Here is a 115,343-nt window from a genome sequence, read left to right as displayed (position 1 = left end):
CATCGCTGCGCCCGAGTCGTTGGCACGCACACCCCAGGTTGTTGAACTCGTGGGCACGCTCAGTGCCTTTGGTGCCCACCCCACCCTTATTACCCAGCCATCGGAGCTCCAGCCTGATGCGACCGCGCACAATTTTCCAACGGCCCAAGCATTGATCTATGTGTCCGATACGCCAGAAAATCATCCAACTGACCCTGGGCGACACACCTCACCCGTCATCGTGTACGCGCCACTGTCGGGGCCGATGACCGTCACCACTGGCGATGGCACACTTTTACGCTCCCCCTACGAGCGGCCGGCCCCCCTCGATACTGCCAGCATCGTGTCCTATGACGATGGGGCTGACTATGGCCGCGAACGCATTGCGTGGGCGCGGGCTCATATGCCCATTACCCGCGCAGCCGTTGCTCGCCTGGCAGAAGCTGGCCGACTCGAAGGCCGTCGGATTGGTCTGGCTCTTGTCCTTGAACCCAAGACCGCTGTCCTTGCCCTGGAGCTGGCGCAGGCCGGAGCGCAGGTGTCGGTTTTTGGTCACGCGGATGAAACCCGAGACGATGTTGCCGCCGAGCTGCGCACTCAAGGCATCGCTGTCTTTGCCGACTCTGCTGCCACCGCGCAGCAGGAAGAGGCTCTTGCCCGCGAGTTCCTCGACCAAAAACTAGAGTTTCTCCTGGATGATGGCTCGCACCTGATCCGCATGGCCCACGATCCTGCGCGTGCACCGGGAGCCTTGGATTCACTTGTTGGTGCGGCAGAGGAAACCACCTCTGGCCTGCGACCCTTGCGTGCTATGGAGACCGAAGGCACCTTGCGTATTCCTGTCATCGCTTCCAATGACGCTCGTTCAAAGACGCTGTTTGACAATGCCTACGGCACTGGCCAGTCGTGCCTGCTCACCATTTTGGACCTTCTCGACCCGGCCTCTGAGGGCTATCCTCTGCAAGGTAGGCGTGCAGTGGTGGCCGGTTATGGCGATGTCGGTAGGGGTTTTGCTCGCCTGGCTGCTGCTTTGGGGGCGCAGGTGAGTGTGGCCGAGATTGACCCGGTTCGCGCCCTCCAAGCCCGCATGGATGGGTACTCCACCGGCGCCTTGGTCGACCTAGTGAGCGACGCTGACCTGTGCGTGTCGGCTACAGGCGTTGCTGACACTATCAGCCTTGAGGTTCTTGCTGCCTTGCCCGATGGCGCTGTTGTCAGTGTCGCCGGTGGTGTTGATCAGGAGGTTGCCCTTGAGGCTGCCCTGCGTGCAGGCGCGCAGTGGCTCCCTGCCCCTGGGATGCGTGCGGTAGAGCGCTTGCGCCTGCCAAGCGGTCGGGAGCTGCTCGTCACCGACCGGGGTGGTTGCATTAATTGCACGGCCGGCGAGGGCAACCCCATTGAGATTATGGACCTGTCTTTTGCCGTCCAGTGCGCAGCCCTGGAAACTCTGATTGACGAGGCCGAACGCCGCTTAGCTGGCCGGGGTGCATTGCTTGCTCCTGGCCTGCACGCCTTGCCCGCCTCTGCCGATGATGCAGTGGCTGCCGCAGCGGTCGACGGCTGGCTGCGCACCCCCGCCCGCCCTGCCGCCTCTTCATCTCCTACCATCTCGCTGCCCTCTCCATCCACCTCGCTCTACCCCTCATCCTTGGAGTCTCGCCCATGACGACACCTCCCGCACCGGCCGCGCCCGCGGCCCCCCTGCCCCTGCCGACCCCGTCGAATGCGCCCATGCAGGTATGGTCGGCTTCCTGCGTGATCCCCATTACCGCCCCATCCATGCTGGGCGGTGCCGTAGCAGTGCGTGACGGGCGTATCCAGCATGTGGGGGATCGTGAATGGCTGGTGGGCATGCTGGCCGACAACGGCGTGCCTTTCACGGAGACCCATGTGGATGGCGTGCTCATGCCTGGCCTGGTCAACGCCCACACGCACCTGCAATACACCGGCATGGCCGAAGTTGGTGCCCGCCAGTACGCGAATTTCCCTGAATGGATGGCGGCCTTCGACGTTGTCTACGACGCCGGCCCGCAAGATTGGCGTGCTCATGCCGCCGAGGGTGCGCGCATGTCCCTGCGTTACGGCACAACCTGCGCGGCCGACGTGGTGACGGACGCCGAGGCGGCCTCGGCCCTCCATGATGCGGGTCTGCATGGCGTGGCCTACTGGGAGGTCATGGGGTGGGAGAATACGGCCTGGCGTGAGCGCGGCTTGAACACGGTGAACGCGCAGTTGGATGTGATGCCGACCTCGCCGGGCGTGGGTTTAAGCCCGCATGCCCCCTATTCTTTAGAGTCTGCTCCCCTGCTGGAGCTGCCTGACGTGGCTAGGCGGCGCGGTATGCGCCTGCACATTCACCTGGGCGAATCGCATGAGGAGGCTGAGTGGAATGGCGGCCAGCGCGGTGAGCTGGCCGAACTGTGGAAGTCGAGCGCGGCAGGCTCCTACACGCAGATGCGTCAGGGCGGTGGCGGGTTTTCCTCCACGCAGTTCGTTGACCAGCTCGGGGTGCTCGGCCCGGATTGCCATATTGCACACGGCGTGTATATGACCGCTGATGACCGGCGTCGCCTGCGGGCGCGCTCAACGGCAGTGGCCTTGTGTCCGCGGTCGAATCGAGTGATCGGCTTGGATGCGCCGCCTGTTGCCGCCTACTTGGAGGAGGGCAATATGATCGCTGTCGGCACGGATTCGCTGTCCTCTTCGCCGTCCTTGGACGTGTTGGAGGATGTGGCACTGCTGCATGAGATCGCGCGCGAGCAGGGCTATCGCCATGAGGATTTAGCGCGTCGTTTGCTTCATGCTGCCACCTTGGGTGGGGCTCACGCCTTGGGTTTGGCGACTGGCCATGAGCGCGTGGGCCAGTTGCAGGCGGGTGCAGTGGCGGACATGGTGTTCATTGATGTGCCGGTCAGCGATATTGTCGGCACTATTGAGGCCGTGGCCTGCCACGGTGCGGGCCGCCAGGTGGCGACGTTGATCTCAGGCCAGGTGCGGTGGGCGCGCCCAGATTTTGCTGAACTGGTGGGCCAGGGCAAGGAGGCTGCGCTGTGAGCACTCCCGCCTCCCCCAGCCGTCCGTGGATTCCCTCTGACGAGGCCGCCGCCCTGGTTGCCTCCCTCGATTTGGCGCCCCACCCCGAGGGTGGCTGGTTTCGCCGCACGTGGACGGCGCCGGCACGGGTGATGACTGCCAATGGGGAACGCGCTACGGCTTCGGGGATTCTCTTTCTGCTTGATGACGGCCAGGAGGCCGCCTGGCACAAGGTGATCTCTGATGAGTTGTGGCTGTGGCATGGGCCGGGTGCTTTGGAGATTCACCTGGGTGGGGACGCAGATGCGCCCGTGGAGGATCCCTCACCGACTGTTGTGCAGGGGAATTGGGCGGGCGGTGCTGACTCGTCTGGCACGCCCGCCTCTACCTCCGGTGAGGCAATACCCCTCGTCCAGTTCCTTGTCCCTGCAGGCACCTGGCAGCGCACTTTTGCGCGCGGCGGGGTAGCCCTGGCAACCTGCATTGTCTCGCCCGAGTTCAGTTTCGAGGATTGGCAGCTTGCCCAGTCGGGCAACTAGTCCCACTTCGCAGGCTTTGAGCGTCCAGTAGTTCATTGCCACAGCGAGTTGAACTCACAAGAAGGATCATCCTCGGCTAACGTCAACTAGCTGCCTTGGCTCCCAGATGTGCGCCCAACGCAAAAATCACCTCCAGAAGGCGACAAAACCCCGTGGACTCACACGCGGGAGACATGCAGCGCAACCCGCGACCAGTATTATCCGGCGCTTGGTCGGCCTTCGCCTCAGACAGACAGGGGGCTACTTCCCCAGCCTCAGTGCCCGCCGCACCACTTTGCGCAGCTCATCAACCCACAGCACCAGAGATCCCAGAGCAATGGCAACACCCCAGTGCACCAAGTCCAGCGGAGCGGTCGAGAAGGCTGCCTGGAAGAGCGGCACATGGACGACAACCACCTGCAACAAGGCGCCCAGGGCAATGGAAGCCCACAACCAACGGTTCACGAACAGGTGAGAGAACGCAGAGACGGTCTCAGAGCGCGAATTGAACGTGTTAAAGAGCTGGGCAAACACCAAGGTGGTGAAGGCTGCGGTGCGCGCCGTGTCCAGGTCATCGGTGGAGTAGGCGTTCTCAATGAGGCCGCCAGGCAAGAAGAAATCAAGGGTCAGGAGTGTTGCCACCGCCATGACAGCGCCGACCAGGACCACGCCCGCCCACATGCTGCCATCAACCACGCGATCAGTGGAGCGTCGTGGTGGCCGAGCCATGACATCCTCAACGCTGGGATCCACACCCATGGCCAGGGCTGGCCCAGAGTCGGTCACGAGGTTAATCCACAGGATCTGCGTGGCTACCAGTGGCAGGACAACACCGGTGGTGGACTGTTCACTCAAGCCAATGACGCTGGCCAAGACCACTCCGCCAAAGACGGTGAGGACCTCGCCCATATTGGACGACAGTAGGTAGCGCAACACTTTCTTGATGTTGTCAAAGATGCGTCGCCCTTCACGCACGGCAGCAACAATGGTGGCGAAATTGTCGTCCACCAGCACCATCGTTGCCGCTTCCTTCGTCACCTGCGTGCCGGTGATACCCATGGCTACGCCAATGTCGGCGGCGCGCAGGGCCGGCGCGTCATTCACGCCATCACCCGTCATCGACACCGTTTGCCCCTGAGCCTTCAGGGCACCCACGATGCGCATCTTATGTTCGGGGGCGACGCGCGCGTACACATTGGACGAGGCGACCGTCGCCGCCAGAGTCTCATCATCCATGACGCTGAGCTCTCGGCCCGTCACGACTTGACCGCCAGCCTCGTGGATGCCCAAGTCAGCGGCGATGCGTCCTGCGGTTGCCGGGTGGTCGCCGGTAATCATGAGGACGCGCACACCTGCCCGGCGAGCCTCCGCCACGGCGGCAGCGGCTTCAGGGCGCGGCGGGTCAATAATGCCAACCACGCCCGCCATGGTCAGGCCGCTTTCACAGTCGCTCAGGTCAGGAATCTCAGATTCAAGGGAAAGATCAGTGTCTTCCGCACCTCCGTTTCCATTCCACCCGTCTTGGGCGCGCATGGCGGTACGGACGCGACCGGTCTCGGCCTCGTCCAAGGGGCGGTAGGCGACGGCGAGGGTGCGCAATGCGCGGCCCGACATGTCGGTGACGTGCTCAAGGAAGGCACTGCGCCGCTGCTCGGTCAGCGCCTCTTCGACACCGTCGTGGCGCACGCTCACGCAGCGTTCAATGAGCACGTCGGGCGCTCCCTTGGACACGAGCACCATGGAGCGGTCGTCTGCTTCGTAGATGACGCTCATGAGTTTGCGTTCGGAGGTGAAGGGGAAGTCCCACACGCGGCGCGCACCCTGATGGGGCAGGGGCTGGGCGGCCAGTTTGCGTTCAGCAACGAGGAAGGCGCCCTCGGTGGGGTCACCGATAACGCTCCACACGCCCTCGTCCTGGTCAAGTTGGGCGTCGGAGGCCATGGCCCCGCCGGAGAGGACGTAGCGGACCTCGTCGGCGAGTGCGGCGCTGAGGGGATCGGCGTCGGGCTGTCCGTCGCGGTCAGCGTCGGGGGCGAGGGTGCCTTCAGGGGTGTAGCCCGTTCCAGAAACTAAGGTCACGCCCGAGGCGGTGGCGACCTCTTGAATGGTCATCTCTGAGCGGGTGAGCGTGCCGGTCTTATCTGAGGCGATCACCGAGGCCGAGCCCAGGGTTTCCACGCTGGTGAGTTTCTTGACGACGGCCTTGTGTAGAGCCATGCGTTGTACGCCCAGGGCCAGTACCACCGACAAGATCGCGGGCAGGCCCTCGGGCACGGCGGCCACTGCCAAGGAAACGCCCAGCAGGAGGGAGTCAATGATGGTGTTGGCGTTACGTTCGGGGCTCAGCAGCAGCAGTGTCGCCACAACGCCAACGGCAATGAGGACAACGATGCCACCCAGAACCGTGGAGATTTGGTGGATTTCGCGCTGGAGCGGGGTGGGTTCTTCCTCGACCTCGTCGAGCATGAGGGCAATGGCACCCATCTGCGTGTGCGCGCCGGTGGCGACAACAATGGCTTCGGCGCTGCCTTGTGCGATGGAGGTGCCGCGGTAGACCATGCCCGTGCGGTCTGCCAGGTCAGTGTCGGGGGCGAGGGCGCCGGTGTGCTTCGCGACGGCGTCAGCCTCACCCGTGAGGGAGGATTCGATGGCGCGCAGAGCAGCGGCTTTGAGCAGGCGAGCATCCGCGCCCACCTGGTCGCCTTCAGCGAGGACGAGGATGTCTCCGACAACGAGTTCGCTGGAGGGGATGACCTGGCGGACGCCATCGCGCAGGACCGTGGAGGTTGCTGCCGTCATGGCTGAAAGTGCGGCAACTGCGTCGGCGGCCTTGTTTTCTTGGATGAAGCCAAGGACGGCGTTGAGGAAGATCACCAGGAAGATGACGATGCCGTCAACGGGTACGCCGTGGGCGCCTTCAATGATCCAGGCGATGACGGAGATGACAATCGCACCGATCAGCAGGAAAACCAGGGGGTCTTTGAACTGGTGGAGGAAGCGCAGCCACGCTGGAGTGGGTGGGCTAGAGGGTAGTTCGTTGGGGCCGTGCGCCTTCAGGCGTGCGGCGGCTTCGGTGCTGGCAAGGCCGGTTGCGGTGTCGGTGCTGAGTGCTGTTGCCAGTTCAGCTCCGCTGCGGGTGTGAGCCTCGTTCGCAAGGCGTTCAAAGGTATCTCCGCCAAGATTGAGGGCGGATCCTGCTGGTGTCTGCATCCGTTCAGCCTATTGCCTGCGGCTCACCTCGGCCCGATGAGGGATGGTTACCTCCTTCACTTGCGGGGCTCGGCTGGTTTCAGGGCTCAAGCTAGCAGGTAGCCGTCCATCAACGACCACTGTATGAGACTTACCTAAAAAGTTACTGACATGAGTCGGATGCGTGGAGGACAATAAATTGCGCATTATTAAGGAGACCAACGTGAACCTGCATCACTCCCTCACCACAAGAAACTCCGGGCGAATGTCTGCATTTCTTGTACTGTCCACTTGCGCCGCAGTAAGCCTGAGCGGGTGCGCTCTTGTTCCGGTGGCATGGAATCCACGGTCAGCTGAATACCTGGATCTCAACATGTCGATGACATCCCTGTGCGAAGAAGCACCTAGTGCTGACGAAATCCAGACCATCTTGTCACGCGCCTGGTACTACAACGCCTCCACACCTGTACCAAGCCAAGTCGCGGATCACAAGACCGCTCTCGATAAGGCGTGCGCCGAGGACATTCGGACACTCGACCATTGGCTCACGGATGACGACTTGACTGCTGCACGTGAAAGCCATAAGAAGATTTCGGACCACGTAGAGGCCATGAAAGCTAGTCGGGACGACGCCATGGCCTACTGGGAGTTTTCCTACGCAGTCCTTCAATTTGATTTCGCACTGTCACGCCTTCTTCATCTTCAAAGAGGTCTTGTTGGAATCACTGAGGAGGACAATGCCTTCCTCAACACCGTTACGAAGATGAGGAGCCAACTCGAGAATGAAACGACTCTCTCCAGCAATGTAGGTGGGCAGGCACTTCGAGACAAGACTATGGAGATCCGCCAGCTCGTCGCCAGTATCAAAGACTATTTATTGACCCGTGATGTGGAGTATGGCCCTCCACTGACCGCCGGACTCGATCCTCTGATCCCCGATCTCAACAACCCTCTCCACTCCACGATGTTCCCTCCCATGATTGCCGAGGAAATGCCGAAGGTCTCCGCAACCACTGAAGACCTCCTCAAAAATCCGCCGCCGCCAGTTCACGGCTATCCTTTCTCGTCCTACTCCAGTGTTGGCGAGTCCCCGATAGTGCGCTTCATGTATGAGACAGACGGCGGCTCGCTTTCCTTCACGCAGATTGACGACCCGTGGGAACGCATCATTCATCAAGGAGGTAAGTCCTATGGTGATGCCGAGTTCCCTCACTACACCGGCTACGGCAATGAGGTGTGTGCGAGTACTTCCTACGAAGCTGACGATTGTCTGCTTCAGAGCGCGGATGGCCGCTGGTGGGTAGCGGCCGTACCCTGGGGATTATCCTTAGCTAGCAGCCGAGGAATCCTCTCCTCATGGCTCAAAGCAATCAGTGATTAAGACCCAAACCACTACGGCAGCATGTAGATTGCAGCCTCCGCCAGCACCTCACGCCCCACGCTGACGTTCCCTCAACGCCTTAGCGCAGTGCCCGCACAGCCTCGCCCAATCGGCGGGCGTCACGCAGGCGCGCCTCGTAGGTGGAAGCCACGACCACGAGGATGAGGCCCGCAACGCTCAGCCACACCCACCAGGGGATCACGAGCTCAGGCAGCGCGGTACGGACGGCAATGACAGCGTGGATGAGGGCGGCGATACTGCCCGCAAGCAGCGGTGCCTGCAGCCTCCCGTGAGCGCCAATGACAATGACAACCACCACAAGGACGGTGACAAGGCCGATACGCCAGGCACTTGGCGTCACAATCTCAGCCAACACGGGCACGACAAGGAGGGCAAACAGCGCAGGAGTGATCGTGACCCAGGAACGCCAACGTGTCTCACCGCGCACAGCGACAAGGCCCACGATGAGGAGCGCCACGCCCAGGGGGACGGTGAACAGTTCAATCTCGCCCCGCATCCCTGTCACGAGGTTTCCCACGAAGGAGTAGGCGGCCGCGAGCGCAGCAAGGCCTCCGGCAATGAAAGCGCGGATGACAATATGACGAACTGTTGCCGCGCGGGTGGCCTCGTCTGTGAGCGTGTGCGAGGTTGCAGGACCCCGCAGGGCAACGAGGATGGCAATCACCGGGAGAGCGTTGAGAACGCTGAGCGCACCATAGGCGATGTGCTGTCCGGTTTCGAGGCTACGGAAGAACCCTTCATTGCTGATGATGGCGGCAACGAGTGCGACTCCTCCGCTGACGATACTGCTGATGAGCAGTGGCATCAGGTGCGAGAGCCAGTGCTCCTTGCCCTGTATAGCCCAGGAAGTGATCGTGAGGGAGATCAGGGCCGCCACTATGACGACGATGCCGATGGCGTAGTCGACTGCGCCAGCCTGTAGACCAAATAGAGCCCTGGCCTGCTGTGGCATGGTGAGGAGCGTTCGACTGAGTGTGAAGGTGATGAGGGCGATCAACGCTGCTACATGACTGCTGACCACGGCGAATAGTCGCACTGAGCCGACAGTGACGCCGGCACCACGCTTCCATGCGCTTACTGCAACCCACAGGCTCAATACCAGGCCGAGTGCGCTCAGTGCCGCCGCGTAGCCACTGCTCCACAACGGTGAACTGACGACGTAGAGCACAGAACCAACCCCGAATAGCGGGGCGAGAATAAGGCCACCGCCGATCATAAGAGGCGTGAGTGAAGCGTAGAGGCGTTGAGCCGACAGGCCGTAGAGTTCACGCGCTCGGCTGACGTCAGCATCATCCCCTTCACCTGCGGTGAGCGTGTTGAAATAACGCACTGCCCACATGTTCGCCGCAGACAGTGCTGCCGGGATAAGTACCAGGACTGGCTGCCAAGCCTCGGGAAGTTTGGGGGAGATGAGCAGGCTGCTTGCATAGGCCATCACAATGGCAGCAACACGCATGAGGCGGATAGGCGTTGTCGACCACCGTGGCGGCTCGGCGTAGAGGATCACTGTTCCGGCTAGAGCGATAAACAGTAACGCGACGCCTATGTCTGAGGATGTTGTCCCGATGATAAAGAGTGCGATTCCGGGCAGTGGCAGGGCGGCCAGCGCTGCATACAGCCCGTGCATGCGATTGGGGCGTGAGCGTAGTACGAGGGCACCTACTGCGGTGAGGAACGCGCAGCAGGATGCGACGGCCAGCGGCCACCGCTCCCACGCGAAGGGAACAGGAATATGAGCCAGTGTTGCCCACAGTGCGGCGGGTAGTGTTGCTACGCTCAGGCGTGACAGAGCCGCCCATGCGCCGTGCGTAGAGCGCTTCGTGGGCGCTGCATCTGCTTCATCAACAGGCTGTAGTTGGCGGGCCTTTTGGCTGCTGAGGATGAACACTGCCCCACTGGCACACAGGATCACCAGGGCAATGAGCATGTGGTTCATCTGAATCTGCGTCAGTAGCCTCATGAAGGCATCGGGTTTGTCCTGATGTGCCTCACCCAGGATGCGAGTGGCGTTAAGAACTGTCAGGCTTCCGATAATGGTCGTTGCGATTGTGGCGACAATCGGCGTTGCCCACACGCTGATATGGGCTTTCTTCGTGCCCTCTGGGGTGCTCGCGTGGAGGAGGGTCCGCATCAATGTTCCCAAAGCCGTGCCCGCGCCGACACTAAGAATCAGCAGGCCAATAAAGTCCGTGGCGGATGCCGATGTCGGAATGAAGAAGGCGAAGGCTGCGGCAATACACACATCAGCGACAGGGGTTAGGCGCGTTTTTGACAGGGCGTTGACGGTGATGGCGGCTCGTCGTGCAGGGAGGCCAACGATCAACGTCACTGCGACGATCGTCAGAGGGAAGACGACGCCGTCAGGCAGCCGGTAGCTTCCCATGAGTTGTCCCAGGGATGCTGCGGCACATATTCCTGCCGTGAGGCTACTGGCCCACATGGCCGGGTGGAGGCGTTCGGGCACACGCAGCAGGTGAGCGCTCACGCTGATCGCCGCCGACGTGATAAGAGCAAGGATCGTGAGCCACGGGCGCGAATGGGTGGAGGCTGTGACGAGGGCGCTTGCGATGAAGGTGGCGATACTGCCAGTGGCGAGGGAGGCAAGTAGCCACTGGCCTACCCGACTGTAGGAGGCAGGGCGGGTGGCAAAGCCCAGGGCGCTGGCGGCAAGGGTAAGCGTCAGGGGTGCCATGACGAGTAGCGGCAGCGGGTTATTCAGAGTTGCCTGAAGAAGCACTGGCCCGTAGAGTCCAGCAACCCCGGCTCCGATCCAGGCGATGGGCGAGCCAGCTTGCACCTTGCGGCCTACTACCCCGCCCAGGATGACGAGGGCGACGACCGCCGCGCACAGTCCCACGCCGTCGTAGATGCTGGCGGTAGCGGTGCTCAGCATGAACGTCAGGCTCAGAAGGTGGAGGCCGACAATGGCGAGGATCGTGATCGCGCCTGATAGCAGGTGGGCGGGTGTCCCCACCGGGCTTTCACCCGTACTAGAAGAAGTGGGTGCAGCCACGCTTGATGGGCGGTCGGCGTCGTGACCCGTAGCGCGTGCGGCTTTCCGTTGCGAGATGGCGGCAAGGATCAGGAGGATCAAGGCTGAGAGTGCAGCCGATACGCCCATGACGGTGGGGGCTTCAGCGATGGATAGCCACTGGTTGCTGGTGCTTCCTTGCGTGGAGTGCACTTGGGTCATGGCGTGTCCAAGGGCCGCCAGCGCTGCCGTAATAAAGAGGGGCAGGGGGGCGGCGAGGGCGCGGGTGCGTGGTTGAGTGTGGCGAGCGGCGGCGGGAAGAAGAGTAAATCCTGCGCCGGCAATGAGGGCGGCCGCGATGCTACTTGCCGCGATGCTGCTGGTGCTCATCCACAGGCCGCCCTCGGCGGGCAGTAGGAGCAGCACGGTATTGAGGGCACTCAGCGCTGTTGCCCCACCGGCAAGGATCCAAGTGTCGGGGGCTCGAAGGCGTGTCGTCCACACCAGGGGTGTGAGGGCAAGAGCGCCAGCGATGAGGAGCCCCCACAGGGGGGTAGTGTCAGCCATTCCCGCAGGTGCGATGACAAGGTGGAGGTGTGTACTGAACGCTCCAAGAGTGGCGAGGATCGTGCCCAGGGTGGCGCGTAGAGCGTCCACGCGAGCGAGTAAGGACGGGCCCTCCGAAGGTAGGCCAGGGTGCGGCAAGGCAGGATGTGGCAGGCTGGCTTGCGGCAAGGCAGGCTGCGCGAGGCCGGCTTGCGGCGAAGCAGACTGTGACAGGGCAGGGTCTGCCAAACCGGGGTGTAGCAGGGCAGGATCAGCCGCAGGCGTGGTGTCGCATGGTGCGTGGGCGCCAGCATTGATCAGGAGGGCGCGAAGGAGGCCTGCGATCAGGACGATTCCGCTGATAAGTGCCGCCTGAGTGCTTCCCCATTCATTGACGCAGAAGGCTCCGATGGCGCTGAGACTCATGAGCAGGTCCATCTGCATGGGCACATTGATGCCTGCGGCTGGTTTGCGCCAGATTCCCCCGGCCACAGCTCCAACGGCTACGAAGACGCACAGCAGAATACTTGCGAAAAGACTCGACAGAGCCCACGCACTTACGACCGCAGCAAAGATCCCAATTCCGATCAGGAGATTGGCCCGTTTCATCCACAGGGCTGCTCCGGCCTGGCCTCGTCCCAACAGGCGGTACAGGCCCGCCGCACAGAGGACGGCGACCAGCGTTGCCCCGCCAAAGGCAAGAAGCGTGGGGGATTCGATGGTGAAGATGTCGGGGTTGGTGGAGAAGGCGCGTCGAATCAGAACCTCAAGGCCATGCGGTGTGGTGGTACCCACAAGCAGTGGCAACCAGAGAATCCCCAGGGTGATAGTTGCGACGAGGCCCACCCTGCGTGCCCGCGGGCGGATAGCTGCATCGGCGATGACCAGGCCCAGTCCTGCCAGCGCTGCGAGGGCCGCCGGAGCCCAGGCGAGGCTGGGTTCAAGGCGGTGCGCAGTGTAGGTGGCCGCTGACATCCATGCCGCTGCTGCGAGGATCGCGGCCGAGTAACGCAAAGGATTGAGGCTGTTCCACTGCTGCGAGCGGCCAAATGCCGCCATTTGAGCGATCAGTGCCGCGACGATGGCGACATGACCGGCCACTGTCCACGCCCAGGGTTCGGGTACCTTGAACCATGACGTCATCAACCATGGCGTGCTCACGACGCTGAGGCTGGTGATGTGGCTGGCCGCAATGACGATGCCTGCTTCTAGCACCCCTTGGGTGTTGGCGCCATGGGGTTGTGGTGTGTCAGCGCTGCGGGCGAGTGTCGCATACCGAGTGAGTGGCGGAATGAGTGCGGTTGCTGCGACAACTCCAGCAATCCCCAGGGGGATAAGTGCTGGCAGTTGGGCGCTGTGTCCGAACAGTCCAAGAACCAGGCCGCTTGCGGCGGGAATGCACGCAATGGCGGCCATAATGCGTGGTGCTTGCAGGTGGGAGATCCATCCCCAGCCCAGGCACAGGATGCTAATGAGGGTCAGGGCGCTTCCCCAGTACAGGCTGTTGGGGGTGGAGGCGAGGCCGAAGAAGTTGAGTGCTTGAATGGCCCAGGCATCCAAGGTGAGAAGGATGCCCCCAAGGACGGCCACACCTTCAGCCGTAGCCGTGAGTTTTCGCCATCGGAGCACGCTGGCAATCCCCATGGTGGACAGGGTGATGGCAGCGGTAATGATGGCCTTGGTGGTCAGGCTGAAGGTGACGAAGGCGACGGTGAGGAACACGGCCGCTGCAATGGCTAGGAAAGTAATGCCCACGGCGAGGATCAGCATGGGGGCGGTCAGTGTTTGACGAGGCCGGGGCGCTGCGGGCGTGTGGGGAGGTGCTGCGTTGAGTGGGGGCGTGGGGAAAGGGAGTGCGCCCGACTGAGGTGATCCCAGGGGGGAGGCGGTGTGGCCTGCAGGTGTAGCCGCCTCTGGCGTCACGGGAAGTGAGGCTGCCGTATTGGCTGATAATGCCGGTTGGGCTGGAGGTATTGCTGCGGCGCCAAATGCTGACGGTATCGGGAGAGAGGGGGCAAGTGCCGACGTTGCTGCGACTGTGGGGGCGGCGGGTGCCTCGTCCTCGTGCGCTGGGGCGGAGCGTTCGGGGGCGCGTGAGGAGGCCATTGCGGACGTCAACAGCGAGGAGCGCTGATCGAGCAGGTCGGCAATCTGGAGGGAGTGGGCGTGAACCGCGCGTAAAGCTGGTTCGGCTAGGTTCAAACCGCAGTCTTGGCAGCGTCGGTGGCCTGTGGGGATGAGCGTGAAGCAGTAGGGGCACAGGTTGGTGCTGCGCAGGTCTTGCGCTGAGCGTGGAAAGCTCTGTGGCCGAGGCTCGTGCATACCGCTCATCGCTCAGGCTCCTTCGTAGTGGATTCACTGTGGTCTCTCGCGGCAGTCCACGAAGGCGCCGCTACTTCTGAGCTTAGTTGCAATTTCTGAACAACGAGGGTTATCCACAGGCTGACGCACAATACTTCTCTGTTATTACAGTGGGGGACAGGATTCAAACCTGACTCATGCAAGTCGTAGTGATTTTGAGGGTCTGATTCCTGCTTATATCGATTTTCTGGCGCTCCTCGTATTGAGGTTTCTCACTAATTGGATGGCTCGAATCACGAACGTTCGCCCATCTTATTCACCGCGCACGAACTGCCCCTGCTACGACCGCTACGCAGTTCACTACCCCTGTAAGCGTGACTCAGAATGATGCGACAAGAACAGGCTTTGAGCGCTCATTCTGTAACTCCGCAGACTTATCTGCCCGAAAATCCAACAGCGCTTCCACCACCCTCGTCCTCCAGTCCTCAAATTTCCAAAGTTCCATCCTCCGGACGCTGCTGACAGGAAAACCGCGCAGATACTAGCGTTTAAGGTACCCTCGCGGCCCGACCAACCCGGTCATTCCGAACCACCCCGGTCACCTCGGCCCACCAGCCATAAAAGATCGGGAGCACCTCCGCCAGGGCTGACATCTCCGCCGACCCACTTCATGGAGGCCCCTCATGTCCGTGTCCCGCACGTTCCGCTCGCTCGTTGCTTTTGGAGCAGTCGCCACCTTTGCGCTTGGCGCCTGCAGCGGCGGCTCTGCTGACACCGCCCCCTCCGCCGCCGAGGATGCTGCCACCAGCAGCTCCACCGGCCTGACCACCGTCACCGAAGGCAAGCTCACCATTGCCACCGGTGAACCCGCCTACGTCCCCTGGGTTCAAAACGACGACCCTGCCTCCGGCGAAGGCTTCGAAGCTGCCGTTGCCTACGCTGTCGCTGAAAAGCTGGGCTTCGCCAAGGACGACGTCGTGTGGACTCGCACCACTTTTGATTCGGCTATCACCCCTGGCGCGAAGGACTGGGACTTCAACCTCCAGCAGTTCTCCATCACCGATGAGCGTCGCAACGCCGTAGACTTCTCCAGCCCCTACTACACCACCTCGCAGGCTGTACTCACTGTGAAGGGCTCGAATGCCGAAAAGGCAACCTCCGTGGCTGACCTGAAGAATGTTCTTTTTGGTGCGCAGGCTGGCTCCACCAGCCAGCAGTTCCTCACCGAGCATGTCACCACCGACAAGGATCCGCAGATCTACAACAGCAACGCTGATGTCGTTCAGGCTCTCAAGAGCGGTCAGGTTGATGCGATCGTTGTTGACCTGCCCACTGCTTTCTTTATCTCCGCCACCCAGTTGGACGATAAGGGCGTGATTGTCGGCCAGTTTGAAGGCACGAAGGATGGCGACAACTATGGCCTCGTCCTGCCGAAGGGCTCAGCGCTGACTGACGCTGTCACCAAGGCGGTCGACGAACTCCGCGAGGACGGCACCCTGGCCGCACTCGAGGAACAGTGGCTGTCCCTCGCTGTGGACGTTCCCGTCCTCAAGTGACGCTGACACTCTAGATACTCCCAAAGGACACTTGCGTGCGCTCCACTGTGCAGCCTGATCCTGAAGCGACGGCGACCGAGCTCGAGATTTCTGACATCGAGCTCGGTCGCCGCGCCTATCGGCGTTCAAAGGCTCAGCGTTCTTTCGCTCTGTCGATTGTTTCCTTCCTCGTTTTCGCTGGCGCCATCTGGTGGGTGTTGGCGAACTCGCCGGGCTGGGCTCTGGTTCAGCAGACCTTCTTCTCTCCCGAACATTTCGCCCGCTCTTTCCCGAAGGTTCTTGACGGCCTGTGGCTGAACCTGCGGATGCTCATTGTGGCAGCGATTGGCGTGGCGATCCTGTCCACCCTGCTGGCCGTGGCCCGCACTTTGGGCGGCCCGATTTTCTTCCCCATCCGTTTCGTAGCGGCCGCCTACACGGATATTTTCCGAGGCGTTCCCCTGCTCCTGGTGCTGTTTGTTATTGGTTTTGGTGTGCCCGGGCTCAACCCCTCCCAACGTATTCCCGTTGAGGTGCTGGGTACGATCGCCATTATCCTCACCTACTCGTCCTACGTGTCCGAGGTATTGCGCGCGGGCCTAGAGTCCGTCCACCCCTCCCAGCGTGCGGCGGCTCGGTCGCTGGGCCTGAGTCACGGTCAGACCCTGCGTCACATTGTGGTTCCTCAGGCAGTGCGTAAGGTGACGCCAGCGTTGATGAATGACTTTATTGCCATGCAAAAGGACGTTGGCTTGATCTCTGTGTTGGGTGCGACCGATGCAATTCGTGCCGCCCAGCTCTACACGGCCTCAACCTTCAACTACACGAGCTACATTGTGGCTGGCCTGCTCTTCATCGTGCTGAGCTGGCCGCTGATCCGCTTCACCGACTGGTACACGGCCCGCCTGCGCCGCCGCGAACAGATGGGAGGTGCCGTCTGATGAACGCACCCACCACGCCCGTCCTCGACGTTCAGCGCGTCGTCAAGAGTTTCGGGTCCAATATGGTTCTGCGTGGCCTGGATTTGACTGTTCATTCTCACGAGGTTGTTGTGCTTCTGGGCGCTTCGGGATCGGGCAAGTCCACGCTGCTGCGCTGTGCGAACCTGCTAGAGCGCGTCGATGACGGCCAGATTTTCCTCTCAGGTGAAGACATTACTGACCCGCGTGTGAATGCTGACGCTGTGCGTGCTCGCATTGGCGTGGTCTTCCAGCACTACAACCTTTTCCCACACATGTCGGTGCTTGACAATGTCACCCTGGCGTCGCGCATGGTTCATAAGCAGACCCGTGACGAGGCTGAGGTGCGCGGCATGGAGCTGCTGACGCGCATCGGCCTGGATGCGAAGGCTCAGGAGTTCCCTGATCGCCTGTCGGGCGGTCAGCAGCAGCGTGTGGCTATTGCCCGTGCGCTGGCGACCAACCCTGAGCTGCTGCTGCTTGATGAGATTACGGCCGCCCTCGACCCGATTTTGGTGGGCGAAGTGCTTGACGTGGTGCGTGAGGTCAAGGAGCAGGGCAGCACGATTCTCATGGCCACCCATGAGATCAGTTTTGCGCGTTCGGCTGCTGATCGTGTGGTGTTTTTACAGCATGGGCGCATTGTTGAGCAGGGTCCGCCCGAGCAGGTCATTGATGATCCGATTGAGCCTGCCACCCGAGAGTTCCTTGCTCGTTTCTTGCACTAAGCGAATGACGCACGGTCTTTGCTGACTGATCTTAAGGCCCGCCGCCTCCTGTTCCTACAGGTGCGGCGGGCCTAGACTTTCCGTAAGTACGTTGTTTGAGCACTGTAGCGGTCGGCACATGACGGAGGTGAGGAGCATGTCTGAGGAGACCCCTCCCCTGCTGGTAAGCGCCTGCCTGGCTGGGCTCCCCTGCCGTTATGACGGGCGGGCAAAACCCGATGCCGCGATCATTGCCCTTGTTGAGAAGGGTGAGGCCATCCCCGTGTGCGCTGAGGCGCTCGGCGGGCTGCCTACGCCTCGCCCTCCTGCTGAGATCACAGGCGGGAGCGGGCGCGACGTCCTGGACGGCACGGCCCGGGTTCTCACCGCTTCTGGTGACGATGTCACCGCGGAGTTTGTTTCCGGCGCTCAGGAGGTGGCACGCCTTGCCCGGAAGGTCGGCGCGCGTGAGGCGATCTTGCAGGATAGAAGCCCATCGTGTGGCTGCACGCAGATTTACGACGGCACGCACAGCGGGCAACGGATCGCAGGTGAAGGCGTGTTGGCAGCCACCCTTGGCGGCATGGGCATTACGGTCCGCCCAGCCGACAACTAAGAACCACCGATACTGGCACACCTGGTGAAATGCAGCGCATCCCCATCTATGAAACCTTGGTGAAGCGCCCTGTGGTCAGCACTCACTGTCTAGCGCACATCAGCTTCGCCACCTTCGGCTCCCGCATGTGCATCCAAGCGGATAATGGCAGCGAAACCGCCATCTTCTTCTCTGGATGCACATGTGGGATCCGGCGTTATGAAGATCCTCTTTCAGGGCGTATTGATCTGCCTCCATTCCTTTCCCATTGCCCATCCCATAATTTCGTAATACGATAATTGCATGAAGGAGACAATCCAGGGCACACCTGTCACTGAAGAGCAGATCACAACGTGGGTGGCTGAAGCGGAGGCTGGCTACGATGTCGATGCTCTGCGCACACGCCGCCGCGGTCGACCCGGACGCGGCGCAGCGCCCGGTCAGGTCGTTACCATTCGCTTCACACCCGAAGAACTTGCCGAAGTTGATAGACGAGCTCAGGAACGTCACATTTCCCGGTCAGACTTCATCCGCAAGGCCGTCCTCGCGTGAGTATTTCTCCGCACGAGTCCGCTCGCAAACACCAGAATGCTCACCGAATAACCGATGCAGATATCCTCTATGCAGCAGCCTGGGCGCAATGGATTGAACCTCTCGATGACGAGCATCCCCAACGAGAGTTAAGACTCGGATTCGACCCACAAGGACAACTATCAGAGCTGGTCGTACTGATTTTCGACAGCGGAAACGAATTAGTCATTCATGCGATGAAGGCACGTCCTCAATATTTCGATCTTCTTCCATGAGTACCGATCTCCCCCGTGGTATCGATGGAGTTTTTGTGGATACCCTCTGCGCTTATCATCTCCCGCATGTGCATCCAAGCGGACAACAGCAGCGAAACCGCCATCTTCTTCTCTGGATGCACACCTGGGCGCCGATGGTGGCAGGACGTGCCACCTGCCCTTCAAGAGGGCACACTCATTGCCGGAACTCACAGGACCAACTCATTACCGGAGCTCATGGTGCCACTCACAGGGCTGGACCGCCGCCAAGAATGACGGCGGTCCAGCCCTATGCCCTAGCCGGGAGCCACAATGCCCCTCAGTTGGGAGCTGGGCTTCCCTCAAGTGAGGCTACAGTGCCCGAGCAGTCAGAGCCTTAGGCTTTCTTCTTCTCGAAGAAGCGCCCACTTTCAGCGGCTGCCACAATCAGGACAACCGAAACCAGAAGGGTGACAGCCAAGACGGTGAGCGGCACAATCGGATTGCTGACGGCCATGACCGGAGCCATGAACAGCACACCTGCCAGCAGGGCACCACCAATGGTCACCACTGCGGGGATGGCCACCTCACGACGGCGGCTGCGGTGCAAGAAGCTTGCGGTTGCGCCCATGCGATCAAGGGATTCAGCTTGCGCAGCGGTGTCCACCACGCGGATGGACTGCTGGATAGCGGTGGCAATGGCTGCCAGCACCACTGTCATGCCCAGGGTGAGGAACAGGCCGGTTTGAATATCGGTGAAAAGGGTTTCGATCTGCGCAGCCATATCTGCCGGCATGGTGCTGTCGACCGGTGAGACAGCCCGCACCAATTCGATAGCTGGAACCGTCAGGCCCACAATGAAGCCCACCAGGCTCATTGCTCCGAAAGAGCGCCACACGGCCTTGGGATTGTCAACGATGCGGCGTCCAGCCAGGAGAGTTTCAGGGCGGCGTGCGAGACGCGCAATGATTCGGCCAAGGATTTGCAGGGTCCAGGGGCCCACAAGGTTGACCACGGCAATAGCACCAGCGAAGAATCCCATAAAGATGGTCAGCACCAGGGTTTGCCCCAGGTCCAAACGCATCACAATCTGCCCGGGCCCAAACCAGAGGGCCAGCAGCACCAGTGCCACAGCAATATTCACCCACGATACCTTCGCGCGCTCCGTGCGGCGCACAACTCCCAGGGGCGTGATCATCACCTTACGCATGGCGGTCACAGAACTCAGTGCGGTTAGGCCCAACATAATGGCCCCGCATGCCACGAGCGGTACAATGCCCATCCACATCTCCCCGATCGTCAGGGGGACGCCGTGGAAGGATACGAGCTGCCAGACGGGCAAGAATGCCGCGTAGAGGACGCTGCCCACAGCGATGCCGACGGCCGCATGCACCAAGGTGTCGAGCATGGCTGCACCTTGTGCGGGGGCGGGCGGTAGGCCGATCAGGCGTTGCACGGCCAGCGCCTGCGCCTTGCGGCTCACTCCCAGACGCGCAGCGGCTGCCCCCATAGACAGGGCGGGAATGACAACGAGGACGGCAGCGAAGATGGCCAGGGGCGTGTAGGGCTGATCTTCCATGACCGAGTTGATGGGGTGAGCCTCGCGTCCCATGAAGGCATAGACGCCACCAATCACGCTGAGGAACACGGCGTGAGGCAGGGCTAGGGCGAGGATTGTCAGGATTGAGGTGGCTCGGTCCCGCGAGCGCAACAGTGCTCGGGAGGCGACAAGGAGCTGGTTCATTGCTGGCCTCCCATGGCGGTGGGTGCCTGATGCGTGGAGGACACAGCGGGCTGGCCACTTGCAGGCTGCCCACCGGCAACCTGTCCGGCGGCAGGCTCTCCAGCCACCGCTGTGGCCTCGCTTGCATTCATTACTCGCCCGTCGCGCACGCGTAGCTGCCCGGCGCACCAGCGGGCAACGCCCTCGTCGTGGGTGACGAGGACCAGCGTCGCGCCCGAAGCGCGGCATGCCTGGGTGAGGACGCTCATTACTTCGTGGCCGGTGGCCTGGTCGAGGGCGCCGGTGGGTTCGTCAGCGAAGACGACCTGCGGGTTGGTGACGAGGGCGCGGGCAATAGCGACGCGCTGGGCCTGGCCGCCGGAGAGCTGGCCGGGTCGGTAGGGTCCGTGTCCCTCTAGGCCGAGGGCGGCGAGCTGGGCGTTGGCGCGGGCAATAGCCTCCGAGCGAGGCACGCCAGCGAGCATGAGAGGCAGTGCCACATTTTCTTCATTGGTCAGCTCGGGGAGGAGCTGGCCGTCTTGGAAGACGAAGCCGAAACGTTCCAGGCGCAGTGCGGACAGGTGGCGTTCTTTCATGCCGGCGATCTCGACACCTTCAATGAGGATTGATCCTGATGTGGGGGTGAGAATACCGGCCATGCAGTGCAGCAGCGTGGTTTTGCCTGAGCCGGAGGGGCCCATGATGGCGGTTTGGCTGCCGCGCGGCAGGTGGACGGTGACGTCGTTGAGTGCGGCGACGGTGACGCCTTCGCGGTGGTAGTGCTTGGTGAGGTTGCGGACCCACAGGCCTTCGTTGAGGTTGGGCGCGGGTGCGCTGTGTCCCACCTGGGTGGTGGTGCCAGCCTGTGAGGTGTGTTCAGGAGTGGAGTAGAGGATTTCAGTCATGTATCCATCTTGCGGGCGACTTGGTGCTGTGGGCTATGGGGGTTGGCACGGATTGAGCCCCCACCTTCCCCTGACTGCCCCCGATGCGGAGCCACGCTGGGCTTAGGGGTGTTCTCCCCTGAGGATGAGGGGCACAATGGTGTGGACAGAGACATTACCGCTGTGCGCTTTGCCTTCTTATCGCTGCTGATGGAGGTGTGGCGCTGATGGAGATGCGTGTTTCTGTGTACTGTGTTGTGACTGTGATTGCTTGTGAGGATGACCGTGACTGCCCTGATTTCTAACCCCACTATTGATCTACTCCTTCGCCATCGTACGCATCGTGCTTTCACCGATGACCCCGTTGACGAGGCCACCCTGGCCACTCTTTTTGAGGTTGCCCGCCGTGGGGCGACAACCTCGTATAACCAGCAGTTCACGATCATTCATATTCAGGACGAGCAGCTCCGTCAGGAGATTGCTGCGGTGACGGGGCAGGCTCATGTGGCGGGCACGAAGGGTGAACTGTTTATCTTTGTCATTGACCTGTATCGCAATGCGTGTATTCGCCAGGCGGCTGATGCTGATTTGGTGCATGCTTCGCGGATGAATGCCTATATGGCAGGCCATAATGATGCGGCGATTGGCGCACAGAATATGGTGATTGCCGCTGAGTCCTTGGGGTTGGGTACGGTGTATTTGGGGTCGATTAATGCTGATCCGCGCCGCATGATTGAGCTGCTTGGCCTGCCGGTCTACACTTACCCGGCGTTTGGGCTGCTGGTGGGACATCCGGCGTCGGAGCCGGAGCGTAAGCCTCGTTTGCCCTTGTCGGTGACGGTGGCTGTGGATCGCTATCCCGTTATTGATGACCCTGTGGCTTTCGTGGAGTCCTTGGCTGAATACGATGCTGAGGTGCAGGAATACTACGGTACGCGCGCGTCGAATACGCGTGAGGACTCCTTCACTCACCTTATTCAGACCCGCCAGGGTTTGGGTGCTGCGGAGTGCTCGCCCATGCGGGAGGTTTTCACCGAGCAGAAGATTGGGCTGTATTAGGCCACTTCACTCGAGTGGTACTGGTGGAGGTGCGCGGGGTTTAGCATGGGGGTATGACCTCCACTGCCCCGCGCACTTCGGTTTTTATTGAACGCATTGCTCCGAATGCGGCGATGCTCCATCCCCATCCTCAAGAGCATGCCTCGGCCGTGTGCGATCTGTTGACTCGCCTGGGTTGGGCGGCCTCACTGGTGGGGCCAGAAAAGCCGGTGCGTGGTGGCGTGTTGTTTTTTGATGGGTCAGAGTTTGACGATGCGGTGTTGGGGGATTTGGCTGATGCCCTCAATGACGAGGTCGATGCTGGGGTGGCGGCCTACGCTTATGAGTGCGTTGAGACGCTGGGTGAGGACGGTGATCCGGCTTTGGTGTTTCGCCGCGTGGGGTCACATATCCCCAAGGTTGGCAATGGCGTGCTCCTTACTCACACCTATCTCTTTGACGATATGGCGACAACGTGGCTCTATGGTGCGGCGCAGGATTTGGTGAAGGCCTGCGTTGCCATTGACGAGGGCGTAACGGGTGTGCGTATTCTTCCTGTTCACTCCGGTCCTCGCCTGGGGGGACAGTCCCTGCCCCCTGGTGTGCATCCCGGTCTTGATGCTGTGGAGATTCGCCACCTCTCCCCTATTCTCGACAGTGAGGAGGCGGTCGATATTGCGCGTGATGTGGTTGATGCGTTGATTGTGGCGGGTTTGAGTGGGCCGATTATTCTCACCGATCACCGTCAGGGCGAAGAGCCTGATTCGGCTCGCCTTGAAGCACGCTATTAGTGCCGGAGGGTGCTTGACTGGTTTGGCTGCACTCTTGGCGAGGCATCACATGTGGGTCTCACGGCGGCGCTCAAGCGTTGTCATTGAATGGCTGTCACCTCCATCGCCACTGGCACCGGCTCGTTTGTGTGACACTTGTTGTCTTGGGGAGCATGTGCGACTTTAGGTGACAGCCCCGCCTGTCACACAGCACAACAACTGACAACCCGTGCAACAACTGTCACGCAACCCGCACGGCCGCCCGGTCATATCTACAATCGGCTCCCCCGCAGCCGTTGACTGCTCCGTTAAGCAGATTCTGCGCACGCCCGGGCCTTTCAGCAGGTTCTTTAGGCCGGTTCTTCCCGGCCGGTGAAGTTGGCAAAGCGCGCCAGGTGTCCTTGGAAGAGTGCCGGAATGGTTTTGGTCTGGCCGTTTCGGTGCTTGGCGACGATGATGTCAGCCTCGCCCGGCCGGTCATCTTCGTTGTAGTAGGCGGGACGGTGCAGGAGCATAATGATGTCCGCGTCCTGCTCCAGTGAACCTGATTCACGCAGGTCCGCCATCATCGGTTTACGGTCGGTTCGTCCTTCTGGGCCACGGTTGAGCTGGGCAACAGCAATGACGGGCACCTCAATCTCTTTGGCCAGCAATTTCAACTGGCGGGAGAACTCCGAGACTTCCTGCTGACGTGATTCGACGCGTTTGCCTGAACTCATGAGCTGCAGGTAGTCGATGACAACCAGGGCAAGGTCGTGCTGTTGTTTAAGGCGTCGGCATTTGGCGCGGATTTCGGTGATGGCCATATTGGGTGAGTCGTCAATAAAGAGCGGCGCGTCGGAAATCTTGGACATGGTCGTTGACACGCGTTCCCAGTCGCGGCCTTCCATCGAGCCGTCACGCATTTTCGACAGCCACACGCCTGATTCGGCCGACAGCATACGCATGGCGATTTCGCTGCGCGACATTTCAAGGGAGAAGATCACCGAGGCGCGATTGTTGTGGATCGAGGCCGATCGGCAAAAGTCCAGGGCCAGGGTGGACTTTCCCATGGCGGGGCGGGCGGCGATGATAATCATCTGCCCGGGGTGGAGGCCTTGGGTGAGTTTATCGAGGTCGGTAAAGCCGGTGGGGACGCCTGTGAGCTTGCCTTTATTTGCCTCGATCTCTTCAAGTTCGTCGAGGATGGAGTCGGTGAGTTCGCTCATGACGACGTAGTCGGTGGCGGCACGACGTTCAGAGACGGCATAGATCTCTGCTTGGGCTTGGTCAACGATTTGGTCGACGTCTCCCCCGGCGTCGGCGTATCCCAGTTGGACGACGCGCGTTCCTGCGGTGACGAGGCGTCGTAGGACGGAGCGTTCGCGGACAATGTGAGCGTAGTAGCCGGCGTTGGCGGCGGTGGGGACGGAGGCGATGAGGCTGTGAAGGTAGGCGGCTCCGCCCACGCGGGTGAGGTCGCCGCGGCGTTGGAGTTCGGCGGCCACGGTGATGGCGTCGACGGGTTCGTCGCGCCCTGAAAGGTCGAGGATGATGTCGTGGATTGTTTCGTGGGCAGGCAGGTAGTAGTCGCTGCCGCGGATGATTTCGGTGACGTCGTGGATAGCTTCTGGGGAGAGCATCATGGAGCCCAGCACCGACATTTCTGCGTCGATGTCTTGGGGTGGAGTGCGGTCGAAATCCTGCTCCGATGACATGGTGTGGGGCTATCCCTTCATCCTGCGTCCCCATAGCTGGGAAAGTGCTGTGGGGAGTGGGTTATGCCTATAAGCATTAGGCACCTTAGCGCTATGGTGGTCGGCTGAGCGAACCCAGAATGTGGATGGGGGTGTGAATTGCCTGTGGACAAGAGGGGAAGTTTTCCACATCCTGTGGGTAGACCTGTGGAAATTCCTCACGGGCCCTCGGAGAATTACACGAATGTCACTTGGCAGAATCTCGGGCCATATCCTTTCCCTCTCATCCACAGCTCTATTCACAGGTTGTGGATACACATCCACATGTGTAATCGTCATCACATTTAAGATGGAGATGCCGCTCATCCCCGAAGGCGTTACACTTCCCTCACACACCTGAAAAACCCTGAAATTCTCCCGAATATCTCCAAGAAACGCCCTATGACCTCGGCACCTTCACTCACCCGTCAAATCCTCAACCTCGCACTGCCCGCACTGGGTGCTCTTATTGCTGAGCCCTCTTTATCCTCATTGACTCTGCCATGGTTGGGCACCTGGGTACCGCCGAGCTTGCAGGCTTAGGCCTTGCCTCCACCATCGTCCAAACCCTTGTTGGCCTCTTCGTCTTTCTCCTGTTTTCCACAACCACCCAGGCTGCACGCGCCCTCGGTGAAGGAAAACTCTCCCACGCTCTGAGCGCAGGAATTAACGCGGTGTGGCTCGCTCTTCTCCTGGGCCTCACCTCCGCGCTTATCCTCACCCTCGGCGCACACGCCCTCATTGGCTTCTTTGGCCCCGATCCAACCGTCATCCCTCACGCCGTGGACTACCTGCGATACTCAGCTCCTGGCGTGGTCGGCATGTTCATCGTCATGGCACTGACGGGAGTTCTACGAGGCCTGCACGATACGACCACCGCCCTGAAGGTTGCCTCCCTGGGGGCCCTGTTCAATACGGGCGCCAACGCTGTGTTCATCTACGGCCTGAGCTGGGGTGTGGCCGGTTCTGCTGTGGGCACTTCCCTCACCCAGCTCCTCATGGCCGCCGCCCTCCTTCGCGCTTTCCTACGCCGATCGCGCGGCCATGCCCTGACGCTGCGGCCTCGTTTTGCGGGGATTTTTGGCAGCGCCCGCGATGGCGTGCCCTACTTTGTGCGCACCCTGGCCTTGCGCCTGTCTCTGCTGGCTCTGCTCACGGCGGCCACCGGCATGGGGGTCACTGCTCTTGCGGCTCACCAGATTGTCTGGTCATTGTGGTCTTTTGCGTCCTACGCCTTTGATGCTTTAGCGGTGGCCGGTCAAACCCTTTTCGCCACGGCTGCCGGCAGGGGCGATCATGCGGCTTCACAACTGCTCCTGCGTCGCCTGAGCATGTGGGGTGTGGGCGCTGGCCTTGTCCTCGGTGGCGTTTTTGCGCTCGCCTCTCCCCTACTGCCCATGTTCTTCTCCACTGACGAGGTCGTGCGCGCCGCCACCACCGCCGGCCTGCTCGTTGCCGCGGTGGGGATGCCGATTGCCAGTGCGGTCTTCCTTTTTGACGGGGTGATGATGGGGGCGGATCGGGCGCGCTTCTTGGCTGGGGTGCATGCGGGCCTCCTAGCCGGACATGTGCCGCTGCTATGGATGATGAGTCCACGGATGAGCCAATGGCCTGCAAACTGGTCACTTGCTGGCCTCTGGGCGGAGTGGGCCCTGCTGTTCATGGGGGCGCGCCTAGCGTGCTTGATGTGGGGATTACGCGATGAGTTCCGCCACGATTCCCAAACGCCCAGATAATTCTCAAAAAACTCTGTTTTTCTGCGCCTTTCTGGGCTATCGTAAGGGCACATTTCCCTCCCGGAAAGGAGCCTTCCATGTCCACCACGCCCCCACCTCCCGGCCAGATGCCCGGACCCGACCCCATGCCGCCCTCGGGCCAGACGCCCAATCCTGGTCAGATGCCCCAAGCTGGCATGATGCCCACCCCCACCCCCATGCCGCTTCAACCGACAAAGAAAGTCTTGTCAATGACGGCACTAGGATTGACGATCCTCGCATCCCTGATGATCCTTGGCAGCAGTTGGCTTGCCCTGCGTGGCATGACCCCTGAAGCTGTCAGTCAGATGGGCATGACTGAACTGGTGGAAGCTGCCGAGAACGCTGATGCCATTCGCTTCGGCACACTGGGGATCGCCGGCCTCATTAACCTGGTAGCCCTTATTGTGGCCATCGTCGCTATCGTCAAGGAACGCCCCAAGACCATGAGCATCATTGCCCTGGTGACAGTGTTGGTTCTTCCCGGTATTGCTACCTTCATTTCAGGCAGGATGATGCAGTCGGCACTGGAGACTTTGATGGCGGGTTTGAGCCTCTAATTCCCTTCGGGGGTGCTCTATTGCACGCGTTCAATGTTGAGCGCACACATGACATGTGGCCTCTACCCCCACTAGGATAGGAAGTCGGACTATTCTGCGCCCGTCCCGGGTGAGAAGCGGTCCTGAAGGCGGGGCTTCGGCCTCGTCTGACGCATGACCCTCCTGTCACGGAAAGACCGTGACCGCGAAGACCATAGGAGGTGGGTATTCACGTGCGTGCATATGAACTCATGGTGATCCTCGATCCCTCGATCGACGAGCGCACCGTCGCACCCTCAATGGAAAAGTACATGCAGCTGGTGACGGCTGATGGCGGCTCCGTTGAGAACATCGACATTTGGGGCAAGCGTCGCCTTGCCTACGACATCAACAAGCGTTCTGAAGGCATCTACGTTGTCATCAACATGACCACGACCCCTGCCGTCGCGCTGGAAATCACCCGCCAGATGGGCCTTTCTGAGGCTATTCTGCGCACCAAGCTCCTGCGCCCCGACGCTCACTGACGTCGTATCCGCATCACTCTTTCACCTTTGAGTCCACTCAATCGATTCCACTGAGGAGCAGAAATGGCCGGAGAAACCGTCATTACGATCATCGGTAATCTCACCGCTGACCCGGAGCTGCGCTTCACGCCCTCGGGCGCTGCAGTTGCTGACTTCACGGTGGCATCGACCCCCCGTAGCTTTGACCGTCAGTCCAATGAATGGAAAGACGGCGAGACCCTGTTCATGCGCTGCAGCGTGTGGCGTGAAGCCGCTGAGAATGTGGCTGAGTCGCTGCGTAAAGGTATGCGCGTGATTGTGCAGGGTCGTCTGACCCAGCGCTCTTACGAGACCCGCGAGGGCGAGCGTCGTACCGTCGTCGAACTTCAAGTTGACGAGGTCGGCCCTTCGCTGCGTCGCGCGAAGGCTCAAGTGACCCGCGTGCAGGCACCGTCCGGCCAGGGTGGCTACAGCCAGGGAGGCGGCTACGGTCAGCCTCAGGGTCAGGGTGGATATGGCCAGCCTCAGGATGGTTACAACCAGGGCGGCTATAACCAGGGTGGATATGGTGGCCAGGCTACCTACTCGGCTCCCGCTGGGGGCAGTACAGGTGACCCGTGGCGTACCGATGGTGGTGCGGCCTCGTTCGGCGACGAACCGCCGTTCTGAGTCTCACGCTGAGGGATTCTCTCAGCAACGCTCACACAATGCTTGGGGCGGCCCGGCCGCCCAGATCACAAGGAGACCATCATGGCGAAGCCTCAACTTCGCAATAAGCCCATCAAGAAGAAGGCCAACCCCTTGAAGTCGGCCAAGATCGAAAAGATCGACTACAAGGACACCGCTCTGCTTCGTAAGTTCATCTCGGACCGCGGCAAGATCCGCGCTCGCCGCGTGACTGGCGTGTCCGTGCAGGAACAGCGTCGCATTGCCAAGGCCGTTAAGAACGCCCGCGAGATGGCTCTGCTGCCGTACTCGTCCTCCGGCCGCTGATCGAGGGGAAGGGATTACTACTCATGGCTACTAAGCTCATCCTCACCCACGATGTCGAGCATCTCGGCGCTGCCGGCGATGTTGTCGAGGTCAAGGACGGTTACGCCCGTAACTACCTGGTTCCCCGTGGCCTGGCTACCGCCTGGTCTAAGGGCGCTCAGAAGCAGATTGACCAGATGGCTGCTGCTCGCCGCAAGCGCGAGATCGCTTCCATCGATGACGCTCGCGCCGTGCGCGACGTCCTCCAGGCTGCTGCTCCTGTGACCATCTCAGCCAAGGTCGGCGGCAACGGACGTCTCTTCGGCGCCGTGTCCACCTCTGACATTGCTGAGGCTGTCAAGGCTGAACTCGGCCAGACCATCGACCGTCGTCGCGTGGTGATCGCTTCTCCGATCAAGACCACCGGCGACTACACCGTGGTTATTAACCTCCACAATGAGGTGACCGCTAACCTCAAGGTTCGCGTCGTCGCTGCCAAGTGAATCTTCACTGATGGGTAGCTGATTCGCTGAGCGGATCACTGCTTAAACACTGTGGGCCTGGCTCCCTTAGGGAGCCAGGCCCACAGTGTTTTCTCGCTACAGCCCGGGCGTTTCCGGTTTATTCAGTCGGCCGCCAAATCCCGTTCTCATCGATACGGCCATTACTTGGTGGAGCAGGGTCTCCGGGGCCTATCGGTGTGGGAATGTAGGTGTCGTCGTCGGGGTTGGTGCCCTCGTCAGGGTTCTCTGATGCACCTGAGCTCTGCTCGTCTGGTTGAACCTCCACAGGCGTTTCCTCGCTTTGAGGTGCTTCGGGCTCAGGCTCAGGCGCAGATTGAGGTTCTTCAATGTAGCGCGTGGGCTGGCGGACGGCGACACGCCAGGGGTAGTCGATATTGTCCATGCCTTCAGTGGCCTTTTCCATGTAGGACAGCCACACATCTGCTGGCCAGTCGCCGCCGTGGAACTGATCGAGTCCACCGATGTTTGTCAGCGGCACGGGGTTGCCATTCTCATCGGACTGATACATGCTCACCGTGGTGACGAGCTGGGGGATCATGCCAACGAATTGGGCTGACTTTTGTTCCTCGGAGGTTCCTGTCTTTCCAGCGACCTTCCGCCCAAGCGTGGCCACAGTTTCACCTGTGCCGCCGCGTTCCATGACGGCCTCAAGAGCTGGCAGGATGCCCGATAGTTCGGTGGCTTCAAAGACCTGCTTGGGGTCGATGATGGTCTTGTAGACAACCTGCCCATCACCATTCTTGACCTCACGAACAATGTGGGGGGTAATGCGGTATCCACCCGATGCGATGGTGGAGTATGCGGCGGTGATGTCGATATTGTGCGGCGCAGCAAACCCCAGGACGTTCAACAGAGTTCCGTCCAGACCAAGGGTGTCTTCCGGGATGCCCGCATCGATGGCGACTTTGAGGGTCTTATCGGAGCCGACTTTTTCGTTGAGTTCCACGAAGGCGGTATTGATCGAGTATTGCATGGCCTTTGTCAGGCTCACACGCCCCCAGGAGTACCCACCGTCGTTTTCAACGGTTTCTGCCAGCCCGTCAAAGCGACGCGGTGAGCGACCATCGTAGATGTCCTCAATGGACCCGCCGTTGATCTGATTAGCCAACAGGGTGAAGGTTTTAAAGGTGGATGCCGCAGCGGAAATGTCCTGAGTGACGGCGTTTTGTTGACGCTCCAGGTAGTCGTGTCCCGCGTATTCGGCCACGATCTCTCCGGTGTTGGGGTCAACGGATGACAGCGCCAGATGCATGGTCTGCGGGTTCCAGCCTTCGACCTCGTTCATGGTGTTGGCTGCTGCAATCGCCGCATCATTCTTGGCCTTGTCAATGGTGGAGATAATCGTCAGACCACCATTTTCGATCTGCTCGTCGGTAAAGGCACCGGTGGCCTTGAGCTCTGCTCGGACCTGTTCAAGAAGGTATCCTTGCGGGCCGGCCCAGTCGTCGGTGCGTTCCGCATTTGGATCAACAGTTTGCGGGAAGGTGGCGGCATCAGCCTCGGCCTTATTGATCCACCCGTCTTCAACCATGAGGTTGAGAACACGCTTCCAACGGGTTTGGGCCTGTTCCTCATCCAATGCAGGGTCCCACAGGGATGGGGCTGGGATGATACCGGCAAGCATTGCCGACTCTGACAGCGTCAGGTCCTTAGCGGATTTGCCGTAGTAGGCCTTTGCTGCCGCCTCAATGCCGTAGGCGCCACGACCAAAGTAGATCGTGTTCATGTAGTTGCCGATGATTTCATCCTTGGTCTGCTGATTATTGATTTTCAGCGCCAGGATGGCTTCTTTTGCCTTGCCGACGTAGCTGGTGGTGTCCCCCATGTAGTAGCGCTCAACGTACTGCTGGGTCAGGGTTGAGCCGCCCTGACGGCTACCGGTGGTGATATTGGTGTAGAGGGCGCGCAGGATGCCGCGGATGTCGATGCCGGAGTTGGTGTAGAAGGTCCGATCTTCGGAGGCGACGATAGCGTGGGGGACGTAGTCAGGCAGGGTCGAGGCATCAATGATGGTGCGATTGACCTCGGAGAAGGTGCCCATGCGTGTGGTGCCGTCGTTGTAGTAGACAGTGGTGGTTTGGGCGAGGGCAACTTCGTCGGCTGCGGGAATGGTCAGGCGGTTGTAGAGGTAGCCGAATACGCCCAGGCCGGCCAGGACGAGGAAGAGCACGGAGAAGGCGATGCCTTTACCGATGCGGCGTGCCCAGCGGCGTCCTTTGGAGACGTTCTTTGTGGTGTCGGCGGGGGCGGCTGCATTGCGTTTGGGTCGGCTTTTCGTCGTTGAGGCTTGGGGCCAGTCGTATTCTGGCCTGGGCTCATGGCTGCGTTGGAGCACGGAGCGGCGTTGCGGTGCCGCACTGGACGGGGCCCCCGCCCCTACTTGCCCGTGCACGGTTGTGGCCGCGGGTGTTGGGCGAGGCTGGGGGGTCGGCTCGGGGGTTCGTGCACTGCGGGCCCGAGTGTCTGCTTGGGCTTCGGCTGCTGCTGCGCGTTGGCGGGCTGCCTCGGCGCGGGAGGGCAGGTGTGAAGGGTCCATGGGCAGGTCCTGCGGGTTGCGTGCCATTGAGTGCTCTTTTCGTCGGCAACAGGGACTGCGGTGTTTTACGGAGTCATCCGTCAGAAACACTGCTGCTTCTCCACCCTAGGGTGCGCAGGGCTGTGGGCGCCAGATATGCGGGTCACTTTTTGCAAATCGTGGCCAAACCCGCACTTTATGTCACCAAAGCCCTCCGTCGCTCGACCTTAAGTATTTCGTCACGTCGAGAGTGTGAGGCGTTGGCGCTCCCGCCGTAACGCTTCCTTTGTGGCGTCGGGTATGCGGCGGCTTTCGCAGGCCTTCGTGATAGCCATTCGTCGCGTCTGGGGGTCAATGATCTCACCTCCATCCTCGGCAAAAAAGTAAGGCCGAGCGGTGTGAGGTTGTTTGGCGAGGGCGGTAGCGAAGTACCAGGCGCAGGCCATGCGGGCGTAGTAGTCGGGATTGCTCACTGCCGCCACCCAGTTGAGGTGTTCCTTTCGGAAATAGTCGTCGAGGTAGTACGACATGAGGAGCTGCACAGCGACCCTGACGGGGTAGACCTGGTTGCTAGTAAGCCATTGACTGATTGATCCTTCGAGCTCCTCGTGGTGGGTGGCGGTCAGGCGTGGAGAAATAATGTCGGAGACCATCCAGTTGTCGATGAAAGGGAAGAAGGCCTCCACCTGTGCAATGAAGTGTTGAGCGTCCTTTTCTTCATTGAGTATCAGACCGTGCAGGAGGTTTTCTTCCAGAGTCTCGTGTGGAAGGGAGGCCAGGAAATCCTCTGCGAGCGACACCTCTTTTTTACGTAGGAACTTTGCAAGTTTTCGTAGTGCGGGGACGCGAACGCCAAGAATTTGTTCGCGAGGCACAGTGGGGGCAAGCTTGGCGGTAAAGTCTGCGTGCTTTTCCTCAGCAAGTTCCATAAGGCTAGTGCGGATACTGTCGGTTCCGGTGGTCGTCATGGTCGGATATTCCTCGCCTCTTTGGGTCCTGTGGTAGGCCTCCTATAACCACTACCCTATTCCCTCACTGCCTTCTTTATCGGGGAAGCGATTCTTATTCGCCCTCAGGTCAGCACGGCTATTTGCGCTGCTGATCCCGTCTTTTTCAGGGATAATGACAGAACAGGGTCTTTTTCGCAGTGAAGGGAGGGAGACACCATGAAATACCTGTTGTGGGCAGCCATCGCGTGCCTCGTGCTCGCCGCTGCAGCCGTCGTCTTTTCTTTCGTGAGCTCAGCCATGATGCCTGAGGGAAGCGGAGCGAATATCGGCGGTGGCCTGGCCATGCTTGCCGCAGGCCCACTGGCCACTATCGGCGCAGTCTGCACCGTGATCTATCTGGTGGCACGCAAGCGCTGAGGTGTTTCCTGCGCTTCCGCCAGCCCACCTAAACTCCACGGATGCCGCCATGGACGCCGCATCAAGGCTCCGAGAAATCAGCCGACACAAAACCGGGCCTGGACGATTGTCCAGGCCCGGTTGGTTGTGGAGCTAAGGGGACTCGAACCCCTAACCCCCTGCTTGCAAAGCAGGTGCGCTACCAATTGCGCCATAGCCCCATTTGGGTTGTCTCCTCGGATCAGGCAAGAACCGGATCGTCAGTGACTGACCTCCACAATTCTGCATTATCAGACAGGTCCTGAGCAACTTGTCTCACCACGAGTCCGACTGCTACTGCAGCTCCGACGACCACAATTGCGGTGATCCACTTGTTCACGATGCCTCCTGCGGCTAATGCCGAGATTGCGGGAGTGGGCCTAGGTGGGCTCGAACCACCGACCTCAGTCTTATCAGGACTGCGCTCTAACCTACTGAGCTATAGGCCCAACTTTTTGCTCCCTTAACGGGTGCTCCACAATGGTAGACAAAACATGACCCAAAGAGCAAAACGGCCCCGCGTGAAGTGGAACACTCTCCGATAAGAACCAGAGAACACGCCCACCCAGCGGGGCCATCAAGCCCTGTCTAATCCACGAATTCAGGCCTCACTCATCCATCAAAGACACGCGCACGCCACCCACAAGCGAGGCGATCACGTTGTACAGCATGGCTGCCACGGTAGCGATCGCCGTCATCAGAACGACATTAGCGACGGCTGCGATCGTCGTGTAGGACAGCAGGCGTGAGAAACGCACGTAGTCCAGCAGGACAGTGAAACGCTCTGCACCCAGTTTGGTGAGGAACTCATCAATGGAGGCAAAGACGTGCATGGCATCAAGCATCGTCCACAGAATCGCGGTGGCAATGACCGAGACGATCCCCAACGCGACACTCAGCAGGAATGACACCTTCATGACGGTCCAGGGGTCAATACGTGCGATCGCAAGATTGACCTGGCGGGGGCCGTCTTCAATGATGGCCGCAGATGTGCTCTGTTCGCTCACTGGTCATCCTCCTCAACTGTGGATTCTCCCTCTGACGCTACATCCTCAGCGGGGGTTTCGTCAGCATTCGGAGCATTTTTGTCCGAGGTTGGTGCCGAATGTTCAGGATCGGACGCCTTCTCAGATGCCCCATCCTTGCCAGCATCCCCGTTGTCTGCACTGTTGTCTCCACTGTCGCCATTTTCTTCAGGCAACTCGCGCTCAGGGTTACGGGTAATGGCGATAATGCGATCATCACCATCGGGGCGAGCAAAGATCACACCCATGGTGTTTCGGCTGGTGGGACGCACGTCGGAGGCATTGACCTGGACGAGCTTGCCCGAAGAGGTAATGACCATGACATCCTCTTCAGCATCCACCATGAGGGCACCCACGAGGCCACCGCGCTCCTCAGAGAGCTTGCCGACGCGCACACCCAGGATGCCGCGGCCCTTGACCGGGTATTCCTCAACGGGGGTGCGCTTAGCGTAGCCGCCCTCGGTGACAATGAGCAGGTCAGCGCCTTCACGCACAACCTCCATGGTGAGCAGCTCATCGTCATCGCGGAAGCGCATCCCCTTCACGCCCGAGGTTGAACGGCCCATGGGTCGCAGTTGCTCATCGGTGGCAGCAAAGCGCGAGGCCTGGCCGTCACGAGACACCAGCAGCAGGTGATCGTCAGCGTTCACCACGTGTGCCGAAACCAGCTCATCGGGGCGCCCGGCCTCGTCCTCGCGCAGGTTAATGGCAATAATGCCGCCCGTGCGCGGGGAGTTGTAGTCGGCGAGCTTCGTCTTCTTCACCAGGCCCGACTTCGTGGCAAGCACGAGGTATTCGGCCTGCTCGTAGTTCTCAATAGCGAGCACTTGGGCGATGGTCTCCTCTGGCTGGAAGGCCAGAAGATTCGCCACGTGCTGGCCCTTGGCGTCGCGACCGCCTTCGGGAATCTCGTAAGCCTTGGCGCGGTAAACGCGGCCCAGGTTCGTGAAGAACAGCAGCCAATGGTGGGTGGTGGTGACGAAGAAATGCTCCACCACGTCATCGCCGCGCAGCTGCGTGCCGCGAACGCCCTTACCGCCGCGCTTTTGAGAGCGGTAGTTGTCGGTGCGGGTACGCTTCGCGAAGCCGTCGCGGGTGATGGTGACGACCACGTCCTCTTGGGGGATGAGGTCTTCCATCGACATTTCACCGCCGAAAGGCAGGATCGTTGTCATACGCTCATCGCCGTACTTGTCGACGATTTCAGCCAGCTCGGTGCCGATAATCTGGCGCTGGCGCGCAGGCGAGCTCAGGATGTCTTCAAGGTCTTCCACGCGGGCGCGCAAAGCGGCGTGCTCGTCAAGAATCTTTTGACGTTCCAAGGCAGCCAGTCGGCGTAGCTGCAGGGCGAGGATCGCATCGGCCTGAACGGCGTCGATGCTCAGCAGCTCCATCAGGCCTTCGCGGGCGGCGTCAGCGGTGGGGGAGCGGCGGATCAGGGCGATCACCTCATCAAGGGCATCAAGAGCCTTGAGGTAGCCTTCCAGGATGTGCAGGCGTTCGCGGGCCTTTGCCAGGCGGAAAGCGGTGCGACGTTCAATGACCTGCATCTGGTGGGTGATCCAGTGGCGGATGAAACCATCCAGGCTCAGGGTGCGCGGCACGCCGTCTACGAGGGCGAGCATATTGGCCGGGAAGGAGTCCTGCAGGGCAGTGCGCTTGTAGAGGTTATTGAGGACTACCTTGGCCACCGCATCGCGCTTAAGCACGATAATGAGGCGCTGACCGTGACGGCCCGACGTTTCGTCACGAATGTCGGCAATGCCTTGAATCTGGCCATTCTTCACCAGTTCGGCAATCTTGGCCACGAGGTTATCGGGGTTGACCTGGTAGGGGAGTTCCTTGACCACCAGGCATTGGCGGCCGTGGATTTCTTCTACGTCCACAATGGCGCGCTGGACGATGGAGCCTCGTCCCGTCCGGTAGGCGTCCTCAATGCCCGATCGGCCCAAAATAGTAGCGCCGGTGGGGAAGTCGGGGCCCTTAATGCGGGCCATGAGGGCCTCAAGGAGTTCCTCGCGGGAAGCCTCAGGATTATCCAGGGCCCACTGCACGCCGGAGGCCACTTCACGCAGGTTATGCGGAGGGATGCGTGTTGCCATACCAACGGCGATACCCTCAGAGCCGTTAACGAGCAGGTTGGGGTAGCGCGAGGGCAAGACGGTGGGTTCTTGGTTGCGCCCATCGTAGTTGTCCTGGAAATCGACGGTATTTTCGTCGATGTCGCGCACCATTTCCATGGCCAGGGGGGCCATCTTACATTCGGTGTATCGAGGTGCTGCGGGTCCCAGGTTACCGGGGGAGCCGAAGTTACCCTGACCTGCGACGAGGGGGTAGCGCAGTGACCATGGCTGGACCATACGGGCCAGGGCGTCGTACACCGAGGCGTCACCGTGGGGGTGGTAGTGGCCGAGCACGTCACCAACGACGCGCATGCACTTGTAGAAGCCAGCGTTGGGGCGGTAGCCGCCGTCAAACATGGTGTAGAGGATGCGACGGTGGACGGGTTTGAGGCCGTCGCGCACATCCGGCAGGGCGCGGCCCACGATGACGCTCATGGCGTAGTCAAGGTAGGAGCGCTGCATTTCCGAACGCAGGTCAACGGGATCGATACGTCCGTGCGGGTCGTGGCCGTCGGGTCCATCGCCACCGGAATCAGTGCCCTGGGGTTCGACGAGGTCGGTGCCGGTGGCGAGGTCGTGCGCCATGTCGTCGTCGTTGGGGGTGTTGGCGCCCGGGGTCAGGTCTGTGGTGTTGTCACTCACGGGGTGTTCTCCTGTGTTCTACGGGCGGGATCAGGCGTCAATGAAACGCACATCGTGGGCATTACGTTGAATGAAGTGACGGCGCGATTCGACGTCATCACCCATGAGGATGGAGAAGACTTCATCGGCGGCGGCGGCCTCGCCTACTTCCACCTGCTTGAGGATGCGGGTGGACGGATCCATCGTGGTTTCCCACAGTTCCTGGTCGTTCATCTCACCCAGACCTTTGTAGCGTTGGATGCCACCTTCCTTGGGGAGCTTGTAGCCTGCGGCCATACCGGCAGCGAGGCTATCGTCACGTTCCTTGTCGGAGAAGACATACTCGTGAGGGTGGTTGGTCCACTTGAGGCGGTAGAGCGGGGGAGTGGCCAGGTAGACGTGACCGAGTTCAACCAGGGGTGTCATGTAGCGGAAGAGGAAGGTCAGCAGCAGGGTGACGATGTGCTGGCCGTCCACGTCGGCATCGGCCATGAGGACGATCTTGTGGTAGCGGAGCTTATCGACATCGAATTCTTCACCAATACCGGTGCCCAGGGCGCCGATAAGGGCTTGGATGGTGTCGGAGTTGAGGGCGCGATCCAAACGAGCTTTTTCAACGTTGAGGATCTTGCCACGTAGAGGCAGGATCGCCTGATGCTCAGGGTCGCGGCCCAAAACGGCCGAACCACCGGCGGAGTCACCCTCAACGATGAAGATTTCACACAGGGAGGCGTCACGGGAGGAACAGTCACGCAGCTTGGTCGGCATGGAGACTGAATCCAGGGCGCTCTTACGGCGCGTGGCTTCACGGGCTTTACGGGCAGCAACGCGGGCGAGTTGCGCCTGCTGGCCTTTAGCGACAATGGCTTTGGCGTCGGTGGGGTGGGCGTCAAGCCAGTCCAGAAGATTTTGGTAGAGCTGCTGTTGAACGAAGGTGCGGGCTTCGGTGTTACCCAGCTTGGTCTTGGTTTGGCCTTCGAACTGAGGTTCGGTGAGCTTCACGGAGATGACGGCAGTGAGGCCTTCACGAACGTCATCGCCGGAGAGGTTGTCGTCGCGTTCCTTAATGAGGCCCTTATCGCGCGCATAGCGGTTGATGAGGGTGGTCAGCGCGGTGCGGAAGCCTTCTTCGTGGGTGCCGCCCTCGGTGGTGGAAATCGTGTTGGCATAGGTGTGGATCGAAGAGGTGTAGGCACTCGTCCACTGCATGGCGATCTCCAGGGACATGGTCCCTTCAGCGTTTTCACACTCGAAGTCAATGATCTCGTTGTTGATGACATCGATTTTCTTCGCTGAATCGAGGTAGGCCACGTAGTCGCGCAGACCGTGTTCGTACATGTACGACACCTCAAGACGGGTCGGCTGTTCAGTGGCCTCCTCTTCCTCGCCGGCAATCTCGTCGCCGTCACCCATTGCTGCTTCGAGGGCCCCCTCACGTTCGTCAATGAGAGTAATGCGCAGGCCCTTGTTCAAAAAGGCCATCTGCTGGAAGCGAGCACGCAGGGTTTCAAAAGAAAACTCCACCGTTTCGAAGATCTCAGGATCAGGGTAGAAAGTCTGAGTGGTGCCGGTTTCGTCCGTCTCTTCACCCTTGACCAGCTCTGTGATGGGCGTTCCACCATTGGCGAAAGACATGCGCCAGACGTGGCCTTGGCGGCGAATTTCCGTGTCAACGCGTGTGGAAAGAGCATTCACGACAGAGATACCCACACCGTGCAGACCACCGGAGACGGCGTAGCCACCACCGCCGAACTTACCGCCTGCGTGAAGGATGGTCATGACGACCTCCACGGTGGGTTTTCCTTCGGTGGGGTGAATGTCAACGGGGATGCCTCGCCCGTTGTCGACCACGCGGATACCGCCATCAGCTTGGATGGTCACTTCAATGTGGTCGGCGTATCCGGCTAGGGCCTCATCAACAGAGTTGTCGACGACTTCATAGACCAGGTGATGGAGGCCGCGTTCACCGGTGGAACCGATGTACATGCCGGGTCGTTTACGGACGGCCTCAAGGCCTTCAAGAACGGTAATGTCGGACGCGCCGTAGCTTTCGGACCCGTTACTCACCGTGGTATTTGCTGTCATATCAGCCACTCAATGGCTCCCCTCGTCGGCCGAATATGCTCCGGCCCGTTAACAGACCACCAGGATTGGCGGTTCTGCCTTATTTCCAAGGGTTTCATTCTATCAAAAACGCTCGTGCATCCGATTATTCTGACAGTTGGAAGAATGGCAGGTAAATCGCTGATGATCTGTGAAAACAGGGAGGGTGAGCTGTCCCACCTTAGCTCTACCCGTAGGTATCGCGCGGGCCTCTGCCCGGTACCGAATACAAGCCCTTTTTCCATGAAGGGCGATGAGGGCCACGAATAATCAGCTGAGTGACCACACCATGCCCAACTTCCTCAGCAATTCGACGCTCAATATGGGGCAACAACAAGGTGAGCTGATTTGCCCACGCTGTTGAATCACAGCGGACAATCAGACGATCATCCTCGAAGGTCTCAACAACACAATGCTGGGCGACACTTGGCCCGACAATTACCGGCCATTTCGCCATCACCGAACCCAGTTTCGTCGGCTGATCCCACCCTTCAGCACGCACCATTGTCCCCAAAACCGCACCAAGGGAAAATGAGCGCCGATAGTTTCGCCGTGAGGACGCCAAACCCGGGTGCGCAATCCAGGCAGCAGGGGAGCGACGGCGATCTCCTTCCAGGAACACGAGGTCTTCAGGGGTGGGTTCACCGTCGCGGCCGACCTGGGCACGATCACCGCCTGCTTCGGCTGCTGCGGCGTCCTCGCCTGTGGGATCATCCTCTTCGCTGTCGTCAGCGTCGGCGGGCAGGGCAAATTCTTCACTGGCTCCTGCAATGTGTGAGCGTTGACGGCGCCGCCAAGAACGCCGACGCAAACCCGCCTCAGCGGCCTGCTCCTGAAAACGCTCTAAAGCGTTGAGAGCAACCTGGGAGCGTTCACCGCGTGTGGAGAGGCTCGCCGGATCAATGTTTTCTTCCTCGGGGGTGGGGTGGTGTTCACTCATCGACATTCTCCCGAGTGACCACCGTTCCTAGCTGTTCATCTACACGCACATGAATCATGGCGCCCACAAGACCTTCTGGAACATCCTCTACGACGGCAGCAGTGACAAGTACCTGATCAACGTCAGCAACAAGCCCAGCTAGTCGAGTGCGGCGGCGAGCGTCAAGTTCAGCAAAAACGTCATCGAGGATGAGGATAGGTTGCTCGCCCTGTTCGCTGAGAATCTCAAAGGCAGCCAGGCGCAGTGCAAGCGCTACCGACCAGGATTCTCCGTGGCTGGCATAGCCGCGCACGGGCATGCCACCCAGTTCAAGATGCAGGTCGTCACGGTGGGCTCCCACGAGGTTCACGCCGCGTTCCATCTCTCGTTCACGCAGGTGAACCAAGGCTGCTAAGAGGCGGTCGGTATTAGCCTCAACATCTTCAAGATCGGGGTGTTCTTCTACCCCGCTCCCCTCAGCGTTGTGAGGCAGAAGCACGCTATCGATGGCCGCATCAAGACGGACGCTGAGCTGTTTGGGAGAGTCGGCAACCTTGTCGTAGGCCCGATGGGCAGGATCAGCCATTTCCCGCACAAGAGCGGCTCTTTCAGCGGTGATGCGTGCCGACAGGCGCGCAAAGTTTTCATCCCAGATGTCGATGGTGGAAAGGTCGGGGGAGTGGCCTCGACGTAAGCGCGCCTGCGCCTGCTTCATGAGAGCAGCGCGTTGCTTGGCAACCTTGTCAAAGTCCGCTTTGATCTGCACCATCAGCGGTTTTCTTTGGATGGTCAGCTCATCAAGGAAGGTGCGTCGCACCCCTGGTTCGCCTCGAATCAACGACAGGTCTTCAGGAGCAAAAACAACCGTTTTCACCATGCCAACAATGTCGCGGGGGCGAGTCTGGGTGCGATTGAGGCGCGCACGATTCGCTTTACCTCGCACGATTTCGAGCTCAATAACATGCTCTCGTTCACCGTGAATAAGCCGCGTGCGAACAACTGCCCCGCCGACGGGATCTTCTCCGGGTGACGGGATGCGGACGAGGGCGGCCTCGGCTGACACTCGATGACTGGAAAAAGTCGAGAGGTAAGCGAGAGCTTCAACGAGGTTGGTTTTCCCCTGCCCATTCGGGCCCACCAGGACCGTCACACCCGGATCAAACTCAACGACGGCGTGCTTGTAGGAACGAAAGTCGTCAACGGCGAGGTGTGAGACGCGCACCGGAACTACGTGCCTGAACTTCTTTGAAGCCTAAGCCTGCACATGGCTTAGACGCCGAAGCGAATAGGCATGAGCAGGTATTGGAAGTTCGTGATTTCGTCGCTGTCTTCCTTCTCCTGGCCTGTGAGTACGGCAGGCTTAGTGGAGTGGACGAAGCCAAAACGCACGTAATCAGCGTCGATGACAGACAGTCCTTCGATGAGGAATTGAGGATTGAAGGCTGTGGCAATGTCTTCACCGCTGAGCTGGGCTTCAATCACTTCAGAGGCCGAAGCATTCTCGCCCTGACCAGCCTCAAGAGTGACTTGCCCTTCGGAAAAGGCCAAACGAACTGAGGTTTTACGTTCTGCCACCAAAGACACGCGCTTGACCGACTCCAGCAGGCTTTGACGGTGACACACGGCAACGATTGGTGTTGATTCAGGCAGGAGACGACGAACAGCAGGGTAGTCGCCATCCATCAGGGTCGAGGTCGTGCGTCGGCCTCCAGCAGCGAAACCAATGAGGGAGGAGGTGCCCATCTTTGCTTCGTGGCTGACGCCCAATTCGACGGCACCACCCGATGTCATGGACTTAGCGACATCTTGAAGGATGCGTGCCTTGACAAGAGCTGCTTCCGAGTACGCCTCGTCACTGGGTTCCCAGCTCAATTCACGCACCGCCAAACGATAGCGGTCGGTTGCCAGGAGGGTCATTTTCGATCCCTCGATCTCCATGCGCACTGCAGTGAGGAGCGGCAAAGTGTCATCACGGGAGGCCGCAACAGACACTTGGTGAACGGCTTGAGCAAGAACGGCTGCGTCTACCCGGCCGCGCGCTTCAGGCTGTGCGGGCAGCAGAGGGTATTCATCCAAAGACATCACTGCCAAAGTGAAGTGAGACGATCCGCAGGTCAGGCTGACTTTTTGGCCATCAAGTTCGACGCGCACAGGACGATTAGGGAAAGACTTGGAGATATCGGCCAAAAGGCGGCCGGATACAAGAACTTCTCCGGGTTCTTCGACAGTTGCCGCCACTTCAGAGTTCGCGGATACCTCGTAATCGAAGGATGACAAGGTGAGGACATCATCGGCTGCACTCATACGCACACCGGCCAGAATCGGACTTGCAGGGCGGTTGGGAACGGCCCGTGCCGTCCATGAAACAGCCTCAGAAAGTACGTCGCGTGCGACGGTGAACTTCATGGATGTTCCTCCACTGTGAATTGCGGCAGTATCTTCCTAACTGTACCCGCATGCATGTCGATTCGTGTAGTCATGCGTTCGCAGCAAAAATTGACGGCCACTTTTAACGCCAAGAATGTCCTCCAATGGTGTGTCACTGAGGGAGGGGCCGCGCAGCATCTGTTCTGATTCCCTACCGAATGACAAGAATTTCTTGTAGTTCGTCATCATCATAGGGTCTGTGGATTCTGTGGAAAACAACAGTTTTCACCGAAAAATCAGGGCTTAGCGCCGTGGATGCTGCTGTGGGTAACTTCTGCATCAGCGTAGCGATCCTGTGAATGACAAAAAATCACAAGTTCGAGTATCCACACTCTGATCCTTGTCATCCACAGCTTGCGCTCACTCATCCACCCGCTAGTCACAGCGCCTGTGAATAGACAAAGCGCGCCAGCTTTTTACAGATCAGCCCGAGTTGCGCGCAGCCTGCTTGATACGGTTGGTCAGCTCGGTCACGTGCGTGTAGGTTTCTTTCTTATTGGGCATCTGCTGCTGAATCTTTTTATGCGCATGGATGACCGTTGTGTGGTCACGCCCACCGAACGCTTCGCCAATCTTGGGCAACGAAAGATCAGTAAGGTCACGGCACAGGTACATAGCGATCTGGCGGGCCTCAACGAGTGCGCGTGCACGTTCGCTGGAACACAGTTGTTCAACGGTGAAACCGAAGTAGTTTGCGGTTTGGGCCATGATGAGATTGGCGGTGATCTCTGAATCATTGGGGTCAGAGATGACATGCTTGAGAACAACGGCCGCTAGATCAGTGGTGATCTCTTGCTGACTAATCTGCGCGTAGGCTGTCACACGCAAGAGTGCGCCCTCAAGTTCGCGCACGTTGGCCGAGATGCGCGAGGCAATGTAGTCCAGCACATCGGGGTTGACCACAAGGTCTTCGGCCTGAGCTTTCTTTTGCAAAATCGCGATACGCGTTTCCAAGTCAGGAGCTTGAATATCGGCCATCAGACCCATGGCGAAGCGCGACCGCAAGCGATCCTCTATGCCTGAAAGTTTGGCGGGGGGCAGATCGGAGGTCATGACGATCTGCTTATTGAGGTTGTAGAGGGAATTGAAGGTGTGGAAGAACTCTTCCATCGTCTGCTCTTTGCCGCCAATGAATTGGATATCGTCAATGAGCAGCAGGTCAACCTGGCGGTAACGGCGTTGGAACTCTTCGATGTGGCCTTCACGAATGGAGTTAATGAAGTCGTTGGTGAACTCTTCAGAGTTCACATAACGAACCTTCAAATGTGGGTAGAGCGTCAGCGCATAGTGCCCAATGGCGTGGAGCAAGTGGGTTTTGCCCAGACCTGAATCGCCGTACATAAACAGAGGGTTGTAGTAGCCCTGGCCCGGGCTTTCAGCGACCTGGAAGGCGGTGGCGTGCGCGAAACGATTCGAGGGACCCATGACGAAGGTGTCAAAGGTGTACTTGGGGTTGAGATTGGTTGTATTGCGATCAATCGTCAAGCTGGTGACGTGCTCGCCACTGTCAGAACCAGGTAGAACCGCTGCGGAGGAATCTTGAAGGGCAGGAGGAACGGTCACAACGGGGACCTCGTCCGTTTCCGGCGACGAGGCCCCCGCCCCGTGGCCGGCCTCGTAAGAGGCCCCACCGTGGTGAGTGCCGACACTCGAGGTATTCGGAAGCGAAGGGTGGGGCAGAGCATGACTGGTATCACCGTGCGAGGCGGGACCCTCTGATGAACTATCTGCCGCATACGCGTGGCTTGTGTGGGGGGGATCGTCTGGCGTTTCGACAGGGGTGTCGGGAATGGACAGGGGATCAACCGTGAAGTGGATGCGAATTTCGCGCCCCATTAGTTCACTCAAGGTGGGAATGAGTGTGGCCAGTGCGTGGGTTTCAATACGGTTTTGAACGAAGGTGTCGGGGACTGCAACAAGAATGGTGCCTTCAATATTGGCCAGGGGCCGCGCGCGGCGCATGAGGCTAATGGTGGCAGGTCCGATTGTTTCGGCAAGAATCTCCAGGGAGTGGGCCCATGCCGCTGAGAGATTGTCTGAAACCACGATGAGCTCTCCTGCTGGTGTTGAAACGTAGTGAATTTGGCCACGAATTGATGCCCGTAGGGGCTGTGTTCACGCATATGCATACTATCGTGTCCACAAGTTTTCCACAGGCTGGGGACAAAGGTGTGTATACGGCATCAGCAAATCACAACGATGTAGTTACACAGGTGATGACAGTGAGCGCGCCAAAAGATGGGCATTGGCACTTTTGCAAGGATAAAGCGTTACGGACAGATTGTGGACTGCACTATCCACACCCTCATCCACACATGTGGATAACTCCTTGTGTTCACACGCCGACGTCTTTCATTGACCGAAACGCAAATGCCTCCTAGTCTTTTGGTTTGTCTGTGTTCCCCAGAGGACACATGTCGGCACTTGTCAGAACCTCTGAAAAGGCGTCGACACATCTGACCGATGAACGAGGGAAGTTCCCTCGTTCCCCCCGAGGAGTACTGTCGTGACCAAGCGGACTTTCCAGCCCAACAACCGTCGTCGTTCCAAGACGCACGGCTTCCGTCTGCGCATGAGCACCCGCGCCGGCCGCGCCATCATTGCGAGCCGTCGTCGCAAGGGTCGCGCACGCCTGTCCGCCTGAGACTGGCGCCGCGAGGTGTTGCCCCGCGCGCACCGCATGGTTGACCCGGCTGACTTCCGGACAACCTCCCGCCAGGGAGCGCGCGCCGGAACGCCGTTGGTGGTCGTGCATTGTCGAACCGACGAGGATCCCCACGGATGCCTCGTCGGTTTCGTCGTACCCAAGCGCGAAATCAAGCGTGCCACCGGACGCAACCGCGTCAAACGCCAACTTCGACACCTCATGCGCGAACGTCTCGCTCACATCCCCAGCGGAACCCACATCGTCATCCGCGCCAACGCAGCAGCCCTTGAATCCTCCTACGAGGAACTTGGGAATCAACTCGACAATGCGCTTGGACGCGCCCTTCGTAAATGTCGCACCCGCCGGTCGACATCGCTGCCACAACAGGCTGACAATGGGGCACGGCAATGACCTTTACTCAGATAGTGCGACGTTCATTGCGGGGGGCAGTCATCCTTCCCGTGCGCCTGTACCAACGCTTCATCTCTCCGATGATGCCTCCGAGTTGCCGCTACGCGCCGACCTGCTCGAACTATGCAATCGAAGCACTGAGCGTCCACGGCATCATCAAAGGGACTATCTTGTCCCTATGGCGTCTGTTGCGCTGCAACCCGTGGTCCCACGGGGGAGTGGATCACGTTCCCCAGCCAGGACGATGGAAACCAGAGCCGTGGATTCCGCCAGAGGATTGGGTAGGACACCACAGCGGGGAGTCATACATCCCCATGGGATTGGAGGCCGATCCCACACAGGTCGACGACACCGACCTCACACCAACACACTTACGGCGCACGCCGGAATGACCACGGAGAAGACCTCTCCGACCAAACTGAGGAGTCACGAATGTTTGATTTGATCCTTCACCCCTTCGCGGTGGCCATCACCTGGGTGTGGGTCATGATTCACCGCGGCCTGGTTGCTATCGGCTTTTCCGGTGGTTCCGGTGTTGCCTGGGTAATCTCCATCATCCTGGTGACCATTGTTGTTCGTATCCTCATCATTCCGCTCTTCCTCAAGCAAATTAAGAGCTCGCGAGGCATGCAGGCCATCCAACCTGAAATGAAGAAGATTCAGGAAAAGTATCGCGGTAAGACAGACCCTCTTTCCCGCCAGAAGATGGCCGAAGAAACTCAGAGCCTCTACAAGAAGCACGGGACCAGCCCCTTCGCCTCCTGCCTTCCGGTTTTGGTCCAAATGCCCATCCTCTTTGGCATGTACCAGGCCTTCATCGCCGTTAAACTCATCGCCGACGGTGTCTACACCTACCGAGGCGAAGCCGCTGAAAGTCTTGGCCCCATCGACCAGACCCTCGCCAAGGAAATCGACGGCTCAACTGTGATGGGTGTCCAACTGTCCAACACCATCGGATCCACCTCGGATGTCCTTGGTATTGCCACCTTCATCGTCCTTATCGCCACGATGGTGACATTGCAGTTCCTTTCCATGCGCATGATGCTCGTGCGTAATATGCCCCCGGTTGATGATCCCAACAACCCCATGGTGCGCTCCCAAAAGCTCATGATGTACATGATGCCCGCCATGTTCATTGCAACGGGCTTCGTGTTCCAGATGGGTCTGCTCGTGTACATGGTGACGGGCACCGTGTGGGCCCTCGCCCAGCAACTGTGGACCTTGCACTACATGCCCACCCCCGGCTCTCCCGCCTACCTGGATCTTGTTGCCAAGCGTCAAAGCCGCTACCAGTCGTGGGCTAAGGAGTTCTTCACCACCTACGATGCCGAGCGCACCGCTGTGTCCGGGGATACTTCCGCCGTGGAAGAACTCAACGCACGTACCCGTCAGACCTTGGTTGCTCGCGGCAAGTCTGCAAAGATCGCCTCAGATTTCCCTGCAGAGCTCTCCGATGGTGAAGTCATCACCATCTACCGCAACCTCGCTCACCAGGAATGGACGACCCTGCCCGATGAACTGTGGATGCGCGGGGTAAAGCGACAGACAGAACGTAACCTTGAGCGACGTGCGCAACAGGGCTCACGCCGCGAGCAGCCTCGTCGTCAGAGTAAGGCCCAACGCAAGGCAGCAGCCGAACATCACAGCGACAGTGGCGACGCGACAAACCCTGCAGGCCTTTCGCCAGAAGAACTTGAACGCCGCCGTCAAGCACGACGCAAGGCCCAACGCGATAAGAAAAAGGGCCGCTGAGCCCCCCAGAACCGACAACCCACAAGTGATGAGGAATACCGATGACAGAGAGCGAAAAGGAACGCCTGGCTCACCTTGAAGAAGAAGGGGAGATTGCAGCGGACTACCTTGAAGAACTCCTCGACATTGCCGACTTTGACGGCGATATCGAAATCGATGTTGAAAATGGTCGCGCCAGCGTCGAAATTGTGGCCGATGATCCAGAGGGGCTGGCCCGTCTCGTCGGTGACGAGGGCGAGGTGCTTGATGCCCTTCAGGAGCTCACCCGTCTGGCCGTTCAGTCAGAAACGGGCGAACGTTCCCGCCTGATGCTTGACATTGCCGGATTCCGGGCCGGTCGCAAGGCAGAACTCCAGGCTATTACCGAAGAGGCAATCTCGCGCCTGCGTGCTACCGGAGAACCGCAGCGTTTGGAGGCAATGAACCCCTTTGAACGCAAGGTATGCCATGACGTTGTTGCGGCAGCCGGCCTCGTGTCCGAATCTGAGGGCGTCGAACCCCATCGTTTTGTCGTTATTCTTCCTGCGGACACCGCTGGAGACGATAACGAGGATGGAAGCGACGCAGAAGAGTGAGCATGCACCACCACGCTCATGACTCCACAGGCACTGAGGGTTCAGGATGTCAGGGTCACTGTGCCAATCCCACGGCTTACCCTGACGGCGCTCCTGAACTCCCAGAAGTTCTGACTTTCGAGCAGCCCACTGATGCGGTGCGTGAGTTCTTCGGTTTGTCCTTTGGGCAGATGGAAGCTTTCGCCCACATGCTTGAAGAAGAAGGCGAACTACGCGGACTCATTGGTCCACGTGAGCTGCCGCGCTTGTGGTCGCGCCATCTGGTGAACTCCGCTGCGGTACTTGATTTCCTGCCCCGGCAGGCGCAGGTGCTTGATATTGGTTCGGGTGCGGGCTTCCCAGGTATCGTGATCGCGATTGCGCGTCCCGAGTTGGATGTCCACTTGGCTGAACCTATGCAGCGCCGCTGCGAGTGGCTAGCTGATGTTGTCGACGAGCTGGGCTTGGATAATGTCACTATTCACCAGGCCAGGGCCGAAGAGCTACGTGGCAAGGGGAAGGCAGATGTCGTCACCTCACGGGCAGTGGCAAATATGAGCAAACTTGTGCGTATGACATCGAAGCTGATTGCGCCGGGAGGCTCTTTGGTGGCTTTGAAGGGGCGTCGGGCTGAGGCCGAGGTTACGGAGGCTGCTGGCGAATTGAAGCGTCATCATCTGAAGGCTGAGGTTCACGAAGTCCCCTCAATAATGGAAGAAGAATCAACATTCGTTGTCGTCTGTCGACGCATCAAGTGAGTGTGCGCTTCACACGACGCAGGGCGAGGTCGTCACCTAGAGGATGACCTCGCTTCTGCTCTAAAGTGGTGGGTAGATACGGTTTTCTAAGGTAGGTAGCAATGGGCACGTCAACAGGAGGCACGCCTCTTTCCGCTCAGCTTGAGCGTAATTTGGCTGATCAGCGCATGTTAGATCAGGCTCAGTTCCTACGACCAGCATCACCTGTGGTTATGACGATTGCCAATCAAAAAGGCGGCGTTGGTAAAACAACTACCGTCGTTAATGTGGCAGTCGCCCTGGCCAATGGCGGCCTTAATGTTGTTGTCATTGACGCCGACGCGCAGGGCAATGCCTCCTCTGCACTTGGCATCGTTCACTCTGCAGGGACTCTATCTACCTACGATGTCATTATCGGCAACACGCCCCTTGTCGACACCTTGCAGCGCTGCCCCGATAGCGAACGACTCTTGGTTTGCCCAGCGACGATTGACCTCTCGGGCGCTGAGATTGAGATCGTCGATCTTGAACGACGCGAGTACCTTCTTGCAGATGCCGTTTCCTCTTTTGTTGCTGATCATCAAGAGGTCGATATTGTCCTCATTGACTGCCCCCCATCTCTGGGTCTGGTCACCCTCAATGCTCTGGTTGCCAGCGATCAGGTGATGATTCCCATTCAGACTGAGTACTACGCCCTTGAAGGTCTGACACAGCTATGGAAGACAATCGAACGTATTAAGGCTGCACTGAATCCACGCCTTTTCGTGTCGACGATGCTGTTGACCATGGTTGACCGTCGCACGAAGCTATCCGAAGAGGTCGAGGCCGAGGTTCGTGAGCATTTCCCCACACAGACTTTAGAAACGGTGATTCCGCGCTCTGTGCGTGTTTCTGAAGCGCCATCCTACGGCCAAAGCGTTGTTTCCTATGATCCTCGTTCAGCAGGAGCCTTGGCCTATCGCAAAGCAGCCTTGGAGCTCAGTCAACGGCTTGCCGCGCAATAGACTGCCTTGAGGACGAGCAGGGGAGAGACGTGCCGCCCCTTGTTCCGTGCGGTACGACGCGTGTTCTAGTGCACTAGATGGCTTGGATCATCTGGGGTGATCCTTGTGTGGTTTTCTGCTTCCGCTACGTTTGTCGCCTTCGGATTCTTCAGCCTTCGATTTGACTGGCATAGGTTGTATTGTTTCTGCCTTCGCTGTGGCCTCACTTTGTGGCGTGCACCCTTCGAAAAATTATCTGCAACGCCCGCATCAACGCATGGGCTTCGCCATCTGTAGTGGTGTACGGACATCTTGTTCGGAGCATCTTTGCCGTTGTTTCCAGCCTCTTCCTGTCAGTTGAATGCCCACGCTCTTCGATTGCGCGTTAGACTAAGTACCTACGATGAGTTGGTCGCGCTAGCTGTTCGCAACGGATGGCCTGAGTTCTCCTGGCAACGGATAGTTGGCGATTGCACCGCATTCGAGAAAAGGACATGACATGGCCGATGGTCGCTCGACGCCTCAGGGCACATCTTCTTCCCGCCCTCGACGTGGGCTGGGTAATGGTCTGGGCTCTTTGATTCCCGATGCTGCACCAGCCTCTCCCGCTGAAGGTGCGCGGCCTCTTGATGTTCTTTTCCCTGAGTCCGCATCGGCACAGTCATCTCGTGCGCGCGGTGGTTCAGCTCGTGAGCTTTTACAGCCGCGACGTTCAGCTAAGTCTGGGAAGAGTGTTTCACGTGAAACATCTGCTGATACAAAGGCGTCGCGCCGTCGAGGAAAGGCTGCGGCGAGCCCTCTAGTGGAGGAAGATCGTCAGAGGGAAATGGTCTCCGAGTCGGCGAACTCTGGTGTGATTGCAGCACAGCCTAGTGATTCCAAAGTAAAGGCATCCGTGCGTGATGGCAGTGTTTCACGTGAAACATTGTCGGGCGGGGAAAATGCTTCTGTGAAGGCAGGGACGGCCTCTGTAGCTTCAATAGAGGCCAATGGTGCGGAGCAGAGTTCAGGCGGTGCTGCCCAACAAGGACGTGTGACAAGCAATGTGCTCGACGCCATTATGGGAACAGGTCCTGGTGTTTCACGTGAAACATCTGACGATGAGCCGGAGCTTATGGCCGTACCCGGAGCGAGCTTCGCCGTGCTTCGGGTAGAGGAGATCATCCCGAACTCCCGTCAGCCGCGTGAAGTCTTTGATGAGGACGAGCTGGCAGAACTTGCCGCATCGATCACCGAAGTCGGTGTACTTCAACCTATCGTCGTCCGGCCAATTAAGCCGACGGATGAACCCACCGAAGCGTTGCGCGCGCTATTAGAGGCAAAGCCAGAAGCTCGTTATGAGCTGATCATGGGTGAGCGTCGGCTTCGTGCATCCGAACTAGCCGGCAATAGCACTGTGCCGGCGATTATTCGCGATACAGAAGATGATGATCTCCTGCGAGATGCCCTCTTGGAGAACCTTCACCGAGTACAGCTAAATGCCCTGGAAGAGGCGTCAGCTTATCAGCAGCTCATGGCTGATTTCGGTGCCACACAGGAGGAACTGTCGAAGCGTATTGCACGCTCTCGTCCGCAGATTGCTAACACCCTTCGTTTGTTGAAGCTGCCACCGGCGGTGCAGCGCAAGCTCGCAGGAGGCTCAATCAGTGCCGGACATGCGCGTGCACTACTTGGCCTACAGGAAGCAGCCGACATGGAGCGGCTAGCCGAGCGTATCGTGGCCGAAGGACTCTCTGTTCGCACGACTGAGGAACTCGTGCGTCTCGGCTTACCGCGACGTCCCGTAACACCAACACAACCGCGCACAAAGACAATCTCCCCACTAGGGGAGAGGCTTGTGTCAACACTTTCAGATGCTTACGACACACGCGTGACAATCTCCGAAGGTCGGCGCAAAGGAAAAATTGTCATTGAGTTCGCAGGTACAGAGGACCTCGAACGCATCGCGGCACTGCTCATGAAGGAATAGTCACTCTGAGGTTCTCGCTCAGTAATCATGGGACGTGGCGGTAGATTTAACTATCTCTCGCCACAATCTGACTGCAGGTGTAATGCCGTGCTCTAAGCGTTGGGTACTTCCATCCCAATTACTTTGTTGATACAGGCCCGCCTACATCATGGGTGCTGGGAACACCTCCTTTACCGACCGCTTGATGAAATCGTGTAAGACACCGATGTCGAAGTCCTTGTCGATGAGTCTTCGATAATGTGCGAGGCGAACATTTGTCTGGCCTTTAGCGGCGCATTGCTCAAGACGGCGCCACGCTCGCGCACCAAGAGTTCTTATGACTACGCGCAATGCGTATCCTCTACCGATGCGTGTGAAATGTCGGGCGCCAGAGACGCGGCGTGTCGCCATCAAGAGGTGGACCGACGTCGTTTCACGTGAAACATTATCGGAGCGAACTGCCCAATCGTCAGACAACTGACAAAAAAGCATCGAAACTCAGGCCTTTGGACTCAGGTAGAGGATAAGAAAGTCTGTCCGTGCCGAAAAAGAGCCTTGAGGAACGGTGACAAGTATCTCCCTTCTGTCCACAGCACCTCCTCAGCCACAAGAAAACGGCAAAATGGAAGATGCGCAGGCACTATTGTCGCCACAGCACACCCAAGGCGGTGTTCTTCGGTGGTGACAAGAGCCTTCAGAAAGGGAGATCCCCATGACGACTTTTACTGGTATCCATACGGTCTACTTCGACATCACCGGAGTGCTTGTGACTGAAAGACCCGATCCTGAAGAGATTTGTCGCCTTCTCTCCCTCGATTGCACCGATCCTGTCATCGTCTCGCTTGTGGATCATGCCATCTGGGCACACCGAGATGAACATGATGCTGGGGGCAGTGACTCTACGTTCTGGAATGCGGTTGCAGGAGACTGTGGTAACGCAGAACTTAGCAGTGCACAGATTGATGCCCTTGTCGAAGCCGATGTGCGTCGTATGCTCAGCCCCAATGAGCGGGCACTGAACTGGGTTGATCAAGCGCTTGGGGCCGGATGTACGGTTGGGGTGCTCGCTAATGCTCCCGCCTGTGTGGCACAGGCTTTACGGAATGCTCCGTGGGCCAAAGAGCGCTTTACCCACTTCATCATCTCAGGAGAATGTGGTCAACGAAAGCCTCAATCGACGATCTACCGTTTAGCTGCGCAGGCGGCCGAAAGAGAACCCGAGGAAATTCTCTTTATCGACGACCGTGAAAAACATCTGCGGGGTGCGCAATATCTTGGAATGAAAACAATGCTATGGAGCGAAAAAGAAAATAAATCAAGAGCTGAATAGAGCTGGTACATTTCTATAAATCCAGTTAATTCCCAGTATAATATCTCGAAATTATCAGATAATAAGGTTGTCTGACAAGTAGAGTGGGGTAGTGCGCAAACGCGCATGATGTCAACGTTGCCATCTGGAGACACAATGAATACCCCTCAACGCCGCGCGCGGAAAATCCTTCCAAGCGCGACACTGACACTGGCACTGCTACTGGGAATGAGCGGACATGCGCATGCTCTTCCCGTTCATATAGAAGCAGATGAGCCGTTATCCAACACATCGACAAGCCAGCCGGGAACACCGTCGGAAAACGCATCCACTGACGTCACCGTAAAGGCTGAAGAAAATGATGTCGAATTAGCGTCAGGAAATCCGCAGGGGGTGATTGAGAAGCCTGAAAAACTCACAGAACCCGCTGCGGCAGAAAACGCTGTCGACGACACGCCACCTATCCCAGTACAAAACGACGATCCGCTCCACGCCTTTGCAAGCATCACCATGGAACGTTTTGATGCAAATAAAGACGACGATAGCGTCTACGTTGGCGATATCGTGGAATGGGATATTACCTACACGAATAAAACAACAAGCGACACTCTCAGCTTCCATCCCGTCCGTGCCACTATCGAGAACACCGCAATCTCAGGAGGCCGTGGATTCTGCCGGTGGGGTAGCCTCAAGCCCGGTCAAAGCGCGCACTGCCGCGGGAACAACCTCGCATTCCTACGAATCACACAGGCCCACATTGGTCAAACCATTACGCCCGAAGTAACTTTCACGGTGAAAAAGGGTGACGAGGTCATTGCCGAGAACTACGTTGTACGTGGAACCCCCTTCACCGTCAAAGAAGGACAACGCCGAGATCCCAGTGAGGTACCAACGCCCCGCGTGGATGGCCAGGCCATCGAACTTGCACGGCACAATAAGGCAGGATTCTCCTGCTACAGGATTCCAGCGCTGACAACCGCACCCAATGGTGATCTTCTTGCAGCCTGGGACGGGCGACCCGACAACTGTAACGATGCCCCTAATCCGAACTCTATTGTTCAACGCATCTCGCGAGATGGCGGACAGTCATGGTCCGCCCCCGTTGTCATCGCACAAGGCGTGAAGGGCCATGCCAAGTACGGCTATTCGGATCCTTCCTACGTGGTAGACCGCGAGGCCAACAAGATCTTCATGTTCTTCGTGAAGTCCTACGACCAAAGCTACTTCGGATCGCGCCCGGGTACCGACGAAAACCAACGCAACGTTCTCCACGCCGCAGTCATGGAATCGAGCGACAACGGTGTCACCTGGGGCCCTATCAGAACCATTACCGCAGACATCACCCCTGATCTGGTCAATATGCGTTCACGTTTTGCTGCCTCTGGTGAAGGTATCCAATTGCGCCACCCCAGCCACAAGGGACGCCTCATCCAGCAATTCACGTACGCCGTCACCCGACCGGGCGCATCTGAGGAATGGAAAGCAGTCTCTGTCTACTCTGATGACCATGGCCAGACGTGGAAGGCGGGCGTGCCCGTTGGCGCAGGAATGGATGAAAACAAGGTCGTGGAACTCTCCGACGGAACCGTGATGCTCAACTCCCGCGCATCCGGCGGGGGAGCACCGGGCGTGAAGGCCCGCAGAGTCACCTACTCGCGCGACGGTGGCCACAGCTACGGAGAGGTCACTATCCGCCATGACCTCGTCGATCAGAACAACAATGCTGGGCTCACCCGCGCATTCCCTGACGTTCCTGCCGATGACTGGCGTGCAAAGGTCATCATCTTCACGAACACCGCCAATGCTTCCGCACGTAACAATGGCACCGCGAAAGTCTCCTATGACGATGGCAAGACTTGGGCTATCGCTAAGGAGTTCTACACGGAGCACACCGGCTACTCAACGATCACACCGCTGTTGGCCGAGGATGGAACGCACAACTCCGGCAAGTACGGCATCCTTTTTGAAAAGGATGGCACGGGGATCAGCTACATGCAGATCTCGGCAGAATGGCTAGGACTGTACCGCGCGTTCCCCTCAGGCGAGGACCGCGACGTCAAACGCGGAGGCAATATCGTCACCTTCAATGTGGAAAACCGTGGAACATCCACTCTTGAGGGAGCCACTCTCACAGCTGTCCTGCCTGCCGGATGGAAGCTCGCGCAGAGCCCAAGCACCCCCATTGACCAGGCTGACGCGACGGCGAGCGAAGGACGGGTCAACCTCGCCCTACCGGCTTCCATCCCAGCAGGTGAAAAAGCGGCAATTTCTGCCAAGATCCTTGTTCCGGCCGACCAGGATGCCGGTAGCGTGCCCATTCCACTGACCTTGACCAGTGCAGACACCACCACGAATGGCACGGTCACGCTGACAGTGGTCATGGATGAGAGCAAGGGCGAAAAGAACGCCATGTGCCAGGCAGGGGTTGCCATCACCAATAATCCCCCCTCAGAAACACGCAACGAGGCTACCAACTACACCAATATGCTTGACGGCAACCTCGCGACCTTCTGGCATACGCCCTGGGGGGAGCGCCATGTGCCCATTGATGTTGAGTTCAGCCTGACGCGCAGTGAGTCCCTCACGGACCTCATTTTGACCAACCGCGCAGATTCGAAGAACGGACGTATCCGCGAGGCCGAACTCAGCCTCCTGACTAATGGCGAGGCTCATCCCGTAGCGACCATTGCCGAGATGGGACTGACAACGCGCATTAACCTCGCCCCTGTCGTTGAACGAGTAGCGATCGGTGAAAAGGCCACACTGCGTCTGCACATTACCGGCACTGATGCCGAGTCCACCGCACAGCGTAACACCTTCGCTTCGCTGGCGGAACTGTGCGTGCGTGAGGTCTACCCCTCACGCGATCTTCACGATGAGATTCCGGCAACACCCCTTCAGCCGTCAACGCCTATCACCCCGCAGGAGCCGCCGGCCCCAGAGCCGCCTGCGCAAGAGCCTCCTTCACAGGAGCCTCCTGCATCGCCGTCCTACGCACAGGGGAGTGAGGTGCGAATCGTGCTCAAGGGCTTCACGCCCACAAGTCAGGTGACCTTCGAAGTGCACTCTGACCCCCTGATCATCGGCACGACGACCGCGAATGACGAGGGGGTCGCCGAGATTACCTGGACCATTCCGACAACCTTCCCTGCTGGCGCACACACGATCGTTGCCCGCGATACGACGGGTAAGGAAGTCCGCCAACCCATCGTCATTACCGGCACGAATGATTCGGCAAATCCGCCAACGCACCCAGGCACTCCACATATTCCAGGCGGTAATGGCACGCCTCAACCTCCACAGAAGCCCGGTGACCAGAACACTGATTCGACAACTCCGGGATCAGATGGCGGCGATGCCAAGAAGCCAGGAGCAGACAATGGGGAACCCAAGAAGCCGGGTACACAGGGTGGTGAGACGAAGAAGCCTGGTGAAACAGGCAAGAAGGTCACGTCACCTACAGCGAAGGATCACACGACGTCCACTGGTTCGCACACTGCCTTGGCACGCACCGGCGCATCCACCCTTATGGCCGGAGTACTCGTCGTCGTACTCAGCGCCTGTGGCACGGGTGTGTACCTGATGAGACGCCGGTACTGAGAAGGCGATGACACAGCCAGCACGCATGGGATGAACATGCTGGACAATGCCGGGTAGATCAATCGCCCGGTGTTGGCAGCGCACAGTGTTAGCGCCGCATGGTGTTGACAGCGCATAGTGGTGGGTCCTTCAGATGCGAACAGCATCTGAAGGACCCACCACCATTGTCAAAGCACTGAGGAGCACCGCAAGGCGCGCTGAAAAGGATTTAGACCTCGATCTCCGAAGCGTCATCTGCAGCAATTCCGTCTGCGTCGATGATCTTGGTGCCTGCGTCCTCTAGCTCCTGAGGATCGCTCAACGGGCGACCTTGAGCGACAAAATGCACGATCTCAGAACAGACATCAGGGAATGAACCCGCAGCCTCGGCCGCCTGAGGCAGCAAAGACGTATCTGTCATACCCGGGCACACATTAGCGTCAATGAACCAGCAGGTACCATCTTCGCTCACCACGAAATCAATACGCGAAAGATCACGCAAACCCAAAATACGGTGAACATCCATCGCGGCCAACTGAACCTCGGCGATAACCTCGTCAGAAAGACGGGCCGGAACAAAGTATTCGGTCTCGTCAGTGGTGTAGCGCGCGTCGTAGTCGTACTCGCCAGAATCAGTAGAGATCTCCACCGGAGGCAACGCCACCACGCCATCACCCAAATCAAGCACCGACACGGCCACATCACGACCAGCGACAAACTCTTCAATCATGACGCGCTCACCGTAAGCGAAGGCATCAACCATTGCGGCACGAAGTTGCGCAAAATCCTCCGCCTTCGAAATCCCCAGCGCCGAACCGCCGTCAGCAGGCTTAATGACCACGGGGAAGTGGATGGCACCCTCAAGGGCCCCCAGCACCTGGCTCGCTCCAAGTTGACGGAAGAAAAGCTGGGGGAGGGACATCCAGCCGGGAGTATCAAAGCCTGAAGAGGCCACCAGGCCCTTAGCAGTGGGCTTATTAGATGCCATCATCGCCTGGACAGAACCCGTGCCAACGAAGGGAATGTCCAGCGTCTCCAGGAGGGCCTGCAGGGAGCCATCCTCACCCACAGAACCATGAACGAGAGGCCAGATGACATCGGGGGCAAACTCTTCGATCGAGGCAAGCAGTGCAGAATCAAGATCGCACACACGTACCTCGTGGCCGAGCTGGGTCAGAGCATTGGCCACGCGGCGTCCTGAACGCAGGGAAACCTCGCGTTCGTGGGTGAGGCCACCGGCGATAATGAGAACCTTAGGAATGTCAGCCATTGTCATCTCCACAGTATATTCGCAGGTCAAAAGTGTTTGATTAGTTATCGTGGTGGAAGCCCGCGCCGAACATATCCACCAGTTCCTTCTCTGCCTTCACCACCGTGGACAGGCGGCGAACGCCCTCGCGAATATCCTCCGGCGTGGGGTAGCAGAAGGACAAACGCAGATGATTCGCCCCGCGACCGTCATAGTAGAAGGCCGTCCCTGACACGTACGCGACTTGAGCGCGCACTGCGCGAGGCAACATGGACTTTGCATCCAAACCCTCCGGCAGAGTCACCCAGGTATAGAAGCCACCCTGAGGTGTCGTCCACGTGCACTCGGGCAGATACTCGTCCAAGGCGCCCAAAATCGCGTCGCAACGCTCCTTGTACATGGAACGGAAGGACTTGACCTGGCTGTACCAGTCATAGTCAGTCAGGTACTGCGCAATCGACATCTGACCGATCATTGAGGGTGAGAGGATCGCAGCCTCGGAGGCAAGAATAAGCTTGTCACGGATCGCATGAGGGGCATAGGCCCACCCAATACGGTAACCAGGGGCAAACATCTTGGAAAAAGACCCCAGGTACACGACGCCCTCAGGGCTGTAGGACTTCAGTGCCGGCAGAGGGTCGGCATCAAAACCCAACAAACCGTAAGGGTTGTCCTCAAGGATGAGGATATTTTCGCGGCGGCAGATCTCGGCAATGAGTGGACGACGTTCAGCCGAAAGAGTCACGCCAGCGGGATTGTGATAGTTCGGGATCGTGTAGAGCAGCTTAATGGTGCGACCCTCAGCACGCACCCGAGCAATAGTCTCTTCCAAGGCCTGAGGAATCATGCCGTCAGCGTCCATATCAATGTGGACAACATGAGCCTGTTGAGCGCGGAATACACCCAAGGCACCAACATAGGTGGGGGATTCAGCCAGGACGACATCGCCTGGATCGACGAAAAGTTGGGTCATTAGGTCGAGGGCCTGCTGGGAGCCGGTGGTCACCACCACGTCGTCGGGGTCGCCCCCAACAATGCCGTCATAGGTCATGACGTGACAGATCTGCTCGCGGAGCACCGCCCATCCTTGCCCCGAGCCATACTGCATTGCCTGCGCGCCGTGATTGGCAATGAGACTCTTGGCGGATTCGGCCAAAGCGTCGAGAGGAAGATCCTTCAGGTTGGGCATACCGCCGGCCAAAGACACCACTTCGGGTCGCGACACGACGGAGAAGAGCGCGCGGATCTCGGAGGCTCGCAGGTTGTGCGCTCGCTCGGCGTAGGCGCCAAACCATGGATCAAGACGAGTTCCTTGCGTGTCACCCGAAAGGCGATGCTCTCCGCTCACGGGACCTTCCTTACATTGAGAGATAGACGGCCTCGTGGGATACGAGGCTAAACCAAGTGTGCCACTGTCGGGCTCTGAAAGCGATCAGAGCCAAACAGTGGCGACACTTGAGGATGCGTTAATGAGTGAAAACGCCCGTATTATGCGGGAAACCTCATCCCTGGTCTGCCAGCCAGCGTTCAACGTCCAACGCTGCGCGGCAGCCTGAGCCGGCGGCTGTGATCGCTTGACGGTAGCTGTGATCGACGAGGTCACCGCAGGCGAAGACGCCAGGAAGATTGGTGCGCGTCGTTGGTTCCTCAACACGGACGTAGCCTGCGTCGTCGAGCTCAACCTGACCGGCCACAATTTCACTGCGGGGCAGGTGACCGATAGCCACGAAGACGCCATCGACAGGAAGGGTGGACTCCGATCCATCCACAGTAGATTCCAGACGCAGGCCCTCAACCTGAGCGCCACCAAGCACTTCGGATACAGCCGAGTTCCACACGAACTCGATCTTGGGGTCATTCATGGCACGGTCAGCCATCACCTTGGAAGCGCGTAGCTGATCGCGGCGGTGAACAACGTAGACCTTGGAAGCGAAACGGGTAAGGAAGGTGGCCTCTTCCATTGCCGAGTCGCCGCCGCCAATGACGGCAAGAACCTTGTCGCGGAAGAAGAAACCATCGCACGTGGCGCAGTAGGACACGCCGTGGCCCATGAGGAGTTCCTCGCCGCGCACATGGAGCTGACGATGAGCCGAACCGGTGGCGAGAATAACAGCGCGAGCCTGCAGGGTCTCATCGTCAATCGTCACGGTTTTAATCTCGCCCGTGAGGTCAACAGCCGAAGCGTCCTCGAAACGAATATCGGCACCGAAACGTTCGGCTTGGGCGCGCATATTCTCCATGAGGTCAGGCCCCATGATGCCTTCAGGAAAACCGGGGAAGTTTTCCACATCTGTTGTTGTCATCAGGGCACCGCCTGCGCTGATCGCACCGGCAACCACCACGGGAGCCAAACCTGCACGAGCCGTGTAAATGGCGGCAGTGTAGCCAGCAGGACCCGAACCCACGATCACGACATCATGGACTTTTTCCGACATTTCCTTTTCCTCTACTTCGTTGAACAACTCGTTTTACTTCGCTGTGATCTCGTAAATCCACGCCCAATTTGCGTCATCAACTGAACGTGGAACTTGCCGGAAGGACAAGGTAACAGAATCAGTTTCAATCGGCGAGGGCAAGGTGATCGTCGTCGTGGGGCTCATTTCTGTGGTCACCAGAGTTTCACCGCGTCGAGGCTGGTCCGGGTTAGGTGCCTTGAGCATAAGCTCACCACCGGTGGTGCTCTCAGGCATGTGCAAGGTCAGTTCTGACAGGGTGGTCTTTTCCTTGAAACGCACCACCAGAGACAAAGACGTGTCGTCACCAAAGGGGCGATCGAACTCACGAGAATGCCACTCGGTTTCAAAATCGCCGTCAATCATGTTGATCGCACGATTTTCGTAATCACCCTGGTCATCACGCCAGGACAACACTGTAACCGAGGAAATAACCGGGCCGGGGACAGGTTCATCCGGCGTAGGTTCCTGTTCGGTTGGGGCATCAGATTGAGCAGCGGACTGGTCCTGCAGGGGCACCTCATCTGGGCGACTAATAGAAGGCTTCTCCAAAGGAGCTGTCGCCGTCATCACTGCCCACACGAACGCAACGATGGTGAAGATGACGAAGAAAATAATCGTCGGGCGAGTCGGATCAAAACGACCGGGTGTGGCCTCAACCGTTGCCCTGTCAGAAGATCCGGCGGGCGTGGCCGCTGATGCGGCGCTGAAGCGAGGCGTGGTCGTTAGCGTGTCGTCCATACTGTCCCCCTCAGGCTGGCTAGAAGCCGGGACAGGTGTTGCCGAGGCAGCCGAGGTACGTGCTTTTTCTGCAGCCTTACTAAAAGCTCCCTGAACGGCGCTCAAGGCCTTACGCGCATGAAGTGCTGTCGCTGCATAAGCCGTCGCGGCACCCGCACCTACGGCTGAGGCAGCAGCAGCCACTTTTTCCTTCGTGCCGACAGAATCCGACGAATCCGTGCCGGTATCACCGTCTGCGTTGTCACCGGTGTTGGCCTCATCTGGGTCGTTTGGCAGGGCAATGGGGGCGTCGCCAACCTCGTCGACCTGTGCAGGCTCGTCAAAGGGGACAGCTTCTCCTGGCTGGTCGGCCCCGGTATCGGCAGAAGCTGGAATCGCATCAGGGTAGATCGGGATACCCGCTGGTCGCGTAGCCGGCTCATCATCGTCACTGAGAGAATCCTCTAAAGCGTCATTAAAGGCGCGCAAATCCTCACTGAAGTCATCACCCATGACCGCATCATCGGAAACGTCAGGATTTTCTGACAGTGCTGACAGGTCAGCGACCTCGGTGGGAGTTAACTGCATCCACTCGGGGAAGGAAAGATCGGGAAGATGCTGTTGATCCTCAGTGTCACCAGCAGGAGAGGGGAAAGCATCCCGAGGGACGGCCGGAGGCGCGAAAGATTCGGGAACAGCACCCTGCTCCTCGTGCTCGTCATACTCATTACGGTTCATGAGATCTCCCGACTCGCCAGTATCGCTTCGGTCAGTACTGTCAGAGGACACGGAATCCTCCCCCTGCCGACCAACTATAAAACGGGCCAGTCCAGTAGGCAGAGGAAGACGCTGCGCAATCAGAGCACCCACCCGAGCAGTTTCAGCGGGGGTTAGGAAGCGCATGACAAGCCAGAACACAATTGTCGCAACGATTGAAACCACCACAAGACGGCCCATTGAGGCGCCGACGCGGCCCAATACACTTCCAGCCGCCGTGTGCCACCCCATGAGCATCATCGCCCCAAGACTCGCGAAAAGGGCGGCAATAGAGGCTGCAAAAGAATACCCGTAGGACAACAGAAGCTGACGCTGATTGACATAGGCGTTACGACGCGCCACCCACACAATGGCAATCACGCCCTGCACTACGCGGCACACTGTCTCGGCCAGTGCCGCACCAACCACCCACCAGCGCGGGCCGGTGGCGAAATAGACCGACCACCCAACGATGACTTGGAGGAGCGTGGGCGCGATACCCATAAGAAAGACAGGCTTAGCGTCCTCGTAAGCAAAAAAGACGCGCTGACTCATGAGAATCATGCCCGTGGAGGCCACGCCCGGCATGAGAGCCAAAAGGACCCACGCGTATCCCTCCACCACGGGCGGCTGAGTGGTTGGCGCCACCATCTGCATCATCGGAATTGCGCCGGCCATCAAAATCGCGGCAGCCAAGAGTGTCAGAGTCGAGATCGCCTTCACGCCGAAGGAATAATTCTCCGCCACTGTCCGATCATCATTTTGTGCAGCAGCATGGCTCAGTCGCGTAAACACGGCCGTCGCCAAGGACACTGCAATCAACGACTGCGGAACCATAAAAATCATAAAAGCTGTGGCATAGGCGGCATTGCCCACGACCACCTGCGCGGCATCTGCCACAGCGCTCGGATTGGGCTGATAACGATGAGCCCACGCATCAGCCTGGGCGGCAATATTCGACGTTGACAGCACACCCACCTGACTGACAGCCAAGGTGGCGAAGGTCCATCCCGCAACCTTTGAGGCCGAACCAAAAGACGTGTTACGGAAATGGAAATCCGGTCGAAGTCGAATACCTGCCGCGCGCAAGGGGATGATGAGAACAAGGGCCTGAGAGATCACGCCCAGCGTTGATGAGCCGGCGAGTACCCAAAACTGTGGACCCGTGAAATCTGCAATCGGTAAAAGAGTAGGCTCCACGCCCCACATTGCTAGGAATACTGCCAGACCGGCAATGCCGACAATGTTATTGACTACCGGCGCCCACATGTAGGGGCCAAAGACACCCCGGGCGTTGAGAACCTCTCCAAGGAGGTTATACAGGCCATAGAAGAAAATCTGCGGCAAGCACACGAGAGAAAAAGCGATGGCAAGGGCGCGAATTTCAGCGTCATAACCGGCTGCGGTAATGAGGATCAACAAAGGTGAGAGAACCATTGCCACCATCGTCACGGCAAAAAGGATGGTGCCCGCCAAGGTGATCAAACGGTTGACATACACATCGCCCTGACTACGCTTCATCGCCCGCACAATCTGCGGAACGAGAACAGCATCAAAAACGCCCGCAGCCAAAATATTGAACACCATATTGGGCAAGGTGTTTGCTGTTTGGAAGGACGCCATGACACCGCCGGCGACCGACCCTAAAGCCGCCAACAGCATACTTGCGCGAATGAATCCCAGAATGCGTGACACGAGCGTGCCCGAAGCCATCACGGCACTTGAGCGCAGCAATGACGATGAACGCTGAGCCTGGGGCGTGGTCGTGTCAGATGCAGGTGAACTCATCACTCATCCTTGTAATGGGGAACTAGGGTCGTCAGTAAGAGTATCCGGGGCCGTCAAGGATGGGGAAGCATCAGAAACAGGAATCACTGTATCTGTCGGAGTGGAACCACCCGCACCTGGCAGGCCCGTTGAGCCTCGTATTCGACGACGAAGCGTGCGCAAAAGACCACCAATAAAGGCCATGCCAACGACAACAGCGATCGCCATTGTCGCGGCGTCTTCCCAGTCAGCACGCAGACGTACGCTCACGGAATGAGTGTTATCAAGAAGTGTCCCATCAGCGGTCAAGACCCTGTAGGTGACATTGATATCGCCAGAACCAATGGCCTTAACCGGCACCTCAACCGTGCGAGAAGAGTTTGCCGGAATCGTCACTTCAGGGATCTCCACGACACGCATGCGACGATCTGAAGGATCAAGATCGACGCGCACACGCACCTCCCACGGCAAAGCATTCACGATCCGCACCGGGAAGTTCACCGACGTTGAGATGACATTCACCGGAGCAGAAGGCTCCGCATGAACAGCATGGGCGTAGCCTGAGGTCCTGATGCGTAAAAGATTTGCCGCGACCTGACGCTGGCGAGGCTCATAGGACGCACTCAAAGCCTTAAAGGTGTGACGCGTTAACTCTTCACGCAAAGGCTGGGGATCCACCAGCGCAGCCTCCGTGGCCTTGCCGTTTTCAAGTACCGCGTCAAGGGTTGCAATAGCCTGCACACTTGCATCATCAAGGTGCGTTGGCCCGACCGGAAGGCGCTCAATATCCGTTGGAACCGAGCCTGCAATTGCACTCAGGGTCGCTGGCGCAACCCAACGGTGCTCAGTAAGCGCACGCAACCTGGTTAAAGCATCATCACTGAGTTGAGAGCGACGCGGCATCACAGCAAGGAAAGAACGCTCGGTTTGAGGGCGCTCGCGGGTGATAATCGCCCCTGCAGCACTAAGCAACTGATCCCGGTCCAAAGTGTCGGCAGGCGTCGAAGATCCCCACCCCAATAAATCCGACAGATACTGCGGGCTTGTCAACACCGTTGCCCCCACATCCGCATGGCCTCCGATCAGCGTGCCGCCTGAGACGGGATCAACCTCAACGCGAGGAGCGGGCAAGAAACTCACATCTTCTGTTGCGGCCAAAGCTCCAGCGGGTGCCACAGTGATCGCAGAGGATGCATGTGCCAGGAAGTCAACACCGAAACTTTCATCCGATGGCCAGCGCACATCACGAAGAATCCGGGCAGCATCCCGGCGTTTCAACAGGTCCGAAACGCTCGCAAGTGTCGTTGGATGAGTGGAGCCGCTTTGAGGACTCTGCGCAGAGTCACCATCAGGTGCTAACTGGGCGCTCTCTCCACTTTGGGGGGCGTTAGCATCCTCATCAGTAGTGGTAGATAGCAGAGCAGGAAAACCCTCGCGGGAGCGATCACATAACTGCTGAATCCACTCGCTTGACATCGCCATCGTTAACCCAGGATCCGCGTCAAAGGGAAGCAGGGGAATAACCTCGTGAGTGCCAGTTAAAAGCCGCTCACGAACCACTCCGCTCATCACCTCATCGCCAACATCCAAAGCTTCTGGATCAACGGCAAGAGTCACCCCTGGGCGGCTCTGAAGCTGTCCTGCAATCGCAGGCGCGTACGCGGCAAGAGGAGCATTCGTTGCTGTCCACGGGACAAGTACATTCAGCCGAGCTGGCACAAAGTTCTGACCCGCATCCCACACCACCAACGAACGATCATTCACGCGATGGTCGCCGGCGGAAGCCTCGACAGTGAGGCCACGAGGACCCCACGCCCACTGGCCCTCCAACGGCAGGGAAGCACGATCCACTGTCACTGTGAAAGAGCGTGACTCTCCCGGTGCCAGCGTGCCCGCCAGAGCATCAGTGGCAATAAGAGGCCCATTCCACAGAAGACCGGCAAAGAAATGCGACATTTCCTCCATCGACACCGGAGTAGTTGCCTGCATGAAAAGCTGCAATGTGGGAGCAGGAAGGGGTGAGGTGCCATGATTTGCCACCATTCCCGACACCACAAGCGAGGACTCGTCAGTGAGGACGCGAGGTTCCAAATTATTAATAGAAACCACTAAATCCTGCTGTTCGCGATACTCCTCCGCAAAAGTCAACGGGCGAGCCGAAGGCGAAGTGACAGCAGCAGGCAGTGCAACAGGGGCGGCAGCCGAAAGGATCGGCAGGGAGAGGGCGGCAAGAGCGGCTGACGTCAATGCGGCAAACAGTCGGGAGAACACCACTTAGTCCCCCTGATACAGCAGATCCAACGCAATACCGACGATACGACGTTCATTGGGGTAAGCAAGCTGGCGTGTCATCTCGCGCAGAGGAATCCACGCGGCGTCCTCTGCCTCATGGTCAGGATCGCCCTCAACGGTGATATGGCCTGACAGGTAATCCATGAGGTAGTGGTGGACGACCTTATGAACGCGACGGTCATGGCCTGAGAACCAGTAGTCAATGGTTGCCAGGTGACTGATAATGCGCCCCTGGATGCCTGTCTCTTCAAAGACTTCACGCAGTGCCGCCTGCTCGGGCGTCTCGCCATGTTCCACATGACCTTTTGGCAGACACCATTCGATGCGTCCTGCACGGTTACGTCGGGCAATAATCGCCGCGTAGGGGATGCCCCCCTTCACATCAACGACAATGCCACCAGCGGAGGTCTCACCCACGATCGGCAGATGCGTGGCCTGCGCATGAACCCCCTTGGAGACATGGCGACGTGGGGGTCGTGGGACCCCTGGGCGTCTCTCCGTGGAATAGGCAGGCATGGTTCAACTTTAGGCGGCTTTGGCCTCAAACACCCATACGCCCGAGCGTGGCGCACGTCGCGGAGCAGACCGTAGGCGCAAAATCGCGCCAAAGCACGAGCATTCCCGTGGCGAAAGTCCCCTTTCTTTCCAGCGCGCATAACACCCGATGGCTCAGTGTTGAGCTGCCAGGTTTGACTGGGGGCATGATCTGAAGAAGTAACTCCCAGGCGAACACGGTAGATGCCCAGGCTGCACGCTCCCACCTGTGCACCCACGCAGTTTTATGGTCGACCACGTCCGATCAAGGGGGTGAACTCACACCCGGGAGCCTGGGGGCAAGGATCGCGGTGTGGGACGATAGAAGCCTGAGGGCTGAAAGGACACACTGTGGATTCCACGTCGAGCGACATGAACACCGCCACCAAGGCACACCCAGGGCTGCATGCACATGAACGTGAAGCCGCTGCCGGTAGCACGGTCGGCACAACCTCAGCTACTGTCCCGGGCACCGCCGACATGGCAACCCTCATGGCTAACGCTCAACGCGCCTTTGCTCAGCTCCCAGCCGGAGTGCTCGAACTCGGACGCGTCTTTGAAGCCGCAGGTGAGGAGCTCGCCCTTGTTGGTGGGCCCGTCCGTGACGCATTCCTTGGCGTCACCCCCCATGACTTTGATTTTGCTACCTCGGCACACCCCGACCGCACGGAGGAAATTCTTTCCTCCTGGGCTGACACCACCTGGGATGTCGGCCGTGACTTTGGCACCATCGGTGCGCGCAAGAAAGACCTGACCGTTGAGGTCACCACCTACCGCACTGATTCCTACGAGGTCGGCTCCCGCAAACCCGAAGTCACCTACGGCGACACCCTTGAAGGCGACCTCACCCGCCGCGACTTCACTGTCAACGCCATGGCCATGCGCCTACCAGGCATGGTTCTGGTTGATCCACATAATGGCCTGGAAGACTTGCAGCAGGGACGGCTACGCACCCCCGTCACCGCTGAGCAGTCCTTCGACGATGATCCCTTACGCATTATGCGTGCCGCACGCTTTGCTGCCCAGCTGGGTATTGATGTCGATGAGGACGTCATGAACGCCATGGAAGTCATGGCGCGCCGCTTGGAGATTGTCTCTGCCGAAAGAATCCGTGCCGAGCTAGAAAGGCTCATTATTTCGCCCTACCCTCGCCGCGGTATTGAACTGATGGTGCACACAGGCGTGGCAGATATCGTGCTACCAGAACTGTCAGCACTTCAGGACACCAAGGACGAGCACAAGCGCCACAAGGACGTCTACGAACACACCCTGACCGTCCTCGATCAGGCTATTGACCTGGAAACAGGGCCCGACGGACCCGTCCCCGGCCCAGACTTCATTTTGCGTTTTGCCGCCCTCATGCACGATGTGGGTAAACCCGCCACTCGCCGTTTCGAAGGTGCGAATGTCGTCTCTTTCCACCACCACGAGATTGTGGGGGCAAAGATGACGCGCAAACGCATGAAAGCCCTGCGTTTCGATAAGGCCACCACCGAAAAAGTGTGCCACCTAGTTGCCCTGCACCTGCGCTTCCACGGGTACGGAGAGGCGTCCTGGACGGATTCGGCTGTGCGCCGCTACGTTACCGATGCCGGTGACATGCTGGAGCGTCTTCACCGTCTGACTCGCGCGGACTGCACCACTCGCAACCGTCGTAAAGCCCAGTTCTTGTCGGCCGCCTACGACGATCTGGAATCGCGCATTCAGGCGCTGCGCGAGCAGGAAGAACTCGACGCGATCCGACCCGACCTTGATGGCGCTCAGATTATGGAGATTCTTGGACTCACCCCGGGCCGTGAGGTGGGTGAGGCGCGCACATTCCTTCTGAACCTGCGCCTTGAGAATGGTCCTATGGGTGAGGAGTCCGCTAAAGCTGCCCTGCTGGAATGGTGGGCCTCACGCTAGTGACGCACTAGCCGCGTGAAACAGTGTGCCCACGTGACGCACACCAATAAATGCGGCGAGCACGACAGACACCTCTCCGCATAGGCTTAAACCAGAACATCCGCACGGATTACTGAACGGAGAACATCATGAGTTTCCCTACGCCTGCCGCAGCCTCTGCTGACATCGGCGTGTACGGCCTGGGAGTGATGGGCGCCAACCTCGCCCGTAACCTCGCCCGCAACGGCTACCGCACAGCTGTCTTTAACCGCACCCTGGCGCGCACCGAAAAACTCATGAGCAACCACGGCGACGGCTCCGAGGGCACCTTCATTCCCGCTGAAAGCGTTGAAGAATTCGTTGCCTCTCTGGAACAGCCCCGCGTCGCCATCATCATGGTTCAAGCTGGCGAGGCTACTGATGCTGCGATGATCCAACTGGCTGACTACATGCAGCCTGGCGACATCATCGTCGACTGCGGAAACGCCCTCTTCTCCGACACGGTCCGCCGAGAATCCTGGGCGCGCGACCGCGGCCTGCACTTCGTGGGCGCTGGCGTATCCGGCGGCGAGGAAGGCGCCCTGTGGGGACCCTCCATCATGCCCGGCGGCACCGTTGAATCCTACGACCGCCTGGGCCCCATGTTCGAGAAAATCTCCGCCCACGTCGGAGACGAACCCTGCTGCACCCACGTTGGCGCCGACGGCGCAGGCCACTTCGTCAAGATGGTGCACAACGGTATCGAATACGCCGACATGCAGGTGATCGCCGAAGCCTACGACCTGCTGCGCCGAGGCCTGGGCATCACCCCCGCTGAGGTCGCCGACATCTTCGCCCAGTGGAACGAAGGTGAACTCAACTCCTACCTTATGGAAATCAGCGTTGAGGTCTTGCGCCAGGTGGATGCCGAGACCGGCACCCCGCTGGTGGACCTCATCGTCGACGAAGCCTCCCAGAAGGGCACTGGCGCATGGACTGTGCAGACCGCCCTGTCCCTGGGCGTGCCGGTGACCGGCATCGGTGAGGCCACCTTCGCCCGCGGCGCGTCCTCCTCGCGCCCGCAGCGTCAGGCTGCCCGCGCCCTTGACGGCGGGGCTACGCCCGTCATCATTGATGAGGCCGACCGCGAAGCCTTCATTGAGGACGTGCGTCAGGCCCTGTACGCCTCGAAGATCGTCGCCTACTCGCAGGGCTTTGACGAGATCAGCGCCGGCGCTGCCGCCTACAACTGGCAGATCGACAAGGGCGCGTTGGCCAAGATCTGGCGCGCGGGCTGCATTATTCGCGCCATCTTCCTTGACGACATCACCACAGCCTACGAGGCCAACCCCGAACTGCCCCTGCTGCTGGCCGCTGAGCCTTTCGCCTCGCGCATCCAGGAGGCTATGCCTTCCCTGCGTCGCGTGGTGGCGCTCGCGGCCGCTGGCGGCGTGCCGATCCCGGTCTTTGCCTCCTCCCTGTCCTACTTCGACATGATCCGCGCCGAGCGTCTGCCTGCTGCCCTCATTCAGGGTCAGCGCGACTTCTTCGGCTCGCACACCTACTTCCGCGTGGACCGCGAGGGTGTCTTCCACACCCTGTGGGCGCAGGAGAGTCGTCCCGAGGAACAGTGGAGCTGATACTCCTTTAGCCCTGGCTTTTTAGAGGTCCCCCTGGCTGCTACGAGGTGGCGCTGCGCGTCAGCCCATAGCGGCCAGGGGGATTTCCGTGACTGCGGAAGGGAGCCGGTGGTGGCCCGGTGCACCGTGCCTGGCGAACCTGGCGCAACGCATCTGGTGGGGTGCTACTGAATCCGTAAGGTGACCATGCCACTCGTTGCTGTGCCTGCGGGGTTGGTGGCCTGTACGCGTAGTTTGGCACCGTTGAAGGAGGTGTCAATGATGCGCGTCCAGGTGGTGGCGCTCTGTCCGGGAAGGTCCTCCCAATCCACAGCCCCGCTGCGCAGCACCTGCCACTGCAGGGTGGGGTAGGGGTCCCCACTGACCTCCACCGAGCAGCCCAGCACGGTGCCCGCACTGATGGTGACAATACGGTTTGCCCCATCGCCGGACATGGACAGGTTCTCACCCATGACAGCCTCCACCGTAATCGCCCCCACACGCGCAGGGACGCCGCGCTGGGCCTCGCCCGAACGCAGGGAAACGCTGGCGGGCTGGGTGCGGACGCTGCCGCGCTCATTGGTCGCAACGAGGACGTAGCGGGCAGGCGAGGTTACGCTCTCAGGTGCTTCAACCTCCAGCACCGAGGTTGTTGCGCCGGGAAGTGCGTTGTGACTGGGCAGCTCGTCGCTCAGGTACAGGTGAACGTCACGTGGTTCGTCCTGGCTTTCGTCAGGCAGGTCTGCCTTGATCTCCAAGCGGTACCACTGGTAGGTGGGTGGCGGCCACGCATCAATAGCAGCGGCCAGGCGCACACGCTCGCCCCTGTAGGCCTCAACACTGGCGGGCTCGGCACAAACGACCGGCGCGGTGGGGGAGGGGGCCTGCTCTGAGCATTCCACCTCAATGCTTGCCACACGCAGGTCAAGGGCGTCCGCGTAATAGAAGGGGTGGGCGTACTCGATCCGTAAGCGTGCAGCAGCATGTGCACCCACATGTGCGCCCACATGAAGAGGGCCAGCAGACAGCTCAGCGCCACTGACCTCAAGCGAGGTATCACCCCAGGTCAGGCGGTACATGGTAGTGGGGGAGGGGAGGGCGCCCTCGTCGAAGGAGAAGCGTAGACGCACATGTGGGAACGCAGCGTCCGAAGGATTGACCACCACGGCGTCATAGGCGGCAACACCCCCGCTGTAGCCCTTCGCACTGCGGTGAGCCACGAGGTCATGCGCGCGCACCTGAGCCCGAGCACGAGAGGGCGCGGTGTCGCGGTGTGCGGCGTGCTGTTGGTCGGGGGTGATGGAAGGAGTACCCTCCGGGGAGGGGATGAGTGTCTCAGCCGTATCAAGGGCGGCAGAGGATAATCCGGCGTCTGTCGCAGCGGTGAGGACGACCGCCGAGGCCGGCAACACACGCAGCGGTCCATCAAGGTCGAGGCGGATAACCGGCTGGATGTCATCAGGGCAGGGGCCAACAAGAGTCACCACGCAGTCGTTCCCTTCGCGGCGGACGGGAAGGTCGCGGGCGGCCTCGTTGGAGGTGGCGTGATCGCCAGCGTTGCGGTCAATGCCGTCAACCTTGGCCCGCAACACCGCGTTCGCTACGCCCGGCAGACGGATCTCCACCTCCTCTTCCCAGCGGGCGGGGAAAAGGTAAAGCTCCGAGCCTGCGGCGGTCGCCTGCCCCCACGACCCGCCAGAGGCTGCCTCTATCGGCAGCCACGTGGGGCGCGCCCCCCGGATCGCTCGCGGGTGGCGATCCATCCATGCGCCGATCCCCTCCAGCACCTGCCGGTCGTAAGGGTCAATCGCCCCCGAGCCCATTGGGCCAATGTTGTAGGCAAACTGGCCGCCCCCAGAAATGACGGTTACGAGGTCAGAAATTGCGGCCCTGATCTGGGGAATGATTGTCTCGGGCGAGCGGTCGCACTTGTCCGTCGTGCAGTAGGACCACGCGGCGGGGAAGATCGAGCGCACCGACTCCCAAGGGCCGTATTGGAAGAAATCGGGAATGTCATTGTCGCCGCCAACCTCGAAATCCCCGCGGTCATTCCACACCCGCGAATTCATCACCGTCGTGTCAGGTTGGCAGCGGCGCACCGTGGCCGCCAGGCGATCCGATTGATCGGGCGTGGGGCCGCCCATGTCGAACCAGAACTCAACAATCGGCCCATACTTGGTCAGCAATTCCTCAATCTGAGCCTCAATGAAGGGCATCATCGACTCAGGGATGGCATTGAGGTTGGCGTAGGGCTCAGCCTCGTGCTGAGTCCAGTCAATAATCGAGAAATAGAAGGCCAGGCCCAGGCCCTGAGCCGCGCACTCCTTGGCCAGCTCCGCCAGGGGGTCGCGGCCAAACGCGCTCTGAGCGACGATATTGAAGTCCGTTGTGGACGTATCCCACATGCAAAAACCATCGTGATGCTTCGTTGTGATCATCACGTAGGTCATGCCGGCGTTCTTCGCAGCAGCGCACAGGGCGGCTGGATCCCACTCGGTGGCCTGCCATTCGTGGGCGGCGTGAAGGTATTCCTCGTCAGGAATCTGCATCCACGCCTTGATCTGCTCAGGGTATCCGATGCCCTGCGCTACTCCCTTGTAGGAACCCTCGTAGACGGAGTAGACCCCCCAGTGGACGAAGAGGCCAAATTGTAGGCGCTGCCAGGCGGCAATGCGGGGGTCGCTATTGAGAGGCACGATACCGTCCACGCCGCGAATGGGGAGCGCGGGCACAGGTGGGGTGGGGGCTGGTGAGGCGAGGGCGGGAGCGCTAGGGAGGGCGGTAGAGGCAGGAACGTCATTGGCTGCGAACATGGCTGCCATTCTAAAGGGCGAATATACAGGTCAAGAGTGCGTTCCACGCCTGTTCAAAAGAGTTTGATCGCACCTGCTGGAAGAAGCGAAGCTGCTTGGCGCGGCTTACCAGTCGCACGAAGCGGACTTGCTTCCCGACCATAAGACTCCACTACCCCCGTAGCCTGGATTTCTGCAATGAATCTCCTTGGGGAACTATGGGTGTTTGCTGAAAAGATCTGTCTACCTAGTGAGATCTGTTGGACGCGGGGAAGTATCTGAGATCGGTGATGTTTGCCACAAACTAGCGTCCATCTTGAAGGGTTGGAGATCTTCGTAGTGTCATTTAAAGAAATGTATATGCAGGTCAGGTGAGTTTGAGAGATTTCCCAGCAGTATGCGACATTTTCCTATATGTATTTATTGAAAATATTTTCATTGCGTGCATGTTTAGATACAGGAGTCGTTGCTGAGTCCATCCTTGAGGAGTCTGTCGCAGCAATGGGGAAAGATCCCCATTGGGAAAGGCGCGCTCTTTTGGCACCGTGGTCTCAGTTGCCCAAGGAGAGGTGTCATTCATGGCGCGGAGTTCACGTGTACGTAAGGTGGCGGGTGTATCAGCCACTGTTGGAGCTGTGACCTCGTTAGTTGTTGCACTCTTGAACCCCGGTGTTCACACCACAGAGGTTGATCTGAACGACGGTGGCGTATGGGTGACGAACGCCAACTTGCGTCTGGTTGCACACCTTAACTACCCCGCGCGTCTCCTCGACACGGGATTACGTGCCGCGTCAGCTGTTTTCAACGTCTTCCAAAACGGTGAACAGGTTCTGCTCTCTGACGGCGAGGCCTCAACGCTGACTGGTATCGACGTCTCCAACGCTGCGCTTACTACACCGGTTGAGTATGCCGGCATGGCGACAACTGCTGGTGGTCCAACAGTGGCTATCACCGATGGTGTATCAGGCAAGGTATGGATTCAAGATGCCGCTGCACCCGCGTCTTTTCTTCCTGAAGAAACCGATCCGGATGTGACGGAGATGCCGGGAGCGCTCACTGCAGTTGGTCTAGACGGATCGGTACATGTTGCCTCCTCAGCAGGATCAAAACTGGTCAGTGTAATTCCCAAGGGGCAGGTGAAAGAGACCGTTGAACACGACCTCAGTGGAAGTGGAATCAATGGTGATTCGACACTTCAGGTCGCCGCAGTTGGTTCAACTCCGGTGGTCCTTGACCGGAACACATCGACACTTATTTTTGCTGATGGGAAGACACAGGTTCTTGAAGGAAAGAATCTGACCCTCCAGGAATCCGGCCCGCAGGCAGAAAGTGTTCTTGTCGCCTCCGACGCTGCATTGCTTGAGGTGCCAATGGGCGGTGGAACTGTGACCACCTACCCTGCCATGGAACAAGCTGGCAATCCTTCACGCCCCGTCCGTCATCAGAGTTGCATGTATGGTGCATGGGCTGGAACCGGCGCTTTCTTACGTCAATGTGCAGTCGAAGAAGACACTGTTGCTCTCACCGTTGACACGATGAAGTCTGCCGAACAGGCAGTATTCCGCGTCAACCGTGACGTGATTGTCCTAAACGACGTGAAGTCTGGTGGCCTGTGGCTTCCAGATGAAAATATGCTGCTGGTCGATAACTGGGATCAGATTGAATCCACTATCGAATCTGAGGACGACACCGAAGAAGAGTCTCCCGATGAAACCGAGCAGACACTTCTACCGGAACGTTCGGAGCAGAACACTCCCCCCGTAGCTGTTGACGATGAGTTCGGTGTACGAGCAGGGCGCACCGCGATCCTTCCTGTCCTTCAGAACGATTCTGATATTGATGGAGACTTCCTCACCGCAATAGCCGTGAGTCAGCCTTCAATCGGTGAAGTGGTGAGTGCTCGGGACGGTTCTGTACTGCAAATCCACGTTGCCCCTGATGCCTCCGGAGCGGCTTCTTTCGAGTACGAGGTATCCGATGGGCGTGGCGGTACAGCAAAAGCCCGCGTCACCCTAAGCGTGCACGGCGACGACGTGAACTCTCCTCCAACTCAAACCATTGTCCCCACCATCTCACTGGGGACGGGACGCAAGGCAACAATTAACGCGCTGGCGAATTGGGTGGATCCCGATGGCGATCCCTTCTACCTTGAAAGTGCAACAGCACCTGCAGGCATTAGCGTGCGCACGCACGTTAATGGCAGCGTGGATGTGGCCGAGATTGGACACGGGCCAGGAAAGGATCAGGTCACCCTGTTCGTCTCTGATGGACGTGATACAGGTGAGGGGCAGATTGTTGTCAACGTTAAGGAATCGGGTAATGAAGCCCCTGTTGCGAACGCTGACCATGTGATTGTCCGGCAGGGTTCCTCAACGTCGTTTTCTCCACTGACCAATGACACTGACCCCAATGGTGATCCACTACGTTTGGTTCAGATTGAGAACTCCCCTGCTGGTGTGACGGCCACAATGGATGGCGCCGCTGGCACGATCAGCATTCAGGGTAATGCCGTGGGCACCTACTACTTGGGCTACGTCATTACTGACGGCCCAGCAACAGGCCCGGGTGTTATCCGTATTGATGTCATTGATGCTGCAACGGAAGCACCGCCCAGCGCTGAACCTGACTTGGGTGTCCTGCCTGAAGGTGGCCAGGTTTTGGTTGATCTTCTGGCGAATGACTCTGATCCCACCGGTGGCGTACTCACCGTTCAGAAGCTTGATGTACCTGCAACATCGCCGCTGGTGGTGGCACTCATTAATAACCAGATGGTGCGTGTGACGGCGCCGCGTGGTCTGAATGGTCCCGAGACCTTCAGCTACACGGTGTCCAACGGTGTTGCCTCTGCAACAGCGACGGTCACCGTGCTGCCAAAGCCTGCACAGACCGGCAATGAGCCACCTGAGCTCAATGATGATCAGATCATTGTCCGAGCGGGTGACGTGGCCTCGGTGGCCGTTCTTGCCAACGACCGCTCGCCTGCGGGTTTGAAGCTGACCGTGTCGAATGATCTGCAGCATGAAATCAAGCCTGATCTGGGTACGGTGTTTATCTCCGACAATGTCATCCGCGTGCGCGGTGGTGAGCGCGGCGGCTCAGGGAAAATCGTCTATACCGTTCATGACGCCATGGGAAATGTCGCCTCCGCTGTGGTTAACCTGGTGGTGGTCGCAATGGATGCTGATACCAACACAGCCCCCCGTCCGAAGGATCTGACGGCCCGCACGATCGCGGGGCGTGAGGTGGATATTCTCGTGCCCCTGGACAATATTGACCCCGAGGGCGACTCAGTGAGCCTGGTTGGTTTGGCAAGTGCGCCAAAGTTGGGCACCGTCACCCAGGAGGGAACGCTTCTGCGTTACACCGCCGCTGAAGATGCCAAGGGCACTGACAGTTTCACCTATCTGGTTGAAGATCGCCTAGGTAAGCAGGCGAGCGCGACAGTGCGTGTCGGTGTGGCTCCCCGCGCGGGCACCAATCAAAATCCTGTGGCTTTGCCTGACCAGGTTCAGGTGCGCCCCAAGACCAAGGTTGCCGTTGCCGTGCTGAGCAATGACATTGACCCTGACGGCGATGATGTGGTGTTGGAAAAGGACTCCCTGTCGTCCCAGACTGCCGGACTGGACCTGTCCGAGCGTTCAGGACGCGTAGTTGTTGTGGCGCCAGAGGCCGAGGGTAGTCATGTGATCTCCTACGCTGTGAGTGACCGTAAAGGCGGTTCAGCCCAGGGCATTTTGACAGTGATCGTCAAGAACGAGGCTCCCGAGCTCGCACCAATCGCACGTGACGATTCGGTGACCAGCGAAGACCTTCAGACCGCAGAGAACAATGCAGTCACGGTCCCCGTCCTGGTCAATGATGAAGACCCTGACGGTGACATTGCAGATGCCACGATTAGCTCCAGTGACGCCAATGTGCGCGTCAATACTGACGGTACCGTGTCAGTGAGTCTGACCCCCGAAGCCCAGATCTTGATCTATACCGTGACTGATCCAACGGGCAAGAAGGCATCGGCCGTGATTCGCGTTCCCGGAACGGACATTACTCGTCCGACCGTCGATACGACGAGCGTGCCGATCAAAGTCAAGGCTGGCCAAAAGAAGGAAATCCCGATCAATGATCACATCATTGCCAGGGATGGACGCTCGGTGCTCATTACCTCCAATGACAAGGTGAGTGCCGGTTTGGGCACGAATGGCGATCCCCTAGTCAAGGACGCCAAGACCTTGGTGTTTACAGCTAAGGAGGATTTCTCTGGCCTGACGTCGATCACCCTGGAAGTCACCGACGGCAAGGACCTTAATGACTCAGAGGGACGCACCGCGGTGGTCACCTTACCGATTGAGGTTGAACCGGCTGATAACCGCCCGCCGACCTTTACGCCTACGGCAGTTGAAGTAGCTCCTGGCGAGGAAGCAGCGGTGGCTGACCTGGCGCTAATGGTGACCGATCCCGATAAGGACGATCCAGCGTCGATGAGCTACACGATCGTGGGGAATGCGCCTGCCGGTCTGAGTGCATCGGTGTCGGGCACGAAACTGTCGGTATCGGCCCCCGCAGATGCCCAGCGCGGTAGCGCTGGTTCGCTTCGGATCAGCGTCGATGATAGGCGCGGAGGGACTACCGAGGCTGATGTGCCGGTGACGATCGTTTCCTCCTCGCGTCCGCTCATTCAGACCTCCGAGGCTCAGGTGACCTTGGATGCGGGCAAGTCAACGACGGTGGATGTCACCCAGTACGCAACGAACCCCTTCCAGGATCAGGGCGCTATTACCCTGGTTGGCGCGCCCAGCGCTGGCGAGGGTGGCGCAGTGACCGCTAATGGCACGCAGCTGAGTATCAGTGCCAATACTGGTTTTAATGGCACCTTCACGGTGAGCTACACCGTTGTGGACGTCACGAAGGATCCCTCACGCGAAGTCCGCGGGATTGTGACAGCCACCGTACGCGATAAGCCTGGGGCTCCTACCAATGCCTCAGTGGTGTCGAACTCTTCGGGAACCGCTCAGGTGTCTTGGACGGCAGGCCCAGCCAATGGCACGCCTATCACCGGCTTTACCGTCACCGACCATACCCAGGGTGATACCCAAGAGTGTGGGCTGGTCACCACCTGCCTTATCCCGAACCGTAAGAACGGCGTGGAGCATACCTTCTCGGTGACGGCGACGAACGAGGTTGGTGTGTCGGAGGCGTCGAATCAGGCCACGACCATGATTGATATTGAGCCTGAGGCACCGGCTGCGCCGACACTGAAGGCAGGAGACCGGGAGCTGACCGTCAGTTGGCAGCCGCCCCACAATGAGGGATCGGCCTTGATTGATTACGAGGTCACGCTCTCACCAGCGGGTACGCAGACGGTTTCTGCCTCAAACCAGAGTGTCACCTTCACGGGCCTGACCAATGGCGCTGAGTATGTTGCCACGGTGACGGCGCGTAATGGCAAGGGATCATCGCCTGCGTCGCAGGCCAGCCCCGCTATGGTGCCCTACGGTGCGCCTGGGCCTGTTGGTAGCCTGGCCGCAAGCTACGGCGGCCTGGGGAGTGGCACTGGTCAGGTGGCCAGCGTGGATGTCAGCTGGACACGCCCAGCGAATATTAACGGCCGTGAGATCGAGTATTACACGGTGAGCGCCGGTGGGGTGACAAAGACCGTGCAGGCTCCGGCAACATCTACCTCCCTTGAAGGAGTGGGCTTTAACGCCGAACAGGTGCAATTCACGGTGACCGCCACGAATGACGGGGCAAACGCTGTTGCCAGAACCTCTGAGGCAGCAAACGTGAGCACCTGGGTGGTGGGCCAGCCCCTGCCGCCGAGCATCGCTTCTGTGCGGGCAACCGGTGAGAACAACCAGGTGCGTATTGAGTACTCAGGCAGCCCTGCCGGTCAAGGCTGGAGTCCCGGACAACTGCGCTACGAATGGAGCGCAGGTGGAGGCTGGGCGCCGCTGGACGGCAGCGTGCTCTCAGGCAATGGTCTCAGCAATGGACAGGCCACCACCGTGCGGATTCGTGCAGTCGGTGAAAAGACTGGTAGTGCTGTGTACTCCACTGAAGTCGCGAGTGCATCAGTGTCACCCTTTGGGCCGCCGTCAAACCCGCAAGTCTCATGCTGGGCAGGTGGAGTTGGATGGGTCGATTGCACGTGGAAGGGATCAACAAATGGTGGCCGAGGAACGCAACTCGTCCTTTCGGGAAGCGCTTCGGAAACCATTGCACACAGCGCTGAAGGTCACCGGCCATTTAACGTCGGCGAAGGTAATCGTGGGCAACTCTGCGTCCAAGCTGTTCAGACCTCAGATGAATTAGGACGTCGAACCTCTGAGACTGTCTGCGCAGAAGCGAATGCACGTAGCTATGGCCGCTACTACAGCGTTGACCGTTTCGGTGGTACCCACAATATCAGCGGCTATGTGCCCAACTGTGGTGCCGGTTGTCAGTGGGTGAGAATCAGACTCGAGGATTGGCCCCCCCACAGTCAGGTGAAGTGCTGGACCACCGGTGCATGGAGCAAAAACCTGGGCGATGATGACGAAATCATCACCGTTGACTCCAATGGTTTCTATCACTCAATACCGCCCTTCTTCGGAGCCGGAATCTTCGCGGCCGCAGATAGATACTTAGTCAATGTTCATTGTGAGGGTAATCGTCGATAGAAGGACCTGGAGCCACCGCTCGAAAGCTTGAAAGGAAAACCTCAAATGACCGTCACACAGGAAAATGCACAATGGTTCTCAGATACCTTCGAACGCATTGTGGAAAATGTCGGAAAAGCACTGCTCGGTAAGGAAGATGTCATCCGCCTGGCATTGACCACCATGCTGGCAGAAGGCCACCTGCTCCTCGAAGATGCCCCGGGCACCGGCAAGACCGCCCTCGCCCGCGCTATCGCCGCCACCGTGCAGGGCACGCACTCGCGCATCCAGTTCACCCCTGACCTGTTGCCCTCCGACATTACGGGCGTCACCATCTACGACCAGCGCACCGGCACATGGGACTTCCACAAGGGTCCGATCTTTGCCTCCATCGTGCTCGCTGATGAAATCAACCGCGCCTCGCCCAAGACCCAGTCGGCGTTGCTGGAAGTCATGGAAGAATCCCGCGTCACTGTTGACGGCGTCCGCCACGAAACCGGTCGCCCCTTCATGGTGATCGCTACCCAGAACCCGGTGGAGCAGGCTGGCACCTACAAGCTGCCCGAAGCACAGCTCGACCGCTTCCTCATGAAGACCGAACTGGGCTACCCCGACGAAGACGCCAGCGTGGAAATCATCCTGGGCTCCTCCGCCCCGGACCGCTCCACCCAGCTCACCCCTGTCATCTCGACCAAGGCTGTGGCCGACATGGCTGACTTGGCGGCTGAGAACTACGTTGACCGTTCCGTCGCCCTCTACGTCCACGGACTGTGCCGCGCCACCCGTGACGATGCCACTGTCCGCATTGGTGTCTCCACTCGCGGTGCCATCGCCATGATGCGCGCAGCCCGCGTGTGGGCCATGGCCCAGGGCCGCAACCACGTCATCCCCGACGACATTCAAAGCCTCGCCCACCGCGTCTGGGCACACCGCCTGGTTCTCGACCCCGACGCAGAATTTGGCGGCGCCACCCGCGACGGCGTCATTGATGCAGCCCTGAAGTCCGTGCAAATCCCCACCACGAAGGCCTGACAGTGGCACGCCGATCCATCGCCTCTACCCGCTATAGGCGGAGTAACCTTGGCCCGCTGATGCGGCTACGCCTTGCGCTCAGCGAGCGCTGGAGTGCCGCATCAGCCTACGCCCACAGGCTCCGCAATGCCGCGCGCGCAATACCCGTCCTCGGCTCCCTTCTGTCCCTCACCGAAGGCATCACCCCCCTGGGGTGGGGCATTCTGGCAACGGGCGTAGTGGCGATGCTCGCAGGCTGGCAGCATGCGTGGATGGAGATCGCTGGCATCGGCACCACCTTCGTCGTCACCGTCCTCATCGCCCTCATCTGGTCGATCGGACGCTCCGGCTACGCCATTGACCTGAACCTCGAACGAACGCGGGTCAGTGTGGGCGAGCGTGCCCTCGGTGAACTCACCGTCACCAACCCCACCAGTCGCGCCCTCCCAGCCGCTCGCATCGAGCTGCAAGTTGGTGCCGGCGCCGCCTCCTTCACCACCACCAGGCTCGCTGCAGGAGACAGCCACGCCGAACCCTTTGGTATTGCTACTACCCGTCGCGGCATTATCCCCGTCGGCCCAGCCAGCTCCGTGCGCGGTGATGCCCTGGGCCTTGTACGCCGGACACAAACCTGGTCAGAGGCGACGGAACTCTACATTCACCCGCGCACCGTGAATGTCTCGGCCACCGCCATCGGCTTTATCCGCGACGTTGAGGGCGTCACCACGCAGGACCTGTCCTCCGCAGACGTCTCCTTCCACGCCCTACGCGACTACATTCCCGGCGACGACAGGCGCAATATCCACTGGAAAACCACTGCCCGTACCGGCAAGCTCATGGTCCGCCAATTCGAGGAAACCCGACGCTCCCACCTGCTCATCATCCTCGATCTTGACCAGGATGCCTGGGGCAGCGACGAGGAATTCGAAGACGGTGTCTCGGCGGCGGCTTCCCTGGCCCGCGCCACGATGACCGAATCAAAAGAGGTCTCCATCGTCACCCAGGCTGGCCAACTCAAAACCCCCAGTGTTATGCACGCCCTCGACTCCCTCTCCGGCATTGAGCGTGTCATCGCCGCTGAGCGCCTGCCTGAACTTACCCACAAAGCTGGCAATGACGTCCCCCAAGCCTCCGTGGCCGTCGTCATCACCGGCTCCCGAACAGCCCCCAACGATATGCACGTCGCACTGGCACACCTGCCACTCAATATGATCGTCGCCGCTATCCGCCTCGACGCCTCTCAAACGCTCGACCTGCGCACCATCGGAGGATTCCCCGTGGTCACCGCTCCCGGCCTCGACGATGTCAGCGTCGCAATCTGGAAGGCACTGGGATGAGCGATTCCACGACGACTGCAACCAAATCCTGGGCCGAACAAGCCCGTGAGGAACACGAACGCGAACGCACAGCGACCATTAAGGCGCAGGCCAGAGCACGCAAACAACACCTCGCCCGCACCCTGCCCGATATCCTCGTCATTTCCATCCTACTGATTGCCGCCGCACTTACGCACGGCCCCGTCTTTGGTGGTTTCGGCGGATACGTGGCAGCCCTTGGTGGCGTTGCTCTGGGGCTCGCAGTAGCAGCCTTGACCTACCGCCTGCGCCTGGGCGTGCTCTTAAGCATTGTCACCCTCTTCCTGGCCTACATTCTCTTTGGCGGCCTCATTGCCGTTCCTCAAACGACCCTCTACGGTGTCCTCCCCACGCTACGCACCCTGCAAATGCTTGTCGTAGGCACCCTGGCCACATGGAAGGACCTACTCACCGTACAGCCACCGGCAGGAGTGTTTGTTGGCCCGGCCATCATGCCCTACCTCAGTGCCCTGCTCACCGCCTTCCTGGCCCTCACCATTACGCTACGAAGCCGCCGCCCCCTGTGGGCACTGCTGCCGGTGGCTATTCTGCTTGTGACCGGCATCCTGTGGGGGTCTCAAAACGCCCCCACCGCCCCAGTGCTGGGCATTGGAATCGCTGTCGTTGCCCTCGTGTGGGCAAGCGTGAAGGTCGCACAGAACCGCGCCAGTGAGGCACGCGGAACAGTGGAGTTTTCCGGCGCATCCCGTACAGGATCTGTGAGCCGGTGGGTGACCTCGGGCATTATGGTGACAGCAGCGGTGATTGCCGCGCTCGCTGGCAATATGCTCCTGCTGGCTGGCCAGCACCGAACCGTCCTGCGCGATTACGTTGAGCCCCCGCTTGACCTACGCGAATACCACTCGCCAGCATCAACCTTCCGCCACTGGAACACCACCGAGAAAGACACCGCACTCTTTAGCGTTGACGGCCTGGCTCAAGGAGCGCGCGTTCGTCTGGCAACCCTCGACCACTATGACGGCACGATTTTCCAGATTGTCGGAAACGACGCCGGCTCAGGCTTCCGTCACGTCGGCACCACTTTTACTGACGCCCCCCTTCCCGAAGGGAGCTCAACCGAGACACTGTCTGTCTCCATCGGTGAATACTCGGGCTACTGGCTGCCAGGCGTTGCCGCTACACGCGCACTGACCTTCACCTCTGAGCGTGCTTCAGAGCTGGCAGAGAACCTCTACTACGCTGACCTGTACGGCACCGGTCTGAGCACTGCGAAGCTCGCCGGTGGGGACACCTACAGCCTTGTGAACGTCACCGAGCGCGCGTGGAGCGATGCAGAACTTGACGGAAAAGCTGTGGCGAAAGTTGTCACACCTCAAGACCTCAATGTCCCCCAGGCCCTCAGCGAAGTCGCAGCAACCCTTACCGCCAATGTGGAGCCAGGGATTGAACAGGTTCGCGCCATTGAGAATGCCCTACATACGAAGGGCTTCTACTCTGACGGCTCCGATGGCCTGTCACTACCGGGCCACCGCGCTGATCGCCTCGACAAGTTCATCACCGCTGACCAGATGATCGGTGACGACGATCAATACGCACCAGCCATGGCCCTCATGCTGCGTTCCCTGGGGATTCCTTCCCGCGTGGTCATGGGCTTCTACCAAGATAACGCCGCTGGTGGAGCGGTAACCTTTACCGGCAAGGACACTCACCTGTGGGTTGAGGTGCCCTTCGAAGGAGTCGGCTGGGTGCCTTTCGATCCCACCCCACCGAAGGATCAGACTCCGCAAACGGAAACCCCCAAGCCCAAGCCCAATCCCAAGCCTCAGGTGCTTCAACCCCCAGAGCCACCCGAAGAACCTGCCGAAGTTCCACCCGACGTTGTCGAAGAACCTGAGGATGACGAAGAAGGAACGGGAGCATGGCTCGCCTGGGTCGTATTCATCGCCAAGATTGCGGGCGTGAGCTTCCTGGTACTGTCTCCCCTGCTCCTCCTTGTGACCCTTAAGGCACTGCGCCGCAAGCGCCGTCGCACGAAGGGACGTGAAGACTCGCGAGCTGCCGGCGCTTGGGATGAAGTGATTGACGAGGCCACCGACCTTGGAGTGACAGTCACGACCGGCGCAACTCGACAGGAACAGGCTCGCAGGATTGATGCCCACCTTGACGGCAAGGACCTCACAGGGAGCGTCGGTTTCCACCGCTACAACGCGGAGCGAACCCCTCTGGCCCAACTTGCACTCACCCTCGACTCAGCCGTGTTCGGTGAGGGCATGCCTGATGAGGACGTCTGTCAGCACGCGTGGGTCTCTGGCAAGCAGGCTATTCGCTCAATTAAGAGTCGGGTGCCGTGGTATCGCCGCGTGCGCGCACTTGTCTCAACACGCTCACTACGCGCCCGCAGAATCCCTATGCGGGTGCGTATCGAAAAACTCATCCAAAAACTTGAGGCGCGCAACAAAGAAGCTGCTCGCTCCGCACCACACAAGAGCCGCAAAATGAAGCGGTCACGAAGGAGGAAGAATAATGGCTAAGATGCAGGTCGAAGGCAAGGTGCCCGTTGAGGTGCCACGCCACCTCTCAGGAGCCGTTGCTGCTGGTAATGAGAAGCGAATCGTTGCCCACGTTATTGATGCGGGGATTGTTGTTGCGATCTACCTTCTCTTCATGATTCTTCCAACCATGGGTATCAGCAATGCAGCTAACTTTGATGCTCTAGAGAGCGCTCTTTCCACTGCCGCCACCATGTGGACGCTTGGTATGCTCGCACTGATTGCCTTGGGGATCGCTCAGCTGGCTCTTATATTGACCAAAGGCCAGACTATTGCGATGAATATTACCGGCCTCCGGTGGGTGTCTTTTCTTGATGGCAATATCAACGGCGGTTCAGCTTTCGGTAAGACCCTACTTGAAGGCGTTATTAACAGTGTTAGCTTTGGTCTGGCCACCCCCATCATCTGGCTGGTCAGCCAAGACAATATGAATCGTCACTGGTTCGCGCGCACCACCAACCTCATCACCATCAATATCAAAGACGGCCGTGACACAGCTTTTGTTCCTCCACGCCTTGAAAGTGATGAACCCGAGACAGACTCCAACCAGCCGTGGAGTCCCACCTCCGGCACCCCACGACCAATGATCACCGACAACATTCCCTCACCCCCGGTTCTGCCCAGCACCCCAGCCACTCCACCCGTGGGAACACCTAATTCTTCAAGTGCCTCTGCTCCCATTACAGAAGTGCCAGGCATATCCTCTAGCCCCACCCCCTCAGCCCTGACACCACCTGCCCCGGCAAACCCCTACGCGCCCCCGGTAGAAGCACACACACCACCCGCTCCCACAGGCATGCCCTCCGCCTACCAGCCGCCAGCCCCGACTGGCATGACGCATACGCCTCCCGCGCCCGAGGCACCCTCGCCCTACGCTCCTCCTGCAGCAACGGCCGCAGTCACACCCCCATCCCTGCCCACGCATCCTTTTGGAACCCCGCAACCCTCCATCACGCCAAGCGTGCAGGCAGATCCCTTTACTGCCCCACAAACACCAGTCGAAGAGGTTGATCGCACAGTAGCCCGCCGCCCTGTGGACTCAATCCTGCTTACCTTCGATGACGGATCTCACCATTTCCTTTCAGGCCAGGCACTTGTTGGACGCGCTCCCGAACCTGAACCAGGACACCCGAACGCACAGATGGTCAGCCTTCACGATCCAGGACGTTCCATCTCCAAGATTCACATCGCACTCAGCGTCCAATCCGGCGCCGTGCTTGTTGAGGACATGCACTCCACAAATGGGACCACCGTCATGCTGCCTTCAGGTACCACTCAAGCAGTGCTGCCAGGGGCACCTGTTCTGGCACCCGCAGGTGCAACTGTTTACTTCGGAGATCGATCGGTAAAAATTGGTGGCTGATAACGAACTCTCTCAGGCACACTCAACGACACCCCACGTCAGAGTCACCCACGGCGCACGCAGCGACGTGGGGTGTCGTCGTAAGCTCAACGAAGACTCTTACATCGCGCGTTTTCCGCTCTACCTCGTTGCTGATGGCATGGGAGGGCACAGCGGAGGAAACATCGCCTCAGCTGAGGTGATTGCCCAAATGGGTGCCCACATTGGAAGCGAAGACTTCGTCACCCAAGAAGAGCTCAATCACGCCCTGATGGAAACCACCCGGGCATTGTCTGAGCTTGGAATGAACGAGGGGAGTCCAGGCTCAACGATGAGCGGCCTGGTTTTCTCCACCCATTCGGGAATCCCCTGTATCCGCATCTTTAATATCGGTGACTCGCGTACCTATGCCCTTGCAGAGAACGAGTTCTCACAGGTCACAGTCGATCACTCCGAGTTCCAAGAACTCAAAGATTCGGGTGCATTAAGTGAAAAGGACGCACGCGACTACCTTCACCGTAATGTCCTCACTAAAGCACTCGGTGCGGGATTTAGCCCCTCTATTCCCATTGATCACTTCGTTGCGCCAATCGCAGATGGAGACCGCTACATCATCTGTTCTGATGGGGTCAGCGGAGAGGTAACCGACGCACTCATTGAGATGGCTGCACGCAATATCGCCGATCCTCAAGACCTCGCTGATGAACTGATCAACATGGCATTACGCGCAGGCGGAAATGACAACGCCACAGTCATCGTTGTTGACGCTCACGACGTCCACCCCCTATGGCAGGCTCGGGGCGCAGGCGACACTATCCGCCGAGACGACGCTCGACATCAAATAGATGAGAAGCAGGCAGACGGGCAAGACATCCAAGAGTCACACAACGCACCAGAAGTCGATGATGCTGACGATGGCGACGACACCCTGCCAGGTGAGCGTGTGATCCATCTTCGAGCACTTGCCGAATACGCCTCTCAATTCCAGGGAAGTAACACTCCAGAGGAGGAAGAACTCTAATGGAACACTGCATGTGGACCCCCGGCACCAACCTTGCTGTCATCACGCGAAACGGGGTCATTGTTCTTGAAAATCCAGCAAGCGGACTCGGCGCAGAGTTTTGGACACTCCTCGAAGAAGGCGTAGATCTTGGCACCCTTCTACAGGCGCTTACCTCCGCATGTGGGACAAATCTGGCAGCCCTTCCCAACTTCGTTGCCATTGTTCCAGAAGGCGACACCATGCACATTGCCGTGCGCGGTGCCTTTGAACTCAGCCTTGACACCCACGAGGGTACCTCATCCTTCACCAGCGGCAATGTCATCACCTGGGAGGAAAAACGCGTTCAGCAACTCAATGGCTGGAGGATCAATGCGCCCATTGGAGAGGAGGTTCTTACCCTCCCGCAACCGACAGAATTCATCGCAGCGAGCGCCGTCATCCCCGTATCTACCCTGAGCTATGGCACACTTGCCGCTACCGTCGACGGACAGACCTCCACCGCTGAACAGCTTATTCCTGGACAAACTACCTCCAGCGGAATGTCGAGCATGATGCCAAGTATTGCGCCTACCGCAGCATCTTCGGATGAATTAGCGCTCGCGGCACCACGGATCGACGAGACTGCGTCAGAATTAGCCCCACTAAGCGCTGCCCTAGACGATTCTGAGGATCCCGATAGCGGGGCGATCGAGACGAGGAGCTTTGACGACACTCCAGAGGTCATCAACCTGCCCGAGGTGAGTGCCGAAGAGCGGGCTGGATATACCCTCAGTGAAGACATGATGAACCTCACCCGAGCCTATCCCGAAGATGACGAAAATGAGGGAGATGGGGAAAGCGACCACCTTAACCAAGGTATCGGCACTGCTACTGCTGCCGATGGTCACCTCGTTGATGAGCAAGGCTTGTCACCCGTTGAACCTCAGCAAGATTTCTCAGATCTCTTTTTGGAACACACCCGCGCTCGCTCTGTCGAAGAAGCGGCAGTTCGGCAGGTACGCAACGACGATAACCCCTACTCCGACCCAAGCAACGCGACTCCCGAAGCACCCGCCAACGTGCCCACCGCCGTGCCTGAGCCCGCCCCCTTCACTGCCGGTGAGTCGACGGATGCCGTTGACGAAGCCGCATACGCCATGCCGCAGGGCAACATCGGCTACGTACCCCCAGCACCTCCGATGTCACCTGCACCCCCAGAGCCCGAGCTCCCTCGCCAAGCTAATGGATTCTTTATTGACGAGGTGCCTCGCGCACACAATAGTCACGCAGCAGCAACACCCTCCCTGATTGACAATGTTCCTACTCCGGGTGCAGCCAATCATTCCGGTGCGCCGAATAGTGCGGCCAGCACTCCTGACGAAGGCTTCCACGACGGACATACTGTTCGATCAAATAAACTCTCCCACCTGCGTGAACACGCCCAAGCTATCGCCCAAAGCACCAGTGCGCCCGAAACGGATGCGCAAGCGGGTCCCCTCGTTGTTGCCTGCCTATGCGTCCACGGCCACCCCAACCCTACGCATGTGCAAGTGTGTCGCACGTGTGAGGGGGCAATGACCGAGCAAACGGTGAATATTCCTCGCCCACCTTTGGGAACGCTTCACGTTTCCACAGGCGAGGTCATCACCCTTGATCGAGATGTGGTGATCGGACGTCGCCCCAGCTACACCCCCCAACCGGGCAGACCTCACGCCCATGTTGTGCTTGTGCCCAGCCCTAACCAGGAAATTTCCCGCACACACTGTGAGATCAAGATTGATGGTTGGGATGTGCGTATCCGCGATCTCGGATCAAATAACGGCACATTCCTCCTTCGTCCGGGACAATCCCCTGTTCGAGTCACGGACTCTGCGCCAATGATTCTGCGCCCCGGCGACATCCTTGACCTGGGAGATGCTGTCACTGTCCGAATGGAGGCGTGATGTCAGATCGGATCGTCCCCCCGAGAATCCCTAATTCCGAATACCATAAGCACCTCGGAAGTGGCGGATTCGCCGATGTTTTCCTCTACCGGCAACGTATGCCTGAGCGCGACATTGCCGTGAAAGTGATTCGCCCAGACGCTTCCGCCGAAGAAAACGGCGCTTTTGAAGCCGAGGCGAACCTCATGGCGAAAATGTCCGCCCACCCTTCGATTCTCTCTGTCTTCGGTGCTGGGGTGAGTGACGATAACCGCTCCTACCTCATTATGGAGTACTGCCCGCCTCCTCATCTTGGGGTGCGAGCGAAGAAGCAACAATTGCCAGTGCCTCGCGTCCTTGACATTGGCATTAGGATCGCTGGCGCAGTGGAAACCCTCCACCGTTCAGGCATTCTGCACCGCGACATCAAGCCCGCCAATATCCTCATCACCCAATTTGGTCACCCCGTGCTGACGGACTTCGGTATCGCCGTCTCCACACAACCTGGCGCTAATCAGGGCGATTCCGGATTCTCTGTGCCGTGGGCACCACCCGAGCAAGCCACCGGCCAAGGACCCTTCGGACCAGGGATGGATGTCTACTCCCTCGCGGCGACTATCCACACGCTCCTCACGGGACACTCCCCCTTCGAGATTCCCGGCGGAGACAACCGCGAAATCTCCATGCTCAACCGAGTGCTGCGCTCCCCAGTGCCCAAAACCGGGCGCACCGATGTGCCACCAGAGCTCGAACGTATCCTGACCATCGCCATGGCGAAGGATCCAGGGCAGCGCTACCCGTCAATGATGGACTTTGCCCTTGCCCTCCAGCAGGTGCAAGTCGACATGCACCAGCGCACCACCCCCATTGACGTCCTCGAAGACCGAGTGGTGGACGATCTGTCTGACGAGGGCGATGACGCCACACGGGCTCGTGCTTTCATGAGCATCGATCCCGATGGTCCCATCACGGGCCCTGGTCCGACCCGGAATGTTCGTGACATTCCCTCCGATGACGGGACACGTTCGGTTATTCGTCGTATTGACCCCGTTGGGGGCAACGGTGAGTTTGCCGTTGAAGTCGACGAGGCCACCCGCGTGGGCCGGGCCGCATTACCGCCGAGTGAACCCTCAGCATGGGCACCCGCCGCGCAGCGATTCGCCGGTGACACCACGACAAGTGGTGCATCTACGCCTTCGGCTCCTCCCATCACTCCAGCGGCGGCTCCGGCCTCGTGGGACGGAGGCATGCAGGCATATGCTGAGGTTTCCGATGCCACTGTTGCTCGACCGGTTGGCCTGCAGCAACCGAGCATTCCCGCAGCGAGTGTGCCAGCGTACGCAGCCTCAACTGCGTCGGCGCCAATGGAGGAACTCTCTGCTCACCAGAGCTCAGAGAAAGAGATCGTTGAGGAGACGCCAAGCGAGGTTCCCGCGCGTTCTCCCCTCAAAGTGATCATCGCCGTGCTCGCAACTTTGATCCTTGTGGGTGCCATCGTCTTTGGCGTATGGAGCGTCCTACGTGACGAGGGCGGCACTGAAAATCCTGCGGGAGATACATCAACAACTGAACGCCCCGACGCACTGCCGACCTCGAATAATGCTGAACCCGTGACCGGCCTAGTGGGAACCCTTAAAGACGATGGCAGCGTTGAGTTTTCCTGGGACAGCCAGGGTGAGGGGGCTGAGTATTTGTACCGCCTGATCGATCCCCTGGAGAACCATCAGGTACGCCAGACGCAAGACACCACGGTGTCTGTCAACAAGCTTGATGGACGTACGTGCTTGGAAGTCATCGTTCGACACAGCAACGGAAAGACCTCTGATCCGACAACGGGATGTGTGGACACACCATGAGCGCTGAACAACACTCACCCGCTCGCCGTGCCTGTGGGGCCTCAGAGACTCCCTGCGCTGTTGTTTCCTACTGTGGGGAAGAATATCGGATCGATCCAGAGACAACGTTTGTTGTTGGCCGTGAAGCAGACCTCTCCGTGGACGATAATCCATTCCTGCACCGCCGCTTCCTTGCCATTAGCTATGACAATGGCATGTGGTGGATAGAAAATATCGGCTCGAGAACCTCAGCAACCGTTGCTGATGCTTCAGGCATGATGCAGGCCTGGGTGGGCCCAGATGCCCGCCTCCCCATCGCCTTTGATGCGGTAACCGTCGTGTTCTCCGCAGGCCCAACCACCTACGAGTTCGACATTGAAGTCAACGGTGTGTCCTACAAACGTGCAGGAATACCCGAGGTCGGAAATGGCGAAACCACTGTTGGGGAGGTCACTTTCACTCCCTCGCAATTCCTCCTCATCCTCTCTCTGGCAGAGCCGTGGCTCCTGCGCGCAGGCTCGGGACCGGTCGACATTCCTCGCAGTTCTGCCGCAGCAAAGCGTTTGGGATGGTCGATGACGCGTTTCAACCGCAAGCTCGACAATGTTGCTGACAAGCTCGACCGGCTCGGAGTGTCCGGCCTACGAGGAGGCCCTTCCTCCCACGCAACCCATCGCCGTGTGCGCCTCGTGGAATATGCAGTGGCTGCGCGACTTGTCACCCGGGACGACCTTTATCTGCTTGACGAGGAGTATAAGCGCAACAACGCAAGCGGCCAGTAAAGACGCGATTACCACTTCAGACCATCTACACAGTAAGGAAACCGATCGATGAGGATCAAACTGACCCTGAGAGGGCGAGGCCCTTCCGACATTGACCTGCTGGTAACCACTGACAATACCGCCACTATCGGTGATATTGCCGCCACTCTGGCTACTGCGGGACCCGAAGGGGCAGCGCCCGCGATCGATCCGGAATCTGTGACCTTGCGACTACTGGAGCCAGCAAGCGGACGAGTGCTTTCTGTTCTCGCTCCCACCGCCTACGTGACAGAATCGGGCCTGCGCTCTGGCGCGGTGGTGGACATTGCCGGAGCCGAGCAGAATATCGGCACCGGTGCGGCAAAAGCCGCTGAGATGCACATTGTCTCCGGCCCCGACAAGGGGATGGTTGTCTCCCTCCCCTTCGGCTCAACAACAGTTGGACGCGCCCAATCGGCGACCGTGACATGCACAGATCCCATGATTTCTAAGAAGCACATGCGTGTAGTGGTGGGATCCCAGATAGAAGTACACGACCTCAACTCAGCTAATGGTGTGCTTTTGGGTGATCAGCGTGTACAGCGTAGCGTCGTTGGGCCCCATGATGTCATTACCATTGGTGACACTCAGGTGAAGTTCGTCCACTTACGTCAACCAGAAGAAGGACTTGGCGACTCAACCGACATTGGTTTTATTCGTCCCCCTCAGGTGATCCCGCACGTAGGCGTCAAGAAGTTCAAGCTTCCTGAGAATCCGAATGTCCCAGATAAAGGGCGTTTCCCGATTCTGGCTATCATCGCCCCCCTCATTATGGGCGGTGTCATGTACTTGATGACCCGTCAGATGCTCTCCGTTGTCTTCATGGCGCTGAGCCCGCTACTGATGATTGGTAACTGGTTCGATCAGTGGAGCCAGACACGTAAAGCTATTAAGAAGGGCAAGGCCTCTCACGCTGCTGCACTCGCGCTACTGCGCGAGGATCTGGAAAAACACCACAAGGACGAGCGTTCTGCACGAATGGCCCAACATCCTCCCGTGGAACAGGTCATCAATGGTGCGCTATCTCGTGACGGCTCGCTGTGGATGCGCCGCCCTGAACATCCTGAGTTCCTCAAACTGCGAGTGGGTATCGGAACGGATCAGGCAGCTATTGAATTTGAGACGGCCTCAACAGGCCAGGGTATTCCCGAGTGCCTCGAAGCAGCACGAGCACTGCAAGAAGAATTCATCGAAATTCACCAAGTGCCGATTGTCGTTGACCTTCGTCGGGAAGGTTCAATGGGGATGTGCGGGGATCGTACCTGGCTCGATCAGGCCCAAGCCGCAGTCGCAGCTCAGCTTGTCTGTCAGTATTCTCCCGCCGAGGTCACCCTCGCCTGCTTCACCTCAGCTCAGCGTCGCGCATCCCTACAGTGGCTTGAATGGCTCCCACATGTGACGTCACCACATTCACCTTTGGGATCCTCCCTTCATCTCGCTGATGACGCTGCCTCCGGTCAGGAACTGCTCTCAGCACTTGAAGGAGTGCTTGAAGCACGCAAGAGTGCAGAATCATCACAAGGGCAGAAGTTCTCGCGCGGTCCGGTGATCCCCGGAAACCACGACAAAGAACAGGGGGCTCCAGCAGCCCCCATCCCCGCAGTTGTAGTCCTCGTTGACGATGTGGTGGTCGATCAAGCACGACTCAACCGTCTCGCCGAGCTCGGCCCCGACTATGGCATTCACATGGTGTGGACCAGCCCAGACTTCGCTGCTCTGCCAGCAGCATGCCGCAGCTTCGTCGTCGCTGAAGAGAAGAAGAGCCTCGTGGGTGATGTTCGAGGGTCCCGCATCATCACTCCCCTTGAGCTTGACCGTGTTCGCTTAGAAGATGTGGCCAGACTTGGTCGAGCGCTCTCACCAGTGGTGGATGCGGGCGTTCCGGTTGACGATGACTCTGACCTCCCCGGTTCCATCTCCTATGTCCAACTCACCGGCAAAGATTTGGCCGACAACCCTGACACTCAGATCGAACGCTGGAAGGCAACACACTCCCTCATTAACCGCACTCCAGGCGCCGAGATAGTTCCAGGCCCAGCCGTCAGCCTCGCCGCCCTCGTTGGCCAGGGCTCAGCTGGCCCTGTTGCTCTCGACCTGCGCTCTCAGGGCCCGCACGCCCTCGTCGGCGGAACGACCGGTGCAGGTAAGTCAGAGTTCTTGCAGGCCTGGGTGCTGGGCATGGCACAGGCTGTCTCCCCCGATCGTCTAACCTTCCTCTTCGTTGACTACAAGGGCGGTGCAGCCTTCGCGCGATGCACCGAGCTTCCTCATTGCGTGGGCCTCGTGACTGACCTGTCGCCATTCCTTGTGCGGCGCGCACTCGATTCACTGCGCGCCGAATTGCACTACCGTGAGAAACTCTTGAACCGCAAGAGCGCAAAAGACCTGGTCACTCTTGAAAAGAGTGGCGATCCAGAATGCCCGCCATCTCTGGTGATCGTCGTAGACGAATTCGCAGCGCTGGTCAGCGAAGTGCCCGAGTTCGTTGATGGCGTGGTGGACGTTGCTCAACGAGGCCGCTCCCTTGGTCTTCATCTGATCCTTGCCACGCAGCGCCCGGCTGGCGTCATTAAGGACAATTTGCGTGCGAACACCAACTTGCGTGTGGCATTGCGTATGGCTGATACGGACGATTCCCAAGATGTGCTTGGCGACAGGATGGCCGCCCACTTCCCGCAGAATGCTCCCGGGCGTGGTGCCGCTAAGACGGGGCCGGGGCGTATCACCACTTTCCAGTCGGCCTATCCGGGGGCGCGTACTTCGGAAGAGATTAAGGCCGTGGCCGTCAATGTTGAAGATCTTGGCTTTGGGAAGACTCGAAAGTGGCGTCTTCCGGAACTGCCGAAGGTTGGTGGCGAGGTGGAGACCGACATCGATCGTGTCGTCACCACTGTGCGCGCAGCCGCAGAAAAGGCTGCGATCCCCACTCCTCGTAAACCGTGGCTGGAGGAACTTGCGCAGACCTATAACATCCGTAACCTTCGCCAACGCACCGACACGGAACTGGTGCTGGGTGTTATTGATGTGCCCGAACATCAAGCGCAGGTGCCGGAATACTTCCTCCCCGATAGGGAAGGCAATATCGCCTACTATGGAGCCTCCGGGTCAGGAAAAACCACGGCCCTGCGCTCCTTGGCTATTGCTGCGGCAATCACACCCAAGGGTGGCCCTGTCGATGTCTACGGCCTGGACTTTGCTGGTGGCGGCCTAGACATGCTCAAGGCTATGCCTCACGTGGGTGACGTTGTACCCGGAGATGACGAGGAACGTGTTGCACGCCTGTTAACCCACCTGTCGTCCATCGTTGAAGAGCGTGCAGCTCGATACTCGGCTGTTCATGCCGCAGACCTGACGAACTATCGACGGATTGCCAGCCTACCCGATGAGCCCCGCATCCTACTGCTCGTCGATTCGGTGGGCGTGTTCGTGGAGGAATATCAGTCGGTGACCCGTCATATTCCCACATGGAACAAGTTCCAGCAGATTTTGCTGGATGGACGAGCTGTTGGTGTGCATGTTGCCGTAACGGCGGATCGATTTGCAGCGATTCCAACCTCGGTAGCCTCGAACTTCCAACGCAAGGTCGTTCTGCGGCAGACCGATGAAGACGCCTACATGAACTTCGGCTTGCCTAAGGATGTTCTGAATCCCACTAGCCTGCCCGGACGCGCTATGCAGGTGGGGCGGCCGGATCTCATGCAATTGGCGATCCTTGGCGACAATATCAATGCTCTTGCTCAGGCTCGACTGATGGCCCAGCTCGGTGAGTTTATGACCTCTCAAGGTCGAGTGCGCCCACAGGCTATCGGATCGCTACCGATGGAGATTCCTGCTGCGCAAGTCTCCGCATCCGTACAGGGGATGCCCGTTATCGGTGTGGAGGGTGAATCCCTCTCCCCCCTGCCCTTCCGGCCTGTGGGAACAGTGTCGGTGGCCGGCGGTGCACAAACAGGCCGCAGCAACGCATTGGCGTGGATGGTGCACTCGCTGCGCACCTGTAATGCACAGACCCGTTTCCTGCATGCCTCGTCTGGACGTTCTGCGTTGAGCCGCAGCAGTGTATGGCATGCGACCGCGCAGGGGGCCTCTGGCTTGGCGGAGATGCTACAAGAACATCGGGCGCTCTTCGAGGCTGAGGCTCCTGAGAATAGCCCCGGGGTGGTGTTGGTTATTGAAGACCTGGGCGGGTTTAGCTTCGACTACACGCTGGAACCTGAGGTGGTTGGGTTGCTGTCTCTTGCCAAGAGCAACGGGCACCTTGTGATCGTTGAGGCTGATCTTGCTGGATGGAATCGAGGAAGCCAGCTGACTGCCACCCTCAAACAGTCGCGTTCGGGCCTGATTCTCTGCCCTGGCGCGGGAGACGGTGACAGTGCCCTAGGAGTGACTGTGCCCGCTATTGGCAGCCGTGAACTCACACCCGGTCGAGGCTATTTCACGCAAGCCGGCAAGGTGTGGAAGGTTCAAGTTCCGCTGATGTAGACGAGCTTTCGATGGGGAGTTCTCCATGGGTAGTCCTCCCCATTGTTGATATTTCATCGCTTTGGCACGCTAGAGGCATAGGGCGATGGAGTCCTGAAAACACACTTGGATCACCGTGATCCAAGGGAACAGACACAGAGAATGGAGAAGGTCATGGCCGGGTTCTACGGGATGAACATCGAGCAGGTACGTCAACTGGCTAGGCAGCTGGAACAGAAGGCTCAGACGATTGATGAAGTGATCTCCACGATCACCAACCAGCTTGGCACCACGGAGTGGAAGGGCCCGGATGCTGATCAGTTCCGCAATGACTGGAACACTACCCTGAGCACTCAGCTGCGCAACGTTGCACAGGCTCTGCGCAATGCACAGCAGCGTGCCAACAAGAATGCTCAGGAGCAGGAGCAAACATCCAACAACAGCCACTGACGAAGGTGGGGTGTGTGGCCGGGTTCACCGGCCACACACCTTATTTGCAGACACGCTACTGTGAATGAAAAATGTAGGAGAGTGAGCTCGTGACAGCGGTCGGCGCAAATGTTGATGATCTTCGGCGCCTAGCGGCGACATTCCGCCAAAAGGCTGATGTTCTAGAAGGTGATGTGATTCCTGCTGTCACGTATGCACTCTCCTCGTCTCCGTGGCAAGGTCGCGATGCCGATGGGTTTCGTGGCGCATGGGGTTCAGCTCTAGCCCCCCGAGTACGCGCTTCTGCAGCAAGCTTGCGTGCACAGGCTGATCGTCTTGAACGGAATGCAAATCAGCAGGATCAGGCGTCGGCGGTATCTGGTGGCAGCGTTGGAGCCAGCAATGTTGCGAGAAGCGAAGATCGTAGCGTGAAGGCGTCTGACAGTGGTGCGATCCGAGGATGGAGCAAGGTTCTTGGCAAGTCCGGTAACCTTATTGAAAATTTTGGGGCCAACGTTGCCGACGGGGTGGTTCGCGGACTCGCACTTGGAATGCCTGGGGTTGCTGCATCAACTTTCCTAGGTCGAATAAAGCAAATTCGAGACGGTTTCCGACCAGAGAGATTCGTAAAGGATTTCATTCAGGGTGCTGATCGTGTAGGGCATGCGGGACAGATTCAGAAGATCGCGAGGGGATTCAATAAAGTCGGAAAATATGCTGGGAGGGTTTCGACCGCTTTAACCTTTGCCTCTGATGGGCTCTCGAAGTATCAGGAACTCCGCTCAAATGCGAATATGAGCGAAGGAGAAAGAATCCTTCATGCGAGTGTCTACTCCGGTGTGAAAACTGTTTCTGCCTGGGCTGGAGCGAAGGGTGGAGCTGCAGGTGGCGCTGCGCTTGGATTTGTGATTGGAGGTCCAGTAGGTGCAGTTGTTGGTGGTGTCATCGGAGCGGTCGGCGGTAACCTCGCAGGAGGAGCTTTAGGTGACATTGCTGGGCAGTTCGTTACTCAATCCGCAGCCCCAGCCCTTAAAGCGATTGGTGGTGCAGCGACAAATATTGTGAAAGCAGCTGCCCCAGTGGTGTCAGTGCTCGAACGGGTCTCCCCGGTCGTTTCAGGTGCTGCACACGTCATCCGAGGTGGAGCCAAAATTGCCGGGAAAGTTGGAAACTTTCTTGGCGGATTCTTCCGATAGAAACTGATGGAGTATGTTGGTGTCGAGCGTGAATAACACTGAGTCACTTGTAAAGGTTCCACTCCCCAAGGGTTGGGCGGCGGTAGATGCCTCCGAATATCAGGGTAAAACCCAGGAAATCGTCGAAGCGATATATGTGGGACCCGAAGCTGTAGAAGATTTCGTGGCCAACATGGTGGTCCTTTCGACTCCTTCGATCCCACAGAATATTGAGGAATGGCTACAAGAATCGATTCAATCTCTAGTTGATGAGATTCCGGGGTTCTTTGTTGTTGATCAGCAGCCCTGGGCATCTGACTACTACTCAGGTGCTCTTGTGTGCGGAACTTACATTATGGAAAGAACGGCTGTCACCCTGTTGAGATGGCTGCTGATTGGTGAGACAAGCACATTCACTTTGGATGCTACGTGTGCCACCTCAGAACTGAGCACGATGACCGAGGTATTTTTTGATGTTGCGAATTCTTGCCAGGAGCGATGAGAAATGACAGAGAATCGGGAGGAAGCTCCGACGGTATTCCTTAACCGTGAGGAGCTCAACGCATTCATTCAGTATGCTTCTGAGGACGATGGGAGTGATATTGAGGGCATTCATGAAAGCATCCTCGAGGGCCTGAGAGACAAAAAACTACTTGATCATCAAGGTATGACAGAACTTGCAAGGATCATCCTTTATGGAATGGCAACTTCGCAAGAAGTCATCGAAACAATCGTGACGACCAAGGATGGCTATACTCGCACCTCGGGGTATAACGGATCTGAACAATCGACGGTAGTGACGACTCAAGGGGATAATCAGTACCGCCTTATGGCTCTTAGTAGAGCCGAAATGATTATGCATTTCGCGGACGCTCTTCGACTGCTGGCTCAACCGGTGGGTGCTCCTAGCGCGGTGTATCTTCCTCAAGAGTTTGTGTCCGCAGCGCTGTTGGGAGAGTGCGAACGCCTCGAAACACTCCTGCGGAACGTCAGCGCTGAAGATGAGACTTTCCTGCAGGCAGTCAATGGGGGGAGCTGGTCTGTTCACGCAGGAAGCAAGGTTGTTCAAGGAGAAGAGGACTCTGTTAATACCGAGCTCTTTATCGGACTAAAGGTTGGTGGACGATTCTTCCTTGTTGACCTGGAAGAGACGGAGTCTGGCTGCCTCGCGGTTGCGATTCCTCCGATGGTGGCATGGTTCGAGATTTCTTCGTGGTTCGCAGTATCTGAGAGTTCGTAATCTATTCCACAACAAAAGTGAAACACAACGAGGTGTCATCATGATGTACGGAGCGAATCTTGAAGATATGGAGAGGCTTGCGCAGGTAGTGCAGCAAGCAGCGCAGCGTCTTGATGGAGAAAAAGGCGAGATTAATGCCCTTATACGGAATGCGTCATGGCAAGGGCGTGATGCCGATCAGTTCCTCTTTCTATGGTCTTCGGTTTTACTTGGACAAATGACCGCGGTTGTCTATGCGCTTAACGAGCTGGCCATGAAGATAAGGAAGCACCTGAATGAACAGGACGATGCGAGCTCTCATGAAGCGCCGAAGACTTGGCTCGACGCCCTTGGTTATGGCATTGCTAGAGCGATGAGAGATGCGGAAAAAACTGTGCGCGGCGAAATCATGCGACATAGTGCTGTTGAGAGCTTCCTCAGAGCCTATCCGCCGGGAAAACCGGTTGAGTATAACGGTGATGCGAGATATGGCCGTGGCTACAAATATCAATGTGTTGATTATGTGCAGGCATACACAGGACATATTTATGGTCTAAATCCGAAAGAAGCAGTGGCGGCGACGGGAGCAGGAGATGCTTCTACGCTCTTCTCGCGAGCTGATCCAGCTTACTTCGATAAGATTTCTTTAAATGACCCGGTAAAGGTCGGCGACATTGTATGTCTGGGTGGGGGAGCATATGGGCATGTCGCGGTGGTTACCAAGGTAAATGACGACGGCTCCTATCTAGTTGCAGATCAAGATGGTTTAGCAGCTACCGACGCGGGACGCAGCCCTAAAATCCACCGACTTTCAGAGTGGCAGTTAAGGCATGTTCAAGGCTATCTCAGGCCAAAAGCCGACAAGATCAAGGTCAAACTACCTACTTCCTAAGGGTGAAGTGCTCGGGATTCTGGAGCACTGAACTAGTGTGGAAAAGTGTCTGCTACAGGAACGCTATCCATTTGCGATGCGAGATGAAGTTCAGTAAAGGTGCTGCTATGCCTCTTGAATCAGGCGCAAACGTAGGCGCATCCGGCGCGACAACGGGCGTGCCTCTTGCTGCCAAAGTAACGCTCGGCGTGCTCAGCGTGGTCATTGCGATCACGGGAGGCACTATCGCCTACCAGCTTTTCACTCCCCAGCAGGTCGACTCGCTTCACAGCGACAGACCTCAGTCGACTGCATCGGCCGCCAACGCTCCACAGTCCGCCCCCTCAACCGAGACGATTGCGACATCAGAACCGGAAGTGAAACTTCCCCCTACTCGCGAAGAGATGGGCAATATGACCCTCGATGTCCCCCTTGGATGCACCTACCTGGTGGGGGAATACGGGGCTTCCCCTAATACCGTCAAGGTCGCCTTCACGGATGGGAAAGCCTTGGCCACGGGTGCTGAACTAGCCGTGCGCCTCTCTATCGAGGACTATGCCGTCGTAAGCAACGGGAATGACCGAGGCGCCCTCATCCATTTCAAGTGCCAGTACCCAAGGGGAGACTTCCAATCCTTCCTCACCGTGTACTCGCCGGAGATGCTCGTAAAAGGTAACCTCTATGCCGGATCCGATGAAATAACTGATTTCATTCCGGCCAGCGGTAATTCCAGGCTTTTTGCGGATATAGCAGTTGATGGGAACGCCGTTGGCTTCACCATTCCCAAGATTCGCCTCGCTGAAGATCTTCAGTGTGAGGAGTGTGGGCATGCGAGTGCGCATGTGACTGCCTCCTGGGACGGGCAGTACCTCAACCTTGAGGATTACACCTACGAGGCCAATGGGCGCACCCTTCCTCGCCTCAATGAAGCGCGCGTGCAGGAGGTTGTCGATGCCATCGCTGCAGGGGACTACAACAGTATCCGCCCTCTATTCCTCGAAGGTGCCTGGCAAGAGTGGGATGCCCCGATCTTCCCAGGGTCTACCCGCAAAGCCTCGTTACGTACAGTGACGTTTGACCACAACCCCCACATCAGGAACTGTAGGCTTATTGGTTCTCTCCAAGATAGGACGTACACCTATTACCGAAACGATGGCATGAACTTCACTGTGCCCCAAAGTTTGGGCTTCGAGGCAGGAGATTACGTCTGCCCGATCTACCAGAACAACATAGGAAGTGATGAGGTCACCGCTCAGTCCCTGCTCGTTGTGCGCCCACTCGATGACGGTGACGTTCGGATTGTCGCCTTCAACCGCTACTACGGGTGAAGTGAAAGATCCCCTGCCGAGTGCCGTTAGTAACAAACGAGATGCGTCAAGATGAGATGTCGTCACTCTAATGTAGGGTAAGCTCCGCTTGTCCCGCGCCAATGAACAGGTTGCCATCTCCTGTCAGAGTCCAGAACTCATAGCCGGTTGTTGTTTGACCAACAAATTTAGGGCCGCCAATCTTGGTCCATTCGGCATGAATAGGAACCAGGGCAAACATCAGCGATCCGTGCGGTCCTTGAATACCCTGCCCCGCGTCATAGCGTGCAAAGAACTGAAGGATAGGGCGGCCATCAGCTGTCTGTGTGGATGGTTTCTGCTCTATAGTCCATTGGCCTTCCCACTCGCTGGGAACACTAATCGTGAAGTGTTCATGTTCGTAGCGTTGAGCTGCAGCTTGACTCTCTTCTGCTTGGCGTTGGGCTTGCGCTTGGGCTTTCTTGGCATCTTTGCTACCGGGAAGGTTCTGCTCACTGGATTGAGGACCTTGCCCGACCGTAGTGCCTCTGTCAACTGAGGTCATTGCAGTAGTGGTCGGAAGCGGTTGTGCATCGAGTGCGCGTTGCGCGGTCCAGTGGCGGACCACGAAAAATGTACCCGCAAACACTGCGACTACTAAAACGCTCCAGGTGCCAAGGAGTGCAATTTTCTTAATATTCATAAGGAAAGCCAATCAGTTACCAGAGTCTTGCGGGATCAGGTGGCGTATTGCAGGTTGCCCGCCTCCCCAATGGAGAGGCGGGCAACCTTAGAGAGCTAGCTAGCTATCACTTGCGACGACGATACATCAGTCCCGCACCGCTGGCGGTCAAGACTGTTGCGAGGATGATTAGACTGCCATCGAAGCCAGTCTTGGCAAGCTCCTTGCTACTGGTTTTCATTTCAGTGCTGCGCGAATGCGTGCGCTCCTTCGGCTTCACAGTGATTGTGGTGTCAGGTTGCTGTGTATGCGTTGCCGGAGGAGTGGTTCCGGGGTTGGCCGGAGGAGTGGTTCCGGGGGTGGTTCCGGGGTTGGCCGGAGGAGTGGTTCCGGGGTTGGCCGGAGGAGTGGTTCCGGGGTTGGGAGTGTCGCCGGGTGAGGAAGCGCCCTTCTTGCGAATGTAGACCTTGACGATGGTCAAAGCACCGTCTTTACCGTAGGCAATTCCGGTGGGGGACGGACGTTGAGGGTCCAGCTCGTAGCCTACGGGAAGCTCAGGGTAGGTGGAGAAATCCCAGACACTACCGGGGGCACCTTCGTTCGACGTGGAAGCGAGAACGGTTTCTGCGCCAGATGAATTCACGCTGATGTAGTCGATGCGTACGGATGCAACGGTCTTGATGCGTTGAAGGCCTACACTGTAGGAGTAGGAAAGAGAGTTTCCAGGAGCCATCGCGCGCGGATCAAGAAGCATAATGGTGTTTCCCTCAACGGGGGTGCCTTCCTTCAGCTCATCAAGCGGCTTGGCGGATTCCCGGGTGATTTGTTCCCGCATCCCATCCCCTGTGTGAGAGGACGAAGCTGTGTTATGGGCCGAAGCAACGTAGACCTTTCCCGCAGGAAGATCTCCATAGAAGGTCGTGTAGAAGGTCACATTCCCGTCAGTACGTATGTGGGCGTTTCCACCCAAAGCTTGCGCTCTAATCGACCCCCTGGACCATTCAATAAGATGCGTCCCAAGAGTCTTATCGGTGATATTAGTGACCGTTACCTTAGAGTGAATAGTACCGTGATTATCAACGGTCCGAACCTCGTCACGCTGGAACTTTCCTCCGACTAAGTGTGAAAACTTAATGCCAGATGGAATCTTTTCCCACTTCAGTGGGCGACGTTCATCGCGTGAATCGGGGGTGATATTGAACAGAGGTGACTCGCCGTGATCCCAAGAGAAGTATCGCTTAGTCCCATTGATAACGTAGGTACCCCAGGAGGGCATACGCACATCGCCGACAGTGTGGAAGGAGGTGCCACATTCCTCCGGATCATACTGTTGCGGAAGGCCGGCGTGCACAATGTCGACAGCGGGGCACATTGCTGAACCTTGAAGGCGAACTCGGACGAGCGAGGGGTTCTTTGAGATATCCAGTGAGGTGATGGAGGTTTCGCGGAAGTCTGCCTCCCTCAGACTGGTGAGCAGCTCGATGCCGCGGGTGTCAGATAGAGCCTTCTTATCGGCGATGTCGCTGGACCGAATACCAATGAGATTGGCAATATGCTTGTATTTCGTTGTGTTGATATCTTTGCGACCTGACCGGTTGACCGCTTTCTGTACGACAGCGCGGAATGTAGGATCGGGGAAGTCTGCTTCCCAATTCACCAGAGCTTCAGGATTGCGAGGCTGTGTGCTTGGCGGCGTAGCTGTGCCAGCTGAGCGGAATCCCGCACCTTCGGATGATACTGCGACTGCAGGCTCGCTGGGAATACTCTCACCTTCATCCGCCACCTTTTCGGCGGTTTCCGAGGGGTCTAAGGGCGCTTCCTCTGAACTCTCATTCGCTTGCTGAGGGCTGCTTTCGCTGCTGACGGTCGTGCTGAGATTCTCGGATGGAGTGCCGTCATCAGGAGTACCGGCATAGGCGCCACTCACTAAGAGCATGCTCAGCAACGAGGAGGTCGCGGATATTGCTAGTGCGCGTCGAATTGGAAGTCTTTTCATCGCTACTCATTTCGTCCGGAATAGTACGGGTGCGTGATGCCTGTTTAGTTCTTAAAAAACTGACAACACAGTGCATGGTCACTATTTCAAAAGGGGGGGGGGTTGTCTATGGGTAATTGTCCCCGTCATTGATGCAGTAGTTGAGAGAGCGTGAAAACTAGCATGTCAAATGTAGTTCGTTAGTAAAACAAACGCTCGTCATGCTTTTGCATGACGAGCGAGTGTCTCGGAATGTGGGGTGCGGTGTGATGATTCCGCTTTCCAATCCATCACCCGCTACCCATAAAGTCCCGTGAAGTTAATGATCTCGAAACTATCCAGACCGGTGGGGCGAACGTGGAAGAACCCGGTCACCCCATTTGGGTTTACGATTGTGCAGGCTTGATCTCCTGGGTGAAGCTCTTGCGAGGTGGAAAAGTCGATCTGCAAACCGTCGCGGCGGGCCTTTGGCTTGTCGCGCACGTCCCAGAGCAGCTCACATGAATCGATGGTTACGCCAGGTTTGAAAAGGATTTGCCGCTCGCCTGGCCCGCCGAGGGGACTATGTGGCTTATCCCAGTCCATCCACGCATCGTCACGGAAGAACGGACGAGCAACGTCGTCGTTCCCCTCGCTAAGGGCTGTCGCGACATCCTGGATGGTGGCGACGCTCGCGGGACGGTAACGGAGTCCGTCGGATTCGAAAAAGTAGTCGGTCAGATTGATAGCTTCACCGTCCCATTGAGCAAAAACACGAGCCACAGTACGACAATCAAAGCAGGGATCTGGTTCGGCAAGAGGAATCTGTTCGATGGCGAAGGTGATGGTGTTGCCCTCGACGCTTACCTTCGAAAATGGTGCACCCGAGACGACCAGGGGAACGTAGTTTTTCATTTCCTCACTGACTTGCACCAGACGGCCTTTGATGGTCATGTCAGGGGCATAGGCCACCAGGTAGGAGCGTGGCGCGCTCCAATACTCATAGGAGCGGATCATATGCACCAAGGTCACGCGCGTGTCACCGAGTGTCATGGGGAACGCTTCGACAAGCTCAAGACGATCGTAGTCGGCACCCTCGGCAATAAAAAGGCCGTCGCGGAACTGGCGGGGCGTTGTGTCAGGAGACTTGCCATCGGACTGATCACCGATGACCTTGCGATCCAGATCAACCACGGCATTGCGTGGGACATCAAGGACGGCGTTCTTGAGTTCGTCAAAAGTAGGTGGCTGAGGTGCATCCACGGGTTTCGCCTCCTGTGCGGAAGCTGTCTCACTCATGGGCGGGGTATCCCGCCCATCGGATTGAGGTGAAGATACCTCACGCGCAGGAGCACTCGCTGGTGAAGTCCACAGAGCAGCGGCACTTCCTGCTCCGGCCGCTAGCAGGACACTAAGAACGCCCAGAGTCACCTTCGCTGCAAGAGGGATTGAGGTGGTCGCATCTGCGGCCGTTTCAGGGCTGAGGGGAGAGTTACTCATATGTACCTCTTGAGGGGTAGGACGAGGGCGGCGGTGGAATACGAGGTGAGGTGACATGCGTGAACGCCAGTCTTAGTAGCCTGACGGCCACCAACTATCAATACGAATTGAGCACTGATCAGGATCTCCCCTGGTAATGGGTACGTAGATGCTGAAGGGCTGGGGAACACCGGCAACAACATGGGTGAGATCAATGGTTTCACTATTGAGCGTATCTTCGCCTCGGACCGAAGAGCCTTCAATGCGGAAGTCCAACAGGCTGTTTGATACTCCGCCAGGGAATCCTGACAGTAGGCCGTATTGCAATGTTCCCGAGATCGTCATCAGAGAATCCGATGATGTGCACGAAAAATCGAGGCCATCTCGCGCGGAATCAACAACCTTATTGGTCAAATCTAAGAGCGTCATCTTTTCGGGGCACAAGCGTTGCGCCTCCTGCTCCAGTCGGCCAGCCATGTCTCCGGCCAAAATGGCCTGCTCAATCAAGCCTACAGGCAATTCCCCCAGGCCCTTCTGGTCGCAGAAGTCCTTCGCCTTTTGGAGGTCTTCACGATACTGCTCCATCTCAGGACTCGCCTCAAGCTCATCAACGCGCGCACGCAAGTGATCGTGTTCCCTGATGAGTGAATCAACTCGGGCATGGAGGGCGGAGGATTCCCGGTGAAACCCAACGATTTCAGCAAACCTAACCCCTGCAACGAGACCTGTCAACGTGAAAACCACCGCTGAAACACCAGCAATGATCCTCACGGGTGTTGAGGTACGCGCCCTGCGAGGAGCTCTAGAAACTGTCATCTCTTCCGTTTCCATTGTTCACATCCCGTTCGCAATGTCTTCGAGACGCTGAATCTCATCTTTGAGTCCTGCAATTTCCTTACTCATCTGCAGTTCAGTTGCGTGCAGTTGTTCGAGATCATCTATGTAGGAAGAAGCAAGACTGTCGGAATGGTGAAAGACGTAGAGCATAAAGGCCGATGTAATGAGTAATAGTACTGATAACAGGGAGAGGAGAAGGTTACCCACAGCGGAAGTTGCGGGTGTCATCGGCGTTAGGCTCTCGACGCTATGTGACGTTGGTGTTTCTGACGGCGTTGAAGTCACGAGAAGATCAGGTGCCGATGTGGCTGGGTGCTGCGCCTTTGAGGCATCCCCCTGCATGGCACTGGCAGGCAGAGGGTGACGATGCTCTGTCCAGGCAGTGCCATCCCACCAACGGAGTAGAGAAGCGTTGTCTGGGTCGGGGTACCAGGCTGCAGGAATAGACACTGTTTGAGGCTCCTAGTAGGTTGCGTCCCAGGGGACTTTTGCCGCTCGAGTGACGTACAGAGAATGCCCATACGCATTGAGGCCCCAGAGCGTCCAGACCTCGCCACCAATAAAACGATCTTCAACAGGTACGGAGAAGTCATTGGCTCGCGATAGCGGCCACTTCCGGCCGGTTTCTTTACCGTCAGTGTCAAGTTCGACCAGTTCGGAGGTTGTTTTGACGTAGAGTTTTCCGCCTGAGGCTCCAAAGATGCTCAGATTGAGTGCTTCTACTCTTTCAGCCGACAGTAGTTCGACAATCTCACCCGTGTCTGTCAGGCGAATGAGGCTCTGATCGCTAGAGAGGTAGTCTCCGAATGGCTGTTGGAATCCGAAAGTCGCCCAATGATCTTTGTCGATCCGTGATAGGTGGGTCAGCTTGGGCTCAACTACTTCGTTGAATAATGGCTGTACGTTGCCCCCAGAGACAAGGTATGGGTGTTGCAAGTACACGCTACAAATCACGTATGAATCTTTGCCAATTCGTCCGTGGACATGCGGATGTTGACATGAAGTATAGGCGGGCTCAACCTCTGATGGTGCTGAGAAAATCGGCTGACCCGTATCGGCGTTATTCACGGTGGTGGGAAAACCTTCTTTATAGGGGTCAATGAGGAAGGTGTTCTCGCCTAGAGGATGGTGGGGAGGAAAGCTGTATGTGTCCCATTCGAAGGACTCGCGCCAAACAATTTCTCTTCTTTGCGGATTGACGCCAATGGCCTCACTTCCGACGCGCAGGACTAGAGTCTCTTCGGAGTAGGAGATGAACCCAACCGGAATCTCAGCCTTGGCCGCCTCGTAGCTCACTCCCAGATCAAGGCGCGGACCGAGAGTGCAATCTTTCGGGTTGAGGGTCTGTAAGTAGGTGTTGGCCTTATCGCCCACAAGCCCCGTTCCCTTGACCCTGACGTCATAGGCAACAGCAACAACGGGCACATCTGCTGTTGTCGCAGAAACATCTAGGTACCTGTAATCGTGGGGGACATTGTAGGCGTCGTCGTTTGTTGGCTCTTCACCACTGAGCCACGGGCTGAGTCGGCATTCCCTGAAACTCTCAAGTTCGGGTGTCCACACCCGAACAATAGCTTGTGGAGTGCCCATCTCATTCGTGAACTCTCGGGAGACGATAGCGCCTCCACGCCACCCGTCAAATCCGCTGACGTATTCCCCAAGAGGTATAACGTCAGGTATCGACTTCTTGACTTCCGCAGGCGGTTCTGCGGGTACGGGGGTGACCTTCGGTGCTTCGACCTTCACCTTCCGAGGTGGTGGTGGCACGCTTTGTGCGGATTGCTCCGAAAAATCTGGTGGATTGATGAGAAAACTAGGAACGCATCCTGCCAGGGTACAGGCCGCTACGACCATCAGTAGATGCTGTCTCTTACGGCTCGTCTCCACAGGACCCCTCCATCGCAAGCGTGGTTCCATGCAAGCGTGGATCCAGGGATGTTTGGCACCGTAGCCTGGTCACCATTCTTGCAATAATTACCGACCGTAGCAGCTCATTGCGACAGCGCCTATGGGGAGCGATCCCCATAGGCAAATCGGATCGAGAGTGGAAGAGTTGACGCGACGACAGTTGAGAACTGTTGCAGAGCTATGGGAGATATGGATCATAAAGAAAGGTGGACGACTGTGGAGACTGAACACGCTATCGCCCTTGGATTCAGGTACGGGGGTTTTGTCCTCGCTGTGATAGCCTTCTTCATCTTTCTAACCACCAGGGACAACTATGGCACAGCATCGGGTGCAGGATCCTTTTGGGCGCTTCTCTTCTTTGCCGGACTCGGTCTGTCCTACTACGGCCATGTCTTGTGGCAAAAGATCCGTCTTGAACGCGACGAAGACTGAGGACTAACGATGAGCATCGAAGATAAGATCGCTGAATACGAGTTCGACATTCCCACCACGCTGTCCTTCGAAGAAGTTCTCCAACGCTCCGAGAATGTCGTTGCAGGATTTCGTGACCTCGGACGCCGAGTCACAACCCTCGGGCATATGACAGATGATGACGGCGCAGACTCCATGATTGGCTACGAACTGACCAATCTAAAGTTTTGGACCCTGGGGAAGTTCGCTCTGACTCACTACGAAGAAGATGGTCATATGAGACTACGTTTCGATGTTGTCGAAATGCTCCGCACACGTACCAATCTCTTTTACTTCATCCCCGTGACTCCCTACACCACCCCAGGATTGTGGGATTTCCGCATCCTCTCAGCTCGCCTCCGCCGAGCTCTTGAACGTTGATCCTTAACATACACATACAAGAAATCGAGGGGGAGCTGTGACGCTTCGACATCACCATATTTCCCGCATCTGTACGGCAGTTAGCGCCCTTGTACTCGCCACTGCGATGAGCGCGTGCTCCTCGCAGTCGATGCCCTCTGCCGACGGGCCCAGCCTGGTGACCGACGAACAAGTAATGACAGAAAATCTCCCCGATTCGCCAATGCCCGCAGAGGAAAGCACCGGTTCCGTCAATGAAACCGCCGACACGAGTGACATTGCCATCGAAGGAAAGTGGAAGGCAACAGGAGACCAAAAGTGGGGCATCGTCACGCCCGGAAGCATCGTGATCTTCAATGGGCAAGAGACAAATATCTTCAGCCCGAAAGACACCTACGCCTTCTATGAAGACGGAGGAAAGCTCCGTTTGGACCTCACCGGCGCCCTCGGTGGCAACGCGAGCTTCACTATCAACGTCGTTGATGACACGACCATTGAGTTAACCAGTGGAGGTGAAACCAAGCTGGTTCTCACTCGCGTCTCGTAACACCTCCCTATTTGACATTCCCATCCACATACACCCAGCGCCCGCCGCGCTTCTCAAAGCGGGACACCTCGTGCATAACCCCACTGCGTCCGCTGGCGTCGCTCCAATGGGCGCGAAACTCCACCACACCGATGGGTGCTGCGGCTCCCGTGGAAGTCGCAGCGCCGCCCTCGCCGTGCACCTCTTTGTTATCACGCGCGCCATCCTCCGCGACGCCAGCACGCACTACCTCCAAGCCTCGCCAACGAATTGACGGATCATACAGGGGAGGGCGAGGGCGGGTGCGAGGGTGCCAGGTGCGAAAAAGGTGGTCTTCGTCGCCAAAGACGAAGGCCGTGTAGCGCGAGCGCATGAGGACTTCAGGCGTGGGGGCGGGGGCTCCCTCAAGGTAGGGCAGGCAGCACTGCGCAAGAGTATGACCCGAAAGACAGGGGCAGGGCGCAGTTGCCGAAGATCTCGCATTGGAAGATGAAAAGATTGCCATGCGTCGAGCTTACGCGTGGGGAAAAGCACCACGTAGGGGCACATCGGAAAAATGCTGAAGAAGATATCTGTGAGTGCCTTCGCAGCACTCTTTCCTGGGACTACAATCACGGTAGTGTTGCTGGCGGCGCGTTGGCCTCGACTGTCACATGAAAGTGGCTGGGGGATGATACGCGCTGCGAGGATCGCTGAGTTTGATGCCACGACGCCCAGGAAGCAAATATGGATACTTGGCCCACCGACGATGATGGCCAGACACAAAGGGGGATACTCTTATGGGCTGATGCGCCCATTTCTCCTGTGTGTATGCCTTTTCTGGCCTACGCGTATCGGAGGCAAGTGGCATGTTCTTAAATGCAAATGCCACCACGGATGGAGAGAAAAGTCCGTGTGGGGTGACCGTTGCTTCCGGTGTCTCAACGGATCAAGGTCTGGTTCGACGCGGTAATGAAGACTCCTATATTGCGCGCTTTCCGCTATTTGTTGTTGCAGACGGAATGGGCGGGCATCGTGCGGGTGAAGTTGCCTCCGCCAAGGTGATTGAGGAAATGAGCACCCATATCCCTCACGGTGGTTTCGCAGATTCAAGTGATGTGCTGGCCGCGCTCTACTACACCACTCGAAGTCTGTCTGAACTCGGACGGTCAGAGGGTGCACCCGGATCAACGATGACCGGAATTGTCTTCTCAACACATGCTGAACTGCCCTGCGTGCGGATCTTCAATATTGGGGACTCTCGGGTCTACCGGTATCGGAGCGGGGAGCTCACACAGCTGACAGTCGATCACACGGAATACCAAGAGCTCTGTGCGCTGGGATTTGTCGAATCGGTATTTCCTGAGGTGATGCCGCGAAAGCATGTGCTGACAAAGGCGCTGGGTGCGGGTTTTGGTGCCAGCTTCGCCATTGACCAACTCACTCTCCCTGCGGTCACCGGAGACCGTTACCTTCTTTGCTCAGATGGTCTGCATGGTGAAGTCAGCGACGAGGTCATCATGCACATCCTCGCAGGCGTGCAAGAGCCTCAAGAGGCCGCCCAGTGCCTCGTGAAGTCCGCGATCGAAGCAGGCGGCAGAGACAATGTCACAGTGGTGGTGGTCGACGTGTGTGAAGCCTGGCCATCGTCGAGTTCTGCCGAGGAAATGGTGATTGATGCGGATCTGGGAATCGTTGATGGTGACACCCTGCCTGAAGACCGCGCCGCGAGGTGGCGCACGCTTGTGCAGATGCACGAGGACAACGGCATGTGATGTGAGGGCGTGTGAGTGTGGGGTGTGGCCGGGGCAGTGAGAGTCACCCACCTGCACCCTTTTTGCCTATCAGAGGCCCTTTGAGGGGAGTTGGTGGCGGGGGAGCGGAGGCGATGCTAAATGACAGTACAAACTATCTTTGTTAGTAGCCATGCACAGATGTCCGCGGCGTGATGGAAAACTTGCGGACCGTGATTTTTCGACGGAATTACGCCAGATCTGACAGAGGTCTGAAAAAATAGCTCCCGTTCTATTGTCCTGACATAGAGTTGCCATGTAACATTCAAGTGTTGACACCCGACGGAGGGTGTAGTCGCCTAACTCCGGTAGCGCTAACGATGGCGTCAAGGCATGGGCCACAGCGAACTACGGAGTTCGCTCCACATAAGCACAGAATGACTTTCGTGACGATGACGTCAAACACGCACGAAGGGGTGACATCCTCAGGAGGATGATGACAGTGAAGACGTTCCACAAGGTTGCCGCCATCGCGTCCACAGCGGTAATGGTTCTCGGTGTTGCTGCCTGCTCAGGCGGCGGCGAGCAAAGCGGTTCAGGTGCCGACCACACCAAAGAAATGTTCACCTGGGTCTCCACGGCCAATGACCGCGCACAATGGCAGGCCTTCGTAGACGCCGCAAAGGAGGCCGATCCCGAGTTCAGCCTCACCTTCGACGGCCCTGCCTTCAGTGACTACTGGACCAAGGTCAAGACCCGCATGACCGACCCCGATGCCCCCTGCATCCTCACCACCCAGGCCGCACGCTCCCACGAACTCAAGGGCATCCTCACCCCCCTCGATGACCTCATTAAGGCCAACAATATCGACGTCTCCATGTACAACGACGCCATGATGCAAGGCATGACTGTTGATGGACAGATTCTTGCCCTGCCCTACGACGCTGAACCCGACGTCCTCTTCTACAACAAGGCCATGTTCAAAGAAGCAGGCCTCGAACTGCCCGGCCTGAACTACACCACCGAGCAGTTCCTCTCCGATGCCAAAGCCATGACCAAGGACGGTAAGTACGGCGTCGCCATCAAGTCTGGCTTCATGGATAACGCGCCTGGCACCCTCGCCCACTCCTTCGGCGGCGTTGTCACCAAGGAAGACGGCACTCTGGGAATCACCGATAAGGAATTCGTTGACGGCGTCCAATTCGCCTTCGACCTCGTCAATGTCCACAAGGTCGCAGCCGCACCCTCCGCAGCCGACGGTGACGATGTCGGCCAGGGCGCATTCAACGCCCGCACCGCCGCCATGATCTTCGACGGCCCCTGGATGTACGGCGCTTTTGAAAAGGAACTCGGCGAAGACCTCGGCGTAGCTGTCGTCCCCTCACCTTCCGGTGACACGATTGGCGTTATCCAGGGCTCCGGCTTCGGCATCTCCCAGACCTGCCAGGACAAGGAAGGCGCTTTCAAGGTCCTCATGAAGCTGGTCACCCCCGAGGTCATCGGCGCTGTCGCTGAAACGCAGGGCACCGTTCCCTCCGTTGAATCTCAGATTGAACGCTGGGCAGCCAAGAAGCCCGCAGACAACGTTGCCGCCATTGAGGAACTGCTCAAGAAGGGCATTCCCTTCGTGTCGAACAACTCCTGGAACCAGGTGTCGACCTCTTTCGTCCAGTACAGCCCCGAAGGCTACCGCGGCACCCAAACCGCAGCTGACATGCTTGCCGCCATTGCCGGTAGCGCACAGTAAGAGCCATCACCTCAAACCGCTACCGAATAGCGAGGACCCAACGTGAGTGTTTCCAGTGCAGCCCTTGAGGGCACGCGCAATGGAGACAGGAAGGGTGTCCGCAGGGACAAAGTCTCTGCGGACACCCGCACGGGTGACGGCCTGAAAGCCGCCATCTACCTTGGCCCGGGCATGCTCGGCTTCCTGTTCTTCATCGTCATCCCCCTGATCGCCTCCCTTGTTATCTCCTTCTTCTCGTGGTCACTCCACGGAGGAGCCGAATTTGTCGGCATCGATAACTACACGAGGATGCTGAGCGGAGCAGACCCGGCCTTCTGGACGGTCATGCGCAACACCGTGGTCTTCGCCATCCTCTACACCATCCTCAACCTCATCATCGCCATTGCCCTGTCCTACTGGCTCCAGGCAATCCCCGAAAAATGGTCGCGCCTCATGCGCGTCATCTTCTTCATCCCGGTTGTCACCCCCATGGCAGGAAACGCCCTCATCTGGCGCCTCCTGCTCAATGACAATGGCGTGGTCAATAACGCCCTGGGCACCTTCGGGATCGACCCCATCCCCTGGCTCAACCACCCAACGCTGGCCATGGGCTCCCTGCTGCTCATGTCCCTGTGGCAGGGCCTGGGCTACAACATCGTCGTCTTGACCGCAGGCCTCAACGGACTCAACACCTCCGTACTGGAAGCAGCCAAGATTGACGGCACCAACGGCTGGAACCGCTTCTTCCTCGTGGTGTTCCCGATGATCTCTCCCACCGTCTTCTTCTGCACGGTCATGACCGTCATCGGTGCCTTCAAGGTCTTCGCCCAGCCCTACTTCCTGACCCTGGGTGGCCCCGGCGAATCCACCAACACCATGGTGCTCTACCTGTACCGCAACGGCTTCTCCTTCGACAAGCTCGGCTACGCCTCAGCAATGGCATGGGTGCTCTTCGTCGTCGTCATGCTCATCACCGCCCTCCAATTCACGCAACAAAAGAGGTGGGTGAACTACGATGCCTAAAACTCGCACCGCCACTACCAGCCACCACAGCGTCACTCAGCGCAGCATCCTCAACCGGGCGATCTCCACTATCGGAATGACCCTCATCGGGGCTTTCTTCCTCTTCCCCTTCTTCTGGATGGTCGTCACCTCCCTCAAGCCCACCGTCGAAGTTTTCTCTACGGGAACCTCGATCATGGGTAGCGAGATCGCCTGGTCGAACTATCCCTCGGCCCTGCAATCCATGCCCTTTGGGCGAATCATCCTCAACTCGCTGCTGGTTGCCACCGCAGGCTCCCTGCTGGTTATGACCGTGTCCGTCCTCTCGGCCTACGCCTTCTCCCGCCTGCGTTTCCGTTTCCGCGATCATCTCTTCCTCCTGTTCCTGGGTACCCTCGTCCTCCCGCAGGAAGTCTTGGTCATCCCTCTGTATATCGGCATGCAAAAGGCCGGACTGGTCAATAGCTACTTTGCTCTGATCGTTCCCTTCGCCTTTGGTGCCTTCGGCGCCTTCCTCATCCGCCAATTCCTGCTCTCACTACCCGGCGAGTTTGAAGAAGCCGCACGCATTGACGGCTGCGGAGACGTGCGCATTCTCTTCCACGTCCTCCTGCCACTACTGAAAGCCCCCATTCTGGTGGTCGGCGTATTCGCCTTCATTGACTACTGGTCCACCTTCTTGTGGCCACTGATCGTCGTTAACGACTCTCACCTGGCCACCATCCCCCTTGGTCTGCAGATGTTCTCCGGTGAACGAGGCACCGACTGGGGTCCAATGATGGCTGCCGTCACCATGGCGACGCTCCCATCAATTGTCATCGTCGTATTCTTGCAACGACAGCTTGAAAAGGGCGTTGCCCTGGGCGCTTTCGGAGGCCGATAAGCATGGAGTTCACCGCAACAACCTGGGACGACCTCAAACGTCCCACACCTCAGTGGTTTAGCGACACCCCCTTGGGAATCTTCATCCACTGGGGACCATACTCCGTGCCCGCCTGGGCTGAACCCTACGCTGAACTCGGTGAAGAGGAAGACTGGGAGAAGTGGTTCACCCACAATGCCTACGCCGAGTGGTACTTCAACACCATCCGCATTGAAGGTTCCGAGGCGGCTCAGCGGCACTTCGACCTGTACGGCACTCTGTCCTACGAGGCCTTCCTCGACATGTGGGACCCGGTGAACTTTGACCCAGCAGCCTGGGCTGACCTCTTCAAGCGAGCGGGGGCCGATTACGTCGTGCCCACCACCAAGCATCACGATGGTGTCACCTTGTGGGATGCGCCTGAAACAGGGGATCGCAACACGGTTCGTCGTGGGCCGCGCCGGGACCTCGTTGCTGATATTGCCGAGGCGACCCGTGCAGCCGGTATGCGCTTTGGCGTGTACTACTCGGGTGGTTTGGACTGGCATTACCGGCGCTTCCGCCCGATCATCCATCAAGATGACGTGATGGATCGCTGCCGCCCCAAGGACGCTGAGTACGCCCGCTACTGCTACGTCCATTCAGTTGACCTAATTGATCGCTATGCGCCCGACGTGTTCTGGAATGACATTGAGTGGCCTGATGAAGGCAAGCACTTCAATGAATACGGCCTCGGGCGACTCTTCGAGTACTTCTACGCGAAATGCCCCGAAGGCGTGACGAATGACCGCTACGGCGGCGTCCATCACGACTTCCTCACCACCGAATATCAGCACATGTCAGAGAACGAAGGTGAGGAAACCTGGGAGAACTGCCGAGGTATTGGCCTCTCCTTTGGCTACAACCGCGCTGAAGGCCCCGAGCACTACCTCAGCTCCGCTGCTGCCCTCAAGCACCTCATTAACGTCGTCAGCAAGGGTGGACGTCTGCTCCTTGATGTGGGTCCGCGCGCCGACGGTACCCTGCCTCAAGAACAGATCGACTGCCTGGAAGGCATGGCAGCGTGGATGGTTGCTGGTAAGGAAGAGCTGGTTCGCGGACATGCCATGGATGCGCCAGAAGCCGTGTGCGCCTTCACCGGCACCTCGGCGTGGGTGCGAGCGATCGGCCATGAGGATCACGGCACGGTGTTCATCGCCTCAGAGAGTGTGAGCGATGACTGTAAAGGCACATTTATCGTGTCCAGTCTGCCTGAAGGTTTTGATTGGTCCTCCGCCCGCATTAAGGGCGCTATCACTGGCAGTGACGCTGAGTACGCTGATGGGTCGCTGACGGTTCATGGGGTGTTTGATACCCCGCTCATCGTCGTGGCACCGAAGGTTTCAGGGGCGTGATCTAGCGTTTACCCGCTGAATCACTACGGCCTGAGTGGTACTGCCTGAATCAGTCCCGCCTCGGCCGGTATTGCCTGAGCCTATACCGCCTGAATCTGCAGCTGCGGGGGTGGAGCACATTGTGTGCTCCACCCCCGCAGGCTTATGTCAGCGCAGCATTGAGCCGTGAAGCACGGGTGAGCCTCTGTGCGTCCGGATGGGACTTCATAGGGCAACACGAGAGTATGAGGCCATTTCCTACTGCGGGGTCACATGTGGGAGCCGATCCGGGTATGTGCCTGCAGGGGAGTGGGGGCGGGGATAGGAAGGAAAGATGGTGTGAAACTGGGCGAATGCAATAGGGCATACGGCGCTCAACGCGGAGTGAGGAATCCCCTTACACCTCTCTTATTCTGCATTACCTGTTCGTCATGATCTCCAAAAGAGCTGATCAAAACGGCTTGTGAATATAGAATTACAGAGATAGGCTCAAAATACTCAGCAATACATCAGGCATTAAATGCCCAGAACAGTAGGGAGTTAACTCATGTCTCGCGTTCTTTCTACCGAGCAGGCCAAGGCCGCTATCCAGCAGATTCAGTCCATCATTAACGGTGGCTTGACTGACCAGATCTCCC

86 protein-coding genes and 2 tRNA genes (1 of these 88 running past the window's edge) are annotated in these 115,343 nt (G+C 58.5%); 57 read left to right on the top strand and 31 right to left on the bottom strand.

Annotated features, from left to right (window positions below):
- The 3 genes from EII11_RS05920 to EII11_RS05910 all read left to right on the top strand — a co-directional run.
- Positions 1-1,645, top strand: the 3' portion of a protein-coding gene (locus EII11_RS05920; protein ID WP_240623083.1) for an adenosylhomocysteinase. It extends 176 nt beyond the left edge of the window; the window shows 1,645 of its 1,821 coding nt (coding positions 177-1,821); the start codon falls outside the window, past its left edge; the stop codon is at positions 1,643-1,645.
- 65 nt (positions 1,646-1,710) lie between these two features.
- Positions 1,711-3,033 (top strand): amidohydrolase family protein, encoded by a 1,323-nt coding sequence (locus EII11_RS05915; protein WP_124870142.1) that lies wholly within the window; start codon positions 1,711-1,713, stop codon positions 3,031-3,033.
- The gene (locus EII11_RS05910; protein ID WP_240623082.1) at positions 3,030-3,551 is read left to right on the top strand and encodes a cupin domain-containing protein; all 522 of its coding nucleotides are present in this window, start codon (positions 3,030-3,032) and stop codon (positions 3,549-3,551) included. The genes EII11_RS05915 and EII11_RS05910 overlap by 4 nt, the downstream gene beginning before the upstream one ends.
- Positions 3,552-3,791: 240 nt before the next feature.
- Here EII11_RS05910 and EII11_RS05905 read toward each other — a convergent pair whose 3' ends face one another.
- The gene (locus EII11_RS05905; RefSeq protein WP_124870040.1) at positions 3,792-6,740 is read right to left on the bottom strand and encodes a cation-translocating P-type ATPase; all 2,949 of its coding nucleotides are present in this window, start codon (positions 6,738-6,740) and stop codon (positions 3,792-3,794) included.
- Positions 6,741-6,984: 244 nt separating this feature from the next.
- Between EII11_RS05905 and EII11_RS05900 the strand changes: the two genes are divergently transcribed.
- Positions 6,985-8,100 (top strand): hypothetical protein, encoded by a 1,116-nt coding sequence (locus tag EII11_RS05900; RefSeq protein WP_124870036.1) that lies wholly within the window; start codon positions 6,985-6,987, stop codon positions 8,098-8,100.
- Positions 8,101-8,179: 79 nt separating this feature from the next.
- On the opposite strand, the gene EII11_RS05895 is transcribed toward EII11_RS05900, so the two are convergent.
- Entirely contained in the window at positions 8,180-13,969 is a 5,790-nt protein-coding gene (locus tag EII11_RS05895; protein ID WP_124870033.1) for an SCO7613 C-terminal domain-containing membrane protein, read from the bottom strand.
- 653 nt (positions 13,970-14,622) lie between these two features.
- Here EII11_RS05895 and EII11_RS05890 point away from each other — a divergent pair.
- The 7 genes from EII11_RS05890 to EII11_RS10510 all read left to right on the top strand — a co-directional run bounded on the left by EII11_RS05890 (position 14,623) and on the right by EII11_RS10510 (position 18,796).
- Entirely contained in the window at positions 14,623-15,495 is an 873-nt protein-coding gene (locus tag EII11_RS05890) for an ABC transporter substrate-binding protein (protein ID WP_124870030.1), read from the top strand.
- Between the two features lie 35 nt (positions 15,496-15,530).
- A complete protein-coding gene (locus tag EII11_RS05885) occupies positions 15,531-16,415 on the top strand; it encodes an amino acid ABC transporter permease (RefSeq protein WP_240623081.1) in 885 nt (294 codons plus the stop codon).
- Positions 16,415-17,161 (top strand): amino acid ABC transporter ATP-binding protein, encoded by a 747-nt coding sequence (locus EII11_RS05880; RefSeq protein ID WP_124870028.1) that lies wholly within the window; start codon positions 16,415-16,417, stop codon positions 17,159-17,161. The genes EII11_RS05885 and EII11_RS05880 overlap by 1 nt, the downstream gene beginning before the upstream one ends.
- A 136-nt stretch (positions 17,162-17,297) precedes the next feature.
- Positions 17,298-17,756, top strand: a complete 459-nt coding sequence (locus EII11_RS05875) for a 2-thiouracil desulfurase family protein (RefSeq protein ID WP_124870025.1) — start codon at positions 17,298-17,300, stop codon at positions 17,754-17,756.
- 282 nt (positions 17,757-18,038) lie between these two features.
- Positions 18,039-18,287, top strand: a complete 249-nt coding sequence (locus EII11_RS05870) for a ribbon-helix-helix domain-containing protein (RefSeq protein WP_124870022.1) — start codon at positions 18,039-18,041, stop codon at positions 18,285-18,287.
- A complete protein-coding gene (locus tag EII11_RS05865) occupies positions 18,284-18,541 on the top strand; it encodes a toxin (RefSeq protein WP_338068041.1) in 258 nt (85 codons plus the stop codon). Before EII11_RS05870 ends, EII11_RS05865 begins: the two co-directional genes overlap by 4 nt.
- A 66-nt stretch (positions 18,542-18,607) precedes the next feature.
- Positions 18,608-18,796, top strand: a complete 189-nt coding sequence (locus EII11_RS10510; RefSeq protein ID WP_165867081.1) for a hypothetical protein — start codon at positions 18,608-18,610, stop codon at positions 18,794-18,796.
- A gap of 100 nt (positions 18,797-18,896) precedes the next feature.
- On the opposite strand, the gene EII11_RS05860 is transcribed toward EII11_RS10510, so the two are convergent.
- Both EII11_RS05860 and EII11_RS05855 read right to left on the bottom strand, forming a co-directional pair.
- Entirely contained in the window at positions 18,897-20,243 is a 1,347-nt protein-coding gene (locus EII11_RS05860) for an ABC transporter permease family protein (RefSeq protein WP_124870019.1), read from the bottom strand.
- On the bottom strand, positions 20,240-21,127 hold the full coding sequence (locus EII11_RS05855) for an ABC transporter ATP-binding protein (RefSeq protein ID WP_124870017.1): 888 nt from the start codon (positions 21,125-21,127) through the stop codon (positions 20,240-20,242). The genes EII11_RS05860 and EII11_RS05855 overlap by 4 nt, the downstream gene beginning before the upstream one ends.
- Before the next feature lie 264 nt (positions 21,128-21,391).
- Here EII11_RS05855 and EII11_RS05850 point away from each other — a divergent pair, with 264 nt between their 5' ends.
- Both EII11_RS05850 and EII11_RS05845 read left to right on the top strand, forming a co-directional pair.
- A complete protein-coding gene (locus tag EII11_RS05850; RefSeq protein ID WP_240623080.1) occupies positions 21,392-22,165 on the top strand; it encodes a nitroreductase family protein in 774 nt (257 codons plus the stop codon).
- A gap of 53 nt (positions 22,166-22,218) precedes the next feature.
- The gene (locus EII11_RS05845; protein WP_124870014.1) at positions 22,219-22,935 is read left to right on the top strand and encodes a hypothetical protein; all 717 of its coding nucleotides are present in this window, start codon (positions 22,219-22,221) and stop codon (positions 22,933-22,935) included.
- 329 nt (positions 22,936-23,264) lie between these two features.
- On the opposite strand, the gene dnaB is transcribed toward EII11_RS05845, so the two are convergent.
- Positions 23,265-24,611, bottom strand: coding sequence for a replicative DNA helicase (gene dnaB / locus EII11_RS05840; protein ID WP_124870011.1), 1,347 nt, complete (start codon positions 24,609-24,611; stop codon positions 23,265-23,267).
- 420 nt (positions 24,612-25,031) lie between these two features.
- Here dnaB and EII11_RS10850 point away from each other — a divergent pair, with 420 nt between their 5' ends.
- The 7 genes from EII11_RS10850 to rplI all read left to right on the top strand — a co-directional run bounded on the left by EII11_RS10850 (position 25,032) and on the right by rplI (position 28,900).
- The gene (locus EII11_RS10850) at positions 25,032-25,172 is read left to right on the top strand and encodes a hypothetical protein (protein WP_240623079.1); all 141 of its coding nucleotides are present in this window, start codon (positions 25,032-25,034) and stop codon (positions 25,170-25,172) included.
- The gene (locus EII11_RS05835; RefSeq protein WP_240623078.1) at positions 25,133-26,365 is read left to right on the top strand and encodes an MATE family efflux transporter; all 1,233 of its coding nucleotides are present in this window, start codon (positions 25,133-25,135) and stop codon (positions 26,363-26,365) included. The genes EII11_RS10850 and EII11_RS05835 overlap by 40 nt, the downstream gene beginning before the upstream one ends.
- A gap of 77 nt (positions 26,366-26,442) precedes the next feature.
- Entirely contained in the window at positions 26,443-26,943 is a 501-nt protein-coding gene (locus EII11_RS05830; protein ID WP_124870008.1) for a hypothetical protein, read from the top strand.
- 212 nt (positions 26,944-27,155) lie between these two features.
- The gene (rpsF, locus tag EII11_RS05825) at positions 27,156-27,446 is read left to right on the top strand and encodes a 30S ribosomal protein S6 (RefSeq protein ID WP_124870005.1); all 291 of its coding nucleotides are present in this window, start codon (positions 27,156-27,158) and stop codon (positions 27,444-27,446) included.
- A 63-nt stretch (positions 27,447-27,509) separates the two neighbouring features.
- Positions 27,510-28,094 (top strand): single-stranded DNA-binding protein, encoded by a 585-nt coding sequence (locus tag EII11_RS05820; RefSeq protein ID WP_124870002.1) that lies wholly within the window; start codon positions 27,510-27,512, stop codon positions 28,092-28,094.
- 81 nt (positions 28,095-28,175) lie between these two features.
- Positions 28,176-28,418 (top strand): 30S ribosomal protein S18, encoded by a 243-nt coding sequence (gene rpsR / locus EII11_RS05815; protein ID WP_124869999.1) that lies wholly within the window; start codon positions 28,176-28,178, stop codon positions 28,416-28,418.
- 23 nt (positions 28,419-28,441) lie between these two features.
- Positions 28,442-28,900 carry a 50S ribosomal protein L9 gene (rplI, locus tag EII11_RS05810; protein ID WP_124869996.1) on the top strand — a complete coding sequence of 153 codons (459 nt, stop codon included), beginning with the start codon at positions 28,442-28,444 and terminating at the stop codon, positions 28,898-28,900.
- Positions 28,901-29,018: 118 nt separating this feature from the next.
- Here rplI and EII11_RS05805 read toward each other — a convergent pair whose 3' ends face one another.
- A complete protein-coding gene (locus tag EII11_RS05805; protein WP_124869992.1) occupies positions 29,019-31,484 on the bottom strand; it encodes a transglycosylase domain-containing protein in 2,466 nt (821 codons plus the stop codon).
- A gap of 191 nt (positions 31,485-31,675) precedes the next feature.
- Entirely contained in the window at positions 31,676-32,404 is a 729-nt protein-coding gene (locus EII11_RS05800; RefSeq protein ID WP_124869989.1) for a DNA alkylation repair protein, read from the bottom strand.
- 198 nt (positions 32,405-32,602) lie between these two features.
- Here EII11_RS05800 and EII11_RS05795 point away from each other — a divergent pair, with 198 nt between their 5' ends.
- Complete coding sequence (locus EII11_RS05795; RefSeq protein ID WP_124869986.1) at positions 32,603-32,803, top strand: hypothetical protein; 201 nt, start codon at positions 32,603-32,605, stop codon at positions 32,801-32,803.
- A 127-nt stretch (positions 32,804-32,930) separates the two neighbouring features.
- Here the strand turns inward: EII11_RS05795 and EII11_RS05790 are convergent.
- The 10 genes from EII11_RS05790 to dnaA all read right to left on the bottom strand — a co-directional run bounded on the left by EII11_RS05790 (position 32,931) and on the right by dnaA (position 44,046).
- A tRNA-Ala gene (locus EII11_RS05790) sits at positions 32,931-33,003 on the bottom strand.
- A gap of 20 nt (positions 33,004-33,023) precedes the next feature.
- The gene (locus EII11_RS10505; protein WP_165867080.1) at positions 33,024-33,161 is read right to left on the bottom strand and encodes a DLW-39 family protein; all 138 of its coding nucleotides are present in this window, start codon (positions 33,159-33,161) and stop codon (positions 33,024-33,026) included.
- 35 nt (positions 33,162-33,196) lie between these two features.
- Positions 33,197-33,270, bottom strand: a tRNA-Ile gene (locus tag EII11_RS05785).
- Positions 33,271-33,429: 159 nt separating this feature from the next.
- Complete coding sequence (locus EII11_RS05780) at positions 33,430-33,828, bottom strand: DUF3566 domain-containing protein (protein ID WP_124869983.1); 399 nt, start codon at positions 33,826-33,828, stop codon at positions 33,430-33,432.
- The gene (gene gyrA, locus EII11_RS05775; protein ID WP_240623077.1) at positions 33,825-36,611 is read right to left on the bottom strand and encodes a DNA gyrase subunit A; all 2,787 of its coding nucleotides are present in this window, start codon (positions 36,609-36,611) and stop codon (positions 33,825-33,827) included. The genes EII11_RS05780 and gyrA overlap by 4 nt, the downstream gene beginning before the upstream one ends.
- Before the next feature lie 30 nt (positions 36,612-36,641).
- Positions 36,642-38,675 carry a DNA topoisomerase (ATP-hydrolyzing) subunit B gene (gyrB, locus tag EII11_RS05770; protein ID WP_124869980.1) on the bottom strand — a complete coding sequence of 678 codons (2,034 nt, stop codon included), beginning with the start codon at positions 38,673-38,675 and terminating at the stop codon, positions 36,642-36,644.
- A gap of 205 nt (positions 38,676-38,880) precedes the next feature.
- Positions 38,881-39,633, bottom strand: coding sequence for a DciA family protein (locus EII11_RS05765; RefSeq protein ID WP_240623076.1), 753 nt, complete (start codon positions 39,631-39,633; stop codon positions 38,881-38,883).
- Positions 39,626-40,834 (bottom strand): DNA replication/repair protein RecF, encoded by a 1,209-nt coding sequence (recF, locus tag EII11_RS05760; protein ID WP_124869974.1) that lies wholly within the window; start codon positions 40,832-40,834, stop codon positions 39,626-39,628. Before recF ends, EII11_RS05765 begins: the two co-directional genes overlap by 8 nt.
- 47 nt (positions 40,835-40,881) lie before the next feature.
- The gene (gene dnaN / locus EII11_RS05755; protein WP_124869971.1) at positions 40,882-42,018 is read right to left on the bottom strand and encodes a DNA polymerase III subunit beta; all 1,137 of its coding nucleotides are present in this window, start codon (positions 42,016-42,018) and stop codon (positions 40,882-40,884) included.
- Positions 42,019-42,462: 444 nt separating this feature from the next.
- Positions 42,463-44,046 carry a chromosomal replication initiator protein DnaA gene (gene dnaA / locus EII11_RS05750; protein ID WP_420820444.1) on the bottom strand — a complete coding sequence of 528 codons (1,584 nt, stop codon included), beginning with the start codon at positions 44,044-44,046 and terminating at the stop codon, positions 42,463-42,465.
- A gap of 499 nt (positions 44,047-44,545) precedes the next feature.
- Between dnaA and rpmH the strand changes: the two genes are divergently transcribed.
- The 10 genes from rpmH (at position 44,546) to EII11_RS05700 (ending at position 55,980) form a co-directional block, all read left to right on the top strand.
- Complete coding sequence (rpmH, locus tag EII11_RS05745; protein WP_124869965.1) at positions 44,546-44,683, top strand: 50S ribosomal protein L34; 138 nt, start codon at positions 44,546-44,548, stop codon at positions 44,681-44,683.
- A 15-nt stretch (positions 44,684-44,698) separates the two neighbouring features.
- Positions 44,699-45,097, top strand: a complete 399-nt coding sequence (gene rnpA, locus EII11_RS05740; protein ID WP_124869962.1) for a ribonuclease P protein component — start codon at positions 44,699-44,701, stop codon at positions 45,095-45,097.
- Positions 45,094-45,489 carry a membrane protein insertion efficiency factor YidD gene (gene yidD / locus EII11_RS05735; protein WP_124869957.1) on the top strand — a complete coding sequence of 132 codons (396 nt, stop codon included), beginning with the start codon at positions 45,094-45,096 and terminating at the stop codon, positions 45,487-45,489. The genes rnpA and yidD overlap by 4 nt, the downstream gene beginning before the upstream one ends.
- Before the next feature lie 40 nt (positions 45,490-45,529).
- The gene (gene yidC / locus EII11_RS05730) at positions 45,530-46,849 is read left to right on the top strand and encodes a membrane protein insertase YidC (RefSeq protein ID WP_124869953.1); all 1,320 of its coding nucleotides are present in this window, start codon (positions 45,530-45,532) and stop codon (positions 46,847-46,849) included.
- A 41-nt stretch (positions 46,850-46,890) separates the two neighbouring features.
- Positions 46,891-47,424: a Jag family protein gene (locus EII11_RS05725; protein WP_124869950.1), complete on the top strand. Its 534-nt coding sequence runs from the start codon at positions 46,891-46,893 to the stop codon at positions 47,422-47,424.
- A gap of 2 nt (positions 47,425-47,426) precedes the next feature.
- Positions 47,427-48,161 carry a 16S rRNA (guanine(527)-N(7))-methyltransferase RsmG gene (gene rsmG / locus EII11_RS05720; protein WP_124869947.1) on the top strand — a complete coding sequence of 245 codons (735 nt, stop codon included), beginning with the start codon at positions 47,427-47,429 and terminating at the stop codon, positions 48,159-48,161.
- A gap of 101 nt (positions 48,162-48,262) precedes the next feature.
- On the top strand, positions 48,263-49,144 hold the full coding sequence (locus EII11_RS05715; protein WP_124869944.1) for a ParA family protein: 882 nt from the start codon (positions 48,263-48,265) through the stop codon (positions 49,142-49,144).
- Positions 49,145-49,622: 478 nt separating this feature from the next.
- Entirely contained in the window at positions 49,623-51,092 is a 1,470-nt protein-coding gene (locus tag EII11_RS10845) for a ParB/RepB/Spo0J family partition protein (RefSeq protein WP_240623075.1), read from the top strand.
- A 691-nt stretch (positions 51,093-51,783) separates the two neighbouring features.
- A complete protein-coding gene (locus tag EII11_RS05705) occupies positions 51,784-52,401 on the top strand; it encodes an HAD-IA family hydrolase (protein ID WP_124869941.1) in 618 nt (205 codons plus the stop codon).
- Between the two features lie 135 nt (positions 52,402-52,536).
- On the top strand, positions 52,537-55,980 hold the full coding sequence (locus EII11_RS05700; protein WP_165867079.1) for an exo-alpha-sialidase: 3,444 nt from the start codon (positions 52,537-52,539) through the stop codon (positions 55,978-55,980).
- Between the two features lie 208 nt (positions 55,981-56,188).
- Here the strand turns inward: EII11_RS05700 and EII11_RS05695 are convergent, their stop codons facing one another.
- The 6 genes from EII11_RS05695 to EII11_RS05670 all read right to left on the bottom strand — a co-directional run bounded on the left by EII11_RS05695 (position 56,189) and on the right by EII11_RS05670 (position 65,712).
- The gene (locus EII11_RS05695; protein ID WP_124869935.1) at positions 56,189-57,229 is read right to left on the bottom strand and encodes a D-alanine--D-alanine ligase family protein; all 1,041 of its coding nucleotides are present in this window, start codon (positions 57,227-57,229) and stop codon (positions 56,189-56,191) included.
- A 40-nt stretch (positions 57,230-57,269) separates the two neighbouring features.
- Positions 57,270-58,556 carry an aminotransferase-like domain-containing protein gene (locus EII11_RS05690; RefSeq protein ID WP_124869932.1) on the bottom strand — a complete coding sequence of 429 codons (1,287 nt, stop codon included), beginning with the start codon at positions 58,554-58,556 and terminating at the stop codon, positions 57,270-57,272.
- A 154-nt stretch (positions 58,557-58,710) separates the two neighbouring features.
- On the bottom strand, positions 58,711-59,643 hold the full coding sequence (trxB, locus tag EII11_RS05685; RefSeq protein WP_124869929.1) for a thioredoxin-disulfide reductase: 933 nt from the start codon (positions 59,641-59,643) through the stop codon (positions 58,711-58,713).
- A 33-nt stretch (positions 59,644-59,676) separates the two neighbouring features.
- Positions 59,677-62,925 carry a murein biosynthesis integral membrane protein MurJ gene (murJ, locus tag EII11_RS05680; RefSeq protein WP_124869926.1) on the bottom strand — a complete coding sequence of 1,083 codons (3,249 nt, stop codon included), beginning with the start codon at positions 62,923-62,925 and terminating at the stop codon, positions 59,677-59,679.
- A gap of 3 nt (positions 62,926-62,928) precedes the next feature.
- Positions 62,929-65,175, bottom strand: coding sequence for a DUF6049 family protein (locus EII11_RS05675; RefSeq protein WP_124869923.1), 2,247 nt, complete (start codon positions 65,173-65,175; stop codon positions 62,929-62,931).
- A 3-nt stretch (positions 65,176-65,178) separates the two neighbouring features.
- A complete protein-coding gene (locus EII11_RS05670; protein ID WP_124869920.1) occupies positions 65,179-65,712 on the bottom strand; it encodes an NUDIX hydrolase in 534 nt (177 codons plus the stop codon).
- A 510-nt stretch (positions 65,713-66,222) separates the two neighbouring features.
- Here EII11_RS05670 and EII11_RS05665 point away from each other — a divergent pair.
- Positions 66,223-67,635 (top strand): CCA tRNA nucleotidyltransferase, encoded by a 1,413-nt coding sequence (locus EII11_RS05665; protein WP_124870121.1) that lies wholly within the window; start codon positions 66,223-66,225, stop codon positions 67,633-67,635.
- 128 nt (positions 67,636-67,763) lie between these two features.
- Positions 67,764-69,233 (top strand): NADP-dependent phosphogluconate dehydrogenase, encoded by a 1,470-nt coding sequence (gene gndA, locus EII11_RS05660; protein WP_124869917.1) that lies wholly within the window; start codon positions 67,764-67,766, stop codon positions 69,231-69,233.
- Positions 69,234-69,397: 164 nt separating this feature from the next.
- Here the strand turns inward: gndA and EII11_RS05655 are convergent, their stop codons facing one another.
- The gene (locus EII11_RS05655) at positions 69,398-72,025 is read right to left on the bottom strand and encodes an alpha-L-fucosidase (RefSeq protein ID WP_165867078.1); all 2,628 of its coding nucleotides are present in this window, start codon (positions 72,023-72,025) and stop codon (positions 69,398-69,400) included.
- A gap of 557 nt (positions 72,026-72,582) precedes the next feature.
- Between EII11_RS05655 and EII11_RS05650 the strand changes: the two genes are divergently transcribed.
- The 16 genes from EII11_RS05650 (at position 72,583) to EII11_RS05575 (ending at position 99,876) form a co-directional block, all read left to right on the top strand.
- The gene (locus EII11_RS05650) at positions 72,583-78,657 is read left to right on the top strand and encodes an Ig-like domain-containing protein (protein ID WP_124869910.1); all 6,075 of its coding nucleotides are present in this window, start codon (positions 72,583-72,585) and stop codon (positions 78,655-78,657) included.
- A 45-nt stretch (positions 78,658-78,702) separates the two neighbouring features.
- Positions 78,703-79,668 (top strand): AAA family ATPase, encoded by a 966-nt coding sequence (locus tag EII11_RS05645; RefSeq protein ID WP_124869907.1) that lies wholly within the window; start codon positions 78,703-78,705, stop codon positions 79,666-79,668.
- 2 nt (positions 79,669-79,670) lie between these two features.
- Positions 79,671-80,984: a DUF58 domain-containing protein gene (locus EII11_RS05640; protein WP_124869904.1), complete on the top strand. Its 1,314-nt coding sequence runs from the start codon at positions 79,671-79,673 to the stop codon at positions 80,982-80,984.
- A complete protein-coding gene (locus EII11_RS05635; protein ID WP_124869900.1) occupies positions 80,981-83,494 on the top strand; it encodes a transglutaminase TgpA family protein in 2,514 nt (837 codons plus the stop codon). Before EII11_RS05640 ends, EII11_RS05635 begins: the two co-directional genes overlap by 4 nt.
- The gene (locus EII11_RS05630; protein WP_124869897.1) at positions 83,487-84,875 is read left to right on the top strand and encodes an RDD family protein; all 1,389 of its coding nucleotides are present in this window, start codon (positions 83,487-83,489) and stop codon (positions 84,873-84,875) included. The genes EII11_RS05635 and EII11_RS05630 overlap by 8 nt, the downstream gene beginning before the upstream one ends.
- The gene (locus tag EII11_RS05625; RefSeq protein ID WP_124869894.1) at positions 84,868-85,875 is read left to right on the top strand and encodes a PP2C family protein-serine/threonine phosphatase; all 1,008 of its coding nucleotides are present in this window, start codon (positions 84,868-84,870) and stop codon (positions 85,873-85,875) included. The genes EII11_RS05630 and EII11_RS05625 overlap by 8 nt, the downstream gene beginning before the upstream one ends.
- An 11-nt stretch (positions 85,876-85,886) precedes the next feature.
- Positions 85,887-87,779: an FHA domain-containing protein gene (locus EII11_RS05620; RefSeq protein ID WP_205649246.1), complete on the top strand. Its 1,893-nt coding sequence runs from the start codon at positions 85,887-85,889 to the stop codon at positions 87,777-87,779.
- Positions 87,779-89,614, top strand: coding sequence for a serine/threonine protein kinase (locus EII11_RS05615; protein WP_124869888.1), 1,836 nt, complete (start codon positions 87,779-87,781; stop codon positions 89,612-89,614). The genes EII11_RS05620 and EII11_RS05615 overlap by 1 nt, the downstream gene beginning before the upstream one ends.
- Positions 89,611-90,375, top strand: coding sequence for an FHA domain-containing protein (locus EII11_RS05610; RefSeq protein WP_205649245.1), 765 nt, complete (start codon positions 89,611-89,613; stop codon positions 90,373-90,375). The genes EII11_RS05615 and EII11_RS05610 overlap by 4 nt, the downstream gene beginning before the upstream one ends.
- A 48-nt stretch (positions 90,376-90,423) precedes the next feature.
- The gene (locus tag EII11_RS05605; RefSeq protein ID WP_124869885.1) at positions 90,424-94,875 is read left to right on the top strand and encodes an FtsK/SpoIIIE domain-containing protein; all 4,452 of its coding nucleotides are present in this window, start codon (positions 90,424-90,426) and stop codon (positions 94,873-94,875) included.
- Between the two features lie 141 nt (positions 94,876-95,016).
- Positions 95,017-95,304, top strand: a complete 288-nt coding sequence (locus EII11_RS05600) for a WXG100 family type VII secretion target (protein ID WP_165867077.1) — start codon at positions 95,017-95,019, stop codon at positions 95,302-95,304.
- An 89-nt stretch (positions 95,305-95,393) separates the two neighbouring features.
- The gene (locus EII11_RS05595; protein ID WP_124869879.1) at positions 95,394-96,479 is read left to right on the top strand and encodes a hypothetical protein; all 1,086 of its coding nucleotides are present in this window, start codon (positions 95,394-95,396) and stop codon (positions 96,477-96,479) included.
- A 19-nt stretch (positions 96,480-96,498) separates the two neighbouring features.
- Positions 96,499-96,960, top strand: a complete 462-nt coding sequence (locus tag EII11_RS05590; RefSeq protein ID WP_124869876.1) for a hypothetical protein — start codon at positions 96,499-96,501, stop codon at positions 96,958-96,960.
- Positions 96,961-96,963: 3 nt separating this feature from the next.
- Positions 96,964-97,698, top strand: a complete 735-nt coding sequence (locus EII11_RS05585) for a hypothetical protein (RefSeq protein WP_124869873.1) — start codon at positions 96,964-96,966, stop codon at positions 97,696-97,698.
- A 40-nt stretch (positions 97,699-97,738) separates the two neighbouring features.
- Complete coding sequence (locus tag EII11_RS05580) at positions 97,739-98,569, top strand: CHAP domain-containing protein (protein ID WP_124869871.1); 831 nt, start codon at positions 97,739-97,741, stop codon at positions 98,567-98,569.
- Positions 98,570-98,676: 107 nt separating this feature from the next.
- Positions 98,677-99,876, top strand: a complete 1,200-nt coding sequence (locus EII11_RS05575; RefSeq protein WP_124869868.1) for a hypothetical protein — start codon at positions 98,677-98,679, stop codon at positions 99,874-99,876.
- 67 nt (positions 99,877-99,943) lie between these two features.
- On the opposite strand, the gene EII11_RS05570 is transcribed toward EII11_RS05575, so the two are convergent.
- From EII11_RS05570 to EII11_RS05545, 6 genes are all read right to left on the bottom strand, one after another.
- The gene (locus EII11_RS05570; RefSeq protein WP_124869865.1) at positions 99,944-100,537 is read right to left on the bottom strand and encodes a hypothetical protein; all 594 of its coding nucleotides are present in this window, start codon (positions 100,535-100,537) and stop codon (positions 99,944-99,946) included.
- A 106-nt stretch (positions 100,538-100,643) separates the two neighbouring features.
- Positions 100,644-102,443: an LPXTG cell wall anchor domain-containing protein gene (locus EII11_RS10755; protein WP_205649244.1), complete on the bottom strand. Its 1,800-nt coding sequence runs from the start codon at positions 102,441-102,443 to the stop codon at positions 100,644-100,646.
- A 345-nt stretch (positions 102,444-102,788) separates the two neighbouring features.
- A complete protein-coding gene (locus EII11_RS05560; RefSeq protein WP_124869858.1) occupies positions 102,789-103,970 on the bottom strand; it encodes a hypothetical protein in 1,182 nt (393 codons plus the stop codon).
- Positions 103,971-104,042: 72 nt separating this feature from the next.
- A complete protein-coding gene (locus EII11_RS05555; RefSeq protein ID WP_124869855.1) occupies positions 104,043-104,573 on the bottom strand; it encodes a hypothetical protein in 531 nt (176 codons plus the stop codon).
- A gap of 210 nt (positions 104,574-104,783) precedes the next feature.
- Positions 104,784-105,236: a DUF2510 domain-containing protein gene (locus tag EII11_RS05550; protein WP_124869851.1), complete on the bottom strand. Its 453-nt coding sequence runs from the start codon at positions 105,234-105,236 to the stop codon at positions 104,784-104,786.
- Positions 105,237-105,248: 12 nt separating this feature from the next.
- The gene (locus EII11_RS05545; protein ID WP_124869847.1) at positions 105,249-106,532 is read right to left on the bottom strand and encodes a hypothetical protein; all 1,284 of its coding nucleotides are present in this window, start codon (positions 106,530-106,532) and stop codon (positions 105,249-105,251) included.
- A 378-nt stretch (positions 106,533-106,910) separates the two neighbouring features.
- Between EII11_RS05545 and EII11_RS05540 the strand changes: the two genes are divergently transcribed.
- From EII11_RS05540 to EII11_RS05530, 3 genes are read left to right on the top strand one after another with little or no spacing between them, the layout of a single operon-like run.
- On the top strand, positions 106,911-107,126 hold the full coding sequence (locus EII11_RS05540; RefSeq protein WP_124869844.1) for a hypothetical protein: 216 nt from the start codon (positions 106,911-106,913) through the stop codon (positions 107,124-107,126).
- Between the two features lie 9 nt (positions 107,127-107,135).
- A complete protein-coding gene (locus EII11_RS05535; RefSeq protein WP_124869841.1) occupies positions 107,136-107,525 on the top strand; it encodes a hypothetical protein in 390 nt (129 codons plus the stop codon).
- Between the two features lie 37 nt (positions 107,526-107,562).
- Complete coding sequence (locus tag EII11_RS05530; RefSeq protein ID WP_124869838.1) at positions 107,563-108,051, top strand: hypothetical protein; 489 nt, start codon at positions 107,563-107,565, stop codon at positions 108,049-108,051.
- Positions 108,052-108,058: 7 nt separating this feature from the next.
- On the opposite strand, the gene EII11_RS05525 is transcribed toward EII11_RS05530, so the two are convergent.
- Positions 108,059-108,535, bottom strand: coding sequence for a YchJ family protein (locus EII11_RS05525; RefSeq protein ID WP_124869836.1), 477 nt, complete (start codon positions 108,533-108,535; stop codon positions 108,059-108,061).
- 343 nt (positions 108,536-108,878) lie between these two features.
- Between EII11_RS05525 and EII11_RS05520 the strand changes: the two genes are divergently transcribed.
- From EII11_RS05520 to EII11_RS05500, 5 genes are all read left to right on the top strand, one after another.
- Positions 108,879-109,784 carry a PP2C family protein-serine/threonine phosphatase gene (locus tag EII11_RS05520; protein WP_124869832.1) on the top strand — a complete coding sequence of 302 codons (906 nt, stop codon included), beginning with the start codon at positions 108,879-108,881 and terminating at the stop codon, positions 109,782-109,784.
- A 454-nt stretch (positions 109,785-110,238) separates the two neighbouring features.
- Positions 110,239-111,489, top strand: a complete 1,251-nt coding sequence (locus EII11_RS05515; RefSeq protein ID WP_205649249.1) for an ABC transporter substrate-binding protein — start codon at positions 110,239-110,241, stop codon at positions 111,487-111,489.
- Between the two features lie 171 nt (positions 111,490-111,660).
- Positions 111,661-112,491 carry a carbohydrate ABC transporter permease gene (locus EII11_RS05510; RefSeq protein ID WP_124870115.1) on the top strand — a complete coding sequence of 277 codons (831 nt, stop codon included), beginning with the start codon at positions 111,661-111,663 and terminating at the stop codon, positions 112,489-112,491.
- Positions 112,484-113,353 carry a carbohydrate ABC transporter permease gene (locus tag EII11_RS05505; RefSeq protein ID WP_124869826.1) on the top strand — a complete coding sequence of 290 codons (870 nt, stop codon included), beginning with the start codon at positions 112,484-112,486 and terminating at the stop codon, positions 113,351-113,353. Before EII11_RS05510 ends, EII11_RS05505 begins: the two co-directional genes overlap by 8 nt.
- 2 nt (positions 113,354-113,355) lie before the next feature.
- Positions 113,356-114,726: an alpha-L-fucosidase gene (locus EII11_RS05500; protein ID WP_124869823.1), complete on the top strand. Its 1,371-nt coding sequence runs from the start codon at positions 113,356-113,358 to the stop codon at positions 114,724-114,726.
- Positions 114,727-115,343: the final 617 nt, after the last annotated feature.

It is taken from the genome of Schaalia canis, from assembly GCF_003858455.1.
Classification (GTDB): domain Bacteria; phylum Actinomycetota; class Actinomycetes; order Actinomycetales; family Actinomycetaceae; genus Pauljensenia; species Pauljensenia canis.
This window is presented reverse-complemented; position numbering and strand designations above follow the sequence as displayed.

Coding starts and splice junctions, on each gene's coding strand:
- EII11_RS05795 (WP_124869986.1), top strand. CDS start 32,603: ATGAAATACCTGTTGTGGGCAGCCATCGCGTGCCTCGTGCTCGCCGCT.
- EII11_RS05515 (WP_205649249.1), top strand. CDS start 110,239: ATGACAGTGAAGACGTTCCACAAGGTTGCCGCCATCGCGTCCACAGCG.
- EII11_RS05715 (WP_124869944.1), top strand. CDS start 48,263: ATGGGCACGTCAACAGGAGGCACGCCTCTTTCCGCTCAGCTTGAGCGT.
- EII11_RS05535 (WP_124869841.1), top strand. CDS start 107,136: ATGAGCATCGAAGATAAGATCGCTGAATACGAGTTCGACATTCCCACC.
- EII11_RS05575 (WP_124869868.1), top strand. CDS start 98,677: ATGCCTCTTGAATCAGGCGCAAACGTAGGCGCATCCGGCGCGACAACG.
- yidC (WP_124869953.1), top strand. CDS start 45,530: ATGTTTGATTTGATCCTTCACCCCTTCGCGGTGGCCATCACCTGGGTG.
- EII11_RS05580 (WP_124869871.1), top strand. CDS start 97,739: ATGATGTACGGAGCGAATCTTGAAGATATGGAGAGGCTTGCGCAGGTA.
- EII11_RS05670 (WP_124869920.1), bottom strand. CDS start 65,712: ATGCCTGCCTATTCCACGGAGAGACGCCCAGGGGTCCCACGACCCCCA.
- EII11_RS05880 (WP_124870028.1), top strand. CDS start 16,415: ATGAACGCACCCACCACGCCCGTCCTCGACGTTCAGCGCGTCGTCAAG.
- EII11_RS05560 (WP_124869858.1), bottom strand. CDS start 103,970: ATGAGTAACTCTCCCCTCAGCCCTGAAACGGCCGCAGATGCGACCACC.
- EII11_RS05900 (WP_124870036.1), top strand. CDS start 6,985: ATGTCTGCATTTCTTGTACTGTCCACTTGCGCCGCAGTAAGCCTGAGC.
- EII11_RS05855 (WP_124870017.1), bottom strand. CDS start 21,127: ATGACTGAAATCCTCTACTCCACTCCTGAACACACCTCACAGGCTGGC.
- EII11_RS05765 (WP_240623076.1), bottom strand. CDS start 39,633: ATGAGTGAACACCACCCCACCCCCGAGGAAGAAAACATTGATCCGGCG.
- EII11_RS10850 (WP_240623079.1), top strand. CDS start 25,032: ATGACCTCGGCACCTTCACTCACCCGTCAAATCCTCAACCTCGCACTG.
- EII11_RS05860 (WP_124870019.1), bottom strand. CDS start 20,243: ATGAACCAGCTCCTTGTCGCCTCCCGAGCACTGTTGCGCTCGCGGGAC.
- EII11_RS05700 (WP_165867079.1), top strand. CDS start 52,537: ATGAATACCCCTCAACGCCGCGCGCGGAAAATCCTTCCAAGCGCGACA.
- EII11_RS05915 (WP_124870142.1), top strand. CDS start 1,711: ATGCAGGTATGGTCGGCTTCCTGCGTGATCCCCATTACCGCCCCATCC.
- trxB (WP_124869929.1), bottom strand. CDS start 59,643: ATGTCGGAAAAAGTCCATGATGTCGTGATCGTGGGTTCGGGTCCTGCT.
- EII11_RS10845 (WP_240623075.1), top strand. CDS start 49,623: ATGGCCGATGGTCGCTCGACGCCTCAGGGCACATCTTCTTCCCGCCCT.
- rplI (WP_124869996.1), top strand. CDS start 28,442: ATGGCTACTAAGCTCATCCTCACCCACGATGTCGAGCATCTCGGCGCT.
- EII11_RS05800 (WP_124869989.1), bottom strand. CDS start 32,404: ATGACGACCACCGGAACCGACAGTATCCGCACTAGCCTTATGGAACTT.
- EII11_RS05665 (WP_124870121.1), top strand. CDS start 66,223: ATGGCTAACGCTCAACGCGCCTTTGCTCAGCTCCCAGCCGGAGTGCTC.
- rsmG (WP_124869947.1), top strand. CDS start 47,427: ATGCACCACCACGCTCATGACTCCACAGGCACTGAGGGTTCAGGATGT.
- EII11_RS05830 (WP_124870008.1), top strand. CDS start 26,443: ATGTCCACCACGCCCCCACCTCCCGGCCAGATGCCCGGACCCGACCCC.
- EII11_RS05500 (WP_124869823.1), top strand. CDS start 113,356: ATGGAGTTCACCGCAACAACCTGGGACGACCTCAAACGTCCCACACCT.
- EII11_RS05635 (WP_124869900.1), top strand. CDS start 80,981: ATGAGCGATTCCACGACGACTGCAACCAAATCCTGGGCCGAACAAGCC.
- EII11_RS05505 (WP_124869826.1), top strand. CDS start 112,484: ATGCCTAAAACTCGCACCGCCACTACCAGCCACCACAGCGTCACTCAG.
- EII11_RS05610 (WP_205649245.1), top strand. CDS start 89,611: ATGAGCGCTGAACAACACTCACCCGCTCGCCGTGCCTGTGGGGCCTCA.
- EII11_RS05875 (WP_124870025.1), top strand. CDS start 17,298: ATGTCTGAGGAGACCCCTCCCCTGCTGGTAAGCGCCTGCCTGGCTGGG.
- EII11_RS05630 (WP_124869897.1), top strand. CDS start 83,487: ATGGCTAAGATGCAGGTCGAAGGCAAGGTGCCCGTTGAGGTGCCACGC.
- EII11_RS05805 (WP_124869992.1), bottom strand. CDS start 31,484: ATGGCACGCAACCCGCAGGACCTGCCCATGGACCCTTCACACCTGCCC.
- EII11_RS10510 (WP_165867081.1), top strand. CDS start 18,608: ATGTGCATCCAAGCGGACAACAGCAGCGAAACCGCCATCTTCTTCTCT.
- EII11_RS05615 (WP_124869888.1), top strand. CDS start 87,779: ATGTCAGATCGGATCGTCCCCCCGAGAATCCCTAATTCCGAATACCAT.
- EII11_RS05820 (WP_124870002.1), top strand. CDS start 27,510: ATGGCCGGAGAAACCGTCATTACGATCATCGGTAATCTCACCGCTGAC.
- EII11_RS05620 (WP_205649246.1), top strand. CDS start 85,887: ATGTGGACCCCCGGCACCAACCTTGCTGTCATCACGCGAAACGGGGTC.
- EII11_RS05605 (WP_124869885.1), top strand. CDS start 90,424: ATGAGGATCAAACTGACCCTGAGAGGGCGAGGCCCTTCCGACATTGAC.
- EII11_RS05600 (WP_165867077.1), top strand. CDS start 95,017: ATGGAGAAGGTCATGGCCGGGTTCTACGGGATGAACATCGAGCAGGTA.
- EII11_RS05895 (WP_124870033.1), bottom strand. CDS start 13,969: ATGAGCGGTATGCACGAGCCTCGGCCACAGAGCTTTCCACGCTCAGCG.
- EII11_RS05570 (WP_124869865.1), bottom strand. CDS start 100,537: ATGAATATTAAGAAAATTGCACTCCTTGGCACCTGGAGCGTTTTAGTA.
- EII11_RS05520 (WP_124869832.1), top strand. CDS start 108,879: ATGTTCTTAAATGCAAATGCCACCACGGATGGAGAGAAAAGTCCGTGT.
- murJ (WP_124869926.1), bottom strand. CDS start 62,925: ATGAGTTCACCTGCATCTGACACGACCACGCCCCAGGCTCAGCGTTCA.
- EII11_RS05905 (WP_124870040.1), bottom strand. CDS start 6,740: ATGCAGACACCAGCAGGATCCGCCCTCAATCTTGGCGGAGATACCTTT.
- EII11_RS05705 (WP_124869941.1), top strand. CDS start 51,784: ATGACGACTTTTACTGGTATCCATACGGTCTACTTCGACATCACCGGA.
- gndA (WP_124869917.1), top strand. CDS start 67,764: ATGAGTTTCCCTACGCCTGCCGCAGCCTCTGCTGACATCGGCGTGTAC.
- EII11_RS05845 (WP_124870014.1), top strand. CDS start 22,219: ATGACCTCCACTGCCCCGCGCACTTCGGTTTTTATTGAACGCATTGCT.
- EII11_RS05655 (WP_165867078.1), bottom strand. CDS start 72,025: ATGTTCGCAGCCAATGACGTTCCTGCCTCTACCGCCCTCCCTAGCGCT.
- EII11_RS05525 (WP_124869836.1), bottom strand. CDS start 108,535: ATGGCAATCTTTTCATCTTCCAATGCGAGATCTTCGGCAACTGCGCCC.
- dnaN (WP_124869971.1), bottom strand. CDS start 42,018: ATGAAGTTCACCGTCGCACGCGACGTACTTTCTGAGGCTGTTTCATGG.
- EII11_RS05695 (WP_124869935.1), bottom strand. CDS start 57,229: ATGGCTGACATTCCTAAGGTTCTCATTATCGCCGGTGGCCTCACCCAC.
- rpsR (WP_124869999.1), top strand. CDS start 28,176: ATGGCGAAGCCTCAACTTCGCAATAAGCCCATCAAGAAGAAGGCCAAC.
- EII11_RS05725 (WP_124869950.1), top strand. CDS start 46,891: ATGACAGAGAGCGAAAAGGAACGCCTGGCTCACCTTGAAGAAGAAGGG.
- EII11_RS05650 (WP_124869910.1), top strand. CDS start 72,583: ATGGCGCGGAGTTCACGTGTACGTAAGGTGGCGGGTGTATCAGCCACT.
- EII11_RS05510 (WP_124870115.1), top strand. CDS start 111,661: ATGCTCGGCTTCCTGTTCTTCATCGTCATCCCCCTGATCGCCTCCCTT.
- EII11_RS05645 (WP_124869907.1), top strand. CDS start 78,703: ATGACCGTCACACAGGAAAATGCACAATGGTTCTCAGATACCTTCGAA.
- EII11_RS05870 (WP_124870022.1), top strand. CDS start 18,039: ATGAAGGAGACAATCCAGGGCACACCTGTCACTGAAGAGCAGATCACA.
- EII11_RS05890 (WP_124870030.1), top strand. CDS start 14,623: ATGTCCGTGTCCCGCACGTTCCGCTCGCTCGTTGCTTTTGGAGCAGTC.
- yidD (WP_124869957.1), top strand. CDS start 45,094: ATGACCTTTACTCAGATAGTGCGACGTTCATTGCGGGGGGCAGTCATC.
- EII11_RS05585 (WP_124869873.1), top strand. CDS start 96,964: ATGACAGAGAATCGGGAGGAAGCTCCGACGGTATTCCTTAACCGTGAG.
- gyrB (WP_124869980.1), bottom strand. CDS start 38,675: ATGACAGCAAATACCACGGTGAGTAACGGGTCCGAAAGCTACGGCGCG.
- dnaB (WP_124870011.1), bottom strand. CDS start 24,611: ATGTCATCGGAGCAGGATTTCGACCGCACTCCACCCCAAGACATCGAC.
- EII11_RS05835 (WP_240623078.1), top strand. CDS start 25,133: ATGGTTGGGCACCTGGGTACCGCCGAGCTTGCAGGCTTAGGCCTTGCC.